Origin of the sequence: Methylopila sp. 73B (genome assembly GCF_000526315.1) — a bacterium.
Lineage (GTDB): Bacteria > Pseudomonadota > Alphaproteobacteria > Rhizobiales > Methylopilaceae > Methylopila.
Genome location: NZ_JAFV01000001.1, coordinates 952,589 through 1,062,529, shown reverse-complemented (window position 1 = coordinate 1,062,529; position 109,941 = coordinate 952,589). Strand labels below are relative to the sequence as shown.

Annotated in this window: 116 protein-coding genes and 2 tRNA genes (2 of these 118 only partly in view); 60 read left to right on the top strand and 58 right to left on the bottom strand. The window is 69.1% G+C overall.

What is annotated here, in order from left to right; all coding sequences use genetic code 11:
• The 5 genes from mltG to fabD form a co-directional block, all read right to left on the bottom strand.
• Positions 1-870, bottom strand: the 5' portion of a protein-coding gene (mltG, locus tag K244_RS0105195) for an endolytic transglycosylase MltG (protein WP_020185190.1). 462 nt of this gene lie to the left of the window's left edge; only the first 870 of its 1,332 coding nucleotides appear in the window; the start codon lies at positions 868-870; its stop codon lies beyond the left edge, outside the window.
• 96 nt (positions 871-966) lie between these two features.
• Positions 967-2,232 carry a beta-ketoacyl-ACP synthase II gene (fabF, locus tag K244_RS0105190; protein WP_024816325.1) on the bottom strand — a complete coding sequence of 422 codons (1,266 nt, stop codon included), beginning with the start codon at positions 2,230-2,232 and terminating at the stop codon, positions 967-969.
• 67 nt (positions 2,233-2,299) lie between these two features.
• Positions 2,300-2,542, bottom strand: coding sequence for an acyl carrier protein (locus K244_RS0105185; protein ID WP_020185188.1), 243 nt, complete (start codon positions 2,540-2,542; stop codon positions 2,300-2,302).
• A gap of 269 nt (positions 2,543-2,811) precedes the next feature.
• Entirely contained in the window at positions 2,812-3,549 is a 738-nt protein-coding gene (gene fabG, locus K244_RS0105180; protein WP_020185187.1) for a 3-oxoacyl-[acyl-carrier-protein] reductase, read from the bottom strand.
• Between the two features lie 37 nt (positions 3,550-3,586).
• On the bottom strand, positions 3,587-4,537 hold the full coding sequence (gene fabD / locus K244_RS0105175; protein ID WP_024816324.1) for an ACP S-malonyltransferase: 951 nt from the start codon (positions 4,535-4,537) through the stop codon (positions 3,587-3,589).
• A 383-nt stretch (positions 4,538-4,920) separates the two neighbouring features.
• On the opposite strand from fabD, the gene rpsF reads away from it, so the two are divergent.
• The 12 genes from rpsF (at position 4,921) to K244_RS0105115 (ending at position 15,482) form a co-directional block, all read left to right on the top strand.
• A complete protein-coding gene (rpsF, locus tag K244_RS0105170) occupies positions 4,921-5,400 on the top strand; it encodes a 30S ribosomal protein S6 (protein WP_020185185.1) in 480 nt (159 codons plus the stop codon).
• Complete coding sequence (gene rpsR, locus K244_RS0105165) at positions 5,400-5,657, top strand: 30S ribosomal protein S18 (protein WP_020185184.1); 258 nt, start codon at positions 5,400-5,402, stop codon at positions 5,655-5,657. Before rpsF ends, rpsR begins: the two co-directional genes overlap by 1 nt.
• A gap of 221 nt (positions 5,658-5,878) precedes the next feature.
• Positions 5,879-6,850, top strand: coding sequence for a DUF2232 domain-containing protein (locus K244_RS0105160; protein WP_020185183.1), 972 nt, complete (start codon positions 5,879-5,881; stop codon positions 6,848-6,850).
• A 34-nt stretch (positions 6,851-6,884) separates the two neighbouring features.
• On the top strand, positions 6,885-7,484 hold the full coding sequence (rplI, locus tag K244_RS0105155) for a 50S ribosomal protein L9 (protein WP_020185182.1): 600 nt from the start codon (positions 6,885-6,887) through the stop codon (positions 7,482-7,484).
• A 225-nt stretch (positions 7,485-7,709) separates the two neighbouring features.
• Positions 7,710-9,200, top strand: coding sequence for a replicative DNA helicase (locus K244_RS0105150; protein WP_020185181.1), 1,491 nt, complete (start codon positions 7,710-7,712; stop codon positions 9,198-9,200).
• Between the two features lie 19 nt (positions 9,201-9,219).
• Positions 9,220-10,326: an alanine racemase gene (gene alr, locus K244_RS0105145; RefSeq protein WP_020185180.1), complete on the top strand. Its 1,107-nt coding sequence runs from the start codon at positions 9,220-9,222 to the stop codon at positions 10,324-10,326.
• Between the two features lie 66 nt (positions 10,327-10,392).
• Positions 10,393-10,671, top strand: coding sequence for a type II toxin-antitoxin system ParD family antitoxin (locus K244_RS0105140; protein ID WP_020185179.1), 279 nt, complete (start codon positions 10,393-10,395; stop codon positions 10,669-10,671).
• Complete coding sequence (locus tag K244_RS0105135; RefSeq protein WP_020185178.1) at positions 10,668-10,967, top strand: type II toxin-antitoxin system RelE/ParE family toxin; 300 nt, start codon at positions 10,668-10,670, stop codon at positions 10,965-10,967. Before K244_RS0105140 ends, K244_RS0105135 begins: the two co-directional genes overlap by 4 nt.
• Positions 10,968-10,971: 4 nt before the next feature.
• Entirely contained in the window at positions 10,972-12,387 is a 1,416-nt protein-coding gene (radA, locus tag K244_RS0105130; protein ID WP_020185177.1) for a DNA repair protein RadA, read from the top strand.
• Between the two features lie 89 nt (positions 12,388-12,476).
• Positions 12,477-13,145, top strand: coding sequence for a CvpA family protein (locus K244_RS0105125; protein WP_020185176.1), 669 nt, complete (start codon positions 12,477-12,479; stop codon positions 13,143-13,145).
• 66 nt (positions 13,146-13,211) lie between these two features.
• Positions 13,212-14,699, top strand: a complete 1,488-nt coding sequence (gene purF, locus K244_RS0105120; RefSeq protein WP_020185175.1) for an amidophosphoribosyltransferase — start codon at positions 13,212-13,214, stop codon at positions 14,697-14,699.
• Positions 14,700-14,735: 36 nt separating this feature from the next.
• Positions 14,736-15,482, top strand: a complete 747-nt coding sequence (locus K244_RS0105115) for an SDR family NAD(P)-dependent oxidoreductase (RefSeq protein ID WP_020185174.1) — start codon at positions 14,736-14,738, stop codon at positions 15,480-15,482.
• Between the two features lie 38 nt (positions 15,483-15,520).
• Here K244_RS0105115 and K244_RS21505 read toward each other — a convergent pair whose 3' ends face one another.
• The 5 genes from K244_RS21505 to K244_RS0105090 form a co-directional block, all read right to left on the bottom strand.
• Positions 15,521-16,084 carry a PQQ-dependent catabolism-associated CXXCW motif protein gene (locus K244_RS21505; protein WP_245259740.1) on the bottom strand — a complete coding sequence of 188 codons (564 nt, stop codon included), beginning with the start codon at positions 16,082-16,084 and terminating at the stop codon, positions 15,521-15,523.
• A gap of 116 nt (positions 16,085-16,200) precedes the next feature.
• On the bottom strand, positions 16,201-17,064 hold the full coding sequence (locus tag K244_RS0105105; protein WP_036305491.1) for a substrate-binding domain-containing protein: 864 nt from the start codon (positions 17,062-17,064) through the stop codon (positions 16,201-16,203).
• Between the two features lie 147 nt (positions 17,065-17,211).
• Positions 17,212-18,975 (bottom strand): lanthanide-dependent methanol dehydrogenase XoxF5, encoded by a 1,764-nt coding sequence (gene xoxF5, locus K244_RS0105100; RefSeq protein ID WP_280949668.1) that lies wholly within the window; start codon positions 18,973-18,975, stop codon positions 17,212-17,214.
• Positions 18,976-19,466: 491 nt separating this feature from the next.
• Positions 19,467-20,447, bottom strand: a complete 981-nt coding sequence (locus tag K244_RS0105095; protein WP_020185170.1) for a quinoprotein relay system zinc metallohydrolase 2 — start codon at positions 20,445-20,447, stop codon at positions 19,467-19,469.
• Positions 20,448-20,503: 56 nt separating this feature from the next.
• Complete coding sequence (locus K244_RS0105090; RefSeq protein ID WP_020185169.1) at positions 20,504-20,899, bottom strand: cytochrome c family protein; 396 nt, start codon at positions 20,897-20,899, stop codon at positions 20,504-20,506.
• 243 nt (positions 20,900-21,142) lie between these two features.
• Here K244_RS0105090 and K244_RS0105085 point away from each other — a divergent pair, with 243 nt between their 5' ends.
• Genes K244_RS0105085 through K244_RS0105070 form a run of 4 tightly spaced genes read left to right on the top strand, consistent with a single transcriptional unit; the run spans position 21,143 to position 24,461 of the window.
• Positions 21,143-21,739 carry a hypothetical protein gene (locus tag K244_RS0105085; RefSeq protein ID WP_020185168.1) on the top strand — a complete coding sequence of 199 codons (597 nt, stop codon included), beginning with the start codon at positions 21,143-21,145 and terminating at the stop codon, positions 21,737-21,739.
• Positions 21,736-23,199, top strand: coding sequence for a DUF6513 domain-containing protein (locus tag K244_RS0105080; protein ID WP_020185167.1), 1,464 nt, complete (start codon positions 21,736-21,738; stop codon positions 23,197-23,199). The genes K244_RS0105085 and K244_RS0105080 overlap by 4 nt, the downstream gene beginning before the upstream one ends.
• Positions 23,200-23,769 carry a DUF447 domain-containing protein gene (locus K244_RS0105075; protein ID WP_020185166.1) on the top strand — a complete coding sequence of 190 codons (570 nt, stop codon included), beginning with the start codon at positions 23,200-23,202 and terminating at the stop codon, positions 23,767-23,769.
• Entirely contained in the window at positions 23,766-24,461 is a 696-nt protein-coding gene (locus tag K244_RS0105070) for a (5-formylfuran-3-yl)methyl phosphate synthase (RefSeq protein ID WP_020185165.1), read from the top strand. Before K244_RS0105075 ends, K244_RS0105070 begins: the two co-directional genes overlap by 4 nt.
• A gap of 190 nt (positions 24,462-24,651) precedes the next feature.
• Here the strand turns inward: K244_RS0105070 and K244_RS0105065 are convergent, their stop codons facing one another.
• Together K244_RS0105065 and K244_RS0105060 are read right to left on the bottom strand one after the other, a co-directional pair.
• Positions 24,652-25,356: an LrgB family protein gene (locus K244_RS0105065; protein WP_020185164.1), complete on the bottom strand. Its 705-nt coding sequence runs from the start codon at positions 25,354-25,356 to the stop codon at positions 24,652-24,654.
• Positions 25,340-25,750 carry a CidA/LrgA family protein gene (locus tag K244_RS0105060; protein ID WP_020185163.1) on the bottom strand — a complete coding sequence of 137 codons (411 nt, stop codon included), beginning with the start codon at positions 25,748-25,750 and terminating at the stop codon, positions 25,340-25,342. The genes K244_RS0105065 and K244_RS0105060 overlap by 17 nt, the downstream gene beginning before the upstream one ends.
• Positions 25,751-25,840: 90 nt before the next feature.
• Here K244_RS0105060 and K244_RS0105055 point away from each other — a divergent pair, with 90 nt between their 5' ends.
• The gene (locus tag K244_RS0105055) at positions 25,841-26,725 is read left to right on the top strand and encodes a LysR family transcriptional regulator (protein ID WP_024816321.1); all 885 of its coding nucleotides are present in this window, start codon (positions 25,841-25,843) and stop codon (positions 26,723-26,725) included.
• An 85-nt stretch (positions 26,726-26,810) separates the two neighbouring features.
• Here the strand turns inward: K244_RS0105055 and K244_RS0105050 are convergent, their stop codons facing one another.
• From K244_RS0105050 to K244_RS0105030, 5 genes are read right to left on the bottom strand one after another with little or no spacing between them, the layout of a single operon-like run.
• The gene (locus K244_RS0105050) at positions 26,811-27,596 is read right to left on the bottom strand and encodes a formylmethanofuran dehydrogenase subunit C (protein ID WP_020185161.1); all 786 of its coding nucleotides are present in this window, start codon (positions 27,594-27,596) and stop codon (positions 26,811-26,813) included.
• Positions 27,593-28,489: a formylmethanofuran--tetrahydromethanopterin N-formyltransferase gene (gene fhcD / locus K244_RS0105045; RefSeq protein WP_020185160.1), complete on the bottom strand. Its 897-nt coding sequence runs from the start codon at positions 28,487-28,489 to the stop codon at positions 27,593-27,595. Before fhcD ends, K244_RS0105050 begins: the two co-directional genes overlap by 4 nt.
• Entirely contained in the window at positions 28,486-30,144 is a 1,659-nt protein-coding gene (locus K244_RS0105040) for a formylmethanofuran dehydrogenase subunit A (protein WP_020185159.1), read from the bottom strand. The genes fhcD and K244_RS0105040 overlap by 4 nt, the downstream gene beginning before the upstream one ends.
• Positions 30,141-31,370, bottom strand: coding sequence for a hypothetical protein (locus K244_RS0105035; RefSeq protein ID WP_020185158.1), 1,230 nt, complete (start codon positions 31,368-31,370; stop codon positions 30,141-30,143). Before K244_RS0105035 ends, K244_RS0105040 begins: the two co-directional genes overlap by 4 nt.
• Positions 31,371-31,377: 7 nt before the next feature.
• A complete protein-coding gene (locus tag K244_RS0105030; protein WP_020185157.1) occupies positions 31,378-31,749 on the bottom strand; it encodes a 4a-hydroxytetrahydrobiopterin dehydratase in 372 nt (123 codons plus the stop codon).
• A gap of 156 nt (positions 31,750-31,905) precedes the next feature.
• On the opposite strand from K244_RS0105030, the gene K244_RS21500 reads away from it, so the two are divergent.
• The 7 genes from K244_RS21500 to K244_RS0104995 all read left to right on the top strand — a co-directional run bounded on the left by K244_RS21500 (position 31,906) and on the right by K244_RS0104995 (position 38,738).
• Positions 31,906-32,964: a beta-ribofuranosylaminobenzene 5'-phosphate synthase family protein gene (locus K244_RS21500; protein WP_051460001.1), complete on the top strand. Its 1,059-nt coding sequence runs from the start codon at positions 31,906-31,908 to the stop codon at positions 32,962-32,964.
• Positions 32,951-33,844, top strand: coding sequence for an NAD(P)-dependent methylenetetrahydromethanopterin dehydrogenase (locus K244_RS0105020; RefSeq protein ID WP_020185155.1), 894 nt, complete (start codon positions 32,951-32,953; stop codon positions 33,842-33,844). Before K244_RS21500 ends, K244_RS0105020 begins: the two co-directional genes overlap by 14 nt.
• 217 nt (positions 33,845-34,061) lie before the next feature.
• Complete coding sequence (locus tag K244_RS0105015; RefSeq protein ID WP_245259739.1) at positions 34,062-34,961, top strand: ATP-grasp domain-containing protein; 900 nt, start codon at positions 34,062-34,064, stop codon at positions 34,959-34,961.
• The gene (gene mch, locus K244_RS0105010) at positions 34,958-35,917 is read left to right on the top strand and encodes a methenyltetrahydromethanopterin cyclohydrolase (protein WP_020185153.1); all 960 of its coding nucleotides are present in this window, start codon (positions 34,958-34,960) and stop codon (positions 35,915-35,917) included. The genes K244_RS0105015 and mch overlap by 4 nt, the downstream gene beginning before the upstream one ends.
• Before the next feature lie 60 nt (positions 35,918-35,977).
• Entirely contained in the window at positions 35,978-36,502 is a 525-nt protein-coding gene (locus tag K244_RS21495) for a GNAT family N-acetyltransferase (protein WP_020185152.1), read from the top strand.
• Between the two features lie 136 nt (positions 36,503-36,638).
• Positions 36,639-36,713 (top strand) — tRNA-Thr (locus K244_RS0105000).
• 183 nt (positions 36,714-36,896) lie between these two features.
• The gene (locus K244_RS0104995; RefSeq protein ID WP_020185151.1) at positions 36,897-38,738 is read left to right on the top strand and encodes an EAL domain-containing protein; all 1,842 of its coding nucleotides are present in this window, start codon (positions 36,897-36,899) and stop codon (positions 38,736-38,738) included.
• Positions 38,739-38,799: 61 nt separating this feature from the next.
• On the opposite strand, the gene K244_RS0104990 is transcribed toward K244_RS0104995, so the two are convergent.
• Together K244_RS0104990 and K244_RS0104985 are read right to left on the bottom strand one after the other, a co-directional pair.
• Positions 38,800-40,524: a response regulator gene (locus K244_RS0104990; protein WP_245259738.1), complete on the bottom strand. Its 1,725-nt coding sequence runs from the start codon at positions 40,522-40,524 to the stop codon at positions 38,800-38,802.
• A gap of 28 nt (positions 40,525-40,552) precedes the next feature.
• Entirely contained in the window at positions 40,553-42,058 is a 1,506-nt protein-coding gene (locus K244_RS0104985; RefSeq protein WP_020185149.1) for an ATPase domain-containing protein, read from the bottom strand.
• A 245-nt stretch (positions 42,059-42,303) separates the two neighbouring features.
• Between K244_RS0104985 and K244_RS0104980 the strand changes: the two genes are divergently transcribed.
• From K244_RS0104980 to K244_RS0104960, 5 genes are all read left to right on the top strand, one after another.
• Entirely contained in the window at positions 42,304-42,744 is a 441-nt protein-coding gene (locus K244_RS0104980) for a DUF1810 domain-containing protein (protein ID WP_020185148.1), read from the top strand.
• 164 nt (positions 42,745-42,908) lie between these two features.
• Positions 42,909-42,986 (top strand) — tRNA-Pro (locus K244_RS0104975).
• Positions 42,987-43,066: 80 nt separating this feature from the next.
• A complete protein-coding gene (locus K244_RS23865) occupies positions 43,067-43,240 on the top strand; it encodes a hypothetical protein (protein WP_020185147.1) in 174 nt (57 codons plus the stop codon).
• Between the two features lie 119 nt (positions 43,241-43,359).
• A complete protein-coding gene (locus tag K244_RS0104965; protein ID WP_020185146.1) occupies positions 43,360-43,626 on the top strand; it encodes a hypothetical protein in 267 nt (88 codons plus the stop codon).
• Between the two features lie 25 nt (positions 43,627-43,651).
• Positions 43,652-44,029: a response regulator gene (locus K244_RS0104960; protein ID WP_020185145.1), complete on the top strand. Its 378-nt coding sequence runs from the start codon at positions 43,652-43,654 to the stop codon at positions 44,027-44,029.
• Here K244_RS0104960 and K244_RS0104955 read toward each other — a convergent pair.
• The 3 genes from K244_RS0104955 to K244_RS0104945 all read right to left on the bottom strand — a co-directional run bounded on the left by K244_RS0104955 (position 43,995) and on the right by K244_RS0104945 (position 46,398).
• On the bottom strand, positions 43,995-44,948 hold the full coding sequence (locus tag K244_RS0104955; RefSeq protein ID WP_020185144.1) for a beta-propeller fold lactonase family protein: 954 nt from the start codon (positions 44,946-44,948) through the stop codon (positions 43,995-43,997). The genes K244_RS0104960 and K244_RS0104955 overlap by 35 nt on opposite strands.
• Before the next feature lie 8 nt (positions 44,949-44,956).
• The gene (locus K244_RS0104950; RefSeq protein WP_020185143.1) at positions 44,957-45,490 is read right to left on the bottom strand and encodes an SRPBCC family protein; all 534 of its coding nucleotides are present in this window, start codon (positions 45,488-45,490) and stop codon (positions 44,957-44,959) included.
• A gap of 143 nt (positions 45,491-45,633) precedes the next feature.
• Entirely contained in the window at positions 45,634-46,398 is a 765-nt protein-coding gene (locus K244_RS0104945; protein ID WP_020185142.1) for a hypothetical protein, read from the bottom strand.
• Between the two features lie 104 nt (positions 46,399-46,502).
• Here K244_RS0104945 and K244_RS24095 point away from each other — a divergent pair, with 104 nt between their 5' ends.
• On the top strand, positions 46,503-46,844 hold the full coding sequence (locus tag K244_RS24095; RefSeq protein ID WP_245259737.1) for a hypothetical protein: 342 nt from the start codon (positions 46,503-46,505) through the stop codon (positions 46,842-46,844).
• On the opposite strand, the gene K244_RS0104935 is transcribed toward K244_RS24095, so the two are convergent.
• From K244_RS0104935 to K244_RS0104900, 8 genes are all read right to left on the bottom strand, one after another.
• A complete protein-coding gene (locus tag K244_RS0104935; RefSeq protein WP_020185140.1) occupies positions 46,841-52,102 on the bottom strand; it encodes a translocation/assembly module TamB domain-containing protein in 5,262 nt (1,753 codons plus the stop codon). The genes K244_RS24095 and K244_RS0104935 overlap by 4 nt on opposite strands.
• A gap of 124 nt (positions 52,103-52,226) precedes the next feature.
• Positions 52,227-54,155, bottom strand: coding sequence for an autotransporter assembly complex family protein (locus tag K244_RS0104930; RefSeq protein WP_036305485.1), 1,929 nt, complete (start codon positions 54,153-54,155; stop codon positions 52,227-52,229).
• Between the two features lie 120 nt (positions 54,156-54,275).
• Positions 54,276-54,872: a MerR family transcriptional regulator gene (locus tag K244_RS0104925; protein ID WP_020185138.1), complete on the bottom strand. Its 597-nt coding sequence runs from the start codon at positions 54,870-54,872 to the stop codon at positions 54,276-54,278.
• Positions 54,873-54,887: 15 nt separating this feature from the next.
• Positions 54,888-55,235, bottom strand: coding sequence for an integration host factor subunit alpha (locus K244_RS0104920; RefSeq protein ID WP_020185137.1), 348 nt, complete (start codon positions 55,233-55,235; stop codon positions 54,888-54,890).
• Between the two features lie 122 nt (positions 55,236-55,357).
• Positions 55,358-56,335, bottom strand: a complete 978-nt coding sequence (locus K244_RS0104915) for a beta-ketoacyl-ACP synthase III (RefSeq protein ID WP_024816320.1) — start codon at positions 56,333-56,335, stop codon at positions 55,358-55,360.
• Positions 56,332-57,393 carry a phosphate acyltransferase PlsX gene (gene plsX / locus K244_RS0104910; protein ID WP_020185135.1) on the bottom strand — a complete coding sequence of 354 codons (1,062 nt, stop codon included), beginning with the start codon at positions 57,391-57,393 and terminating at the stop codon, positions 56,332-56,334. The genes K244_RS0104915 and plsX overlap by 4 nt, the downstream gene beginning before the upstream one ends.
• A 115-nt stretch (positions 57,394-57,508) precedes the next feature.
• Positions 57,509-58,036, bottom strand: a complete 528-nt coding sequence (locus K244_RS0104905; protein WP_024816319.1) for a DUF177 domain-containing protein — start codon at positions 58,034-58,036, stop codon at positions 57,509-57,511.
• Positions 58,033-58,749, bottom strand: a complete 717-nt coding sequence (locus K244_RS0104900; protein ID WP_081761429.1) for a ubiquinol-cytochrome C chaperone family protein — start codon at positions 58,747-58,749, stop codon at positions 58,033-58,035. Before K244_RS0104900 ends, K244_RS0104905 begins: the two co-directional genes overlap by 4 nt.
• Here K244_RS0104900 and bamE point away from each other — a divergent pair.
• The 4 genes from bamE to K244_RS0104880 all read left to right on the top strand — a co-directional run bounded on the left by bamE (position 58,748) and on the right by K244_RS0104880 (position 60,955).
• Positions 58,748-59,209, top strand: coding sequence for an outer membrane protein assembly factor BamE (gene bamE / locus K244_RS0104895; RefSeq protein WP_020185132.1), 462 nt, complete (start codon positions 58,748-58,750; stop codon positions 59,207-59,209). The genes K244_RS0104900 and bamE overlap by 2 nt on opposite strands.
• 44 nt (positions 59,210-59,253) lie before the next feature.
• Positions 59,254-59,688 (top strand): hypothetical protein, encoded by a 435-nt coding sequence (locus K244_RS0104890; RefSeq protein ID WP_245259736.1) that lies wholly within the window; start codon positions 59,254-59,256, stop codon positions 59,686-59,688.
• 99 nt (positions 59,689-59,787) lie between these two features.
• The gene (locus K244_RS0104885) at positions 59,788-60,225 is read left to right on the top strand and encodes a DUF1489 domain-containing protein (RefSeq protein ID WP_020185130.1); all 438 of its coding nucleotides are present in this window, start codon (positions 59,788-59,790) and stop codon (positions 60,223-60,225) included.
• A gap of 49 nt (positions 60,226-60,274) precedes the next feature.
• A complete protein-coding gene (locus K244_RS0104880; RefSeq protein ID WP_020185129.1) occupies positions 60,275-60,955 on the top strand; it encodes a DUF599 family protein in 681 nt (226 codons plus the stop codon).
• Between the two features lie 118 nt (positions 60,956-61,073).
• On the opposite strand, the gene cimA is transcribed toward K244_RS0104880, so the two are convergent.
• Together cimA and cysS are read right to left on the bottom strand one after the other, a co-directional pair.
• Positions 61,074-62,672, bottom strand: a complete 1,599-nt coding sequence (gene cimA, locus K244_RS0104875; protein ID WP_020185128.1) for a citramalate synthase — start codon at positions 62,670-62,672, stop codon at positions 61,074-61,076.
• Positions 62,673-62,682: 10 nt separating this feature from the next.
• Positions 62,683-64,041, bottom strand: a complete 1,359-nt coding sequence (cysS, locus tag K244_RS0104870; protein WP_020185127.1) for a cysteine--tRNA ligase — start codon at positions 64,039-64,041, stop codon at positions 62,683-62,685.
• Between the two features lie 652 nt (positions 64,042-64,693).
• Here cysS and pqqB point away from each other — a divergent pair.
• From pqqB to msrA, 6 genes are all read left to right on the top strand, one after another.
• Complete coding sequence (pqqB, locus tag K244_RS0104860; RefSeq protein WP_024816318.1) at positions 64,694-65,638, top strand: pyrroloquinoline quinone biosynthesis protein PqqB; 945 nt, start codon at positions 64,694-64,696, stop codon at positions 65,636-65,638.
• A gap of 20 nt (positions 65,639-65,658) precedes the next feature.
• The gene (pqqC, locus tag K244_RS0104855) at positions 65,659-66,411 is read left to right on the top strand and encodes a pyrroloquinoline-quinone synthase PqqC (RefSeq protein WP_020185125.1); all 753 of its coding nucleotides are present in this window, start codon (positions 65,659-65,661) and stop codon (positions 66,409-66,411) included.
• The gene (gene pqqD, locus K244_RS0104850) at positions 66,408-66,689 is read left to right on the top strand and encodes a pyrroloquinoline quinone biosynthesis peptide chaperone PqqD (RefSeq protein ID WP_020185124.1); all 282 of its coding nucleotides are present in this window, start codon (positions 66,408-66,410) and stop codon (positions 66,687-66,689) included. Before pqqC ends, pqqD begins: the two co-directional genes overlap by 4 nt.
• 125 nt (positions 66,690-66,814) lie before the next feature.
• On the top strand, positions 66,815-67,984 hold the full coding sequence (gene pqqE, locus K244_RS0104845) for a pyrroloquinoline quinone biosynthesis protein PqqE (RefSeq protein ID WP_024816317.1): 1,170 nt from the start codon (positions 66,815-66,817) through the stop codon (positions 67,982-67,984).
• 154 nt (positions 67,985-68,138) lie between these two features.
• Positions 68,139-68,453, top strand: coding sequence for a polyhydroxyalkanoic acid system family protein (locus K244_RS23860; RefSeq protein ID WP_020185122.1), 315 nt, complete (start codon positions 68,139-68,141; stop codon positions 68,451-68,453).
• Between the two features lie 68 nt (positions 68,454-68,521).
• Positions 68,522-69,046, top strand: coding sequence for a peptide-methionine (S)-S-oxide reductase MsrA (msrA, locus tag K244_RS0104835; protein WP_024816316.1), 525 nt, complete (start codon positions 68,522-68,524; stop codon positions 69,044-69,046).
• Positions 69,047-69,125: 79 nt separating this feature from the next.
• Here msrA and K244_RS0104830 read toward each other — a convergent pair whose 3' ends face one another.
• The 3 genes from K244_RS0104830 to K244_RS0104820 form a co-directional block, all read right to left on the bottom strand.
• Positions 69,126-69,560 carry a pyridoxamine 5'-phosphate oxidase family protein gene (locus K244_RS0104830; RefSeq protein ID WP_020185120.1) on the bottom strand — a complete coding sequence of 145 codons (435 nt, stop codon included), beginning with the start codon at positions 69,558-69,560 and terminating at the stop codon, positions 69,126-69,128.
• A gap of 141 nt (positions 69,561-69,701) precedes the next feature.
• Positions 69,702-70,229 (bottom strand): (R)-specific enoyl-CoA hydratase RipB/Ich, encoded by a 528-nt coding sequence (gene ripB, locus K244_RS0104825; RefSeq protein ID WP_020185119.1) that lies wholly within the window; start codon positions 70,227-70,229, stop codon positions 69,702-69,704.
• A 65-nt stretch (positions 70,230-70,294) separates the two neighbouring features.
• On the bottom strand, positions 70,295-71,278 hold the full coding sequence (locus K244_RS0104820) for a tripartite tricarboxylate transporter substrate-binding protein (RefSeq protein WP_024816315.1): 984 nt from the start codon (positions 71,276-71,278) through the stop codon (positions 70,295-70,297).
• A gap of 140 nt (positions 71,279-71,418) precedes the next feature.
• Here K244_RS0104820 and K244_RS0104815 point away from each other — a divergent pair, with 140 nt between their 5' ends.
• The 6 genes from K244_RS0104815 to glyA all read left to right on the top strand — a co-directional run bounded on the left by K244_RS0104815 (position 71,419) and on the right by glyA (position 77,763).
• A complete protein-coding gene (locus K244_RS0104815; protein ID WP_020185117.1) occupies positions 71,419-72,357 on the top strand; it encodes a LysR substrate-binding domain-containing protein in 939 nt (312 codons plus the stop codon).
• Positions 72,358-72,457: 100 nt separating this feature from the next.
• The gene (locus tag K244_RS0104810) at positions 72,458-73,621 is read left to right on the top strand and encodes an acyl-CoA dehydrogenase family protein (protein ID WP_020185116.1); all 1,164 of its coding nucleotides are present in this window, start codon (positions 72,458-72,460) and stop codon (positions 73,619-73,621) included.
• A gap of 11 nt (positions 73,622-73,632) precedes the next feature.
• On the top strand, positions 73,633-74,769 hold the full coding sequence (locus K244_RS0104805; protein WP_020185115.1) for a CaiB/BaiF CoA-transferase family protein: 1,137 nt from the start codon (positions 73,633-73,635) through the stop codon (positions 74,767-74,769).
• 3 nt (positions 74,770-74,772) lie between these two features.
• Positions 74,773-75,462, top strand: coding sequence for a class I SAM-dependent methyltransferase (locus tag K244_RS0104800; protein ID WP_020185114.1), 690 nt, complete (start codon positions 74,773-74,775; stop codon positions 75,460-75,462).
• Between the two features lie 89 nt (positions 75,463-75,551).
• Positions 75,552-76,370 (top strand): alpha/beta hydrolase, encoded by an 819-nt coding sequence (locus tag K244_RS0104795; RefSeq protein WP_020185113.1) that lies wholly within the window; start codon positions 75,552-75,554, stop codon positions 76,368-76,370.
• Positions 76,371-76,500: 130 nt separating this feature from the next.
• Positions 76,501-77,763 (top strand): serine hydroxymethyltransferase, encoded by a 1,263-nt coding sequence (gene glyA, locus K244_RS0104790; RefSeq protein WP_024816314.1) that lies wholly within the window; start codon positions 76,501-76,503, stop codon positions 77,761-77,763.
• Positions 77,764-77,772: 9 nt separating this feature from the next.
• On the opposite strand, the gene K244_RS0104785 is transcribed toward glyA, so the two are convergent.
• Positions 77,773-78,474: a dihydrofolate reductase family protein gene (locus K244_RS0104785; protein ID WP_020185111.1), complete on the bottom strand. Its 702-nt coding sequence runs from the start codon at positions 78,472-78,474 to the stop codon at positions 77,773-77,775.
• A gap of 193 nt (positions 78,475-78,667) precedes the next feature.
• On the opposite strand from K244_RS0104785, the gene K244_RS0104780 reads away from it, so the two are divergent.
• The 3 genes from K244_RS0104780 (at position 78,668) to K244_RS0104770 (ending at position 80,346) form a co-directional block, all read left to right on the top strand.
• Positions 78,668-79,117, top strand: a complete 450-nt coding sequence (locus K244_RS0104780; RefSeq protein WP_020185110.1) for an Rrf2 family transcriptional regulator — start codon at positions 78,668-78,670, stop codon at positions 79,115-79,117.
• Between the two features lie 102 nt (positions 79,118-79,219).
• Entirely contained in the window at positions 79,220-79,987 is a 768-nt protein-coding gene (cobF, locus tag K244_RS0104775; protein ID WP_020185109.1) for a precorrin-6A synthase (deacetylating), read from the top strand.
• A gap of 89 nt (positions 79,988-80,076) precedes the next feature.
• Positions 80,077-80,346: a hypothetical protein gene (locus tag K244_RS0104770; RefSeq protein ID WP_020185108.1), complete on the top strand. Its 270-nt coding sequence runs from the start codon at positions 80,077-80,079 to the stop codon at positions 80,344-80,346.
• Positions 80,347-80,724: 378 nt separating this feature from the next.
• On the opposite strand, the gene cysN is transcribed toward K244_RS0104770, so the two are convergent.
• Positions 80,725-82,632 (bottom strand): sulfate adenylyltransferase subunit CysN, encoded by a 1,908-nt coding sequence (cysN, locus tag K244_RS0104765; RefSeq protein WP_020185107.1) that lies wholly within the window; start codon positions 82,630-82,632, stop codon positions 80,725-80,727.
• Positions 82,632-83,540, bottom strand: a complete 909-nt coding sequence (cysD, locus tag K244_RS0104760) for a sulfate adenylyltransferase subunit CysD (protein WP_020185106.1) — start codon at positions 83,538-83,540, stop codon at positions 82,632-82,634. Before cysD ends, cysN begins: the two co-directional genes overlap by 1 nt.
• A 267-nt stretch (positions 83,541-83,807) precedes the next feature.
• Between cysD and K244_RS0104755 the strand changes: the two genes are divergently transcribed.
• Positions 83,808-84,587 (top strand): SDR family oxidoreductase, encoded by a 780-nt coding sequence (locus tag K244_RS0104755; RefSeq protein ID WP_020185105.1) that lies wholly within the window; start codon positions 83,808-83,810, stop codon positions 84,585-84,587.
• Positions 84,588-84,593: 6 nt separating this feature from the next.
• Here the strand turns inward: K244_RS0104755 and K244_RS0104750 are convergent, their stop codons facing one another.
• Genes K244_RS0104750 through K244_RS0104740 form a run of 3 tightly spaced genes read right to left on the bottom strand, consistent with a single transcriptional unit; the run spans position 84,594 to position 87,074 of the window.
• A complete protein-coding gene (locus tag K244_RS0104750) occupies positions 84,594-85,325 on the bottom strand; it encodes an ABC transporter ATP-binding protein (RefSeq protein ID WP_346430346.1) in 732 nt (243 codons plus the stop codon).
• Positions 85,322-86,071: an ABC transporter permease gene (locus K244_RS0104745; protein ID WP_020185103.1), complete on the bottom strand. Its 750-nt coding sequence runs from the start codon at positions 86,069-86,071 to the stop codon at positions 85,322-85,324. The genes K244_RS0104750 and K244_RS0104745 overlap by 4 nt, the downstream gene beginning before the upstream one ends.
• Positions 86,072-86,081: 10 nt before the next feature.
• Positions 86,082-87,074, bottom strand: coding sequence for an ABC transporter substrate-binding protein (locus tag K244_RS0104740; RefSeq protein WP_020185102.1), 993 nt, complete (start codon positions 87,072-87,074; stop codon positions 86,082-86,084).
• Between the two features lie 363 nt (positions 87,075-87,437).
• On the opposite strand from K244_RS0104740, the gene K244_RS0104735 reads away from it, so the two are divergent.
• The 6 genes from K244_RS0104735 (at position 87,438) to K244_RS0104710 (ending at position 93,706) form a co-directional block, all read left to right on the top strand.
• Positions 87,438-88,712, top strand: a complete 1,275-nt coding sequence (locus K244_RS0104735; protein WP_020185101.1) for an ABC transporter substrate-binding protein — start codon at positions 87,438-87,440, stop codon at positions 88,710-88,712.
• 76 nt (positions 88,713-88,788) lie between these two features.
• Positions 88,789-89,796 (top strand): PQQ-dependent catabolism-associated beta-propeller protein, encoded by a 1,008-nt coding sequence (locus tag K244_RS0104730; protein WP_020185100.1) that lies wholly within the window; start codon positions 88,789-88,791, stop codon positions 89,794-89,796.
• Between the two features lie 327 nt (positions 89,797-90,123).
• The gene (locus K244_RS0104725) at positions 90,124-90,921 is read left to right on the top strand and encodes an ABC transporter ATP-binding protein (RefSeq protein ID WP_020185099.1); all 798 of its coding nucleotides are present in this window, start codon (positions 90,124-90,126) and stop codon (positions 90,919-90,921) included.
• Positions 90,922-91,001: 80 nt separating this feature from the next.
• The gene (locus tag K244_RS0104720; protein ID WP_036306245.1) at positions 91,002-91,793 is read left to right on the top strand and encodes an ABC transporter permease; all 792 of its coding nucleotides are present in this window, start codon (positions 91,002-91,004) and stop codon (positions 91,791-91,793) included.
• A 104-nt stretch (positions 91,794-91,897) separates the two neighbouring features.
• Positions 91,898-92,644, top strand: a complete 747-nt coding sequence (locus tag K244_RS21490) for a hypothetical protein (protein WP_020185097.1) — start codon at positions 91,898-91,900, stop codon at positions 92,642-92,644.
• 96 nt (positions 92,645-92,740) lie between these two features.
• Complete coding sequence (locus K244_RS0104710) at positions 92,741-93,706, top strand: tripartite tricarboxylate transporter substrate-binding protein (RefSeq protein WP_020185096.1); 966 nt, start codon at positions 92,741-92,743, stop codon at positions 93,704-93,706.
• A 27-nt stretch (positions 93,707-93,733) separates the two neighbouring features.
• Here the strand turns inward: K244_RS0104710 and K244_RS0104705 are convergent, their stop codons facing one another.
• From K244_RS0104705 to K244_RS0104685, 5 genes are all read right to left on the bottom strand, one after another.
• A complete protein-coding gene (locus tag K244_RS0104705) occupies positions 93,734-94,963 on the bottom strand; it encodes a polysaccharide pyruvyl transferase family protein (RefSeq protein WP_020185095.1) in 1,230 nt (409 codons plus the stop codon).
• Between the two features lie 7 nt (positions 94,964-94,970).
• Positions 94,971-96,338 (bottom strand): ribosome biogenesis GTPase Der, encoded by a 1,368-nt coding sequence (der, locus tag K244_RS0104700; RefSeq protein ID WP_020185094.1) that lies wholly within the window; start codon positions 96,336-96,338, stop codon positions 94,971-94,973.
• A gap of 80 nt (positions 96,339-96,418) precedes the next feature.
• Entirely contained in the window at positions 96,419-96,643 is a 225-nt protein-coding gene (locus K244_RS0104695) for a hypothetical protein (RefSeq protein WP_020185093.1), read from the bottom strand.
• A gap of 65 nt (positions 96,644-96,708) precedes the next feature.
• Positions 96,709-97,383, bottom strand: coding sequence for a tetratricopeptide repeat protein (locus K244_RS0104690; RefSeq protein ID WP_020185092.1), 675 nt, complete (start codon positions 97,381-97,383; stop codon positions 96,709-96,711).
• Between the two features lie 123 nt (positions 97,384-97,506).
• Positions 97,507-98,076, bottom strand: coding sequence for an NnrU family protein (locus K244_RS0104685; protein ID WP_020185091.1), 570 nt, complete (start codon positions 98,074-98,076; stop codon positions 97,507-97,509).
• A 137-nt stretch (positions 98,077-98,213) separates the two neighbouring features.
• Here K244_RS0104685 and K244_RS0104680 point away from each other — a divergent pair, with 137 nt between their 5' ends.
• Together K244_RS0104680 and K244_RS0104675 are read left to right on the top strand one after the other, a co-directional pair.
• Positions 98,214-98,636 carry a L,D-transpeptidase gene (locus K244_RS0104680; protein ID WP_020185090.1) on the top strand — a complete coding sequence of 141 codons (423 nt, stop codon included), beginning with the start codon at positions 98,214-98,216 and terminating at the stop codon, positions 98,634-98,636.
• A 63-nt stretch (positions 98,637-98,699) separates the two neighbouring features.
• Positions 98,700-99,173 carry a YbaK/EbsC family protein gene (locus K244_RS0104675; RefSeq protein WP_020185089.1) on the top strand — a complete coding sequence of 158 codons (474 nt, stop codon included), beginning with the start codon at positions 98,700-98,702 and terminating at the stop codon, positions 99,171-99,173.
• Here the strand turns inward: K244_RS0104675 and K244_RS0104670 are convergent.
• The 9 genes from K244_RS0104670 to guaB all read right to left on the bottom strand — a co-directional run bounded on the left by K244_RS0104670 (position 99,163) and on the right by guaB (position 105,686).
• The gene (locus K244_RS0104670; RefSeq protein WP_024816311.1) at positions 99,163-99,513 is read right to left on the bottom strand and encodes an arsenate reductase; all 351 of its coding nucleotides are present in this window, start codon (positions 99,511-99,513) and stop codon (positions 99,163-99,165) included. The two genes, K244_RS0104675 and K244_RS0104670, sit on opposite strands and share 11 nt — an antisense overlap.
• A 45-nt stretch (positions 99,514-99,558) precedes the next feature.
• Complete coding sequence (locus K244_RS23495; protein ID WP_020185087.1) at positions 99,559-99,708, bottom strand: lmo0937 family membrane protein; 150 nt, start codon at positions 99,706-99,708, stop codon at positions 99,559-99,561.
• 134 nt (positions 99,709-99,842) lie between these two features.
• Entirely contained in the window at positions 99,843-101,405 is a 1,563-nt protein-coding gene (gene guaA / locus K244_RS21485; RefSeq protein ID WP_020185086.1) for a glutamine-hydrolyzing GMP synthase, read from the bottom strand.
• A gap of 77 nt (positions 101,406-101,482) precedes the next feature.
• On the bottom strand, positions 101,483-101,707 hold the full coding sequence (locus K244_RS21480) for a hypothetical protein (protein ID WP_020185085.1): 225 nt from the start codon (positions 101,705-101,707) through the stop codon (positions 101,483-101,485).
• 84 nt (positions 101,708-101,791) lie between these two features.
• Entirely contained in the window at positions 101,792-103,084 is a 1,293-nt protein-coding gene (locus tag K244_RS0104650; protein ID WP_020185084.1) for an RsmB/NOP family class I SAM-dependent RNA methyltransferase, read from the bottom strand.
• Between the two features lie 2 nt (positions 103,085-103,086).
• Complete coding sequence (locus K244_RS0104645; RefSeq protein ID WP_020185083.1) at positions 103,087-103,506, bottom strand: MAPEG family protein; 420 nt, start codon at positions 103,504-103,506, stop codon at positions 103,087-103,089.
• Positions 103,507-103,513: 7 nt separating this feature from the next.
• On the bottom strand, positions 103,514-103,933 hold the full coding sequence (locus tag K244_RS0104640) for a type II toxin-antitoxin system VapC family toxin (protein WP_020185082.1): 420 nt from the start codon (positions 103,931-103,933) through the stop codon (positions 103,514-103,516).
• On the bottom strand, positions 103,930-104,163 hold the full coding sequence (locus K244_RS0104635; protein ID WP_020185081.1) for a hypothetical protein: 234 nt from the start codon (positions 104,161-104,163) through the stop codon (positions 103,930-103,932). The genes K244_RS0104640 and K244_RS0104635 overlap by 4 nt, the downstream gene beginning before the upstream one ends.
• Positions 104,164-104,198: 35 nt before the next feature.
• Positions 104,199-105,686, bottom strand: coding sequence for an IMP dehydrogenase (gene guaB, locus K244_RS0104630; protein WP_020185080.1), 1,488 nt, complete (start codon positions 105,684-105,686; stop codon positions 104,199-104,201).
• Between the two features lie 272 nt (positions 105,687-105,958).
• On the opposite strand from guaB, the gene K244_RS0104625 reads away from it, so the two are divergent.
• Positions 105,959-107,407 carry a DHA2 family efflux MFS transporter permease subunit gene (locus tag K244_RS0104625; protein WP_036306240.1) on the top strand — a complete coding sequence of 483 codons (1,449 nt, stop codon included), beginning with the start codon at positions 105,959-105,961 and terminating at the stop codon, positions 107,405-107,407.
• A 4-nt stretch (positions 107,408-107,411) separates the two neighbouring features.
• On the opposite strand, the gene K244_RS0104620 is transcribed toward K244_RS0104625, so the two are convergent.
• A complete protein-coding gene (locus K244_RS0104620) occupies positions 107,412-108,326 on the bottom strand; it encodes a UDP-3-O-acyl-N-acetylglucosamine deacetylase (protein WP_020185078.1) in 915 nt (304 codons plus the stop codon).
• Positions 108,327-108,453: 127 nt separating this feature from the next.
• Here K244_RS0104620 and K244_RS0104615 point away from each other — a divergent pair, with 127 nt between their 5' ends.
• Positions 108,454-108,993 carry a superoxide dismutase family protein gene (locus K244_RS0104615; protein WP_020185077.1) on the top strand — a complete coding sequence of 180 codons (540 nt, stop codon included), beginning with the start codon at positions 108,454-108,456 and terminating at the stop codon, positions 108,991-108,993.
• A 36-nt stretch (positions 108,994-109,029) separates the two neighbouring features.
• Here the strand turns inward: K244_RS0104615 and K244_RS0104610 are convergent, their stop codons facing one another.
• Both K244_RS0104610 and K244_RS0104605 read right to left on the bottom strand, forming a co-directional pair.
• Complete coding sequence (locus tag K244_RS0104610; RefSeq protein ID WP_020185076.1) at positions 109,030-109,851, bottom strand: RlmE family RNA methyltransferase; 822 nt, start codon at positions 109,849-109,851, stop codon at positions 109,030-109,032.
• Positions 109,848-109,941, bottom strand: the 3' end of a protein-coding gene (locus tag K244_RS0104605; RefSeq protein WP_036306234.1) for a Ppx/GppA phosphatase family protein. 932 nt of this gene lie beyond the right edge of the window; the window shows 94 of its 1,026 coding nt (coding positions 933-1,026); its start codon lies off the right edge, out of view; the stop codon is at positions 109,848-109,850. Before K244_RS0104605 ends, K244_RS0104610 begins: the two co-directional genes overlap by 4 nt.

Below are 109,941 nucleotides of genomic sequence, written 5' to 3'. Positions count from 1 at the left end.
GAACACGGCGGCGACCCGCGCGCGCTCTTCGGCGACGCCGGTCTCGCGCTCGACCAGCGAGGCCAGCGTGACGAGGTCCGCCGGCGTCTTGACGGGCACGGCGGGGTCGCGCTCGCGCCACACGCGCTCCAGCAGATCCTTCTGCTCTTGCTGCATGCGGGAGACGAGCTGCACGCGGGACATGCCGCGGGTGTAGCGGTAGGTCTCCGGCAGCAGCGAGCCCTCCGGGGGAATTTCGCGGACGTCGCCCGTCAGCAGCGGCGCCTCGCGCAGGCGCTCGACGATCTGCAGGCTGGTGAGGCCTTCCGGGATCGTCAGCGCGTGCTCGATCGCCTTGCCGGAGACCAGGATCTCCATCGCCTCGCGCATGGAGACGCCGGCGGGAAAGCCATACTCGCCGTAGCGCAGCTTGTCGTTGTTGCGGTAGAGCCGGACGCCGATCTCGAACACCTTGGGGTGGTCGATCACCCCGGCGCGCGCGAGCTGGTCCGAGATCTCGGAGACGCCTTGGTTGCGCGGTATCAGGATCGAGGTTTCCTGCGCCAGCGGTCCTGGCTGATCGAAGGTCACCTTGCCGTAGTAGAACGCGCCGGCGGCCGCGAGCGCGACGAGGCTGAGGAAGGTGAATATGCCGCTGAGATAGCCGACCACGGCGCCGTGCCGTCGGCGCGCGCGCTTCTTCGCAGGGGGCGGAGGCGGCGGGGTCTCGGGGCCCTTAGAGGCCACCCGGCGGTCCGCCGGCGTCGCCTCGGCCTGCCCCGCGACGGGCGGGGCCGGCTTCGGCGCCGCGGTCCTCGGCTGCGACGTCGGGGTCACGGGCGTGACCGGGACGGGACGCTTGTTCTCGGAAGCCGTGCCCTCGTCGGTCAACGCGGCCCTCCAGGCCTTGCGGGCGGCTTGCGCGCCGCCGTGAGTCGTCCGTTCAACGCCACTCTAGGCGCGAATGTGGCGAATCTCGCCCGCTGCTCAGGCGTGATGGCGGCGGAACACCAGCGACGCGTTGGTGCCGCCAAACCCGAACGAGTTCGAGAGCGCCACCTCGATCGGCAACGGCTTCGCCGTCTTCGGAACGAGATCGATCGCGGTTTCCACCGAAGGGTCTTCGAGATTGAGCGTCGGCGGCGCGATCTGGTCGCGGATCGCCAGCAGCGAGAAGATCGCCTCGACCGAACCTGCGGCGCCGAGCAGGTGCCCGATCGCGGATTTGGTCGAGGACATCGTCATCTCGGACGCGGCGTTGCCGACGAGCCGGGTGACGGCCCCGAGCTCGATCTCGTCGCCGAGCGGCGTCGAGGTGCCGTGGGCGTTGATGTAGTCAACCTCGCCCGGCGAGACGCCGGCGCGCTTCAGCGCGGCCGTCATGCAGCGATAGGCGCCGTCGCCGTCGAGCGACGGCGAGGTGATGTGGTAGGCGTCGCCGGACAGGCCGTAGCCGACGACTTCGCCGTAGATCTTGGCCCCGCGCGCCTTGGCGTGCTCGAACTCCTCGAGCACGACGACGCCGGCGCCCTCGCCCATGACGAAGCCGTCGCGGGCGCGGTCGTAGGGCCGGGAGCCGCGTTCCGGCTCGTCGTTGAAGCCGGTGGAGAGCGCCCGGCACGCGGCGAAGCCGGCGACCGCGAGGCGGCAAACCGGCGACTCCGTGCCGCCCGCCACCATCACGTCGGCGTCGCCCAGCGCGATCAGCCGAGCGGCGTCGCCGATGGCGTGCGCGCCGGTGGAGCAGGCCGTGACGACCGCGTGGTTCGGTCCTTTCAGGCCATGCTTGATCGAGACATGGCCGGAGGCCAGGTTGATCAGGCGGCCGGGGATGAAGAACGGCGACAGGCGGCGCGGACCCTTGTCGCGAAGGACGTGGGACGCCTCCTCGATGCCCTGCAGGCCGCCGATGCCGGAACCGATCAGGACGCCGGTCGCGTAGCGCTCGTCGTCCGTCTCGGGCTTCCAGCCGCTGTCGGCGAGGGCCTGGTCGGCGGCGGCGACGGCGAAGACGATAAAGTCGTCGACCTTCCGCTGCTCCTTGGGCTCCATCCAGTCGTCGGCGTTGAACGTCCCGTCGGACCCGTCGCCGCGTGGGATGATGCCAGCGATCCGTGCGGGCAGGTCGTCGACCTGGAACTGATCGATCTTCCGGACGCCGCTTTCGCCCGCCAGAAGACGCTTCCAGACCGTCTCGACGCCCGACCCGAGCGGGGTCACAAGGCCCATGCCCGTGACGACGACGCGCCTCATGCCGTCGCTCACAGGAACTGCTTTCCGTTCACCATGCCACCCGCCGGTCGCCGATCATCGAGCAGGATCAAGCCTGCGCGGCGTTCTTCTCAAGGAACTTGGTCGCGTCGCCGACCGTCAGGATGGTCTCGGCGGCGTCGTCCGGGATCTCGCAGCCGAACTCTTCCTCGAAGGCCATCACCAGCTCGACGGTGTCGAGGCTGTCAGCGCCGAGGTCGTCGATGAAGCTCGCGTTCTCGGTGACCTTGTCGGCGTCGACGCCGAGATGCTCGATCACGATCTTCTTCACGCGTTCGGCAATGTCGCTCATCTACGTAATCCTTCGATGGTTCTCGTTCGGAAGATCGTCTCGCCGGAACACTGCGCCCGACGATCTCGTCTTGAGGCGCGAATCTTCCGAGAGGGCTTTTTGAAGGCGGAACGCGGTTCCGGCAATCCCTTTTCGTCGTGGCGCGAACAGCGTTGGGGATCCCGCAGTTCCGTGTCGTTCCAGACGCCCCCACAAAGGACCGGCGTCTGGTATCATGTCGCATGGCCGCACGCCAGTCGCCGGGCGTCCGCCGTCCCTAAGAGGGACGGTCAGATCATCGCGATGCCGCCGTTGACCTGCAGCGTGTGGCCGGTGACGTAAGAGGCTTCGTCGCTGGCGAGATAGACCGCGGCCGCCGCGATCTCCGCGCCCTGGCCGAAACGGCCGAGCGGGATGTGGGCGAGCGAGGCCTCCTTCTGCTTCTCGTTCAGCGCGTCGGTCATCGGGCTCTCGATGAAGCCCGGCGCGATGCAGTTCACGGTGATGCCGCGGCTCGCGACCTCGGCCGCCAGCGACTTGGTCATGCCGATCAGGCCGGCCTTCGAAGCGGCGTAGTTGCCCTGCCCCGGATTGCCGGTGACGCCGACCACCGAGGTGATGCCGATCAGCCGGCCGCGGCGGCGCTTCATCATGCCTTTGACGGCCGCGCGGTAGAGCCGGAAGCCTGCGGTGAGGTTCACCGCGATCACGTCCGCCCACTCGTCGTCCTTCATCCGAAGGAACAGGTTGTCGCGGGTGATGCCGGCGTTGTGGACGACCACGTCGAGACCGCCAAGCGCGGCCTCGGCCTGGCCGGGAAGCGCGTCCACGGCGGCGCCGTCCTTCAGGTCGGCGGGGAGAACGTGCGCGCGCTCGCCGAGTTCGGCGGCCAGGGCCTCCAGCGCCTCCCGGCGCGTGCCCGACAGCGCGACGGCCGCGCCTTGCGCGTGCAACGCCCTGGCGATGGCGCCGCCGATGCCGCCGGTCGCGCCGGTGACGAGCGCCGTGCGCCCGGTGAGATCGAACATGAGCTTTATCCTCTACCGTCCGGCGGACGAGCCAGAATCACCCGAACGCGCCGTCGCTCTTGAGACGGGCGACGTCGTCGGGGGCGCCGACGGATTCGCCGGTCGCGCCCTCCGCGTTGCGCTTGACGAGACCGGCCAGCACCTTGCCGGCGCCGATCTCAATGAAACGGGTGACGCCGGCGTTGGCCATGAAGCCGACCGACTCGCGCCAGCGGACGGCGCCGGTGACTTGCTCGATCAGGCGCTGGCGGATGTCTTCCGGATCGTTCAGCGGGCTTGCGGTGACGTTCGCCACCAGCGGCGCCTTCGGGGCGGAGATCTTAACGCCCGCCAGCGCCTCAGCCATGACGTCGGCGGCCGGCTGCATCAAGGCGCAGTGAAACGGCGCCGAGACCGGCAGCAACACCGCGCGCTTGGCGCCTTGCGTCTTGGCGATGGCGATGGCGCGCTCGACCGCGGCCTTCGCGCCGGAGACGACGACCTGTCCCGGCGCGTTGTCGTTCGCGGCCTGGCAGACCTCGCCCTCCGCCGCCTCGGACGCGACGGAGCGCGCCGTCTCAAGGTCGAGGCCGAGAAGCGCGGCCATGGCGCCGGCGCCGACCGGGACCGCCTTCTGCATGGCGTCGCCGCGGATCCGAAGCAGCCGCGCCGCGTCCGCGATCGTCAGGCTGCCGGCGGCCGCGAGCGCGGAGTATTCGCCGAGCGAATGGCCCGCCACGAAGGCGGCGTGGCGGGACACGTCGAGGCCGGCCTCGGCTTCGAGCACCCGCATCGCGGCGAGGCTCACCGCCATCAGCGCGGGCTGCGCGTTGGCTGTCAGCATGAGCGCGTCGTCGGGCCCTTCGAAGATGACGGTCGAAAGCGCTTGGCCCAGCGCCGCGTCGACCTCTTCGAACACCGCGCGGGCGGGCGCGAAGCTGTCGGCCAGCGCCCGGCCCATGCCGACCTGCTGGCTTCCCTGCCCCGGGAAAATCAAGGCGATGCTCACGTGGACGGCCCTTGTCGCGTTTCTGGTCGGCGCGTGCAAAGCAGGCCTTGGGCGGAAGTGTCAAGGCAGCGAGCGCTCCCTAATTCTCAAGAGCGCCGGCGTGAATCCTTAAGAGCAGGGCTTGCGCCGGGCCTCAGGATCGGCCGTGCGCCCTCTAATCCTTGCGTCCAAACGGCCAATCCCCTATACGGCGCGCTTCGCGTCGTTCGGCTGGGGGCTGAACGGAGAGGTTTTGGGCTCGTCCGCCGTTTGGGCCGGCCCGACCAGGATCGCATGATCCGATCTCCCGTGTCTCCGCCTTCGAGAATTCGTTCGAGCCTTCGCGGGCTCGGAGGGCTTCGCGCCGGACGGCAGTCGTTCACTGGAAGAAGGTTCGTACCCTCATGCCGCTTTACGAACACGTTTTCCTGGCGCGCCAGGACGTGACGTCGCAGCAGGTCGAGGCTCTCATCGAACAGTACAAGGCCGTGCTCGAAGGGCTCGGCGGTCAGGTCAAGAAGACCGAGTACTGGGGCGTGAAGCCGCTCGCCTACCGCATCAAGAAGAACCGCAAGGCCCACTACACGCTGCTCAACATCGACGCGCCCGCCGCGGCGGTGGCCGAACTCGAGCGCCAGCAGGGCATCAGCGAAGACATCCTCCGCATTCTGACCCTGAAGGTCGAAGAGCTCGAGGAAGGCCCGTCGGCCATGCTGCAGCGCCGCGACCGCGACGACCGCGACGACCGCCCCCGCGGCGGTGGCCGCGACGGCGAGCGCGGCGGCTTCCGTCGCGACCGTGAAGGTGGCGGCGAACGTCCGGGCGGCGGCGGGTTCCGCCGCGATCGTGAAGAGCGCGCTCCGCGCAGCGAAGGGGCCGAGTGATGGCGACCACCGTTCCCTCGGCCGGCGGCACGCAGCGCCGCCCGTTCTTCCGCCGTCGCAAGACCTGCCCGTTCTCGGGCGCCGGCGCGCCGAAGATCGACCACAAGGACGTGCGTCTGCTGCAGCGCTACATTTCCGAGCGCGGCAAGATCGTGCCCTCGCGCATCACGGCGGTCTCCGCCAAGAAGCAGCGTGAGCTCGCTCGCGCCATCAAGCGCGCGCGCTTCCTCGGCCTGCTGCCCTACGTCATCAAGTGACTTGAGGGCGGACGATCGCCCGCCCTCAAGTCATCCCGGACGCCGCAAAGCGGCGGTCCGGGATCGCGTTCCGGAAGGCATGCTTTTTTCTGACGATCCCGGCTCTGCGGCCGGGATGACGACACTTCCCAAGGCGCGCGTCTCCGGACGGCGCCGTTGGGCGGGGCTCAAGACCTCGCCCTAACCGCTCCGAACGCCGGAGCGGGACAGCAGGACGACCGATGACCAACGCGCCGCTTTTCCTGATAGGCCTCGGAGCCGGACTGGCGTCCGCCCTGCTCTACGCGTCGGCCGCGTCGGGATCGCCGCTGGCGGTCTTCCTGTTCTACGTCGCCCCGCTTCCCATCCTGCTGGCCGGGCTCGGCTGGCGCCACCACGCCGGGCTGATCGGCGCGGCCGTCGCCGCGATCGCCCTGTTCCTCGGGGTCGGCGCGTCGGCTGGCGCGTTCCACGCCGTCGGCGTCGGGCTCCCCGCCTGGTGGCTCGCCTATCTCGCCCTGCTCGCCCGTCCGGGCGCCGACGGCGCCGCGACCGAATGGTATCCGATCGGCCGCCTCGTGCTGTGGTCCGCGGTCATCGGCGCCGCCCTCGTGGCGCTGTCGATCCCGCTCGTCGCGTCCTCGCTCGAGGAGTACCGCGCGGCGCTGAGGGCGCTGTTCGAGGAGCTCTTCCGCGACCGCGCCGGAGCGCCCGCGCTTCCCGCGCCGGAGAACCGCGAGGCGCTGATCAACCTCCTGACCGCGGCGCTTCCGATCATGGCGGCCGCGCTTTGGACGGTGTCGTCGGTCTTCAACCTATGGCTCGCCGGGCGGATCACCCGCGCGTCGGGCCGTCTCGTGCGGCCCTGGCCGCAGATCTCGGCGATGAGCTATCCCCGGACGGCGGACCTCGCCTTCCTCGGGGCTTCGGCCGCCTCGCTTCTCCCCGGCCTCGTCGGATTGATCGCGGAGCTCTTCGCCGCCACCTTCCTCGTCGCTTTCGCCATGCTCGGCCTCGCGGTGGTCCACGTCACCACCCGCGCCATGCCGACGCGCGGCCTCATCCTCTTCGGCGTCTACGCGCTGCTGCTGATCCAGCCCTGGGTCGGCGTCTTCCTCGCCGTCCTCGGCGTGGCGGAGCAGACGATCGGCGTCCGCAAGCGCTTCGGTCCGCCGCCGGGCTCCCCGCCCACGGCGACCGCCCCCCTGCCCTGACCGATCCAACCCCTCACACCTTTAGGAGACCACCATGCAAGTCATTCTGCTCGAGCGCATCGCCCGTCTGGGCCAGATGGGCGACGAAGTCCGCGTCAAGGACGGCTACGCCCGCAACTTCCTGCTGCCGACGCACAAGGCGCTCCGCGCCAACGACGCCAACCGTCAGAAGTTCGAAGGCCAGCGCGCCCAGCTCGAGGCCCGCAACCTCGAGCTCAAGCAGGAAGCCGAAACGATCGGCGAGAAGCTCGACGGCACGACGGTCGTGCTCGTCCGGCAGGCGGGCGAGACCGGCCAGCTCTACGGGTCGGTGTCGGCCCGCGACGTCGCCGAGGCGCTGACCAAGGCGAGCTTCAGCGTGGCGCGCAACCAGGTCGTGCTCCACACTCCGATCAAGACCATCGGCATCCACACCGTGCCGGTGCGCCTGCACCCGGAGGTCGAGGTGTCCGTCTCGGTCAACGTCGCCCGCTCCGAGGCCGAAGCCGAGCGCCAGGTCGCGGGCGAGGATCTGTCGGTGCGTGAGGAAGGTCCGGCGTTCGAGACCTTCTCCGAGGACGACGACGACCGTCGCGGCCGCCGCAATCGCGACGACAACGACGGCGAGCGGGACGACGAAGACGAGGCGCGCTGAGCGCTTTCCGGCTTTGAGTTCATCTGCGGACGCCCGGCCTCAACGCCGGGCGTTTCCGTTTCGGGTCGGGACAAGGCGTAGCCCCCGAGTCAACCGACTCAGGCGCCTCAATATTCCCGCTTGTGTGAATCGGGCACGACGGCGGGATTCCGGCGGCTGCGATCTCGCTTCGTTCTCGTCGTGTTAGGGTCCGTTAAACCAGCCGCAGCCGAAGACACCTCAGCCATGGCCCAAGCCGATTCTCTCGCCCGCCGCCTGATGGACCCGGAGCCCGCCTACCGGCAGGCGCCGTCGAACGTCGAGGCGGAGCAGGCGCTGCTGGGCGCCCTGCTCGTGAACAACGACGCCTTCTGGCGCGTGTCCGACTTTCTGGAGCCGGGCCATTTCCACGAGGGCCTGCACCAGCGCATCTACGAGATCGTCACCAGCCTCGTCCGCGCCGGCAAGTCCGCGACCCCCGTCACCATCAAGACCTTCCTGCCGCAGGACCTCGACCTCGGCGGCATGACGACGCCGCAGTACCTCGCGCGGCTCGCGGCGGAAGCGACGACCGTCATCAACGCCGAGGACTACGGCCGGTCGATCTACGACCTCGCCATCCGCCGCTCGCTGATCGGGATCGGCGAAGAGCTCGTCAACGAGGCCTTCGACGCGGGCGTCGACGCCACCCCGCGCGACCAGATCGAGCAGGCCGAGCGCAGGCTGTTCGCCCTCGCCGAGACCGGCCGCTACGACGGCGGCTTCCAGCCGTTCGCGCAGGCGCTCGCGACCGCCGTCGACATGGCGGCCGCCGCCTACAAGCGCGACGGCGGACTTTCGGGCGTCGCGACCGGCCTGACGGACCTCGACCGGCTGATGGGCGGCCTGCAGGCCTCCGACTTGATCATCCTCGCCGGACGCCCGGCGATGGGCAAAACCTCGCTCGTGACGAACATCGCCTACAACGTGGCGAGCGCCTACCAGGGCGAACTGCAGCCCGACGGGCGCATGAAGACGATCAACGGCGGCGTCGTCGGCTTCTTCTCGCTGGAAATGTCGGCCGAGCAGCTCGCCACCCGAATCATAGCCGAGCAGGCCTCGATCTCGTCGTCCAAGATCCGCCGCGGCGACATCCTCGAGAGCGACTTCTTCAAGTTGACCGAAGCCGTCGCCGAGATGCAGCGCGTGCCGCTGTTCATCGACGAGACCGGCGGCCTGTCGATCGCCCAGCTCGCCGCCCGCGCCCGCAGGCTGAAGCGCTCCAAGGGCCTCGACCTGATGGTCGTGGACTACCTCCAGCTGCTGTCCGGCTCCGCCAAGAAGGGCGAGAACCGCGTGCAGGAGATGACCGAGATCACGACCGGCATGAAGGCGCTCGCCAAGGAGCTGAACGTGCCGATCATCGCGCTGTCCCAGCTCTCCCGCCAGGTCGAGAGCCGCGAGGACAAGCGCCCGCAGCTGTCCGACCTGCGCGAATCCGGCTCGATCGAGCAGGACGCCGACGTGGTGCTGTTCGTGTTCCGCGAAGAGTACTACGTGAAGAACAAGAAGCCCCGCGAAGGCACGCCCGAGTTCGACCAGTGGATGTCGGAGATGGAGAACGTCGCCGGCAAGGCCGAGGTGATCATCGGCAAGCAGCGCCATGGCCCGACCGGCTCGGTGCTGCTGCAGTTCGAGGCGGAGTTCACGCGCTTCGGCAACCTCGCCCAGCTCGATCATCTGCCGGACCAGATGTGAATCGTTCGGGCGACGCGTGATGAGCGACTCCTTCGCCGGCGGCCGGCTGACCATCGATCTCGGGGCGCTCGCCGCCAACTGGAGCTTTCTCGCCCGGCTCGATCCCACCTCCGAATGCGCCGCCGTGGTGAAGGCCGACGCCTATGGCCTCGGCATCGCCGAGGCCGCGCCGGCGCTGGCGCGCGCGGGCGCCAAGACCTTCTTCGTCGCGCACCTGTCCGAGGCGCGGGCGGTGCGCGGCGCCGTCCCGAACGCCACGATCTACGTGCTGAACGGCCTGCCGCCCGGCGCCTGCGACGCCTTCGCCGCGATCGACGCGCGCCCCGTGCTGGGCTGCGTCGACGAGATACTGGAATGGGCCGCTTTCCACGCGGCGAGCGGAGCGCGCGGCCAAGCCGCGGTGCATGTCGACACGGGCATGACGCGGCTCGGCCTCGACCCGGACCAGGCGCGCGACCTGCTGCCCCGCCTGCCCTTCACGCCGGCGCTGCTGATGAGCCACCTCGCCTGCGCCGACGAACCGTTGCGGCCCGAGACGGGGCGTCAGCGCGCCCTGTTCGCCGAGCTGTGCGCGCAGGCGCCCGGCGTCCCGGCCAGTCTCGCGAACTCCGCCGGGACGCTTCTGCGGGAGACGGACGGCGGGGGGCTGGGCTTTCATCTCCGCCGGCCCGGCGTCGCGCTCTATGGCGCCAATCCCATCGCCGGGCGTCCCGCCGCGCTTCGACCCGTGGTGCGGCTCGAGGCCCGCGTGGCCCAGGTGCGCGAGGCGCCCGCCGGCGCGGTCGTCGGCTACGGCGGGGCCGAACGCCTCCGTCGGCGCACCAAGCTCGCGATCGTGTCGGTGGGCTACGCCGACGGCGTCCTTCGCGCCGGCGGCTCGGAGGACGGCGCGCCCGGCGCCGCGGCGGCGGTCGGGGGAGTTCCCTGCCCCTATGTCGGCCGGATATCGATGGACCTCATCGCGGTCGACGTCACCGACGCGCCGGAGCCGGTCGCCCGCGGCGGGTGGGTCGAGATCCTCGGCGACACGATCGGCGTCGATGATCTCGCCCGCGCATGCGGCACCATCGGCTACGAGGTGCTGACGGGGCTCGGGCGCCGACACGAACGTCGGTTCATGGGCTGAGCTTCCAGATTGAACACGCAGGACCCGCCGCTTATTATCAACAGGTGATAATACAGGGGTTCGGTGATGCCATCCAGCTACGCGCTCGGCGACCACTTCGAGGCGTTCGTTCGGAGCCTCGTGGCCTCCGGACGCTACAACAACGCGAGCGAAGTGGTGCGCGCGGGGTTGCGGTTTCTCGAAGATCACGAAGCGACGCTCCGCGCCCGTCGCGCGGCGCTTGAAGCGTCCTTCGAGGACGCGCTGGCGGACGTCGAAACCGGTCATGCTCTTTCCGAGCAGGAGATCCGCGCCAATCTCGATCGCCGCCATGAGGCCATAACGCGGCGCCACGCGCGCAAATGAACGTCAGATTTTCGCGGCAGGCGAACCGCGACCTCGAGGACGCCTACCTATTTCACGCCGAACGCAATCCGGACCAGGCGCGGCGCCTCCTTGACGACGTGATCTCCGCGGCGCTTTCCCTGTCGACCTTTCCCGATCGCGGCTCGCCCCAACCCAATGCGGCAGGGCGGCCTTTCCGCCGGCTGATCGAAAAAGGTCACGTGATCGTCTACGTCGTCGACGATCACGGGGTGATCGTTCTTCGGATCGTTCATGGCGCTCGGGACCTCGACGCCCTGTTTGCGGAGTTCGACTGATCCGATGGCCCGATCAAAACCCTCCTTCGTCTGCCAGGCCTGCGGCGCGGTGTCTTCGCGCTGGCAGGGGAAGTGCGAGGCCTGCGGCGCCTGGAACGCGATCGTCGAGGAGGCCGCCGCCGCGCCTCTGCCCGGCGGCGGGTCGTCGACCGCCGCGCGCGCGCTAGGCAAGGGACGGATCGTCGTCCTCGAGGGCCTGTCCGGTGCGACCGACGAAGCGCCACGCCTCGTGTCGGGCCTCGGCGAACTGGACCGCGTCACCGGCGGCGGCTTCGTGCACGGCTCGGTGCTGCTGCTCGGCGGCGAACCCGGCATCGGCAAGTCCACGCTCTTGCTTCAGGCGAGCGCCGCGCTGGCGAACGCCGGACATCGCGTCGTCTACGTCTCCGGCGAAGAGGCGCCGGCGCAGGTGCGGATGCGCGCCCAGAGGCTCGGCCTGCACGAGGCGCCGGTCGCGCTCGCGGCTGAGACCAACGTCGAGGACATCCTCGCGACGCTGAAGAACGGCGAGACGCCGAAGCTTGTCATCATCGATTCGATCCAGACGCTGTGGACCGGCCAGGTCGAATCCGCGCCGGGCACGGTCACCCAGGTGCGCGCGGCGGCGCAGGCGATGATCCGCTACGCCAAGACCACGGGCGCCTGCGTCATCCTCGTCGGCCACGTCACCAAGGACGGCCAGATCGCAGGCCCTCGGGTCGTCGAGCACATGGTCGACGCGGTGCTGTCGTTCGAGGGCGATTCGGGCCGCGACTTCCGCATCCTCCGCGCCCAGAAGAACCGCTTCGGCCCGACCGATGAGATCGGCGTCTTCGCCATGACCGGTGACGGGCTCGAGGAGGTGACGAACCCCTCGGCCCTTTTCCTCGGAGATCGCGAGCCCGACGCCCCCGGAACCGCGGTGCTCGCAGGCCTCGAGGGCTCGCGTCCGATCCTCGTCGAGATCCAGGCGCTCGTGGTGCCGACCAGCCTCGGCACGCCGCGGCGCGCCGTCGTTGGCTGGGACGGGCCGCGCCTCGCCATGGTGCTCGCGGTGCTGGAGGCGCGCTGCGGCGTCCGGCTCGGCAGCCACGACGTGCACCTCGCGGTGGCGGGCGGCATGCGCGTGCAGGAGCCGGCCGCCGACCTCGCCGTCGCGGCCGCTCTGGTGTCCTCGCTGATGGGAACGGCGCTGCCGGTGGACGCGGTGTTCTTCGGGGAGATCGGCCTCACCGGGGCGGTGCGGCCGGTGTCTCACCCGGGCCCGCGGCTGCGGGAGGCGGCGCGCCTGGGCTTCACCCGCGCCGTCCTGCCGGCGGCGGCCGCCGAAGCCGCGACCGACGCGGGCGTCTCCCCGATCGCCGTTCCCGCGCTTGACGCGCTCGTGGCCCGCTTGGCCGCACGGGCTGATGCGCAGCAAGGTCGCATCAAAGGCGCGTGACGCGGCAAGGCGCCCGCTGTATAGAGAGCGCGCGCCCCGCCCGAAGGTGGTATTCCGCACATGATCCCGAGTCAGGCTCGATCGCGTAGATGACAATCACCCTGCTCGACGTCGTGCTGATCGCCGTGATGCTGATCTCGGCGGGCCTCGCCATGGTGCGCGGCGTCACCCGCGAAGTGCTGGCGATCGCCTCCTGGGTCGCGGCCACCGCCGCCACGATCTACTTCTTCGAGCCGGCGCGGACGCTCGCCCGCGAGCACATCAAGTTCAACCCGCCGCAGATCGCCGACGTCGTCGCCGCCGGCGGCATCTTCGTCGTGACCCTGCTTGTCGTGTCCTTCATCACGATGAAGATCTCCGACGCGATCCTCGACAGCCGGATCGGTCCGCTCGACCGGACGCTCGGCTTCGTCTTCGGCGCGGCCCGCGGGCTGCTGCTGGTGGTGATCGCGTTCCTGTTCTTCACCTGGCTGGTGCCCGAGAAGGGTCAGCCGGAGTGGTTCCGCACCGCGGGGTCGAAGCCCATCCTGCAGAGCGCAGGTGATCAGCTTCTCGCGCTGTTGCCGGACGATCCCGAGAGCACCATCTTGCAGAAACTCAAGCGGCGCGACGGCGAAAGCGGCGACGCGGCGAATCCCGCCGCGCCTGCGACGCCGGACTCGGCGCCGCCGGCGGACGACGGCCCGGCTGGGCCGAGCACTCAGGATCGGCAGGGACTGCAGAACCTGCTCGACAGGAACGGCCGTCCGAGCCAGTGACGATCGCGCGCGGCTCGCGCGGCCGGATGCGAGAGGCGACAGTCGCGCCTCAGGGAGACGAACGTCATGACCGTTTCTGAGCCTTCCCAGGCGCCGAACGTCGTGGAAGACTGGTTCGACGTCGAGTCCGACCGTCTCCATGAGGAGTGCGGCGTCTTCGGCGTCTTCGGGCACCCCGAAGCCGCCGCCCTGACGGCGCTCGGCCTGCACGCGCTGCAGCACCGGGGCCAGGAGGCTGCGGGCATCGTCTCCTACGACAACAAGCGCTTTCACGCGGAGAAGCGCCTCGGCCTGGTGGGCGACCACTTCTCCGACGCCGAGGTCATCCGACGCCTCCCCGGCCGCGCCGCGATCGGCCACAACCGCTACTCGACGACCGGCGAGACCATCCTCCGGAACGTCCAGCCGCTGTTCGCGGAGCTCGACGCGGGCGGGCTCGCCGTCGCCCACAACGGAAACTTGACCAACGCGCTGACGCTGCGCCGCGAGCTGGTGAAGGCCGGCGCCATCTGCCAGTCGACCTCGGACACCGAGGTGATCCTCCATCTGATCGCGCAGAGCCGGCGGCCCCGGATCATGGACCGCTTCGTCAACGCGCTGCGCGAGATCGAAGGCGCCTACGCGCTGGTCGCGCTCTCGACCAAGAAGATGATCGGCGCGCGCGACCCGCTCGGCATCCGCCCGCTGATCCTGGGCGAGCTCGACGGCTGCTACATCCTGACGTCGGAGACCTGCGCGCTCGACATCATCGGCGCGAAGTACATCCGCGACGTCGACAACGGCGAAGTGGTGGTCATCACCGACGAGGGCGTGCAGTCGCTGCGTCCGTTCCCGCCGCAGCGGATGCAGCCCTGCATCTTCGAGTTCGTCTACTTCGCCCGGCCGGATTCGGTCGTGCAGGGGCAGTCGGTCTATGAAGTCCGCAAGCGCATGGGCATCGAACTCGCGCGCGAATCCGCGCCCGAGGCCGACGTCATCGTGCCGATCCCGGACTCCGGCGTGCCCTCGGCGCTCGGCTTCAGCCGGGAGTGCGGCGTGCCCTTCGAGCTCGGCATCATCCGCAACCACTACGTCGGCCGCACCTTCATTCAGCCGACCCAGGGCGTGCGCGAACTCGGCGTCCGCATGAAGCACAGCGCGAACCGCAGCCAGATCGAGGGCAAGCGCATCGTGCTCGTCGACGACAGCCTCGTGCGCGGCACCACCTCGCGCAAGATCGTCAAGATGATGCGCGACGCCGGCGCCAAGGAGGTGCACTTCCGCCTCGCCTGCCCGCCGATCCTCTACTCCGACTACTACGGCATCGACACGCCGGAGCGCGAAAAGCTGCTGGCGGCGACCCACAGCCTCGAGCAGATGCGCGAGCTCATCGGCGCCGACTCGCTCGCTTTCCTCTCGGTCGAGGGCCTCTACCGGGCCATGGGCTACGAGGGCCGCGACGACCTGCGCCCGCAGTTCGCCGACCATTGCTTCACCGGCGACTACCCGACGCCGCTGACCGACCGGACCGGCGAGCACCCCCGCCAGCTGTCGCTGATCGCCGAAGCGAGCTGACGCTTCGGCTCGCCGCCTCACTCGGACCGACAGCCCATGACCGACAAACCCCTCGCCGGCCGCGTCGCGGTGGTCACCGGAGCCTCCCGCGGCATCGGCTACGCGACGGCGTTGGCGTTGGCCGAGGCCGGCGCCCATGTGGTCGCGACCGCGCGTACGCAGGGTGGGCTTGAGGAGCTCGATGACGCGATCAAGGCCGTCGGGGGGCAGGCGACGCTGGCCCCCTTCCCGATCGACGACTTCGACGCCATCGACCGGCTGGGCGGCGCGCTCTACCAGCGCTTCGGAAAGCTCGACGCGCTGGTGGCGAACGCGGGACAGCTCGGTCCGCTGACTCCGCTCGGCCATGTCGAGCCGAAGGACTGGGACAAGATCGTCGCGGTCAACCTGACCGCGAACTGGCGGCTGATCCGCTCGCTGGACCCGCTTCTGCGCGCCTCGGACGCCGGCCGGGCCGTGTTCCTGAGCTCGGGAGTCGTCCACAAGGACCGCGCCTACTGGGGCCCCTACGCCGTCACCAAAGCCGGTGTCGAGGCGCTCGCTCGCTCCTACGCGGCCGAGACGCGCACCAACACGCCCGTAAAGGTGACGCTGGTGAACCCCGGGCCGCTGCGCACCAAGATGCGCGCGAGCGCCATGCCGAGCGAAGACCCCGAAACGCTGCGCACCCCGGCGGAGCTCGCTCCCAGGATCGTCGCGCTCTGCCTGCCGAGCTTCGCCGAGACCGGCAAGCTCTATGATTTCCCGACGAACACGCTGCAGAGCTTCCGCGCACCGGAGTGACGGCCGCCTCCCGCCGAGATCCCCTGACGCTGAACCTTTTACTGCGGAGCCTGCGGACCGGGTGTGTCGAGCCGGTAGGGCGTGGCCGGCTCCAGCGGCAGCTTCGCGGCCTCCCAGCCGTCCGTTCCCTCGGGATACCACCCGACGCGCGCGTAACCCCATTCAATCGCCCGCTTGGCGGCGTTCCAGGACATCCAGCAGGCCGCCCGGCAGTAGAAGGCGATCGGCCTCGCCTTGTCGCCGCCGGTGAGCGCCGTCAGGCTGTCGGCGAAAAACCGGCTCATGTCGGGCGAAAGCTTGCCGTAGCCCACGTTCACCAGCCACGGCGTGCCGGGGATGTGGTCGCGCGCGTGGTCGCGCCAGATCGTGCCGGCGGGCAGGTTGGCGGGTTTCTCCGGCCGGGGCATGACGTCGATCAGCAGGACGGACTTGTCCCGCCAGGCCGCTTCGGCCATCGCGGTGTCGAGCACGCGGGCCCCCGCCAGGGTCGCGGGGGTGGGGCTGCGGTAGCCGTCCATCCGGTAGTCCGAAGGCTCGGGCGGGGTCGGATCCGTGATCGCGTCCTCCGCCGGAGCCGCGGCGGCGGGCGCCGGCGACCCCACGCTCGCGAGGCACCCAAGCGCGGAGCCGACCAAGACGAGGCGAAGCGCGGCGCGCCTCGGCCAGCGTCCCGAAGCGCCGCGCCTCGCCTCGAGCCCGCCGCCCACGCCAGCCCGCCTCAACGCGCCACGGTGATCGGCTTGTCCTGCTCGTCGAGCAGCGGCACGCCGTAGTCGAGCAGGATCTTGTTGATCTCGTCCTGGTTCTTGGCGATGAACTCGTTCAGCCGGTGCTTCCAGTTCAGCTCGTTCGGCCGGATGCCCATCGTGATGCGATAGGTCATCGGCGGCTGTCCCGGCTCCTTCACCAGCGGCACGACGTTGTACTTGCCCTCGCCCTTCACGGTCGCGAAATAGCCGCCGATCGGGCCCCAGAGGATGCCGCCGTCGATCTCTCCGGCGTCGATGTCGCGCAGCATCTGCTCGGCGGGCGAGTCGAACCGCCGGTCCACCATTAGCGAATAGGGCCGGGCGCGGATGATCAGGCCGTCGCGCACCATGTGGCTCGCCGGCGCCGTGCCGGCGATGACGCCGAGACGGGTCTCCTTGACTTTGGGATCGGTGAGCGTGTCGACGCCGTCGAGCGCGCCACCCTTCTTTGAGATCAGCACCCAGGCGGACTTGAAATAGGGATTGGTGTTGAGCACGGGATCGCCGGCGGCGACGAAGCCCATCACCACGTCGCAGCGCTTGCTGCCGAGCGTCATGCGGTAGAAGCCAGTCGCCTGCGGGAACCACGTGTAGTCCACGGGCACGCCGAGATCCTTCGCGAGCAGATCGGCAAGCTTGTTCTCGAAACCTTCGCCCTTTTCGTTCGACAGCGGCATGTCCGCCGGATCGGCGCAGACGCGAAGCGTCGCGCGGTTGACGAGGTCGGAGGTCTGGGCCGCGGCGGGGCCGCTCAGGCCAGCCACGAGGGCTGCGGCCGCAAAGCTCAAGCTGAGAAACGGCGTCGAAACACGACGTCGACCGAAAGACTCCATAAGGCGCATCCTTCCGCTGTGCGCCGTATTCGGCGCCAGTCTTTATGATCTTCTTAAGTTCAGCTCCAAATACGGAAGAGCCCGGCCACTGGATCAACCAATGGCCGGGCCCCCGATTTTCAGTACGACCTGAGGTCGTCCGTCAGCTTACGAGTTCGGCAGCTTGAACACCGTCAGCTGGCCGCCCAAGGCGGTGTACTGGGCGAGAGCGGCGTAACCGCCGACCGCGCCGAGGCCGTCCGTCGAGTTGGTCAGGCCAGCCGCGAGGCCGATGCCGGCCCAGCCGCCGACGCCCGAGAGCACCGCAACGTACTGCTGGCCCTTGTGCTCGTAGGTCATGACGTTGCCGATGATGCCGGACGGGGTCTTGAACTTATACAGTTCCTTGCCCGACTTGGCGTCGACAGCCTTCAGGTAGCCTTCGAGCGTGCCGTAGAACACCACGCCGCCAGCGGTCGCGAGAGCGCCGGACCACACGGAGAACTGCTCCTTGTTGGACCAAACGATCTTACCCTTCTTGCCGTCCCAAGCGATGAAGTTGCCCATGCCGCCATGGCTGTTCGGGGCCGCGTACATCGAGAGGGTCGCGCCGACGTAGGGCTGTCCGGCGGTGTACGAGACCTGGAAGGGCTCGTAGTCCATGCAGACGTGGTTGGTCGGGACGTAGAACAGCTCGGTCTCCGGCGAGTACGCCGCAGGCTGCTGGTCCTTGGTGCCGAGAGCCGCCGGGCAGATGCCCTGCGAGTTCACGTCTTCGCCGTTCTGCTCAGTGGAGTACTTGGCGACGACGAGCGGCCGGCCGTAGGTCTTGGACGACTTGTCCATGTCGACCTTGGTGGCCCAGTTCACCACCGGGTCGTACTTCTCGGCGACCAGCAGCTCGCCCGTGGCGCGGTCCAGCGTGTAGCCGAAGCCGTTACGGTCGAAGTGCGTCAGGAGCGGGCGCTCCTTGCCGTCGATCTTCTGATCCGTGAGGATCATCTCGTTGATGCCGTCGAAGTCCCACTCGTCGTGGGGCGTCATCTGGTAGACCCACTTCGCCACGCCGGTGTCGGCGTCACGGGCGAACACGGTCATCGACCACTTGTTGTCGCCGGGGCGCTGCTTCGGGTTCCAGGTCGAGGGGTTGCCCGAACCGTAGTACACGAGGTTCAGCTTCGGATCGTAGGAGTACCAGCCCCAGGTCGAGCCGCCGCCGATCTTCCACTGGTCGCCCTGCCAGGTCTTCAGCGAGCTGTCCTTGCCGACCGGCTTGCCGTGCTCGAGGGTCTTCTCGGGGTCGACGAGCATGTCCGCGTCGGGGCCCATCGAGTAGCCGCGCCAAGCAAGCTTGCCGTCAGCGATGTTGTAGGCCGTGACCGAGCCGCGCACGCCGAACTCGCCGCCGGAGATGCCGACGATGACCTTGTCCTTGACCGGGAGAACGGTCGCGGTGTTGGTCTCGCCCTTCTTCGGGTCGCCGTTGACGACCGACCACACCTTCTTGCCCGACTTGGCGTCGAGCGCCACGAGCGTGGTGTCAGCCTGGTGCAGCAGGATCTTGCCGTCAGCGTAGGCCAGGCCACGGTTGACCGTGTCGCAGCACATCACCGGGATGACGTTCGGATCCTGCTTCGGCTCGTACTTCCAGATGATGCGGCCGTTGTCGTTCAGGTCGAGCGCGAACACATTGTTCGGGAACGGCGTGTGGACATACATGATGTCGCCGATCACGAGCGGGCCGCCTTCGTGGCCGCGGAGCACGCCGGTCGAGAAGGTCCAGGCGACCTGGAGCTTATCGACGTTCTTCGCCGTGATCTGATCGAGCTTGGAGTAGCGGGTGTTGGCGTAGTCGCCGGTCTGGATGCCCCACTGCTTGGGATCCTTCAGGATCGTTGAGACGCTGTCATTCGCCAGCGCCGGCAGTGCCATAGCGACGGTGCCCAGCAGGCCCGCCGCGATTGCGACATTGCGCATTCGTATTCTCCCTCTTAAACGCAGTCCTTAGGCAGCCGCAGTTTTTACTGCAGCGTAATCTTTATTATTGGACTTGCGCCTCCCTCATCGTGTCACGGTCCGTCGGGATTTTTATCCTCGACATTGTCGCCTCGAGGCTCACCCCGGACTAGACCTACGAACCGCTGTCACCCCTAGAGGCTCTAGCGTTGAAGCTGAAGACTGCGGGGACCCTAGAACGCTTCCCCAAGGCACGCAACAGGACTTTAAGATATAAGAGCATTATTATGATTTTGCTGCGTTTGCGAACTTATTATAGTGCAACGCAGTAGGGGCGAACCCGTCGAAATCGCGGAAAGCTTCCAAGGTCTGCAGAATTGGACCGTTCCAAGCCACGCCTCAAAGTTTAATACTTTAGTCGTGGTAGGATGGGTGGATGGGCCGCGGCGCCCCGATTCGGGACCCCGTCAGCGCCACTCCTGTTCGCGGTAGGCTTCGATCGCGTTGCGGCTGTTGAACTCGTCGAACAGCGCCCAGGCGTCGCGCTCGGCGAGGCCGGCTTTCTCCGAGGCCTGGCGGAGAGTCGCGCCGCCGGCCATCAACGTCTCGACGTCGGCGCGCAAGCGGTCGAAGTAGCGCCGCTGCGGGCCGAGCGCCTCGGGCCAGGACGCGAAGGCCGGACCGTGGCCCGGCACGATCCGCGCCGCCGGCCGGGTCGCGAGCGTTCCCATTACCTTGACCCAGCCCTCGAGCGAGCCGTCGATGCTCGGCAGATGGCCGAGGAAGACGAGGTCGCCGAGGAACCAGGTGCCCGTCGCCTCGTCCAGCACGGTGAGGTCGTTGTCGGTGTGGGCGGTCGGCCAGGGCTCGAGCTTCAGCGCGCGTCCGCCCAGGTCCAGCGTCGTGGGCTCCGCGATCGACGTCGCCGGCAGGACGGCCTCCGTCCCGTCGAAGCTCGCGCCGAGCAGCCGCTTGCCGGCGTCGAGGTAGGTCTGCGCCCGGGCCTGAAGCGCCCGCGCCAGCTTGGCGTGGCCGACCACGGTCGCGCCCTCCTCCCGGAAGGCGACGTCGCCGAGCACGTGGTCGGGGTGCATGTGCGTGTTGACGACGTAGCGGATCGGCAGAGCGGTCCGGGCGCGCACCGCGGCCAGCAGTCGTTTGCCGGCGATCCGCGAGTTGCCGGTGTCGATCACCGCGACCGCGTCCCGCCCGACCACGAAGCCGACGTTGGCGATCGCACCCTCGTTCGACGGCGCAATGAGCTGGATCGGCGCCTCGTAGACGAACACGCCCGGCGCGACCTCTTTCGTCGGCAGCGGCTCCGCGGCTGCGGCGGGAGCAGCCGCGACGAGCGTCAGGGCGGCCCAGAACGCAAAAAGCCGCCCAAGGATTCGGGCGGCTTCGCGAGCGGCCGACGGCCCCGTGCGCGACGGGAGGCGGTCGTTCATAGCGTCAGCTTTCGTTGGAGCGGGAGCCGGCGAGGCCGGCCGTCACGAACCTTCGATCACTTCTTCTTGCCGGTCTCGTCGAACTGGGCGAGGTAGGCGATGACGTTCTTGCGGTCGTCTTCCTTCTTGAGGCCGGCGAAGGCCATCTTGTTGCCGGGAACGAGCGCCTTCGGGTTCTCCAGCCACTTGTCGAGGGTGGCCTCGTCCCAGTTCTTGCCTTCGCCGAAGGTCTTCAGCGCGTCGTCATAGGCGAAGCCGGTCGAGGCGATCTTGCGGCCGACGACGCCGTTCAGTTCCGGGCCGGCCTTGTCGGCGGCGCCTTCGCCGACCGCGTGACAGGAGCCGCACCGTTTGAACACGGCTTCGCCCTTGGTCGCGTCCTGCGCGAAAGCGCCGGTAGCGAGCGTCGAAAGAGCGATGGTCGCGGCGGCGAGAGTCACATGGCGGATCATGGGTTGGCGTCCTCCGGATTGTTTGTCGTGACGGCGGCGCGCGCCGCCGATTGGAATTAGAAGCGTTACATGTGGCAGGGCAACCGCCGTTGGAAGGCCGAAATGTCGCAGTCTTTGGTATGGGTTCGAGGGCCACGATACGCCCCGTGGGGGTCCTGCGCCGGTTCGCTCCTTGGAATGCGCGGCGCGCGGGGGTAGGAGAGCGTCGAGCCATCCCGAGCCTCCCGAGGAGCCTGGACTTTCATGCTTGAGCGCGCCTCTGCGCCCTCCCCGATCGTGAAGCTCGGCGGCAGCCTGCTGGCCGCCCCGACGCTGCGCGCGGCGCTCGACGCCTGCGCCGCGGCGCGCGCCTTCGTCGTCCCCGGCGGCGGGCCGTTCGCGGACGCAGTTCGCCGCGCCCAGTCGGAAGTCGGCTTCGACGACCGCGCCGCGCATGGGATGGCGATCCTCGCCATGGAGCAGACCGCGCTCGCGCTCGCGAGCCTCCGCCCGGCCCTCCGCCTTCGCGCCGAGGCGGACGAGGTGGTGACCGCGGTGCGCGACGGACAGGGTGGCCTGTGGGCGCCATCGCGGATGGCGCTCGGCGCCGACGTGCCGGCGAGCTGGGACGTGACCTCCGACAGCCTCGCGCTGTGGCTGGCGCTGACGTTGGGCGCCAAACGTCTGGTGCTGGTGAAGTCGGCGCCGGCGGCCGCCGGGGCCGGCCCCCGCGGCTGGGTCGAGGCCGGTCTCGTCGACCCTTACTTTCCGACGCTCGCCGTACGTTTTTCCGGCGAGATCGTCTGCGTCGAGGTGGCCAACCTCGCCCAGGCGCTGCGCCCCGCAAGGACCGCGGCATGAGCGGGGAGAAGGTCGCCCTCGTCACCGGCTCGCTCGCGGAAGCGCGGCTCGTCAAGCTCGCGGAGCAGCTCGCGAGCGAGGCGCTGCAGCCGCAGGTGGTCAACGTCGGCGTGAAGGTCGCGGCGCTGATGACGGCCGAGATCATCGAGCGCCGCCTCACGCTGCCGGACAACGTCGACCGCGCCGTGATGCCCGGCCGCTTCCGCGGCGATCTCGAGCGCCTCTCCCGTCACTTCGGCGTGCCCTTCGTGCGCGGGCCGGAGGAGCTCGCGGACCTGCCGGCGTTCTTCGGACGCGGCGGCGTGGAGCTGGACCTGTCGCGCCACGACTGCGCGATCTTCGCCGAGATCGTCGACGCCACCACGCTCGACGTCGACGGCGTCGTGGAGCGGGCGCGGGCGCTCCGGGCCGAGGGCGCGGACGTGGTCGACCTCGGCTGCATGCCGGACACCGACTTCCCGCATCTCGAAGCGACCATCGCCGCGCTGATCGCGGACGGCTGCAGGGTCAGCGTCGATTCGGCGAACCCGGACGAGCTCGCCCGCGCCAACCGGGCGGGGGCGCACCATCTGCTGAGCCTCAACGAACACACGCTCGCCATCGCCGACGAGGGCGCGGCCGTGCCCGTGCTGGTGCCGGCGAACCCCGGCGACCTCGAGTCGCTGCTGCGTGCCATGGACGCGATGGACGCGAAGGGCCTGCCCTATCTCGCCGACCCGATCCTCGACCCGATCCACTTCGGCTTCACCGCTTCGGTGGTGCGCTACACTGAGCTGCGGCGGCTGCGGCCGGAGGCGTCGATCCTGATGGGTATCGGCAACGTCACCGAGCTGACCGACGCCGACACCACGGGGATCAACGCCATCCTCATGGGTATGATCTCGGAGCTTCGGATACAGGCGGTTCTCGCGGTCCAGGTCAGCCCGCACTGCCGGACGGCGGTGCGCGAGTTCGACCGGGCCCGGCGCGAGTACTTCGCGGCGCGCGAGGCCGGCTCCCTGCCGCAGGGCTTCGGCTCCGGGCTGATGGCGCTGCGCGACCGCAAGCCTGTCGCCTCTACCGCGGCCGAGATCGCCGACCTGGCGAAAGAGATTCGCGACCGGAACTACCGGATCGAAGTTAGCGAAGAGGGCGTCCACGTCTTCAACCGTGACGGCCACCGCATCGCGGTCGATCCGTTCGACCATTTCCCGCATCTCGCGGTCGAGGGCGACGCCGGCCACGCGTTCTACCTCGGCGTCGAGACCGCCCGCGCCGAGATCGCCTTCCGGCTCGGCAAGCGCTACGCGCAGGACGAGGCGCTGAAGTTCGGCGTCGCGGGCGAGACGGCGCAGAGCCTTGAAGAGGCCCACAAGCTGAGCTTCAAGAACGCCGGTGCGACCTTCGCCGACAAGCGCGCGGAGCGGGCGAAACGCGCGCCTGACGCCGCGACGCCGGACGAACCCGAGGACCAGCCCTAAGTGATCCGCGAGACCATCGTCACGACGCTCTCGCCCGAGGGCGTCCCCCACGTGGCCCCGATGGGGGCGACCCCGATCGACGGCGGCTGGCTGCTGCAGCCGTTCCGGCCTTCGCGCACGCTTGAGAACTTCCTCTCAACCCGCTGCGGCGTCGTGAACTTCACGGACGACGCGCGGGTGTTCGCAGGCTGCGTCACCAAGCGCCGGCCGGAGTGGCCGACCGAGCCGGCCGAGTCGGTAGCCTCGGTCCGGCTCATGGCGGCGCTCGCCTGCGACGAGGTCGAGGTGACGGCGATCGAGGACGAGCATGGCCAGCGGCCGAAGCTGACCTGCCGCACGACGCGGCAGGTCGCGCTCCGCCCCTTCCCCGGGCTCAACCGGGCGATCGCCGCCGTGCTCGAAGGCGCGGTGCTTGTGAGCCGCCTCCACATGCTGCCGGCTGAAAAGATCGAGGCCGAGATCGCCTATCTCCAGATCGCGATCGACAAGACCGCGGGCGAGGCGGAGCGCGAGGCCTGGGGCTGGCTGCTCGACGCGGTGAACGCGCACCGCGCGAAGGCGGCGTCGTGACCGGCTTTCTGGCGAGCGTCGCGAACCCGGACGAGATGGAGGCCGTCCGCATCGGCGGCGCCGACATCGTCGACCTGAAGGACCCGGCCAAGGGCGCGCTGGGCGCCTGGGACACAGCCGCGCTGGAAGCCGCCGTCGCACGCTGGCGCGGCTGGGGGCCGGAAGCGCCTGCGCTCAGCGCCACCATCGGCGATCAGCCCATGCGGCCGGAGATCGTGGTGGCGGCGGCGGAGCGGGTCGCCGCCACCGGCGTGCCGCTGGTGAAGCTCGGCGTCCGGGCTGACGGCGCCCTCGCCTGCCTCGACGCGCTCCGCCGCCTGGCGCAGCGGACCCGGCTGATCGCCGTGTTCTTCGCGGATCTCGGCGTGGACCTCGCCCTGGTCGACGCGGCCGCCGACGCAGGCTTCGCCGGCGTCATGGTGGACACCGCCGACAAGGCCGCAGGCGGCCTGCGCCGCCATATGGACGACGCGGCGCTCGCCGCCTTCGTGGCGACCGCTCGTGGACGACACCTGCTGACGGGGCTCGCGGGGTCTCTCGCGCTGGCGGACGTCGCCCCGCTCGCGCGGCTCGCGCCCGACTACCTCGGCTTCCGCGGCGCGCTCTGCGACGGCGGGCGAACCGGCCGGCTCGACGCCGAAGCGGTCGCCCGTGTCCGCGCCGCGCTCAAGGGCCGGCGCGCCGCGGCCTGAAGGCGTCTGGAAACTCAGCGTCGTCTATTGGGGTGCGTGCTTCGAGACGCCGCCTTTTGGGCGGCTCCTCAGCCTGAGGAGGTCTTTGTTTCCAAACGTAACAACGTCCTCATGCTGAGGAGCCCGCCTTTTGCGGGCGTCTCGAAGCACGCACTCCGCCCCACCTGCGGTTTGTGATCAGCCGCGAGCTTCAGCGCAGCAGCATCGCCACGAGCGGCGCCGCCAGGACGTTCATCAGACCGACCAACACCATCACCAGCCCGGCGATGGAGCCCTCCTCGCGCCCGATCTCATGGGCGCGCGCCGTTCCCGCGCCGTGGGCGGCGACCCCGAACAGCGCGCCCCGCGCCAGCGCGGAACGGATCGGCAGATGGGTCAGCATGAGATCGCCCAACGCCGCGCCGAGCACGCCGGTGAGCATCACGAACAGGGCGGTCAGCTCCGGCGTGCCGCCGATGTCGCCCGAAACCGTCATGGCGAACGGCGTGCTGATCGAGCGCGGCAGCAGACTGAGCCTCAGCTCGTCATCGAGCCCCAGCAGGGTCGCGAGCCCCCAGCCGGTGAGGAACGCGGTCGCGCTGCCCGCCGCCATCCCGGCCGCGAGCACCGGCCAGTGTCGCCGAATCAGGGCCCGCTGCTCGTAGATCGGCGCGGCGAACGCGACGGTCACGGGGCCGAGAAGCACCGCGAGCCAGCCTGCTCCGCCGATGTAGTCGGCGTAGCTCACATGCAGCGCGAGAACCGCCGCCACGACGAGCGCCGGCGTCACCGCGAGCGGCGTGAGCCACCACAGCCGCCAGCGGCGATAGAGCGCCTTCGCGAAAAGGTAGAAGCCGATCGTCGCCGCCGACCAGAGCAGCGCCTGGCCGAGCGACGCCTCAAGCCGCATGTCCATGACGCGCCCCCAGGCGGCAGCACAGCTCGACCGTGAACGCCGTCACGCCGATGACGGCGGCGGCGCCGCCCAGGATCACCACAAGGATCTTGAGACCCAGCAGACCGAGCAGTTCGTGGTGATCGACGACCGCGACGACCAGCGGCACGAAGAACAGCAGCATCTCGGCGATCAGCCAGTTCGCGCCGCGGCGCAGGCTAAACAGGCTGAGCCGGCCGGTGGCGAGCAGCAGCAGCGCAAGCCCCAATCCAACCACCGCGCCCGGAAGGGGCGCTGTGGTGACGCGCACGACCGCCTCGCCAGCGAGCCAAAGCGCCGCGATCAACGCGATCTGGGCGACTCCGCTGTGGTGAAAGCTGCGGCGAAGAGAAACGGCGATGCGGGCGACGGTCATGGCGAAAATCTCCAGGCCCCCTTCTACACCTTGATGCGTTATGCCCATAATGACTTATTAGACTTTTGATCAGTCCTTATGGGAATGACGATGGAGTTCCGCACGTTGCGCGCCTTCGTGGAGGTCATCCGGCAGGGCAGCTTTTCGAACGCCGCCAAGACGGTGTTCACGACCCAGTCCGCCGTCAGTAAGGCTGTGCGCCAGTTGGAAGACGAGCTTGGCATGACCCTGCTCGACCGCGTGAGCCACCGCGCCGCGCTGACGACCGCGGGCGAGACCGTGTACCGCCGCGCCGTGAAGCTGCTGGCCGAACGCGACGATCTGCTTGCGGAGCTGGACGAGGTGCGCGGGCTGAAGCGCGGCTCGCTGCGGCTCGGCCTGCCGCCGATCGGCAGCAGCACCCTGTTCGCGCCCCTGTTTGCGGTCTACCGCCAGCGCTACCCCGGCGTCGACGTGCGGCTGGTGGAGTACGGCAGCGACCGGCTGGAGGAGCTGCTGCGGGCCGGCGAGATCGACCTCGCCGCCTCGCTGCTGCCGGTCGCGGACGATTTCGAATGGCGCATCGTGCGGCGGGAGCCGCTGGCGGCGCTGCTCGCCGCCGGCCATCCGCTCGCGACGCGCCCCTCGATCCGGCTGGCGGACCTGCGCGAGCAGCCGTTCGTGCTGTTCGAGCGCGGCTTCGCGCTGAACCGCATCCTGCTCGACGCCTGCCGCTCGTCGGGCTTCGAGCCCTCGATCTCGGCGCGGAGCAGCCAGATCGACTTCATCGTGGAGTTGGCGGCGCTCGACGTCGGCGTCGCGTTTCTGCCGCAGTTCATGATGGAGCAGCGCCCTCACCCGGGCGTCGCCCGGGTCACGCTCGACGAGCCGGCCGCCCGCTGGGACATGGCGATGGTCTGGAGGCGCGGCGCCTATCTTTCCCACGCCGCCCGCGCCTGGCTCGCGATCGGCGCAGAGGCGCAGGCGGGGACTTAGAACGGCTTTCGAGTTTCGTCGTGGGGATCAACCACGTCGTCGTTCCCGGTGAAGTCCCGGGACGACAGCGGAGCGTCAGGCGGCGTTAGGCGACGATGAGCGCCTCGCCCTTGCCGGCGACGTTGAGGTCGCCCGCGAAGCGGCGGGCGCGGGCGACGTCCTTGCCTAGGAAGGAGGCCAGCTCCTGGGAGCGGCGCACCAGCACCCGCAGCATGACGAGGTCATGCTCGCCGGCGTCGCCGAATCCGGAGGCGAGACCCTCGGCCGCGCGCAGCAGCAGCGTGCCGCGCTTCATGCCGCGGCCGGCCGGCCCCGCCAGCGCGCCGCCGACGGCGAAGGTGCCGGCGATCAGGTCGGTCGCGGCGCCTTCGGCCGCATCGCCGTGGACGATGACGACGCCGCCGCGCAGGCGTTCGCCGGCGCGCAGGCCGGCCGAGCCGCCGACCACGACCGCGCCCCCGCTCATGCCGCGGCGGGAGCCGTCGCCGGCCGCGCCGAGGCGCTCGCCGACGTCGCCGCCGATCACGACCTTGGCGCCGGCGAGCTCGCTCGCGGCATAGGCGCCGGCGGAGCCCTTTACGATCGCCACGCCGCCGGTGGCGCCCTTGGCGAACTCCGCGCCGACGTCGCCGTCAACCACGAGTTCACCCGCGGTTAACCCCGCCGCAACCCGGTCGAGCAGCGGCAAGCCGCCCGCGATGGTGAGCCGGTCGGCGCCGGAGCCGGACACCGCGAACAACTCGCCCAGCGCCACGCGCCGGAACCCGTAGCCGATCGACAGGCGCTCGAGGTCGGCCGCGCCGGGAAGTGCGCCGGTGAGGTCGACGCGCGCGTCGAACGCGCCGCGGGGGGTGAGGACGATGCCGGTCACGCCATGATCTCCCGCAGCTTGAAGTGATAGGGTCCGAGATTGCCGCCGTAGTTGCCGGCGTCGATCGCGACCACGCCCTTGTCGCGCCCGAGCGCCACCAGCGCCTCGATGCCCGCCTTGGTGCAGGCCGAGACCGCCTCGAAGCTGACGCCGTCGATCACGATTTCCTGCACGGAGGCGACCTCCGGAGGCAGCTTGGTCTCGGTCTGCGCGCGCAGCGTCGGGCAGTAGGCGTTGTTCGAGGAGGCGAACATGCCCTTGTACTTGGAGCCGACTTTGGAGCCCGAGCGCACGATGCCGCCGGGGAACGGCAGGATGCAGCCCTCGACCTTCTGCATCGCGTCGACCGCGACTTCCGCCGCCGCCAAAGCCTCGCCGCGCGAGGTCCCGAGGATCAGGATGTTGCCGCCGCCGACCCCTGAGACCGTGCCGCTCTCGTGATCGCAGACGAACTCGCCCTCCATCACCGGCACGCGCCAGATGCGGCGGCCGTCGACGTTCTTGGCGATCTGCCAGCCGTCGCCGAAGTAGCGCAGCGCCTTGCCGATGGAGACGACGTCGCCGCCCTCCATGCCCGCGTAGCAGGCGGAGGTGGGCGAGGTCAGCACGCACTGGCCGATGCGCAGGGGCACCACGGCCTTCAGGCCCTTGATGTCCATGGCGAAGATCAGCACCGCCACGCCCGGACGGCCGTCCGGCGTGTCCTCGGGCGCGAGTTCGCGCTCGACGCCGGCCTCGCAGCCGCAGCCGATGACCGAGGTCGCGAAGCCCGTCATGGTCTTCGCGGCGATCATCGCCCACTTGGGGCTGTCGGCGGTGATGATCAGGCGCGTGCCGACCATCGGAAAGGCCTCCGCGAACGAATCGCGGATCTCGACGCCGTTCAGGATCATGCCGACCTCGTCGTGGCGTGGGTGACCGCGCCCTGCCCGTCGCGGATCTCGTCGTCCGCGATCTTGAACGTCTTCGCCTTGAAGCCCATCGCCTCGTCGAACCAGCGATCGAGCTTCGTCTCGATCCCCGTGTCGTAGTCCGGCGCGACCTGGTGGGTCTGGCCATAGGCGACGCTGACGATCTCGCCGTCTTTCACGATGACCTGGCCGTTCTTCAGCACGTAGTCGGCCTTGGTGAACATGGCCTCGCGGTCCGGATCGTCGCGGTAGATCACGACGTCACCGACCGCGCCCGCGCCGAGATGGCCGCGGTCCTTGAAGCCGAGGATCTTGGCGGGCGCCGCCCGGGTGACGATCGCGATCTCCTCCAGCGTGTACTCGCGCTTAAGCTCGCCGACGATCGAGTGCTTGCGCACCGCCTTCGGCAGCCGGGCGAAGTGCTCGTCGCGGAAGTCCTTGTCCATCAGCAGCCGGATGAGGTGCGGATAGGTGGTGAACGGCGCGCCGTTGGGGTGGTCGGTCGTCAGGAAGATCCGCCAGGGGTCCTCGACCAGCAGGAACAGCTCCAGCCCGATCGCCCACTGCAGGGCGTTCACGAAGGACTTTTCCTTGTAGACGAAGGGGACGATGCCGCAGGCGGCGTCCATCTCCATGTCCATGCCGATCCAGCGCTTCGGCGAGGCGATGCCGCGGTTGCGGTGCTGGGACATCAGGTCGGCGGAGGCCGTCACCGTCTGGCCGAACATCACCTGCCCGACGTCGATCGAGATGTTCGGGTTGGCGTTCACCGCCTCGGCGATCTTGGCCGCGCCGGAGGAGAACTTCTTGTCGCCTTCGGTTCCGTAGGAGTGGAACTGCACATGCGTCATGTGCAGCGGCAGGCCTTCCGTCGCGGCGATGGTCGCGAGCGTGGTGTCCTCGTTGCCGGGGACGCCGAGGTTGCAGCCGTGGAGATGGATCGGATGGGCGAGCCCCAGCTCCGTCACCGCCTTGATCAGCGTCGTCAGGATCGTGCGCGGCGTGATCTCGTAGTGCGGGTTCGCCTCGTCGAGGTCGAGCCGGCGCTGGTTGAACTTGAACGCGTTGATGCCGCCCGGATTGACGATCTTGACCGCCATCGCCTTGGTGGCGGCGAGCTGCCAGGCGACGTAGTCGTTGACCGCCTGCTGGCCGGCCCCGCTCGAGATCAGGTCGAGCAGGAAGTCGTCGTTGCCGAGCACCACGTAGCCGCCGGTGTCGAGGAAGGGGATGTCCTTCATCTCGGCGTGCATGTGACGGGCGTTGGCCGCGACCATCGCGGGCTCGAACACCGCGGTGTAGCCCATCTCGGCGTAGCGGCAGCCGGTGGCGTGGGCGGTCATGGTGGAGAGGCCGCCGCCGCAGCCGCAGAAGTCGCCCGCGGGCTCGCGGTTGGCGCGCTGCTCCTCGACCATGAGCAGGCGGGTGATGTTCGACTTGCCGCCGGCGATGTGGCTGTGGATGTCGATCGCGCCGGCCATGACGACGCCGCCCCGGGCGTCGATCGTCTCCGTTGCGCCGGTAAAGCCCTTGGCGTCGACGATGCGGCCGCCGTCGATGACGACGTCGCGGACGACGCCGGACTCGCCGTTCGCGGGGTCCAGCACGCGGCCGTTGATGATACGCACGGCGCTCATGCGCGCGCCTCCGAAATGAGCGTCACGACGTCGGCGACGCTCTTCAGCCCCGCATCGCGATGGCGGCGCAGCGGCAGGCCGACCACGGAGTCGGCGCGGAACGCGAGACCCTGATGGTCGAGGCCGGGCTGGCCGACGGGGATGAACACGTCCGGCTCCGTGTCGAACACGGTGTCGGGATGCGACAGCGCGATGACCGCCGCCGAGGACTCAGGCGGCAGCTCGGGCCGGAAGGCCGAGGTCCAGACCACGAGATCAGCGCCCTTCACCGCGTTCGCGGTGGCGTAGGCGGTCTGGTCGTGGTCCGACACGCCGTCGCGGAAGCCGACGCGAAGCGGGAAGCCAATGTTCCAGAGCGTCGCGTGGTAGGCGCCGGTGAGGTTGTCCTTGCCCGACAGCGGCAGGCAGGCTGCGCGGGTGGTCACGTTCAGAGTGTCGACGACCGACACGGCGCGCTCGATCACGAGGTCGCCGTCGTCGTCGAGCGACGCCGCGCTCCAGGCCAGCACGCCGTAGCGGGCGGCCTTGAGCGCCTCGGCGAGCGCCTTAATGTCCGGGGACGCGCCGGGAGGAACCGAGCCCGCGACAAGCGCCGAGAGCTGCGACAGCGCGTCGACCAGGCCGCCCTCGGGCGTCGCGATGATCTCGACGCTCAGACCCTCGAGCTGGCTCTTGGCGTCCTCCGTCGGCGCGCCGCCGAGGAAGACCACGCGGCGCGGGCCTTCGACGAAGCGGCCGGTCGCGGGGAGCACGCGCTCGTAGACGCGGTGATAGGCCTTCGACGGATCGGGGCCGACGACCACGAACAGGTCGCAGCGGTTGCGCACCTCCGCGAAGGTGGTGGCGACCCAGCCCTTGCGCTGGGAGCTCGCGAGGTTCCGGAACATGCCCTCGGAGGCGTAATGGTCGACGCTGCCGCCGGTCTTGGCCGCAAGCTTCAGCACCGCGCGCACGCCGTCGACGTCGGTCCCGAGGCCGGCGTAGGCGATGGTCTTGGACGCATCGAGGCGCTTTGCGGCCTCCGCCACCGCCTCCTCGAAGGAGACGTCCTTGCCGGCCACCCGCGCAGAAGGCGCCGGGGCGCCGGAGCGCGCGAACAACTCCGCCGCGCGGCCGCAGGTTCCCTTCGCCGCCGTGACGGCGGCGCCGTCGACGGTGAGCGTGACGTCGTCGCAGCCGATCCCGCAGAACGGGCAGACGACGTCGTGGCTCGTCATTTCCGCCATGGGGCCCTCAGTCATACTTCACATAGGAGAAGCGAAGGTCGCCCTGGGGCGTGCCTTCGAGGGCGTCGTCTTCGGCGGGCTTCCACTGCACGACGCTCTCGATCTTCGCCGCGAGTTCGAAGTCGCGCTCGGTGATCCCCTTGGCGTCGTGCGACATCAGCCGCACCTCGACCCAGGCGTAGGACGCCGTCAGATCGGGATGGTGCCACGCCGCCTCGGCAAGATGGCCGACGGTGTTGATCACCATCAGCGTGCTCTTCCAGCCTGTCGTCTTGTAGGTGCGGCGTATCCAGCCGTCCTCGAGCCGCCACTTCGGAAGGTCAGCGGCGAGACGCCGTTCGACTTCCTCGGGCGGAATCGTCGTCTTCGGATCGGCCACTTGGGCGCTCCTCGGGTTTTTGATTTGACCGGGACCGTTACATGGGCGGATCAGCCCGCGCAACGCGGCGCGACGTTTCGTCCGGCTAGGCTTTTGGCGCATCCCGCAAGGATGGCGCGGGCGGTTGGCTGCCCCTAAGGTGCGCGCGGAAACGCCATGGACCGAACCAGCACCCCAGCAACGCCGCCCCGACGCGGCTCGGAAGCGCCGCACGCCGTTAGGGTAAGCGCGCCCGGGCGTCTGCACGTCGGTTTTCTGGATCTCGGCGGCGCCCTTGGACGTCGTTACGGCGGACTCGGCCTGTCGCTCGAGACTCCCGTCACCCGCGTGACGTTGCGCCGCGCCGCGCGACTGAGCGCGACAGGACCTGACGCGGACCGCGCGGCGGCGGCGGTTCGAACGATCGCCACGGCCTTCAGGGTGTCCGAGAAGGTCGCGGTGGAGGTCGAGGAAGCGTTGCCTGCTCACGCCGGCTTGGGATCGGGCACGCAACTTGGCCTCGCCGTCGGGGCGGCGCTGGTGCGGTTGCAGGGGTTGAACGTCGCCCCGCGCGCGCTCGCAGCGTCTCTCGGACGTGGCCAGCGCTCCAGCATCGGCCTCGGCGCGTTCGAGACCGGCGGCGTGATTCTCGACGGCGGACGCGGCGCCCGCGACGAGCCGCCTCCGATCGTGGCCCGCGCCGCGATCCCCTCCTCCTGGCGGATCCTCCTGATCTACGACCACGCTCTCGCCGGCCTGAGCGGCCAGCGCGAGACCGCCGCCATGGCGAGCCTGCCGCCATTCCCCGAAGAGCTCGCCGATCGCCTGTGCCGGCTCGCCGTGCTGGGCGCGATGCCCGCCGCCGCCGAAGGCGACGCGCAAGCTTTCGGACGCGCGATCGGCGAGATGCAGCGTCGCCTCGGCGATCATTTCGCCAAGGCCCAGGGCGGGCGCTTCACCAGCGCCGACGTCGCGGAGGCCCTGGCCGTGATCGAGGCGCGCGGCGTTCCGGGTGTCGGCCAAAGCTCATGGGGCCCGACCGGCTTCGCCGTCCTCGGCGACGCGCGGGAGGCCGAGGCGCTCGCGGCGGAACTGCGCGCGCGCTTCGCCAGCCGGCCGAACGTCGCCTTCGAAATCACCCGCGGCGCGCGCCGCGGCGCCGACATTGAGGACCTTCCCGGCGACGCCGGCGCGGAAGGGCTTCTGCTTACCGGAGAGACGCATGTCCGACGCTGAACCGATCTTCCACATGATCACGCCGCTCAAGCACACGAGCCCGTTCGACGTGAATATGGCGGTGGACGCGGGCTTCCAGGTGATCTCGGCGAACGTCGAGGTGGGTCTCAAGGACGTCGTCGGCCTCACGCAGGACGCGATGTTCTCGCGCTCGCCGGACGACGCCAAGCGGACCGTTCTGTTCATCGGCGGCAAGGACGCGAGCCTGGCGTTGGACCAGATGAAGGCCGCAGGCGGCGCGCTGTTCCCGCCGTTCGAGATTTCGATCTTCGCCGACCCCGCCGGCTCCTTCACCACGGCGGCTGCGATGATCGCGCTGGTGGAGAAGCATCTGGCGAGCAAGCGGCCCGAAGGCCTGAAGGGCGCCAAGGTGCAGATCTACGGCGCGACCGGCATCGTCGGCGGCATCGCGGCGGTGATCGCCGCCCAGCAGGGCGCCGAGGTCACGCTCGTCAGCCACCGGGTGATCGAGGACGTCGAGGTCAAGGCGATCGACTTCAAGAAGCGCTTCGGCGTCCTTCTGGAGTGCGCCGTGGCGACCGACGACGCCGAGAAGAAGGCGCTCGTGCCGCAGGCGGACGTGATCCTGACGGCGGCCTCCGCTGGCGTCGAGGTCATTTCCCGCGAGGTCCTGGAGGCCGCCACAAACCTGCTCGTCGCCGCCGACATCAACGCTGTCCCGCCTACCGGGATCGCAGGCGTCGGCGCGAACGACGACGGGATCGCCTTGCCCCACGGCGTCGGCGTCGGCGCGCTCGTGATCGGCCAGCTGAAGTACCAGGTGCAGCACCAGATCCTGAAGCGGATCCGCAATTCCGACGTGGCGCTCAGAGTCGGCGTCCTTGAGGCCTATGAGCTCGCGCGCACCCTCTCGGCCTGACCCGTTCGACGTCGTCGTCGTCGCGCTTTCCGCCCGCGCGCTCGCGCGCTCGGCGAAGCGCGCCGGCTTGCGCGCCCTGAGCCTCGACCTGTTCGCCGACGCCGACACCCAGGAGCATGCGGCGCGCGCCGCGCGTGTCGATGGAGGCCCGCGCGGATTTGCCCGTCGCGGCCTGCTGGCGGCGCTCGAACGGCATGCGCCGCCGGGAACGCCGGTCGTGCTCGGCGCCGGCTTCGAGCACGCGCCTGGATTGATGGCCGCGATCGACCGCCGCTGGCCGGTGAGCGGCGCCTCGCCTGGAACCGTAGCGCAGCTCAAGGATCCGTTCGCGCTCGCCGCGCTCCTACGCCGGATCGGCGCGCCGCATCCGGCCGTCGCCGCCGACGCGCGGCCGGGATGGCTCTCCAAGCGCGCCGGGGCGTCCGGCGGGGGGCATATCCGCTTCGGCGGGCGTGCCGCGCGCGGCCGCTATTTCCAGCAACCCATAGCCGGCGATCCGGTGTCGGCGCTTTTCCTCGCTGACGGTCGCCGGGCGTCGCTCATCGGCTTCTCGCGCCAGTGGACCGATCCCGCGGCCAACGCGCCGTTCCGGTACGGCGGCGCGGTGGGGCCCGTCCCCGTTCCCAGCGCGTTGCGCTCAGCTGTCGATGCCTGCCTCGACGGGATCGTCGCGCAGACCGGCCTGCGGGGGCTCGCGAGCCTCGATCTTTTGGTCGACGGCGAGGCGTTTGTGGCGCTTGAGGTCAACCCCCGGCCCGGCGCGACGCTCGACGTGTTCGACCGGGGACCAGCGTCCCTGTTCGCCGCCCATCTCGAGGCCTCCGCAGGCCGGCTGCCCGCCATGCCGTCCGCCGCCCTGGCGCCGCAGGCGGCGGCGGTTATCTACGCACCTGTCGACTGCGCCGTCGCCGCGCTCGCCCGTCCGTCATGGACCGCCGACTGGCCCGCGGACAACGACGTCATTCCCCGCGGCGCGCCGGCCTGTACGGCGTTCGCCGCCGCCGCGACTCCCGAGGCAGCGCGCGCGCTCGTAGCTGCGCGGCGCTCGCGCCTCCTCACCTCGCTCGGCGCGGGCCATTCCGCCGCCCGGCCAACACGAACAACGGTGTCCGCATGACCCAATCTCCTCCCAGCGTCGGCGCGCTCGTCGCGCCGCACGTCGCGTCCCTCGTCGCAGACGCGCAGGCGCTGCGGCTCGGCGTCGAGCTCACCGCGACCGGCGCGACCATCGTCGACGCCGGCATCGCCGTCCGCGGCGGCCTCGAGGCCGGCCGGCGCATCACCGAGATCTGCCTTGGCGGCATGGGCAAGGCGACCTTCGCCCCCGACACGCGCTTCCCGCGCTGGAACACGGCGATCCAGATCACCACCGTCGATCCCGTGATCGCCTGCCTCGGGAGCCAGTACGCCGGCTGGAGCCTCTCCGACGGCGACTTCTTCGCGCTCGGCTCCGGCCCCGCGCGCGCCCTCTGGGCCAAGGAAGAGCTGTTCGGCGAGCTTGGCTACAAGGACGCGTCCGAGACCGCCACGCTGGTGCTCGAAACCGACAAGCGTCCGCCGGACTCGCTGATCGCCCACATCGCCAAGGAGTGCGGCGTGGCGGAAGACAAGCTGACGCTGATCCTCACCCCCACGACGAGCCTCGCCGGCTCCGTGCAGGTGGTCGGCCGCGTGCTCGAGGTGGCGCTCCACAAGGCGCACTCGCTGCACTTCCCGCTGGAGCGGATCGTCGACGGGGCGGGCGTCGCCCCTGTGCCGCCGCCGGCCGCCGACTTCATGTCCGGCATGGGCCGCACCAACGACGCGGTGCTCTACGGCGGCGAGATCTCGCTCTACGTCGAAGGACCCGAGGACGAGGCCGAGCAGCTCGCCAACGGCCTGCCCTCCTCCACCTCGCGCGACCACGGCCGCCCGTTCGGCGAGATCTTCGCGGGCTACAACTACGACTTCTACGCCTGCGACGCCGGCCTGTTCTCGCCGGCGGTCGTCACCGTGACGGCGCTGTCGACCGGCAAGAGCTTCACCGCCGGCGCCTACGAGCCGGCGCTGATCGCGAAGTCCTTCGGCGGCTGAGCCGCCCCAACCCGGCGGGACCCCCTTTGGCTCCGCCGCGTCCGTTCCGGGAGCCGCCGCATGCCGACCGAAGCCTCTGGCTCACTGATCAGGACGGCCGACATCGAGGACGTTCCGGCCCTCGCGGCGATCTACGGCGACCATGTCCTTCACGGCACGGCCTCCTTCGAGGAAATCCCGCCGAGCGTCGACGAAATGACCCGGCGCCTGCGCGCGGTGCAGGAGGCTGGGCTGCCCTACCTCGTCGCTGAGGTGGACGGCGCGGTCGTGGGCTTCGCCTACGCCGGGCCGCACCGGCCCCGCGCCGCCTATCGGCACACGGTGGAGGACTCGATCTACCTCGCACCGGAGGCCCAGGGCCGCGGCCTGGGACGCGCCCTGCTTGAAGAGCTCATCCTGCGTTGCGAAGCGACGGGACGACTGCGCCAGATGATCGCCGTGATCGGCGACAGCGCAAACGCCGGTTCGGTCGCGGTCCACGCCCGCGCCGGTTTCCGGATGGTCGGCGCCATGACGGACGTCGGATTCAAGTTTGGGCGCTGGCTCGACACGGTCATCATGCAAAGACCGCTTGGCGATGCTTGACCAAACCGAGACTTCGGGCGATGAGCGTGCGCCCGCGAAGGCGAAGGGGTAGGCACAAAGACGGCACAGGAGAATCGGGTTTAGAGCGTGCCGCCTCCTCCTACGTAATTGCGAATACATAGCGAATAACGCCGACGCCGGTTTAGCTCAGCGGTAGAGCAGCGGTTTTGTAAACCGAAGGTCGGGGGTTCGATCCCCTCAACCGGCACCACTTGGCCATCAACGGCGTTCAGCTTGAGCCGCCAGCCCACCTCTTGAAGTGCTGTCTCCAAGGACCCTTCGGATAAAGTGGTCGATTGACCATCAGTCGTTAAAAGTTGAGCTGGAAGCTGCACTCGGAGTTTAATCCGCGCCGTGCGTTAATGGATGTCGTCCGCCGAGGCATCGCACCGGAATGTCGCTTAAGCTTCAGAATGAGATCCTTGAAATGATCGCGCGCGGCAAGCCCGTCCGCGAGACTGCGATGAAGCTTTGCGAAGAAGCCCAACTCCTCGCTCCGGGATGCCTGTGCTCGATCCTCCGAGTGGACCAGGACGGTAAGCTTCGCACTCTCGCGGCCCCAGTCATTGATCCCGCATTTTCCGCTGCGATCGAAGGCCTCCCAATCGGGCCAAACGTCGGGTCGTGCGGCGCCGCCGCCTTTTTCGGAACGCCGATCGTCGCGACGGACATCGCAACCGACCCGCGCTGGGCCGACTTTCGCGCCCTGGCGCTGGAGCATCATCTGGCGGCCTGCTGGTCGAGCCCGATCGTCGGGCGCGCCGGAAAAGTCGTCGGAACGTTCGCGTTTTACTCCCGAACGCCGCGGGGCCCCACCGTCGCCGAGAAACTGATCGTTCGATCGTGCATCGACCTCTGCGCCATCGCGATCGAGCGCAGCGACGCCGAGGAGGAAAGCCAACGCCTCGCCTATTTCGACTCGCTGACGGGGCTTGCGAACCGTGCGAGCTTCGATCGCGCGCTGGAGCAGGCGAAGAGCGACGCGCCCGGCGATTTCGCCCTGCTGCTGATCGACGTCGACCGCTTGAAGCTCGTCAATGACACTCTCGGACACGCCAGCGGGGACGATCTTCTGCGCGAGGTGGCGCGGCGCATCGAAGCCGCGTCTCCCAAAGGGGCGGCGTACCGGCTTTCGGGCGACGAGTTCGCGGTCGTCGCCTTCGGACCTCTGTCGTCGGTGCGGCTTCAGGACGTCGCTCACGCCGTCATTACCTCCATGACCGCGCCGACAACCTGCGGCGGGCACGTCGTTCGCGCGACCGTCACGATCGGAAGCGCCGGTTTGGACGCGCCCGGCGACACCCCCGACACCGTCCGGCAGAACGCGGACTTCGCGCTCTATCACGCGAAGGAAAACAACCGCGGACGTCTGGTCGCCTACGATCCTCATCTCGTCACCAAGATCACTTCCCGCTTCCGCTGCATTCGCGACGTCGGCGAGGCGCTGAACGAAGGGCGTGTGGAAGCCCATTACCAGCCTATCGTGCGGCTCGACACGCGCGAGATCGTCGGTGTGGAAGCTCTTTGCCGCGTAAGGACGAGAACCGGCGAGATCGTGCCCGCCGCGGCGTTCCAACAGGCCGTGGCCGACGCCACGACGTCCGCGCGGATCACCGAGGTCATGCTGGCGGCCGTCGCCCGCGACGTCCGCGGCTGGCTGGACGCCGGCATCCCGTTTCAGCATGTGGGCCTGAACGTCACGACCGGGGATTTCCAGCGCAGCGACCTGGTTCAGCGCATCGAGGGAGCCTTCGGCCAGCATGACGTGCCGCTGAGCCATGTGATCCTCGAGGTGACCGAGTCGGTCTACATGAGCGACAATGACCCCATGGTCGCCAACGCTGTCCGCACCCTTCGAAACCGTGGCCTGAGGGTCGCGCTCGACGATTTCGGGACCGGCTTCGCCTCTCTCACCCATCTGCTTACGTTTCCCGTCGACGTCATCAAGATCGACAAGTCGTTCGTGGCGGATCTAAGCGGCGGCGGTCCGAGCTCGGCGATCGTCGAAGGCCTGATCGGCATCGCGCAGAAGCTGAACATGCGGGTGGTTGCGGAGGGGGTAGAGACGGAAGAGCAGCGGGCCCACCTGCGAACCTTGGGATGCACCCTGGCGCAGGGGTTTCTGTTTGCGCATCCGTCGGATCGTCACACGACGACAGATCTCCTCAAGCGGTTCGCGCAGCCCTCCGCGCGGTCGCCGGGCGCATCGTCCCGTAGCTACGTCCGGTCCGCGTAGCGACCAAGGCGACAGGACCGTCGAGGCCCGTCGGCGCGCGCCGGCCGTCGTCGTGCAAGCATCAGTCCGCGCGCGGCGCTCGATCGAGATCGATCGTGCGGCTTGCCGGCGGCGTGTCGACCGCCAGCATGCTCCGGACCTTTTCGGCGACGGTCTCGAGCGTGAACGGCTTGGTGATCATCGACATGTTGGCGCCGAGAAATCCGGCGCGCATTTCCGCGTTTTCTGCATATCCCGTCACGAACAGGATAGGCAGGCTCGGCCTTGCGACCCGCGCCTCGTCCGCCAGCTGGCGTCCGTTCATGCCGGGGAGACCGACGTCGGAGATCATCATGTCGAAACGTGTCTCAGAGGTGAGTAGGCGCAGCGCCGCCGGTCCGTCCGCCGCTTCCTCGGTCCGGTAGCCAAGTTCGTTCAAGGCCTCGCGCAGCACCTGCCGAACGGCGTCCTCGTCCTCGACGATCAGCACGCGCTCGCCGTCGCCATCAGCGATAAGCTGCCCAACGGGCTGAACCGCGCCCGCCTGGACGAACGACGATCCCGCGGAGGGCAGGTAAAGGCTGACGGACGTGCCCTGCCCGACCCTGCTCGAGACTTTGGCCTGTCCCCCGCTCTGCTTCGCGAAGCCGTAGACCATCGACAGACCCAGGCCGGTTCCCTGGCCGATCGGCTTGGTCGTGAAGAAGGGGTCGAAGACCTTCTTGATTGTCTCCTTCGACATCCCGACGCCGGTGTCCGTGATCGTGATGACGATGTAAGCGCCCGCAGGCAGGTCACGGTCCTCGAACTGTTCGCCGGGCTCGATCTGGACCGCGCGGGTTTCGACGGTCAGCGCGCCGCCGTCCGGCATCGCGTCGCGCGCGTTGATCGCGAGGTTCAAAATCGCGCTTTCCAACTGGTTCGCGTCGGCGACTGCGGAATTGAGGCGCTCGGCCAGAGCGAGCCGCAGCACGATGCTTTCGCCGATTGTCCGCAGCATCAGCTCTTCGAGCGAGCGCACAAGCCCGTTGACGTCGATCGCCCGCGGGTCGAGCGACTGGCGCCGCGAGAAGGCCAGGAGGCGCTGGGTGAGGTTCGCAGCGCGCTGCGCGGACGTCGAGGCGGCGGTCATGAACCGATCGAGGTCGTCAAGCCGGCCTGAGTCGATCCGGCGCCGGATGATGTCGAGCGAGCCCATGACGCCCGTCAGCATGTTGTTGAAATCGTGCGCGATGCCGCCGGTGAGCTGGCCGACGGCCTCCATCTTCTGAGCCTGGCGAAGTTGCTCCTCGGCCCGCTCGCGCTCCGCGACCTCCTCCCGAAGCTGCAGCAGCGCCTGCTCCAGATCGCGAGTCCGCTCCTTCACGAGCTCATCCAGCTTGTCGGCCGCCCGTTTCTGCGCGGCGATGCTGTCCCGGATTTCATACTGCTTGCGGCGCCCGCGCAGCGCCGAGGCGACGGCGCTCACGAGCGACACCGCCCCGATCGGGCGCTCGAGCACGATGACGTTGGTCGCCCGCGACGGCAGACGAAAACGGACGTGCTCCGTCTGCCAGGACGCAGAACGCGATCGCGGCGCGGTCAGAAATAGGATCGGCAGATCCGCCCAGGGCTCCTGGGCTTCCAGAGCGCGCGTCAGCCCGCTGTCGCCGTGCCGCAGGGCTTCCTCGGTCAGCAGCAAGGCTCCGACGCGTTCGTCCAGAAGCGCGTCGACGTCGGAGAGACCCGCCAAGGCCTTAGCGGCGTAGCCGGCGTTCTGAAGGAGGGCGATGGCGCTTGAAGCGTCGTGGCCGAACGGAGCGCACACGAGGACGCAGATTTCGTCCCCTGGCGGGCTAGGCTCCATCGCCGCGATCTTCCATCAGCGGCCTGCGGGGACCGACATATTCGGGCGTACCCGTCAGCACGCCGCGGAACTCCGACAGCGGCGCGCCGACGCGGACGCCGTGCGAATCAATCCGCAACTCGCGGATCGCGTCCTCATGCTGGCCGCTCCGGTTTTTCAGGATCGAGATCGCCTTGCGGATGCGCCCCTCCGCCTCGAAGAACCTGATGAGGATCACGGCGTCGGACACGTAGGAGATGTTGATCGATCCGGTGGCCATGCTGCCGACGAGCCCTGTCTGCGGATTGATCAGCAACGTCGTGACGCCGCGTTGGTTCAGATAGGAAAGCAGTTCGTGCACCTGCAGAACGAGCTGCTGCTCCTGAGGCATCGCGGCCATGTAGCCGTTCAGGCTGTCGATGACGACGAGACGCGAGTCGCGGCCCTCCACCTCCTGGCGCACGCGCCAGGCGAACTCCCCGGGAGAGATTTCAGCGGGGTGGACCTGCTGGATGACGAGCCGCCCCGCCTCGATATGGCGATCGAGATCGAGGCCCATGGCCTTCGATCGCGACAGCATGGTGCCGATCCGTTCGTCGAACTCGTAGATCGTGCAGTGCTCGCCGCGCTCGCAGGCGGCGTAGGCGTACTGGAGCGAGATCGTCGTCTTTCCGGCGCCGGCTGGCCCCGACAGCAAGGTGGTGGTGCCCCGACGAGGCCCCCCGCCGAGCAGTTCGTCGAGCTCCGGCACGCCGCTCTGCACAGGCTCCCCGACGAACGGCTCGTGATGCTCGGCCGCGATCAGGCGCGGGTACACCTCGAGCCCACCCTTGCGTAGGACGAAGTCGTGATACCCGCCGATAAAGTCGACGCCCCTCAGCTTCTGGACTTCGAGCCGCCGCCGCGCGGCGCCGAACTCCAGCGTGAGCCGCTGCAAGGTGATGACGCCGTGGCAGAGGCTATGAAGATGGGCGTCGCGCTGGCCGATCTCTTCGCCGGTAAGGTCGTCCACGATGAACACGGTGACGTCGAGCGGCGCGAAAAACTGTTTGAGGGCGAGCACCTGGCGACGGTAGCGCAAGGGATCCTGCGCGAGCAGCCGCATCTCGGACAGGCTGTCGAAAACGACGCGGCGCGGCTTGATCCGCTGCACCTCGTCCTTGATCAGCTGGATCGTGCCGCCGAGTTCGTTTTCCCAAGGGTGGAGAATCGATTGCTGCCGCTCGGCGCCAAGCGCCTCCTCGGCGGCGGCGAGCTCGAAGATGGAGATCGCGTCGAGCGACCATCCATGCGACGCGGCCACGCCCCGCAGCTCTTCGTCGGTCTCGGACAGCGTCACGTAGAGGCCGGGCTCACCCCGCGCGGCGCCGTCGAGAAGAAACTGAAGAGCAAGCGTGGTCTTTCCCGAGCCCGGCGAGCCTTCGAGGAGATAGAGCCGGTTCGTCACCAGGCCGCCCCGCAACACCGCGTCGAGGCCCTCGTTTCCCGTCGATGTCCGTCCGTCAGCACGCGCCATGTCACACTCCTCGTGGCGGCTCGGTACCATCTATTGGAGCGCTCGGGCAAAAATTACAGCCGTCCCCGCCGCCCTCCGCAGAATTGCCGTCATGGGCGCGCCCGATCGTTATTAATCGACTACTTCAGGTAAGCCTGGGCTGGCCTGCAGGTCATTTCCTCCGGCAGGGTCGCACTTGCGGAGCCGCGAAAAGCTGGAATTCTCAACCGCCGGAAACGGCGTCGCAGCAGCGCGGGGTGCGAGACATGTCCGTTGATCCGTTCAATCTCGATCGCTTCCTCTCCGCGCAGGAGCCGATCTACGCAACGGCGCTCGACGAACTGCGAGCGGGGAAGAAACGCAGCCATTGGATGTGGTTCGTGTTTCCTCAGCTCAGCGGTCTCGGGACCTCCCCGACGGCGGCTTTCTACGGCGTCGTTTCGATCGAGGAAGCGCAGGCCTACCTCGCGCACCCCACGCTCGGCCCACGCCTGGTGGAGAGCTTCGAAGCCACGCTGGAACATGCCGACCGCGGGCTGCGCGACATCTTCGGATCGCCGGACGACATGAAGTTCCGCTCGTCGGCGACCCTGTTCGCGCAGGCGAGCCTCGACGGCGGCGTCTTCGAACGCGCGCTCGACGCGTTCTGCGCCGGAGAGCGTGACCGAAAGACGCTCGAGCTTCTGGCCAAAACGGCGGGCCGCTAACTGATAGCGGCCATCGCGAGCCTCGCCTTTCCAGACTGTAGCGGGGCCGGCGCGGCTCGGCGGCCCGGGGGACCGCAAGAGCGCCTTTGCGAACACTGGGGACGCGGAAGATGGGTTGCGCCGAACGCGGAATGGCTCTAGAGCATCGCGACCCGCGAGGGTGTCGGAGCGTGGCGCAGCCCGGTTAGCGCACTAGTCTGGGGGACTAGGGGTCGGAGGTTCAAATCCTCTCGCTCCGACCATTATTTTCCGAAACGTCGATCGGGCGCCCCGCGAAGCCAGCACGTTTCGCGCCTCCCCAGTTCCCAGGACCGCTCCGCCGATGGATGACTACCAGGCTCTGCTCGACCGTATGAAGACGGCGCAGCGCGAACTCCTGACCGCCGCCGCCAAGGCGAACACGCTGCCTTCTGACGGCGCGTTGCGGAAGATCGCCGATCTCGAAGTCGCGATCGGGGCGGTGGAGCATCTGCTCGACGAGGACGACGAGGCTTAACGCGCCGGTCCGCATCGCGCCCGATCTAAAGATTTCGTGAAGATTTAGGGCCCCGCGGGAACGCGGCGGCCCTTTCATACGTTCAGGCGGCAATCAACATCGCAAGCTGAGCGCCGCTCATGTTCTACGTTCTCGAAACCCGCAAGACTACGAATGCTCGCCCGATCGACGTCGGGGTTCGTTCGGTCAATACGTTCTCCATGACGCCCGCCCGGCCGGATGAGGTCATCGACTACGCCGAGGCGGACATCGATTTCGTCGACGATTCGATGCTGAACACTGCGCCGCACAATCCTATCGAACGTCAGCTGCTGACGGGCGACATGATTGGCCTCGCGCTGATGTCCGGCGCGATCATCTGGAGCGCCATGGGCGCGATCGCCTGACGGCGACCCGCTCAGGGGGCGAGGCTTGAGAATCCTCTACGTCGACGACGAGGCTGACATCCGTGAGATCGTGGGTATGTCGCTTGGGCTCGACCCCGACATCACGGTGGAAACCGTGTCGTCCGGCGCTGAAGCTTTGGCCGCCGTCGACGCGCGTCTTCCGGATGTCATCCTCCTGGACGTGATGATGCCAGACATGGATGGTCCGACGACGCTGTTCCGGCTAAGGGAGCGCCCGGATACTCGTGAGGTTCCGGTGGTCTTCATGACCGCTCGGACGCAAGGGCGCGAGATCGAACGGTTCAAGACGCTTGGAGCGCTGGGCGTGATCGCCAAACCGTTCAATCCAATTACGCTGGCTTCGGATCTTAGGGCTTTGCTTGCACAGGCGTTGCGCGGATAAAAGCGCCGAACGCGCGCGGCCCATCACCGACATCAAACGATTTTTCGACCTTCAAGGTCGCGACGTCGATCACAGACATCGCGTTCGAGAACCAGTTCGCCACGTAGATCTTGGTCTGGTCCGTAGACACCCCTACGCCTTCCGGATACTCGCCGACCGGAATCGTGGCAAGCGTCTGGAGGGTCGAGACGTCGAAAACCGAAACGCTCTCCGCGTATTGGTTGCTCACGAACGCTTTGCCTCCGGCCAGACCGACGACATAGGGCCGTTCGCCGACCGTCACGACGCCCACCACCTTTTGGGTCGCAATATCTATCACGGACACATCATTGCTTGCGACGTTCGCCGTGTAAGCGCGTCGACCGTCCCGGTCGATCGTCACACCGAACGGCCGCTGGCCGACGGGAACCGTGGCGACGCGTTGCAGCGTCTTCAGATCGACAAACGACACCTGGTCGGAGTCGCGGTCCGCCGACAGCAGCGTCGCGCCGTCCGGCGTCACGGCGAGGCCAGAAGGCGACGCGCCGACGTCAACGCGGGCGATCACAGCCCGCGCGACGGGATCGACGACCAGGATGTGCTTCGCATACCAGTCCGCCACAAAGACCGGCGATCCGCTAGGATGAACCGCCACGCCCAGCGGGCCGCCTTCGAGCGGTATTCGGTCGATCACCTTCCGCGCTCCGGCGTCGATCACCGCGAGCGATTTGCCCTCGGGACTGGTGACGTAGACGCGCGCGCCGTCCGCGCTCACGGCCACGCCGGCGGGCTTTCCCCCGATCGGGATGGTCGCCACCGCCTTGCCGTCGGCCAAGTCGAGCACGGTGAGATCGTCGCCGGTCTGGTTCGTGACGAAGGCCTCGTCGGCGCAGGCGGCGCCTGCGACGACGAGGCTGAGCGCGACGAGCGCCGCGCGCATCGGACGGGTCAGCTTCCCTTCTCGACCTTTTCCTTCACCGAAGCGAGGCCGGCCTGGTAGAGCTCGTTCACGGCCTTGATCGCGGCCTCGTCGGAGAGCTCCGGCGGCGGGTCGTTGTTCGGGAAGCCGCGGTAGAACGCCCCTTGCCACGTCACCGTCGACTTGTCGCCCTCGCCTTTGACGCTGATGTGCGAGGAGTAGTTGCTGACGGGCAGCACCTTCACGTCCACTTCGGTGATCTTGTAGGCGTAGCTCTTGGCGTCGGCGTCGTACTTCGACAGCTGCTCCTTGACGGTCGCTCCGCCCTTGAGCGTCAGCGTGCGCGTCGCGTCCTTGTCGTTTCCGCCGGCGCCCTCGGTCTTCTCGACCGGCGGCAGCCAGCTCATGTCCTGGAAATTACCGATCACGGTCCAGACCTTGTCCGGGGCCGCGTTGATCTCGATCGACTGGGTGGTCTTCTGGCGCGTCGGGCCATGAGCCTCGGCCGCGCCGGCGAAGCCGACCAACAACGCCGCCGCCGCGGCGAGCAGTTGAAACTTCATGCGTGTGCTTCCTTCCGGTGGTCGGCCGTCCGCGCGGAGCGTCGTCGGAGGCCTGTTGGGCCCTAGGGCCAGCGGGCGCAGTGAACCAAAGGCGCGCGGCCGGATAAAGGCCTGTCGCATCGTCCCTTCGCCGCACCCCCGGCTCAGAACCGGTAGCCGATTCCGAGCTGCGCGCCCCGCTCGTCGAGCGCGTCCCGCGCCGCGGGCGTTGCGAAGACAGCCGCGTAGATCGTCATCGTCGACGTCAGGTCAAGCAGGGCGGCCGCCTGAACCTTGTGGGTGCGCTGCTTCAACGCATAGGGCCCGCCCCAACGGCCTTGGCCGAAGACGTTGAAGCTCTGCGCCAGAAGCAACCAGCGCGCCGCGGGGCGGACGCCAAGCGTCGCGTCGACCCGGACTTCATCCGCAGGATCGCCGCTTCGGGTCCGGTAGCCCGCTTGGACGTCCAGGAACGCCGGTCGTGCAAAAGCGTCGAAGCTGCGCGCCACGAGAAGACGCAGGTCGACCTGATCATCCGTTTCGCCGACTGCGGCGGGCCCCTCCGAGCGCTTCGCGCCGGCGATCACCACCCCGCCCTGCGCGGAGACGATCCAGGCGCCTGGTTCGGCGAGCCGGACGCGCACGCCGAGCTCCGTGCGCCCAAGGCCGCTTCTCTGTGAGCGTTCGTCGCCCGAGACCGTGATGCGTTCAAGGGCGCCGGCGCCGAAGACGGTGAGGCCGTCGGCCAGGCCATGTTCGATGTAGAGCTGAAGGTCCTGCTTCTTCAGCCGATCGCGCGCCTTGAGCCGTCCGCGTCCGTCGAAGTAATGATCGCCGGACGTCACATAGGCCGTGGCGAACACCTTGGTTTCGCTCTTTTCGAGCGTGAACGCGCCAGCGCCCGCCACGTCCGGCGTCGCCGCGAGCATTGCAGCGGTCGTAGCCCATCGCGCTGTCCCGCTCATCGCCGCCCCCCGCACCTGGGCCACGATTTTGCCGCAATGCGACTTACACGCGCAACATCTGATTCGCTATGCACGTCGCCGCGGGACGTCCGTCAGGAATTTCGCGTTCGAAGCTTCTGTCTCAGATCTTCTTCGGCGAGCGCTTCGCCCCGCCCGATCGACGCTTCCAGGGCGCGGGCCTCAGCACCGAGGTGGTGAAGGCCGAGCGTCGCCGCGGTTCCGGCGATGGTGTGGAGGCCCCGCTGAAGCGCGATGCGGGCGTCCGCGTCGCCCGAACCCGCCGCGGTGGCGAGGTTTCCGAGTTCGACCAATCTGTCGTCGAAACTCGCGAGAAACCGCGTCCTCACCGCCTCGACAGCGGCCGTGATCTTCGCGCGGCGCTCGGCCTCGCCGTCCGCCACAGCGCCTAGTAGTCCCATTCCACGGCGACGCCGGCGGACGCGTCGCCGCTCGCGCCCGTCTCGCCCTGGACCTTCACGTTCTTCGTGACGTCGATGTCGACGGTGACCCGGCTCGAGTCCGGGCTCGTGCCCTGTCGAACGCCGAGATAGATGTTGTCCGAGATGTAGCGGCCGACGCCGACCGCCGGCCCCCCGCCCTGCCCGTCGCCGGCCGTAACGTCGAGCACGTCCACGCCGAGGCTCTTGCGCACGCTGTCGAGCGCCCCGGAGCCGGCGCCGCCGGTGTACTGCGCAAGCCCCTGCGCCAGTTGCAGCGCTTCGCTCGCGTTCAGTTCGCCCGCCGACTTCTTGAACAGCAGGCGCGCCAACACCTCGTCGGTCGGCAGCGCCGGCTGCGAGGTGAAGTTGATCTGCGGCCGCGACGCGGTCCCGGTCACGACGACCTGGGCGGTGATGTCCCGCGCCTTGGTCTCGGCGAGGAAATCGAGCGTCGGATCAAGATCGCCGGCGAACGACACCGAACCGCGGGTGAAGGTCAGCCGCTGGCCGATGACCACGATCTGCCCACGGCCCGAGCGCAGTTCGAAGGCGCCGACGGGCTGCGGATTGGCGGAGGTTCCGGCCAGCTTGATCGAACCGCCGGCTTCCGACGTGATGCCCATGCCGCGGATGAAGATGCGGTCGTTGGCCTGCACGTCGATGTCGAGGGTCGCGAGGAACCCGTCTTCCGACCGCGCCGTCTTCTGGCCGGCGTTCACGGCCTTGAGCTGCGACGTCACGCGGGCCGGCGCGCCCCGGTGCTTCACGCCTTCGAGCGGCGTGTACTGAGCCGGCAGCCGATCCGGGATCTGAATCTCCACGGACCGCGCGCGGATGTTGCCGGAGACGACCGGCCTGCGGGCGAGCGCCCCCTGGAGCGTGAGGTTGCTGTCGATCACCGCGGTGACGATGTCGGTCCCAACGACCTCAGCGTTCTGCGCCTGGATGCGGATCTCGCCGGGGAAGCCGCGGCCGGGATCGACCGCCACCCGTCCGGAGCCCGAGATCGTGCCGCCGTTGCGCGTGGTGGCGCGGAGGCTCCGAACCTCGACGTTCGTTCCATTGCCGGCGACCACCGCCTGGATGCCGCGGAGCTGAAGACCCGAGGCGCGGTTTGAGTAGGACGCGTTCTCGAGCCGCGCCGTGCCGTCGATCGCGGGCGCAGACGTCGTTCCGCCGACCCTGACGTCGAAACTCGCGGCGCCGTCGACGCGGTCCCCGGACACCGAGAGCGTGTCGTTGAGGAAGGCGAGCGGCGCGCGTCCGACGACGCGGAGATCGAGGTTCCCCTGTCCGAGCGGCGCCGAGCCGTTCGCCGTAACCCGAAGCCCGCCCGCGCCGGTGACGACCGTGTCCGTCACGACGCGCACGCCTTCGAGCCGGCCTTTGCTGTCGATCTGCGCAGCCGGCACGCCCGCGCCGCGCGTCTGCGCGGTCGAGAGGTTCGAGACCTTCAGCGTGTAAGTCCCGCGCGGCGCGGCGATGGGCCCTGAGACCTTGGCGTCGCCTTGCAGCGTGCCCTGCGCGCCGAGGCCGGGGGAGAAACCGTTCGCCAGCGCCAGCGGAACACTGCGGAGCTCCACCGTCATGTCGAGGTCGCCCGCGCCGACCGGCGCAGCCCCCCTCGCCGTCAGACGCAGCCCGCCGCCACCGGTCACTTCGGTGTTGGTGGTGATCCGATTGCCTTCGAGCTCGCCCTTGGTCGTGACCTGCAGCGCCGGAACGCCCTTGGCTTGAGCCGCCGTGAGACCGGTGATCTTGAAGTCGTAGCCGCCGCGCGGCGCGGAGACGGGGCCGGTGACCTTAGCGCCGCCCTGGAGCCGGCCCGCCAGACCAAGCTCCGGCATGAAGGCGTTCGCAAGCGACAGGGGCAATTCAGCGATCGCGATGTCCATGTCGAGCGGCCCGGCGCCGATGGGCGCCGACCCTTTCGCCGTGGCCCGAACGCCGCCGCCGCCGGTGATCACCGTGTCGGTGGTGACGCGAACGCCCTGGAGCTCGCCCTTGGTCTCGATCGCGACGGCCGGGACGCCCTTCGCCCTCGACGAGGTGAAGCCGTCGATCTTGGCCGCATAGGTTCCGCGCGGAGCCGCGATCGGACCGGTCACCTTGGCGTCGCCGTTAAGCTGACCGGCGAGGCCAATACCGTCGACGAAACCGTTCGCGAGCTTCAGCGGCAGGGCGCGGATCGCGACGTCCATGTCGAGATCGCCCGCGGCGATCGGAGCGGAGCCGACGGCCGTGAGCCGCAGCCCGTCCGGGCCGGTCACGGTGGTGTCGGTCGTCACGCGGTCGCCGGCGTAGCGCCCCTTGGTCGCGACCGTCAGCGCGCCGACGTCGGCCGCCCGGGTCTGGGCCACCGAGAGGTCGCGCATCGTGACGTCGAAGTCGGCGACCGGGGCCGTGGCGGGCCCGGTGACCTTGGCCGTCGCGCCCAGCGCGCCGCGCACGCCGAGGTCCGGCGCGAAGGCGTTGGCCAGCGCGAGCGGCAGGTCGCGGATGGCGACGGAGAGGTCGAGCATCTGGCCGGCCTTGCCCGAAAGGTCGAGTGCGCCGCCCTGCCCCGCCTTCAACGCGAAGGCGTCGATGAATACGTCCGATCCGACGAGCCGCACTTTGGCGGGGCCTGCGAGGCTCGCGTCCTGGCCGCCGCCCTTCAAGTTCAGCTTTGACAGGTCGATGCGGGTCTCGGCCGGCGCGTAGACCACGCGACCAGCCGCCGAGGCCGCGGCTCCGAGCGCCGTCACGTCGGCCGTCACGTCCATGCCGTCCGGCGCGCCGTTCGCCTTCACCGCGAGACGCTCGATGACCTGGCCGCCGGCGGCGATCCCGGCCCCGTTGACCACGCCGTCCACGGTGATCTTGCCGGTCGGATCGAGCACTGTGGCCGCCACGTCGATCTTGCCGACGCGCGCGCCCGGCGCGGCGATGTCCGCGCCATTCGCCGTCACAACCGCTTTCTGCACGCCGTTCTCGACGGAAAGCCCGATGTCCGCGGACAGCCGGCCGCCAAGCTCCGTCAGCGCCAGCGCGCCGACTTCCGCGAGGTCGGGCGCGCCGATCGTCACCCGGCCGGTCGCGAGACCCGCGGGGGTGATCGAGACGCCGCCCTTCACGCTCGCCGTCGCGACGACGAGGTCGACGTCCTCGAGCCTGCGCGCCCCGTCGGCCTCGGTGACGAGGCGCGCCTGGCCCCGCACGGGCTTGCCGTCAAGCGAGCCGCCGAGACGGACGACCCCGCCGACCGCGTCCGTCACGTCCGTCGCATCGACGTCGACGGTGAGGTCCTTGATGACCCGGTCCATCGCCCGCCCGTCCGGAACCGCGAGCTTCGCCGTCACGGCGAGATCGTCGAGCCGGCCCGTGAGCTTGCCATCGAGCGTGGCGCGGCCGGCCGCGCGGGGATCGACGAGGTTGAGGTCCTCGACCTCGGCGCGGAAGGTGACGTCCGCGTCCTGCAGAGTCGCGGAGCCGTCGGCCGCCAGCGCGACGTGCTTGCCGGTGACCTTCAGCCCGTTGAACGCGAACGAGCCGTTCTCGGCCCGCGTCACGCCGCCCGTAATCGCGAGGTCGCCGCCAGTCAGCGCGTCGACCTGCTCGACGCCGACTTTCAGACCCTTGCCCGCCCCGTTCGCCGCCACCGCGAGACGCGACAGATCGAACGCCACGTCGACGTCGGCGGCGAGGTTGGCGGAGCCCGCCAATGTGCGTCCCGAAAGCGCGGACAGCGGCGAGAGATCGGCGGCGGCAAGCGTCGCCTTGCCCTTCGCCATGTCGGCCGAGACGGCGCCGACGTAGGACGCCTTGATGTCGCCAAGCGCCACGTCCGCCTTCGCGATGTCTGCGGCGCCCGCGACGGTGGCGACCAGGTCGAACGCCGCCGTCAGATCCCGGCCGGCCCCTGCGAGCAACCGGTCGTCCGCGAAGGTGACGCTCTTGGCGTCGATCGTCCCCTTGGCCGCGATCCGAGTCGCATCGTCGGTAAGCGGTCCGTTCGGTTCCGCGTCGAGCGTGATATGCGCGGTCGCCGCGCCGCCCTGAGTCGCGTTCAGGCCGGTTCCGTCCACCGTCGCCACGACGTGGGGATGCGTGAACGGCCCCTTCGCGGCGCCGACCGCGGAGATCGCGCCCCAGGCGATGCCGGGCGGCAGCAGAGCGGCGAAGCGCGAGACGTCGCCTGCTTTCAGGTCATAGGTGACGTCGAGCGTCTCGGCCGCCAGATCGACCGCGCCCTTGGCGGCAAGACGCGCCGCCGGCAGATCGAATACGGCGTCGGCGATGCGGATTGCGCCCTCTGCGGGCACGAAGGCGTCGATGCTCGCCTTCGTCGGACCATCCACGAGCGCGGCGTAGGCGGGCGGCGCAATGCGCCCGACATCGCCGTCGAGCGAGAGCTTGACGCGACGTCCGGCCCCCTCGCCCGCGAGCTCCACCACGGCGTCGAGCCGGCCGCGGTCTCCCGCAGTCAGCGCCGCCTGCACGCGCAGCGCGTCGGGCGTCCCGCCGCCCTCGATCCCGATGTCGATCGGCGGCTGGCCGGGCATGTCGGCCAGGCGGGCGATCAGCCCGCCGGCGGGCTCGCCGCCGCGGATCGAGATCTGGAACCGCTCGGTCTGCGGCGCGAAGCTCGCCGAGCCCTTGATCCGTCCCGCGACGCCGTCGATGCGTCGCACGTCGAAGCGAGCGTCGACGCCGTCTCGCGGGTTGCGGAGCGATGCGGACATGTCGGCGGCGAGGCGCGCGGGCACGCCCATGAGCGCCTGAGCCAGATTGAGATCATCAACCGCAAGGCGCTTCAGCTCGATCTCGACGGGCAGGTCGGGGATCAGCGGCGCGTTGGGATCGGAAACCGGCTCGGGCTCGGTCGAGGCCGGCAGGTTCGGCGTGCGCGCGACGTCCACGCGACCGAGCTCCAGTGCCTCGACCTGCACCTTGCGAGAAAACAGAGCGAGCGGGGCCCAGGCGAGACGCACCCGGTCGATCGTCAGCCAGACGCCGTCGCGATCGGCCAGAGCGAGGTCGCGGACCGTGAGATCGTCAGGGAACGATCCCTCGATCTTGCCGATCGCGATCTTCGAGTCCGCCGTGCTGCCGTAGGTCTGGGCGAGGTTCGCGATCGTCGCGAGGCCGGTCTCTGTGCGGGCGAACAAAAACAGCCCGGCGGCCAGAAGGACCGGGATCATCAACAGGACGACGAGGACGATCAGCGCACGCTTCAGAATGGCCATCGGATTCCGTTCGCACGCCGCCGCCCAAATTCGTCGCGCGGCGCAGGTTGGGCGGACTGTTCGTCCATAGAGCCTGCGTTGATCCCTGATGTACAGGGATACCGCCGGCCAAGGCTTCGGTTCGTCAGAACGACTGTCCGACGCTTACGTAGAACGCGACCAGCGGATCGTTCTTCGTCTTGCCCATGACCGGCGTCGCCACGTCGAATCGAATGGGTCCGATCGCGGTGTAATAGCGCAGGCCGACGCCCGCGCCGACGCGGATGTCCTCGCCGAAGTCCGGATAGGTCTTGTCGAAGGCGGCGCCCGCGTCGACGAAGGGCACGACGCCGATGGTGTCGGTGATCTTGATCCGCATCTCCGCGGAGGCCTCGAGCAGGCTCCGGCCGCCGACCGGCGTGTCCTTCTTGCAGTCGAGCGCGCGCCTCGGCGTCGGCAGCGACGAATCGCAGTGCGGGCTCGCGCTCTGGTAGGCGAAGCCGCGGATCGAACCGCCGCCGCCCGCGAAGAAGCGTCGGTTCGCCGGCACGTCCTCGATCGCGCTCGGCCCGATGATCGAGCCGAAGCCGATCCGCCCCGCCGCGATGAACCGGGCGTCCTCGTCCAGTTTCTGGTAGGCCGAGACCTGCCCCTTGATGATGTTCAACGAGGGCGCGTCGCCGGTCGTGTTGAAGTAGGGCGCGGCCGTCAGGGTCGCACGGAAGCCCTCAGTGGGATCGAGTTTGCTGTCGGTGTTGTCGAAGGTCGCGCCGAGCGGCAGGCCGACGAGAAGGAAATCCTTTTCGCCGAACGTGTCCCGGATCGTCGAGGCCTCGACTTCGAGACCGGCCTGGATCGAGAGGTCGCTGGTGAGGCGGCGGCGGATGGCGACGGCGGCGCGGGCGCCGTCGCGCCAGTAGGCGTCGGGACGCTCGCGCATCGCTTCGACCTCCGCCAGCAGGTCGTCAAAGCCGCCCCAGATCCCGGGCTTCTCGAACGAGGTCTTGACCGCGTACTCGTAGTCCTTCGGGTCGTTGCTGATCAGGCGCGAGGCGCTCGCCTCCACCCGCAGCTTCTCCGCGCCGCCGAACAGGTTGCGGTGGCCCCAGTAGGCGCTGACGCTCGCCCCGTCGGTGGTGCTGTACTTTGCGGCGGCGCCGACGTAGCGGAACTTCTTCTCCTCGACGTCGATCGTCACCGAAACGCGCCCCTGGGCGTCGGGCGCGGTTCCTTCCTTCACGCGGATCGAGGAGAACACGTCGAGCTTGGCGAGTTCGTCCCGCAGCTCGACCATTTTCTCCGGATCGTAGCGATCGCCGGGTTCGAACGGCACACGACCGCGGACCACCGTCGGATCGACGTCCTTCGTGCCGTTGATGGAAATCTGGCCGAACGGCGCACGCGGTCCGGCCGCGACGTCGATGGTCACGTCGAGCTTCTTCGCCGCGTGGTCGGCGATCACCTCTCGGTTCGCGACCTTGGCGAAAGGGTAGCCGTCGCGTCGCAACTGGTCGACGATCTTGGCTTCCGCGCCGAAGACCGCCGACGAGGGCGCCGGCGCGCCCGGCGCGAGACCGATCTTGGCGGGCTCGATCCGGGGCAGGACGGTGGAGCGTTCCGCATTGCGAATCGCGACCCGGCCGATCGTGAACACCGGGCCGGGATCGACCTTGATCACCACCGGCACCGGTCGCCGCGACCGCTGCGCCACGTCAGGCGCGCTGGTCGTCGTCACGGACACGCCCGCGATGGTCACGTCGACGATTGCGCCATAACGGCCGGTGGCCATCAGCGCGGCGGCGAGCCGCTCTATGTCGACCTTGGCGCGCCCGACGAGGCCGGCGGCGCCCGGCGGGGAGTCCTTCTGGAGAGACTTGAGGGTGGAGGTGTCGTCGACGATCTTCTGAACCGCGGCGTCTTCCCCGACGACGGACACGGTGGTGACGTAGGAAACGCCGGCGACGGCGGACGCCGCGGCGGAGGTTGCGGCGGGCGGCGCGTCCTGCTGGGCGTGCGCGATTCCTCCCGCGCACAGCGCGGCCGCAGCCGCGCCGACCAACAAAGACCGGCGCACGCCGGGGGGCTTTCGTCTACGCAACACTCGAATCCCACACCATCCTGCGCATCTCCCCTCGGATACCACTCATATTCCGTTAACGGGCGGGGCGACACGTACGCAACCCTATGTGGAGTTTCAAAGTCGTTCGTCGAGCAGACGACGGCAGGCTTCGAGTTCGGCGAGCGCCGTCCGCAGCCGCTGCGCATGACCCTCCGGCAGAGCGGATGTCGGACGCTCCGGAGACGGCTCCCGCAAAGGGTCTACGCGATCAGGGGTCGCGACGGGCGGGGGAGGCGCCGCCTGAGCGGCAGGCGGAGGCTCCGACGGCGGCCGGCGCTGCGGCGCCCAGAGCTCCGGACCGGCTTGCAGACCCAGCAGACCGATCGACGCTTCGGCCTCCGCGGCCCGGTCGGCGCGCGCTTCCGCCACGTCCTGATCCGCGGCGTCGGGCGCAGGCGCGCCGCCGTCCGCGTAAGCCGCGACCTTCCGGCCGCCCTGCTCTCTCAGGATCCGCTGGACGCCACGGATCGTGTAGCCCTCGCCATATAGCAGGTGCTTGATGCCGGTGAGGAGGTCCACGTCGTTGGGACGGTAGTAACGACGCCCTCCGCCGCGCTTGATCGGCTTGATCTGTGGGAAGCGGGTCTCCCAGAAGCGCAGCACGTGCTGGGGAACGCCGAGTTCTTCGGCGACCTCGCTGATCGTGCGGAAGGCTTCGGGGCCCTTCTCCACAGCTCACCTCTTCCGTCAGGCCGCGCCGTTCGCCTTGGCTTTCGAGCGCGACTTGGGCTTGGCGTCGTCGCCGCCGCCGTTGATGCGATCCTTCAGAATGTTCGATGGCTTGAACACCATGACCCGCCGCGGCGGGATGGGAACTTCCTGGCCGCTTTTCGGATTCCGGCCGACGCGCTGGCCCTTGCCGCGCACCACGAACGAGCCGAACGACGACAGCTTCACGGTCTCGCCGCGCTCGAGGCAGTCCCCGATCTCCGCCAGCACCATTTCGACCAGAGACGCCGATTCGGTCCGGGACAGCCCCACCTTCTGGTAGACCGCCTCGCACAGATCAGCGCGCGTCACAGTGCGCCCCGTCATCACTCGCTTCCCCCGGATGGCCGCCCGCCCTCTCGCTTTCGCGGCGAGAGGTTATTGAGGCTAAAGGCTATTCAGCGCGTGAGCTATGGTCAACGTGCCACGCTCGTTCGTTCGTCGAACGCTCACCAACGCACGAGGGCGGATCCCCACGTGAAACCGCCGCCCATCGCCTCGAGCAGCACGAGGTCGCCCTGCTTGATGCGTCCGTCGGCCCGCGCCTCCGCGAGCGCCAGAGGGATCGAGGCGGCCGAGGTGTTGCCGTGGTGATCGACGGTCAGCACCACCTTCTCCGGCGCGATGTGAAGCTTCTGGGCGCTGGCGTCGATGATCCGGCGGTTGGCTTGGTGGGGAACGAACCAGTCGATGCTTTCCGCGGTCTCGCCAGTCGCCGCGAAGGCGTCCTCGATCACGTCGGTGATCATGCCGACGGCGTGGCGGAACACCTCGCGGCCCTCCATCCGCAGATGGCCGACCGTGCCGGTGGACGACGGCCCGCCGTCGACGAACAGCTTGCTCTTGTGGCGGCCGTCCGAACGCAGATGCGTCGTCAGCACGCCGCGGTCGCTGCTCTCGCCGGGCTGCTCCTGCGCTTCGAGCACCACGGCGCCGGCGCCGTCGCCAAACAGCACGCAGGTGCCGCGGTCGGTCCAGTCGAGAATGCGCGAGAACGTTTCCGAACCAATGACCAGCGCGCGTTTGTGCTGGCCGGAGATCAGGAACTTGTCGGCCGTCGCGAGCGCATAGAGGAAGCCCGAACAGACCGCCTGCACGTCGAACGCAAAGCCGTGCGTGATGCCGAGCGCCGCCTGCACGGTGGTGGCGGTCGCCGGAAAGGTGTTGTCCGGGGTCGCCGTCGCGAGAATGATGAGGTCGATCTCCGACGCCTCGACGCCCCCGTCCGCGAGCGCCTCGCGCGCGGCGAAGAGGGCGAGATCCGAGGTCATTTCACCATGGGCCGCGATGTGGCGTTGGCGGATGCCCGTGCGCTGGACGATCCACTCGTCCGACGTGTCGACGGTCTTCGCAAGGTCGGCGTTCGTCAGCACCTCCGAGGGCAGATACGCCCCGCAACCGCGCACCACGGACCGTATGCGGCTCACGACGCCGCTCCCGCGAGAGACGCCGGCGACGCGTCGGCGCCGTGGTCGTGAAGCAGCCCCTGCCGGATCTTCGTCATCAGATCGTACCGCACCATTTCATACCCAACCTCGACCGCGGAGGCGAAACCCTCGGCGTCGGTCCCGCCGTGGCTCTTGATCACCACGCCGTCGAGACCGAGAAACACGCCGCCGTTCACCTTCCGGGGATCCATCTTTTCCTTGAGCGTGTCGAAGGCCCCGCGCGCGAGCAGGTAGCCCAGCTTCGACAGCCACGTGCGGCCCATGGCCGAGCGAAGATATTCCGCGATCTGCCGTGCCGTCCCCTCCGCCGTCTTGAGGGCGATGTTGCCGGAGAAGCCCTCCGTCACCACGACGTCGACCGTGCCCTTGCCGAGGTCGTCGCCCTCGACGAAGCCGCGGAAGTCGAGAGCAGGGAAATCCTCCTCGCGCAGGATGCGGGCGGCCTCCTTGACCTGCTCGACGCCCTTGATCTCCTCCACGCCAACGTTGAGCAACGCGACCGTCGGCCGATCGAGGTCGAACAGGATTCGCGCCATGGCGGAGCCCATCACCGCGAAATCGACGAGCTGGCGGGCGTCGGCGCCGATGGTCGCCCCGACGTCGAGCACGATGCTTTCGCCGCGGAGCGTGGGCCAAATCGCTGCGATCGCCGGGCGTTCGACGTCCGCCATCATCCGCAGGCAGAATCGGGACATGGCCATCAGCGCGCCGGTGTTGCCGGCCGAGACGACGGCGTCGGAGCGATGCGTCTTCACCGCGTCGAGCGCGAGCCACATCGAGGATTTCCACCGCCCCTTGCGAAGCGCGACGCTGGGCTTGTCGTCCATGCGCACGGCGACGTCGGTGTGCAGGATCTCGCAGCGCCCGGCGAGCCGTGGTTCGGCGTCGACGAGCGGGCGGATCTTCGCTTCGTCGCCGACGAACAGGAACGTCATGTCCGGTTTGCGGGCGAGCGCGAGCGCGGCGCCCGGCACGACGACGGAGGGGCCATGGTCGCCGCCCATGGCGTCGAGGGCGAGGCGGACTGTGTCGGTCATGGGGCGCAGAAGACGAGATCTTTCAGCGGGCGCGGCCAAAACGCCCCGGGGGAGCGCGGCGCGCGCGGACCATAACGGTTGGCGACGGGGTGGCAACCCTCGGCGGACGTTGCGCTTAGCCGCCGTCATCGGGCCGCTTGAGCTTGCGGAGTTCGGCGAACGGCGATCCTTCGCCATCCAGGCCCGAGGGCTGCTCGAAGGTCGCGCCGGGCTTGCGCGGATAAGGATCGAGGCCGAGCGTCAGGAACTCGGACACGACGGCGCCCACGTCGATCACGCCGCCCACGAAGGGGTCCGGCGGATCGTTCGGCCCAAGTTCGATCTCGCCGCCGTCCTCGACCGCGGCGACCTCGGCCGCCGGGGCGAAACGGATGTCGATCGGCTCGCTGACGATCTCGACGAACGGCTCGAGCGTCACGACGCAGATGCGCTGGACCTTGGCGTCGACGCGCCCCGCGACGGCGACGCCGTCCTTGCCGAAAGGCCGCACCGTGACGCCGGCCCGCAGCTCTTCGACCGCGACCGCCTCGTTGGCCTGCGCCAAAGCGGCCCGCTCGGCCTCGTCGGCGACGATGTCCATGGTCAGGCCGTTCGGGCCGACGTCGACCACGGCGATCTGGCGGGACAAGGGCGATGCGGTCAAGTTGAGGCCTCCGCCTGGGGGAACGTGGGTCCGGTTTGAACAAGCGCGAGAACAGATTGCGTGGCGAGCGCATCCACCGACGCACGAAGGTAGCGCGCGAGCGGCCGCGCGCCCGTCGCGTCAGCGCCTTCGAACGGCCCTGCCGCGAGCGCCGCAATCAGCTCCGCGTCATCGGCTGACGTCAGGGCCGCTTCATAGGCGGCAGCGCGCGCATAGAACACGCCGGCCATGCTTTTGATCCGCTTGGGGACCGTCAGGTCGCCGACGCCAATCTCGCGAAGCGCGGAGTCCGTCTCCGCGAACATCAGGTCGAAAACCTCCTGCGCCGCGTCCTTCGCCGCGGGCTCGGCGACCTTAAGCCGGTGAAAATACAAGAAGGCGTGCAACACGATCATCTCGTAGCGGCCCATCACCGTGTCGGGCACGCCGAGCTCTCGATAGAAGAACGGCGCGCGCGCCCGGGCGACAATCAAGCCGTAGACGCGCTCGGTCGCGGACGGCGTCGGCGCGTCGCGCCGCTGGAACAGACCAAACACCATCGCCCGTCGTCGCCTTCGAACTGCCGCGCGCCTGCGAACCGCAGCCGCTTTCGCCTGTTGAACTGGGCCGTTCCGCGGGTTACGCCAAGTGCGGCGGAGGCACAAGTCCGGCGACGGACGCGTCGACCCGCCATGAGCTTCGCGTGCCGCGTTTCGGGAGGAAGTCCAGGACATGCCGATCTCGCTTGGGAAGACGACCGCCGCTGGGCGCGCCGCCGCGGCGACGCTCGCTCTCGGACTGGCCTCAGTCGCGCTCGCCGGCTGCGCCGAGACGCAGCAGAAGGGTTACGTCCTCTCCGAGAGTTCGCTGCAGCAGGTGCCCGTAGGCTCGAGCCAGGAGCAGGTGCTCGTGGTGCTCGGGACGCCGTCGACGACGGCCACCCTGAAGGGCGAGGTCTATTACTACATCTCCCAGACGACCAAGCGCTCTGTCGCCTTCATGAACCCGACGATCACCGATCAACGCGTGGTCGCGGTCTACTTCGACCAAAATCGCCGCGTTCAGCGAATCGCCAATTTCGGCCTGAAGGACGGACGCCTGTTCGACTTCATCGGCGAAGTCACGCCGACCGCCGGACAGGAGCGCAACTTCCTGGAGCATGTCTTCAGGGGCCTGCTCTCGAACGAGGAATGATCGGGAGTGCGACGCAGATCGCCCCCTTCGTCCGGAGGACGCCCATGCGAGTTTTGCATTTCCTGTCCCCCGCGGGTCTCGTCGCGGCGGCGCTGCTGCTCGGCTTCGCCGCGCCTGCTTCCGCTGCGCCGGGCGACGAGCAGTACGCGACCATCGAGAACCACGATCCCGCGGCGTTCCAGCGCGCGCTGCGGGCCGGCTCGGATTTCGTCAGAAGCGGACGCGGCCGGAAGTTCAACCTGATCCTCGCGAACCGGGGCGTCATCTCCGTGATCCCCGGCACGACCACCGTCCAGCGCGACATCGGGCGGCTGAAAGCCCCGGGCCTCACGATCATCGCCTGCGCGGAGACGATGCGCGGCCTGTCGGAGGCGAACCGGCGCCGCGTGCCGGTGGTGCCCGGCGTCACGGTGCAGCCCTGCAAGGGCCTGCGAAACAAGCTCGACGTGTCCGGCTGGCAGCGCGCTCCAGGCATCTGAGCGCGGCCATCCCTGCTCTGTTGTGGACGCGTCTAACTCGGCGCTTCGCGCAGGGGCGTGGAGGGCTAAGGTGGCGACGTCGCCGCCCGTGAGAACCTGATGCCGCTCCACCTCCAGAAACTCTGCGTCGGCTGCGATTCGGTCGAGGATCTGCGGTCGTGGATCGTGGAGCGCATGGCCGAAAAGCGGCGGCGCGGACTGCCCGAAGAGCAGATCCACACCACCCGGATGGCGCCGAAGCGCGCCGCCGAACTGCTCGACGGCGGCTCGCTCTTCTGGGTTATCAAAGGCGTCATCCTTGTCCGGCAGCCACTCGTCGACCTTCGCTCCTCCAAAGGCGCCGACGGGATCGAACGGTGCGACCTGGTGCTGTCGCCGGAGCTGATCGCCACGCGTCCCGCGCCGCGGCGTCCGTTTCAGGGGTGGCGCTACCTGCCGGACGCCGATGCGCCGAAGGACGTCGCGACGGACGAAGCCGCCGCGCCTGGCCTCCCTCCGCACCTCGTGGCCGAGCTCCGCTCCCTCGGCCTGCTGTGAACCGGGCGCCATTGCGCACCCGCCGGGCGCCGCGTTTAAACTCCCGGCCATGACCTTGACCGGCTCGCCGCTCGACATCGTCGCCGTGATCTATTTCCTCATCGTCTGGTTCGGCCACTACACTTGGTCGGAGCGGTCGGGGCGCAGCCTGAACTCCGTGATGGCCGAACGGCGCAGGGACTGGATGCGGCGGATGGCGGCGCGCGAGAACCGCATGCCCGATTCGATCACGATGCAGGGGCTCCAGAACGGCTCGGCGTTCTTCGCCTCGACCTCGTTGATCGCGATCGGCGGCGCGCTGGCGGCTCTCGGCGCAAGCAGCGAGGCGGTCGAGGTGTTCGCCGCCCTGCCCTTCGGCCTCGTGACCACGCGCGAGGTCTACGACGCGAAGATCCTCGGCCTCGCCGCCATCCTCGTCTACGCTTTCTTCAAGTTCGTCTGGGCCTACCGGCTGTTCAACTACGGCTCAATCCTCGTGGTCTGCGCCCCGCCGCACGATGAGATCGATACGCCCGAAATGGCCGTCGCGCTCGAGCGCGCCGCACGGATGAACATCGAAGCCGGACGCCACTTCAACCGAGGCCTGCGCGGTCTGTTCTTCTCGCTGGCCTACATCGGCTGGTTCGTCAGCCCTTGGGCGCTGCTCGTGACGACGACGCTCGTCACCGTCATCCTGCACCGTCGCCAATTTTCCTCCGAGCCGCTGAAAGCCGCGGGCTACGAGGGCTAACCGGGGCCGGCTTGCAGCGCTGCGCTCTCGCCGCCGTCCGTTCGTTTTCGACGGGGCTCGGCGAGCGTGGCGTTGTCAAACGACAGCGGTCGGCAAAGGCGATCCGGCGGATCGCGCCTTACGGCGCGGGCGCGCCCGCCTTCAACAGCTTGTAGGTCAGGCTGTCGACCAGCGCCTCGAACGAGGCGTCGATGATGTTGGGGGACACGCCGACCGTGGTCCAAACGACGCCGCCGCCGTCGGTCGACTCTATCAGGACGCGGGTCACGGCTTCGGTGCCGCCGTTCAGGATGCGGACCTTGTAGTCCGTGAGCCTAAGGTCGGCGATGTAGGGCTGGTAGCGACCGAGATCCTTGCGGAGCGCCACGTCGAGCGCGTTTATCGGACCGTTGCCCTCGGCGGCCGTGATCAGCGTCTCGCCGTCGACCGTCAGCTTCACCACCGCCTCGGACATGGTGACGAGTTCGCCCAGCGCGTTGTGACGGCGCTCCACCATCACGCGGAAGCTCTCGATCGTGAAGAAGTCGGGCACGCGGCCGAGCGCGCGGTTGGCGAGGAGCGCGAAGGAGGCGTCGGCCCCCTCGTAGGCGTAGCCCTCGGCCTCGCGTCGCTTCACTTCGGCGAGCAGCCGATCGAGCCGCGGGTCCGCCTTGCCGACCTCGACCCCGATGCGCGCCAGCTCCGACACGAGGTTCGACTTGCCGCCCTGGTCGGACACCAGCAGCCGCCGGTGGTTGCCGACGGATTCCGGCGCGACGTGCTCGTAGGTGCGGGGATCTTTCAGAATCGCGGAGGCGTGGATGCCCGCCTTGGTCGCGAAAGCGTTCGCGCCGACGTAGGGCGCGTGCCGGTTCGACGGCCGGTTCAGCAGCTCGTCGAAGGCGCGGGACAGCTGCGTAAGCGTCGCGAGACCCTCGTCCGACACGCCGATTTCGAACCGTTCGGCGTAGTCCGGCTTGAGCTTCAGCGTAGGGATCAGCGTCGCGAGGTTGGCGTTGCCGCAGCGCTCGCCCAGACCGTTCAACGCGCCCTGGATCTGCCGCACGCCCGCGTCGACCGCCGCGAGCGAGTTCGCCACAGCGAGGCCCATGTCGTCGTGGGCGTGGATGCCGAGGTTCTCGCCTGGCACGACCGCCTTGGCCTTCGCCACGATCGCCGCGACCTCGTCCGGCGTCGTGCCGCCGTTGGTGTCGCACAGCACCACCCAGCGCGCGCCGGCGTCGTAGGCCGCCTTGGCGCAGGCCAGCGCATAGTCCGGGTTCGCCTTGTAGCCATCGAAGAAATGCTCGCAGTCGATCATCGCCTCGCGCCCCGCCTCGATCGCGGCGGCGACGGTCTCGCGGATCTGCCCGATGTTCTCCTCGAGCGTGATCCCCAAGGCATGGACCACATGGAAATCCCAGCTCTTGCCCACGAAGCAGCAGGCGGCGGCCTTCGCCTGCAGCACGCCCTGCAGGCCGGGGTCGTTCTCGACCGACCGCCCCGCCCGCTTCGTCATGCCGAAGGCGACGAAGGTCGCCCGCGTGGTGCGGTTCTCCGAGAAGAACGCCGTGTCGGTGGGGTTCGCGCCGGGGTAGCCGCCCTCGACATAGTCGACGCCCAGGCGGTCGAGCGTCGTCGCCACCGCCATCTTGTCCGCGAGCGTAAAGTCGACCCCCGCCGTCTGCGCGCCGTCGCGCAGCGTCGTATCGAACAGATAGACCCGCTCGCGGGTCACGACGCGTCGCTCACCGCGCGACCTCCCAGGTGGTGCCGCCGGCGCCGTCCTTCAGCACGACGCCCTTGGCGAGCAGCTCGTCGCGGATGCGGTCGGCCGCGGCCCAGTTTCGCTCGCGGCGGGCCTCGAGCCGCGCGTCGACCAGGCGCTCGATCTCCTCCTGAGGCACGCTGAGCTCCGGCGCCTTGGCGGCCTGCCAATCAGCGAGCACGTCGGGGCGGAAGCCGAGGAAGGCCAGCGTCCCGGCCAGCGGCTTGCGGCGGCCCTCGGACTTCAGGCGATGGATCTCGGCGATCATCTTCGGTGTGTTGAGGTCGTCCGACAGAGCCTCGACCACGCTCTCGGCCGGCCGCGGGTCAGCCTCGCCAGCCGCGGCGTCGAACCATTGCGCAAGCGTCCGCTCGGCCTCCTGAAGGCCCTTGAGCGTCCAGTTGATCGGCTGGCGATAGTGCGCGGAGAGCATGGCGAGGCGGGCGACGTCGCCCGGCCAGTCGGCCAGCACCTCGCGGATGGTGACGAAGTTGCCGAGCGACTTCGACATCTTCTCGCCTTCCACCTGCAGGAAGCCGTTGTGCATCCAGACGTTCGCCATGGTGTCCCCGCCGAAGCAGCAGGTCGATTGGGCGATCTCGTTCTCGTGGTGCGGGAAGATCAGGTCGATGCCGCCGCCGTGGATGTCGAAGGTCTCGCCGAGCAGCGCGGCCGACATCGCGGAGCACTCCAGGTGCCAGCCCGGACGGCCCTGCCCCCACGGGCTTTCCCACGCCGGTTCGCCCGCCTTCGAGGGCTTCCACAGCACGAAGTCCATCGGGCCTTTCTTATAGGACGCGACCTCGACGCGGGCGCCGGCCTCCATCTCGTCCAGCGAACGACGCGCAAGGCGACCGTAGGCCGGCATTGAGGCCACATCGAACAGCACGTGGCCGTCCGCCTCATAGGCGTGGCCGCGGGCGATCAGCCGCTCTACCAGCTTGACCATGTCGAGTTCGTCCGCGCCGCGGCAGATGAACTCGGTCGCGCGGGGTTCGTGCGTCGGCGTCAGCGTCCCGAGCTCCGCCACGTCCTCGCGGAAGCCGCGGGCGGTGTCTTCGGTCAGCTCGCGGATGCTGATCCCGCGCTCCGCCGCGCGCGTGTTGATCTTGTCGTCCACGTCGGTGACGTTGCGGACATAGGTCACATGCTCCGCGCCGTAGAGATGGCGGAGCAGCCGGTACATGAGATCGAAAACGATGACGGGGCGCGCGTTGCCGATGTGGGCGCGGTCGTAGACCGTCGGGCCGCAGACATACATCCGCACGTTCGCGGGATCGATCGGCGCGAAGTCGTCCTTCGTGCGGGTCAGCGAGTTGTAGATCTTGAGCGCAGACAAGCGCCGTCCTCCTCATCGGCCGGGAGGTCGTTCTTCTCTCATCCAAAGATCAAGAAAAAACCGCCGCGGCCCGCTTTTCAGCTAACCGCAGATAATGACGATCCGGTTGATGCGGGTCGACGGCTTGGCTTTCATGGCGCGGGACAATGGTGAACCCCGCGCGAGGCGTCAAGCGAACGGTCGCCCAACCCGTGGCCTGCAACCGCTCGCTGTCGCCCACCCCGCCTGAGACGAACGTCTAACGAGCTTGAATACCCGCCGGCGCGTCGCCGATCGCCGGAAAACGAAGCCGCCCAAGAGCGCGTCGCGATTGCGGCGATACGGCGCCGCCGCGGACCGCGCGGACAGTTGCAAACCTAAGAGGTTCTTGAGAAAACCACGCCCGCATTACCAAGATTTAAGGCGGCGTTCTATGGCGGCGGATGGGCGCCGAAGCTATATTCCATCGTGCGCCAAATCGAACCGGATCTTATCCGTCGGCGCGGAAGTCTTAGGAAACCCCGAAGGAGGTTAACATGGCCATTTGGACCGCTCCGATCGTCTCTGAGACCCCGGTGGGCCTCGAAGTCACGTCCTACAGCCCGGCTGAGCTCTGAGCTTAGTTGGAATGTAGTGAGGATGACAGGCGCAGCGGCGGATTAACATCATGGCGTTGCGCCTTGTCGTTCTCGGTTCTGCCGCCGGCGGCGGCTTTCCTCAGTGGAATTGCCGCTGTCCGGTGTGCGATCTCGCGTGGAAGAACGATCCACGCGTGAAGCGCCGGACCCAGTCGTCGATTGCGGTCGAGACCGGTGAAGGGCGCTGGACGCTGTTCAACGCGTCGCCCGACTTGCGCTCCCAGATCCTGGCGACCCCTCTGCTGCAGCCCACGGGTCTGCGCGAGACTCCAATTCGCTCTGTGGTGCTGACCAACGGCGACGTCGACCATGTCGACGGCCTTATCACGCTGCGCGAGCGTTCGCCGCTAACCGTCTACGCAACCTCGCAAATCTCCGGTATTCTCGACGCCAACCCGATTTTCGGGGTGCTGGCGAAGGACATGGTGGCGCGAGAGGTCGTGGCGCTAAACCAGCCGTTCCGCATCGACGACTCGACGATCGAGTTCTTCGGCGTCCCGGGCAAGGTGCCGCTCTATCTCGAGACCGAGAATCTCACCATCGGCGACGCCGGCGGCGACACGGTCGGGGTGGGGATCACGCGCGACGGGGTGACGCTGGTGTACATACCGGGATGCGCGACGGTTGACGCCGGCGTGCTCGCCCGCGTCGACGGCGCGGACGCGCTGCTGTTCGACGGCACTGTGTTCGAAGACGACGAAATGCGCCAGGCGGGAGTCGGCGTGAAGACCGGACGCCGCATGGGCCACGTGCCCATCTCGGGCGAAGGCGGATCGCTTCACGCCTTCGACGGTGCGCAGGTGGGTCAGAAGATCTACATTCACATCAACAACACCAACCGTATCCTCGTCGAGGGCTCGGCCGAACGCGCGGCCGTCGAGGCGGCCGGATGGCGGGTGTCGGAAGACGGGCTGGAGGTCGCGCTAGGCGGCCTCGCCTTGGAACGGACGTTCGACGACCGCGGGACAACCGCGGCTTGAGATCTGCGGAGGACTTCGCGATGCCAGACCTGCTCTCCCACGCCAAACTGGAGGCGCGTCTTCGCGACGTCGGCGCCCGGCGGTACCACAGCCGGCATCCGTTCCAGATCCGCCTGCAGTCGGGCCAGTGCACCCGCACCGAGGTCGAGGCCTGGGCGCTCAACCGCTACCTCTATCAGGCCTGCATTCCGCAGAAGGACTCGCAGATCCTCGCGCGGCTGGAGGACGCTGGCATGCGGCGCGAGTGGCGTCAGCGCATCATTGATCATGACGGCGAGCGCGAGGGCGAGGGCGGCATCGCCAAGTGGCTGAAGCTAACCGACGACCTCGGCCTCGACCGCGAGACCGTCATGTCGGGCCGGCTCGCCCTCCCCGCTACCAAGTTCGCGGTGACGGCCTACATCTCGTTCTGCCGCGACCGATCGTTGCTGGAGGCGATCGCCTCGTCGCTGACCGAGCTGTTCTCGCCGTCCGTCATCAAGGTGCGGTCGGAGGGCATGCTGGCGCACTACGACTACGTGACGCCCGAGACGCTCGCTTACTTCAACAAGCGTCCGGTGCAGGCCAAGCGCGACAGCGATTTCGCCCTCGCCTACGTGTTCGAGCACGCCAAGACCCGCGAGCAGCAGGACGCGGCGATTGCGGCCCTGGAGTTCAAGTGCTCGATGCTTTGGAGCATGCTCGACGCGCTGGAGCACGGCTACATTTACGCCAAGCCTTGGCCGGACGCGTTCCAGGCCGAGCGCGGCGACGCCCGCCAGGCCGCGGAATGATCGAGGTCTCCTCGGACGCGGTCCCGAAACTTCCGCGCGGCGTGCGTCTTCGCCGCGACGAGGTGCGCAACGAATGGCTCCTGCTCGCGCCCGAGCGCGTGCTGAAGCCCGACCCGATCGCGGTCGCCGTGCTGGAGCGCTGCGACGGCGTCCGGACCGTGACTGCGATCGTCGACGATCTCGCGACCGCCTACGCGGCTCCGCGCGAGACGATCGAGGCTGACGTGAAGAAGATGCTGGCCGATCTTCAGGCCAAGCGCGTGCTGGATGTGGACTGAGGGCGACGGCAACGGCGACGGGTCGCGCCGTCATGCCCGAAGCGCTTTCCCGCAAGACGCGCTTTGCCGGGCGGCGCCCTGAGACGCGGTCTCGGCGCGAACGAAAGGAACGCGCAATGAACGACATGACCGTTCCGAACCCGTCCACGGCGACCCGCGTGCCGCCGCCGGCGCCGCTGGGCATGCTGGCGGAGCTCACGCACCGCTGTCCCTTGTCCTGCCCCTACTGCTCCAACCCCGTGGACCTCGAGAAGCGCTCGCTGGAGCTCGACACCGAAACCTGGAAGCGGGTGTTTTCCGAAGCCGCCGCCATGGGCGTGCTCCACCTGCATCTCTCCGGCGGCGAGCCGACGGCGCGCAAGGACATCGTGGAGCTGACGGCCCATGCGGTGAAGGTTGGGCTCTACACCAACCTGATCACCTCAGGGATTGGCGTCACCTACGACAAGCTCAAGGAGCTTGCGGACGCGGGCCTCGACCATGTCCAGCTGTCGATCCAGGACGCGCTGCCCGACAACGCCGACCGCATCGCGGGCCTCAAGGGCGCGCATGAGAAGAAGCGCATTCTCGCAGGCCAGGTGCTCGAGCTTGGCCTGCCGCTGACCATCAACGCCGTTATCCACCGCGCCAACATCGAGAACATCGAGGCGCTGGTGCACATGGCGCTGGAGTTCGGCGCCCGGCGGGTCGAGATCGCCCACTCGCAGTATTACGGCTGGGCGCTCGAGAACCGGAACATGCTGATGCCGACGCGTGAGCAGGTGATGGCGGCCGCCGCCACCGTCGAGCGGCTTCGGGAGGAGCTTCAGGGCAAGCTCGTCATCGACGCCGTGGTGCCGGACTATTACGCGCGGCTGCCGAAGCCCTGCGTCGGCGGTTGGGGCAAGCAGTCGCTCAACGTCACGCCGCAGGGCAAGGTGCTGCCCTGCCACGCGGCCGAGACCATCCCGCACCTCGTGTTCGACTACGTCACCGAGAGGAGCCTCTCGGAGATCTGGGAGCACGGCTCCGCGTTCGAGGCCTACCGCGGCACGAGCTGGATGAAGGAGCCCTGCACCTCCTGCCCGCGCAAGGAAATCGACTTCGGCGGCTGCCGCTGCCAGGCGCTGGCGATCACCGGCGATCCGGCGAACGCCGACCCGGCCTGCTCGCTGTCGCCGTTCCACGCAAAGATCACCTCGCTTGCGCTGAAGGCGGCGGACTCGGGCAAGACTGACTATGTCTACCGCAGCTTCGGCGGCGTGGACGGTCGGCCCAAGGTGCAGATCACCCGCAACAACGGCGCGCCGACTTAGGACCGACGTCGCGTCGGCCGTCCGGCTTACGGTTGCCGGAAACGATCGGTCCTTGCCTATTGGGGAAGACGGAGCGCAGGAGCGCCGCAACGCGTTCATTCCGGCGCGCGCGAGATATGATAGGCAGCGCCCTTCAACGGACGGGAGCTGCGCATTGAAATTCGAGATCCCCCACAAGCTCGGCCGGACTGAAGCCAAACGCCGGATCGAGAACGGCCTCCCGGCATTGGAGCGGCACATCCCCGGCGGCGGGATGGTCGCGTCCTCCTGGACGGCTGACGACAGGCTCGCGCTTCAGATTTCCGCCATGGGGCAGTCCGTTGGCGTCGCGATCGAGGTCGAGGACACGCTGGTCCGGGGCGAGATCGAGGTGCCTCTGATGCTGTCGATGATGTCCGGCGCGATCCGCGACTTCGTCGAGAAGAGCTCGCGCATCATGCTGGAGAAGCCCGGTCCTTCGCGCGCCTGATCCGGCGCTTTGAAAAGCCGCCTCGGCGTCCCGATATTCTCCCCATGACCCAATCGAAGGAGACGGCGATGAGCACGACCACCGAACGCGCGGTTCTGGCCGGCGGGTGCTTCTGGGGCATGCAGGACCTGATCCGGAAACAGCCCGGCGTGGTCTCGACCCGGGTGGGCTACAGCGGCGGCGACGTGCCGAACGCCACCTATCGCCACCACGGCACCCACGCCGAAGCGATCGAGATCACCTTCGACCCCGAGATCACGAGCTTCCGGCGGATGCTCGAATTCTTCTTCCAGATCCACGACCCCACGACCCTGAACCGCCAGGGCAACGACCGCGGCCTCGGCTACCGGTCGGCGATCTTCTATGTGGACGACGTCCAACGCGAGATCGCTGAGGAGACGATCGCCGACGTCAACGCGTCCGGGCTCTGGCCGGGGAAAGTCGTCACCGAGGTCGCGGCGGCCGGCCCGTTCTGGGAGGCCGAACCCGAGCACCAGGACTATCTCGAGCGTTTCCCCAACGGCTACACCTGCCACTATATCCGCCCCAACTGGCGGCTGCCGACCCGTGACGAGGTCCGGCGGGCAAGCTAAGGCGCGGCGAGGAGCGTCGGTCCCAAGGGGTCGACGCTCCTTCAATTCGTGCGCCGCGCGAGCGCGGGCGAAGCTGGCGTCAGGGGCGGATTTCGCCCGCCTCTTCGCCGTTCCAGTAATGAATGCGCTCGGCGCGCACCTTGATCAGGACGACGCCCGGCGTGTCGACGCCGTTCGGGAACCAGCGATCAAGATCCTTGGTCCAATGCGCTTCGAACGCGCTCTTGTCCCGGATCAGCTCGGCGACGCCTTGCACGGAGACGAAGAGGGGCGGCTTGCCCAAAAGCCCTTTGGACCCTTGGAACGACAGCGAGACCTTCGGATCGCGCTCCACGTCGGACACCGTCCGCGACTGTTCGAAGGTGAAGTAGAAAGAGTCGCCGGCGTAGTCGACGTCGCGGTTGTTGCTCATCGGACGGCCTGCAAGCGCGCCGTTGTCGGTCGTGGTGAAGAGCATCGCGAAATCGATGTCGCGCATCTTTTCCGCGAGGTCGGTGATCGTCAGGTCGCTCATGCAAGTCTCCGGTTGATCGCCCCCGGATCACCCCAACGCCCTGCCTCGAAGAAAGTTTGCTTGAGCGCGGCCGCGCCTGACGAAACCCGATCGATCTCCATCCAAGCTCCCTAGCTCGGACAACCTTGCAAGGCGGAAGCTTCAGTAGTTCGCGGCCTCTTCCGGCGACTGGCCGCGGCGGTAGACCAGCATGGTCCGCTCGAAGCTCATCACCTCCGCGCCGTCCTGGTTCACGCCGCGGGTGAGCACCGTCACGATGCCCTGATGCGGCCGGCTTTTGGATTCGCGTTTTGAGAGCACCGTGCTTTCGGCGTAGAGCGTGTCGCCGGCGAACACCGGCGCCGTCGCCTTGACCTTGTCCCAGCCGAGATTGGCGACCACCTTCGCGCTCACCGTGCGCACGCTCATGCCGGTGAGCAGCGCCAGCGTGAAGGTGGAGTCGACCAGCAGCTTCCTCCACTCGGTCTTGTCGGCGTAGGCGGCGTCGAAGTGGACCTGCTGCGTGTTCATGGTCAGCAGCGTGAACCACACGTTGTCCACGTCGAGCAAGGTCCGGCCGGGCCGATGCTCGTAGATGTCGCCCGGTTCGAAATCCTCGAAGTAGAGACCGGAGGTCTCGCGGAAGCGGCGCTCGCCGACGATCTTGTAGGCGGGAAGGCTGTCGGTCATGGGGGGCGGCTCTCCGGGTGTCGCGCCCGCGCCGCGATAGGGCGCGGGCCGCCTGGCAAGGACGGTCAGTCGGCGTATTCGCCGGCGGCCCTGATGATCGGCGCCCAGCGATCGATCTCGGCGAAATACTTCGCCTTCAGCCCCTCGGGCGTCGCTTCCGCGTCGGACACCGGCGCCGTGCCGAGTTCGGCGAAGCGCCTCACGGTCTCCGGATCGTGGAGCGCGGCCTTCAGAGCCGCGTTGAGCTTGTCGACCACCGGCGCGGGCGTGCCGGCGGGCACGTACATGCCGTGCCAGACGCCGACCTCGAAGCCCTTCAGGCCGAGTTCGGCGGCGGTCGGCACGTCCGGCAGCACGGGGATGCGCTCGGCGGTCGCGGTGGCGTAGGCCTTCACCTTGTGGGTCTTCACAGGCCCGGTCGCGCCGGTGGTCTGGTCGCACAGCAGGTCGACCTGGCCGCCCATGGTGTCGGTCATCGCCGGGCCGGTCCCCTTGTAGGGCACGGTCGTCAGCTTCACGCCCGTCAGCTGCATGAACAGCATGCCGCAGATGTGGCTGACGGCGCCGGGGCCCGCGTTCGCGAGCGAGACCTTGTCCTTGTTGTCCTTGATGTAGGCGAGCAGCGCCTTGAAGTCGGCGGGCTCGAAGTTCGGCCGGCTCACCAGCAGCATCGGCACGGTCGTGACTTGGCCGACGAAGCCGAAGGAGGTCTTAGGGTCGTAGGCGAGCTTGCGGTAAAGCGTGGCGCTGGTGGTGATGCCCATGTGGTGCAGGAGGATCGTCTGCCCGTCGGGCGTCGCGCGGGCGAGCCGGCCGGACGCCAGCGTGCCGCCGGCCCCCGTCGCGTTTTCGACCAGCACCGGCTGTCCGAGCTCCTTCTCCATCACCCGCGCGACGAGCCGAGCGACCACGTCAGTAGGTCCGCCCGCTGCGAACGGCACCAGCATCGTGACGGGGCCCTTGGGGAAATCCTGCGCCGACACCGGCGCGACTGTCGAAACGAAAGCGAGGGCCGCCGCAGCGGCGAGGCGCCTGAAGACCATTCCCATCCTCCCATCGGTCCTGTTTCGGACCTGTCACGGACGCCGGTCGAGCGGCGCCTCGATCTCAAGAGGTAGCGGAGGGCGCGACCATCGAGAAATGTTATATCGCGAACTCAGCTTTAGCATTCGGCGATAGGTCTCGAGGCATGGACGTCCATCAGCTCAAGACGTTGATCCACGTGGCCGAGCTCGGCAGCCTGAGCAAGGCCGCCGACCGGCTGCGCATCGCCCAACCCGCGCTCAGCCGCCAGATCCGCATGCTGGAGCAGGAGATCGGCCAGCCGCTGTTCGAACGCCACGGCCGCGGCATGCAGATCACCGACGTCGGGCGCGACGTGCTGGCCCACGCCACCCGCATCATGGCCGAACTCGACGCCATCCGCGCCACGACCTCGGGAGGCGGCTCGTCCTACCGCGGCGCGGTCACGATCGGCATGACATCCACGGTCGCCGAGATCGCGACGGTTCCCCTCGCGACCCGAGTGAAACGCGAGCATCCCCAGCTCGCCATCCGCTTCGCGTCCGCCTTCTCCGGGCATGTGCTGGATTGGCTGCAGCGCGGAGAGGTCGACATCGGCATCTCCTACGATCCGCAGCCCATGCGCTCGCTGCGCATCCGCCCGGTGATGACCGAAAGCCTGCTGCTGGTCGGCGCAGGCGCGGAAGGGCTGGACCGGAGCGAAGCGGTCGCCTTCGCGAGCCTCGCCGGGCGCGACCTGGTGCTGCCGAGCCCGCGCCACGGCCTGCGGGCCATCGTCGAAGACTGCGCGCGCAAGGCCGGGATCGTGCTCACGGCCAGCGTCGAGGCGGACTCGTTCGGCGGCATGATCGCGCTGGTGCGCGGCGGCTTCGGCCCCACCATCCTCCCGCTTGCGCCGATCTACGCGCAGGTCGAGCGCGGCGAGCTATCCGCCGCGCCGCTCGTGGATCCCGCCCCCACCCGCCGCGTCGTGCTGGCGTTTCCCGCGGACCGTCCCGTCAGCCCCGCCGCCCGCTTCGTCGGCGACGCCTTCATGGAGATCGCAGCCGACCTCGTCGGACGCGGCGTCTGGCTCGGCCACAAGCTCGCGCCGGATAGAGCGTGACGCGAGCTAGATCAGAAGGCGATACCTCAAAGCCACGATTGCTATTTGTGGGCACGGCTCCGCGCCGCTAACGCTTCCCGGCATCAGGGAGCCACATGCCATGACGACAGCCGCGCGCGAGACCTATGCGGAGATCCGCGAGAGCGTCGCCAAGCTCTGCGCGCAGTTTCCGGGCGCGTATTGGCGCGACCTCGATCGCGAGATGACCTACCCCTCCGCGTTCGTCGAGGCGCTGACCGCGGCGGGCTATCTCTCCGTGCTCATTCCGGAGCAGTACGGCGGCGTCGGGCTGCCGCTATCGGCCGCCGCCGCCGTGCTGGAGGAGATCCAGCTCCAGGGCTGCAACGGCGCGGCCTGCCACGCCCAGATGTACATCATGGGCGCGCTGCTTCGGCACGGGAGCGACGCGCAGAAGGCCAGGTACCTGCCCGCGATCGCCTCCGGCGCGCTTCGCCTGCAGGCGTTCGGCGTGACGGAGCCGACCAGCGGCACCGACACCTCCTCGATCAAGACCTTCGCCCGCCGCGACGGCGACCACTACGTCGTCAACGGACAGAAGATCTGGACCAGCCGCGCCGAGCACTCCGACCTGATGCTGCTGCTCGCGCGCACCACGCCGAAGGAGCAGGCGGCGAAGCGCACCGACGGGCTGTCGGTGTTCGTGGTGGACATGGCGGAAGCTTTGAAAACCGGCATGACCATCCGGCCGATCCGGACGATGATGAACCACGCCACCACCGAGGTGTTCTTCGACGACGTCCGCGTGCCGGCCGAGAACCTCGTCGGCGAGGAGGGCAAGGGTTTCCGCTACATTCTCTCCGGCATGAACGCCGAGCGCATCCTGATCGCCTCCGAATGCGTCGGCGACGCCAAGTGGTTCATTCAGAAGGCGACGGCCTACGCCCGCGAGCGCAGCGTGTTCGGACGGCCGATCGGCCAGAACCAGGGCGTCCAATTCCCGATCGCCAAGGCCTACGCCGCCATGCGCGCGGCCGAGCTGATGGTGCGCGAGGCCGCCGAAAAGTTCGAAGCCGGGCTGGATTGCGGGCCCGAGGCGAACATGGCGAAGATGCTGGCCGCCGACGCCTCCTGGGAGGCCGCGAACGCCTGCGTCCAGACCCATGGCGGCTTCGCCTTCGCCGAGGAGTACGACGTGGAACGCAAGTTCCGGGAGACGCGCCTCTACCAAGTGGCGCCTATCTCGACGAACCTCGTGCTGTCTTACATCGCCGAGCACGTCCTCGGCCTTCCGCGCTCCTACTGAAGGCTCATTCCATGACCCGTCCGCTCGAAGGCCTGCTCGTCGTCGCGCTCGAGCAGGCGGTGGCCGCTCCGACGTGCACGATGCGGCTCGCCGACGCTGGGGCGCGGGTGATCAAGCTGGAGCGGATCGAGGGCGACACGGCGCGGCACTACGACCGCAGCGTGAAGGGGATCAGCGCGTATTTCGCCTGGCTCAACCGCGGCAAGGAGAGCGCCGCGCTCGACCTGAAGTCCACGGACGACCTCGCGCTGGCCCATGCGCTGGTCGCGAAGGCCGACGTGTTCGTGCAGAACCTTGCGCCGGGCGCGAGCGTGCGGCTGGGCCTCGGCGCCAAGGATCTCGTCGCGCGCCATCCCCGCCTGATCGCGCTCGATATCGTGGGCTACCGCCAATCGACGCCGGCGCGGGGCCTGCGCGCCTACGACATGCTGGTGCAGGCCGAGAGCGGCATCTGCAGCGTCACCGGAACGCCGGAAGAGGCGGTGAAGGTCGGCGTCTCCATCGCGGACATCGGCACAGGGATGAACGCCCACGCCGCGGTGCTCCAAGCGCTCTACGAACGCGAGCGCACCGGCCGCGGCAAAGCGATCGAGATCGCGATGTTCGACTCCATGGCCGAATGGATGGCGGTGCCGTTTCTGCACTACGAGCACCAGGGCCGCATCACGCCGCGCACCGGCCTCAGCCACGCGTCGATCTTCCCCTATCACGTGGCCGACTGCGTGGACGGCGGCGTCGTCATCGTGGTGCAGAGCCCGGCGGAATGGGTCCGCTTCTGCGAAGGTGCGCTGGGCCGGCCCGACCTCGTGGCCGATCCGCGTTTCGCCGACAATCCCCTGCGGGTCGAGAACCGCGACGCGCTGGCCGCCATCATCCAGGAGACCTTCGGCCCCGCCACCCGCGCCGCGATGATCGAGTGTCTTGAGGCGCACCAGCTCGCCTGGGCCAAGGTCTCCGACGTGCGGGACATGGCCGCCCATCCCGCCCTTACCCGGATGACGGCGACCTTGGCCTCGGGCGAGACCTTCGACCTCCCGACCTCCCCGCTCACCGCCGCCACCACCTGCGCGCGCCCGCCGGAGCTCGGCGAGCACACCGCCGCCATCCGGGCGGAAGTCGCGGCGGCGCTTGCGCCAGCCGAGGCCTGACTGGTGGCGCGCCGCGCGGCTGACACGGCGGCGGAAATCCTCGCCGCGCTTGGTCCCGTCGCGGGGCGCGGGATCCTCGACGTCGGTTGCGGACACGGCAGGCTGTCCGCGGCGCTTGCCCGTCAGGGCGCGCGTATGATCGCCGTCGATCCTGATGGCGCCGCTGTCGCCGCCGCGCGCCAGGCGGCGCCCGACCTGCGCGTCGAACAGGCGGGCGCCGAAGCTCTGCCGTTCCCCGACGCCAGCTTCGACGGCGTGGTGATGCTGAACAGCCTGCACCACGTGCCGCGCGAGAGCCTCGCCGCCGCGCTCGCCGAGATCGCCCGCGTCGCCACGCCAGACGCGCCGATCGTGATCGTGGAGCCGCTCGCCGAAGGCACGTTCTTCGACGCCATGCGGCCGCTGGAGGACGAGACCGCGATCCGCGCCGCCGCGCAGGCGGCGCTGGACGAAGCCAGCGCCGACGGCGGGCCGCTGGTCTTGGAATCCGTTGAGGAGTTCGAGCGCGTGGAGCCGTTTCGCGACGTCGAGCAGTTCCTGGAGCGTCTGGTCGCGGTCGATCCGGCCCGCCGAAGCGCCCTGCCCGCGGCCCGCGGCGAGGTCGAGCGGCTGTTCGCTGAGCTTTCGGAGCCCACGGCTCTTGGCGCGACCCTGCGCCAGCCGTTGCGGATGCATCGCCTGCGCCGAGCCTGACGTCCTGGCGTCGAGCAAAGCGCACCCGCGGCGCCGCAAGGAACCACTGGCGGCTTCTCCCGTTGAGCCCACAACTCAAAGGAGAGTGCATGCCTTACATCGAGACCCTCGACAAAGTCCGCCTTTTCTACAACGACTGGGGCGTCGGCAAGCCGATCGTGCTGATACACGGTTGGCCGCTGAACGCTGACATGTGGGAGTACAACGCGTCCTTCCTCGCGGAAAACGGGTTCCGCGTCATCGCCTATGACCGCCGCGGATTCGGCCGGTCGGACCAGCCGTGGAGCGGCTACGACTACGATACCTTCGCGGCCGACCTGAAGGCGCTGCTTGACGGACTGGACCTGAACGACGCCGCCCTGGTCGGCTTTTCCATGGGCGGCGGCGAAATCGCGCGCTACCTCGCGCGCTATGGCGCGGACCGCATCTCCAAGGTCGCTCTTGTGGCGGCGGTGACGCCCTTTATGCTCAAGACCGACGAGCACCCCAACGGCGCCGACAAGTCGCTGTTCGACGGCTTCGTCGACGACCTGAAGAAGGACCGGCCGCACTTCCTCGCGGGCTTCGGCAAGCAGTTCTTCGGCGCAGGACTGCTCAACTTCTCGGTGTCGTCGGACATCCTGCAGTGGGCGCAGGGGCTCGCGCTCCAGGCGTCGCCTAAGGCCACCATCGATTGCGTGCGCGCCTTCTCGGAGACCGATTTCCGCGCCGACATGGCGACCTTCACCGTCCCCACGCTGATCATCCACGGCTCCGGCGATGAGACCGTGCCGGCGAAGATCTCAGGGCAGGAGGCCGCGAAGCTCGTGCCCTCGGCGACCTACATCGAGTATGACGGCGCGCCGCACGCCCTGACCTACACCGAGCGCGACCGCTTCAACGCGGATCTGGCGGCCTTCCTCGCCTGATCTCCTGCCTCCGCGGCCCATGACGGCGCCGTGGAGGGTTGCGACCGACCTCCGAAGCCCCGATGACTTGGCGCAATCCGTCGCCGCGAGCGACTCGCCGCAACGCGACGGCTTCGGAGGTTCGATCGTCATGTCCGTGCTCCACGACGGCTATTTCACCGAAGGGCTCGAAGCCGATCCGGCGCTCGCCGCGGCGTTGCGGGGCGAACTTGAACGCCAGCAGGACGGGATCGAGCTGATCGCCTCCGAGAACCTCGTCTCCCGACTGGTGCTGGAGGCGCAGGGTTCGGTCATGACCAATAAGACCGTCGAGGGCGTCGCCTTCGCCCGCTACTACGGCGGAGCGGAGTTTGCGGACGCCGTCGAGGCGCTGGCGTTGGACAGGGTGAAACGCCTGTTCGGCTGCCGTTGCGCCAACGTGCAGGCCCATTCCGGCTCCAACGCCAACAACGGTGTGTTTCTCGGCCTGCTCGCGATCGGCGACGTCATCCTGTCGATGAAGACATCCGCTGGCGGCCACATCAGCCACGGCCACCCGGCGACGCTGAGCGGGCGCGACTACCGCGTCGTCCATTATGGCGTGAGCCGCGAGACCGAGCGCGTCGATCTCGACGAGGTCCGGGCGCTCGCGCTCGAACATCGACCGAAGATCATCGTCGCCGGCGGCTCCGCCTACGCCTGGACGCTGGACTTCGCCGGCTTCCGAGCGATCGCGGACGAGGTCGGGGCCTGGCTCATGGTCGACATGGCCCATTTCGCGGGGCTGGTCGCGGCGGGCGTCTATCCCGATCCCTTCCCGCACGCCCACGTCGTGACGTCCACCACCAACAAGTCCCTGCGCGGGGCGCGCGGGGCGATGGCGCTCTGGAACGACGAGGCGCTGTCCGACCGCATCAACTACGGCATCTTCCCCGGCGTGCAGGGCTCGGTGATGCTCCACGTCGTCGCCGGCAAGGCCGCCTGTTTCGGCGAGGCGCTGCGGCCCGAATTCAAAGCCTACAACGTGTCGGCCGTCGCCAACGCACGCGCGCTGGCCGACACGCTGGCCGCGGCCGACGTACGCCTCGTCGGCGGCGGGACCGACACCAGCATGGTTTTGGTCGATCTCGTGAACCAGGGCATCGACGGCGGCGTGGCCGCGAAGGCGCTGGAGAGCGCTGGCCTCGCCGCCAACAAGAACCTGATTCCGTTCGATCCGCGGCCGGCCGAGGCGCCGTCGGGCTTACGGCTCTCCAGCAACGCGGGAACGACGCGCGGCTTCGGCGTCGACGAGTTCCGCCGCATCGGCGACTGGATCGTCGCCGCCGTCACGGCCCGGTCAGACGCGGCGGCCCTCGCCGCGATCCGGGACGAGGTGCGCACGCTCTGCCGCGCTTTCCCCATCTACGGTTGAGGACCGCTCTCAGCGCGTCCGGGGCGAGACCGCGTAGCGCAGCCAGACCACGCCGTTGCGCGCCTCGAAGCTGGTCAGTTCGAGCGAGAGACTGTTGGCGAGCCCCTCCTCGCCCGCTTCGAAGATCGCCCGCTCGCCGGTGACGCCGTTGATCGACGGCCACACCAGCACGACCACCTCGTCCACGACGCCGGCCTTGAGGAAGGCGCCGTTGACCCCGCCGCCGCCCTCCAGCAGCAGGCGCTTCACTTCGAACTCGCGGGCCAGCACCTCGAGCGCGGCGGCGAGATCGATCTCAGGGCCGCCCGAAACGACGTAGGACACGCCGTCCGCCGCGAGTTCCGCGAGATGGGCGTCGGCGACGTCGCCGGCGAGCAACACGATCACATGGTCGCCGCCGATGTCGCCGGCCTCGAAATGCACCTTGCCGGCGGGGTCGAGGATGATCCCGTAGGCCGCGGCGTCGCGGCGGGCGACGTGCACCGGACGCACGGGCCGTCCGGGCGCCGCGGGCGGGTGCGGCTTGGCCTTCGACATCTCCTGAGCGGTGACGCGGCCGATGATCCACCCGTCGCCCCCGAGTTCGTCATGCGCCGCCTCGAAGGCGCGGCCGCGCGCCTTGATCTCCGCCTCGGCGCCCTCGCCGGAGCGCCCGGAGCCGAGCCGTCCGTCGAGCGAGGTCAACATCAGGCAGGTGACATGCGGCTTCATCGATCGCTCCAGTCATGCTTGTGGGCGGTCAGGTCGAGCTAGCGCGTGGCGGCCCAAAGGCCAGCGCCACAACCGGCGCGAGGGTCGTTCGGCGCGGCTCGTTCCGCTCTCTTGCCGATAATGTCTATTTATTCCATCGAGTGATTATGCCTGACCTGTCCTGTGACCTGCCCGACCGATCGAGCGCGCTCCGATGCTGACCAAGAAGGCCAAGTATGGTCTCAAGGCGATGGTGGATCTGGCGGGCCTGCCGCCGGGCCGCTCCACCTTCGTCGCCGAGATCGCGGAGCGAAACGGCATTCCGAAGAAATTCCTCGACGCCATTCTCGGCGAGTTGCGCAACGCCGGCCTCCTAAACAGCAAGAAGGGGAAATCCGGCGGCTACATGCTCGCGCAACATGCCGAGGGCATCACCGTCGGCGAGATCATCCGCGTGCTCGACGGGCCGCTCGCGCCGATACCCTGCGCCAGCCGCTCCGCCTTCTCGCCGTGCCAGGACTGTGAGGACATCGGGCGCTGCGAGGTGCGAATGATGATGCTGGAGGTGCGTGAAGCGATCGCCGGCGTGCTCGACCATCGCACCCTCGCCGAGATGCGCGACCTCGGCGGCGACGGCATGACGAGCTTCGTCTATCAGATCTGACCGCGGCGGCGCCGCGACCTGCCCCTTGCTCGGCGACACGTCGCGTTCTCTCCGGTCTCCGGGGCTGCTAAGAGGCGGCGTCGACGAGGACTGGAGGACGCGGTGGCGAAGACGATCAAGATCATCGGGATCGGCGCGGGCGACCCGGACCACCTGACCCTCCAAGCCGTCAAGGCGCTGAACCAGATCGACGCGGTCTTCCTGATGGACAAGGGTCCCGCAAAGGACAAGCTTATCGCGCTGCGCAAGGAGATCTGCCGCCAGCACCTCACCGAGCGGCCCTACCGTTTCGTCGAGGCCGCCAGTCCCGAGCGCGATCGCGACGGCGATTACGCCGGGCAGGTGCAGGATCTCAACGCCCGCAAGCAGGACGTGTTCGAGCGGCTGATCGGCGAACTCGCGGACGGCGAATGCGGCGGCTTTCTCGTTTGGGGCGATCCCTCGCTCTACGACAGCACGATCCGGATCGTCGGCGCGATCGCCGACAGTGGGCGACACGACATCGCGTGGGAGGTCATCCCCGGGATCAGCAGCATCCAGGCGCTGGTGGCGAAGCACCGCACCACGCTGAACCGGATCGGCTCGCCCGTGGAGATCACCACCGGCCGCCGGCTCGCCGCGGGCCTCTCGGCGGAGGCCGACAGCGTGGTGGTGATGCTCGACGCCGAAAACGCCTACGAGGCGCTCGCCGAAAGCGACGCCTTCGAGATTTTCTGGGGCGCCTATGTCGGCACGCCGGACGAGATCCTGATCTCCGGCCGGCTAAAGGACGTCGCAGGGGAAATCGTCCGCCGCCGCGCCGAGGCGCGCGAGGCCAATGGGTGGATCATGGATTCGTACCTTCTGCGCCGCGACGGACCGAAAAGCTGATTTGGGCCGAGGAAACTCCGCCGCTCCGAGAACGTTGGGGGCTTATGACTGCTCGCTCAGCCCATCGCCTTGTCCGAGCCTTCGCCCTGATGACGGCCGTGGGCGTCGCACTTCCCGCCGCAGCGCAGGGACGTCCCTATGCGCCGTCGCTGTCCTGCGCGCGACTGGAGGCGCTGCTCGAGCGTTCGGGCGCCGCGGTCATCAGCACAGGTCCGCGCACCTACGACCGCTTCGTTCGCGACGGCCGCTTCTGTCAGGCGACTGAAGTGACGGAAGCCGCCTGGGTCCGCGCGTCCGATCAGCCCGACTGTTTCATCGGCTACACCTGCAAGGAAGCCGACCGGGACGACGAATGGTGAGGTTGCGCGCCTGATCTTCGCCTGAAACCTTAACGCCCGGCACGCGTTGTTGTAGCAACGGAGAGGGATAAGGGCGGGCAGATGAAACGAAAGACGCACGACAAAGAGACTAGGCCGAACGACGAACGTCCCAGCCGTCGGATCATCACCCTCAGATCGTTGATCGCCGACGCGCTGCAGAAAGAAGAACGCACCGAGAGCTCGTCGGCTTCGCGCTGATCTTTGGTCGTCTAAAAAAGGCGCCGCTTATTAGAGCGGCGCCTTTTTTGTGCGCGCTGCCTTGCTCAGTCCTCGTCGTCCCGCCCAAATCTCCGAAACGCGTTTCGAGGGGATCAGCTACCAACCCCCAAAGGCGTGGGGGTCGTCTGGCGCGCGCGATCAGACCTCGATCAACCCCCTCGCCTTCAATTGCCCGATCACCTCGTCCGCCATCTGCTCCGGCGTCGCCGCGACGGTGTCGAGATGGCTCTCGGGATGCTCGGGGGTCTCGTAGGCGCTGTCCACGCCGGTGAAGTTCTTGATCTGGCCGGCGTCGGCCTTGGCGTAGAGACCCTTAGGATCGCGCGTGCGGCAGACGTCGATCGGCGTGTCGACAAAGACCTCCAGGAACTCGTCGACTCCGACGAGATCCCGGGCCATCCGGCGTTCGGCGCGGAACGGAGAGATGAACGACACGAGCACGATGAGGCCGGCGTCGACGAACAGCTTGGCCGCTTCCGCCACGCGGCGGATGTTTTCCACGCGGTCCGCGTCGGTGAAGCCGAGGTCGCGGTTGAGGCCGTGGCGGACGTTGTCGCCGTCGAGCACATACGTGTGCCGGCCCATGGCGTGGAGCCGCTTTTCCACAAGATTGGCGACGGTCGACTTGCCCGCCCCGGACAGGCCGGTGAACCATAGGATCGCCGGCTTCTGCCCCTTCAGCGCGGCGCGCGACGCCTTGTCGACGTCGAGCGCCTGCCAGTGGATGTTGGTCGCCCGGCGCAGGGCGAAATCGATCATGCCAGCGCCGACCGTGGCATTCGTCTGCCGGTCGATGATGATGAAGGCGCCGGTGTCGCGGTTCTGCTCGTAGGGGTCGAACGCGACCGGCGCCGCCAGCGAGACGTTGACGACGCCGATCTCGTTGAGGCGAAGCTCCTTCGCCGCGAGGTGCTCGAAGCTGTTCACGTCGATCTTGTGCTTGATCTCCGTGACGCTCGCCGTGATCGACTTCGCGCCGATTTTGACCAGATAGGGCCGGCCCGGAAACAGCGGAGCGTCGCTCATCCAGACGAGGTGGGCGGAGAACTGGTCGGCGACATCCGGCCGGGCGTCCACCGCCGACAGCAGGTCGCCGCGCGAGACGTCGATCTCGTCGGCCAGCGTCAGCGTCACCGCGTCGCCCGCTCCAGCGTCTGGCAGGTCGCCGTCCATGGTGACGATCCGGGCCACGGTCGAGGTCCGCCCGGAAACCGCGGAGGCCACCGCGTCGCCGACGCGAACCACGCCGCTCGCGATCGTGCCGGAGAAGCCGCGGAAATTCAGGTCCGGCCGGTTGACCCACTGCACCGCCATGCGGAAGGGCTCATGGCTGAGCCGGTCCTCGATCTGGACGGTCTCCAGATGCTCGACGAGCGTTGGCCCCTCGTACCAGGGCATGGCCTCGGAGCGGGTCAGCACGTTGTGGCCGTAGCGCGCCGACAGCGGGATCGAGACCAGCGTCTCGAACTTCAGCCCCTCGGCGAAGCTCTCGAACTCGGCGCGGATCTCCTCGAACCGATCCTCGTCGAAGTCGACGAGGTCGATCTTGTTGACGGCGAGCACCGCGTGGCGGATGCCGAGCAGCGAGGCGATGAAGGCGTGGCGGCGGGTCTGCACCGCGACGCCGTGGCGGGCGTCGACCAGCAGCACCGCGACGTCCGCCGTGGAGGCGCCTGTCGCCATATTGCGGGTGTACTGCTCGTGGCCGGGCGTGTCCGCCACGATGAACTTGCGCTTGTCGGTGGTGAAAAAGCGGTAGGCGACGTCGATCGTGATGCCCTGCTCGCGCTCGGCCTCCAGGCCGTCGACGAGAAGCGCAAGATCGATGTCCTCGCCGGTCGTGCCGTGCCGCCGGCTGTCCCGTTCGAGCGCCGCAAGCTGGTCTTCGAAGATCAGCTTGGTGTCGTAGAGCAGGCGTCCGATCAGGGTGGACTTGCCGTCGTCGACGCTGCCGCAGGTGAGGAAGCGCAGCAGGCCCTTGCGCTCCTGCGCGGCGAGGTAGCCGACGAAGGCTTCGGCCTTCTCGGCGATCGCGAGTTCGGCCATCAGAAGTACCCTTCCCTCTTCTTCTTCTCCATCGAGGCGGACTCGTCGTGGTCGATCAGCCGTCCCGAGCGCTCCGAGGTGCGCGCGATCAGCATCTCGCGCACGATCTCCGGCAGCGTGGCGGCGTCCGACTCCAGCGCGCCGGTGAGCGGGTAGCAGCCGAGCGTCCGGAAACGCACCAGACGATCCTCCAGGGCTTCGCCGTCCTTGAGGACAAGGCGGTCGTCGTCCTTCATGATCAGCATGCCGTCGCGCTCGACCACAGGCCGCTTCGCCGCGAAATAGAGCGGAACGATCGGGATCTTCTCCGCGAGGATGTACTGCCAGATGTCGAGCTCGGTCCAATTGGAGAGCGGAAACACCCGGATCGACTCGCCTTTGTGAATGCGGGCGTTGTAGAGCCGCCAGAGCTCCGGCCGCTGGTTCTTCGGGTCCCAGCCGTGGGTCTCGGTGCGGAAGGAAAACACCCGCTCCTTGGCCCGCGACTTCTCCTCGTCGCGCCGGGCGCCGCCGAAGGCCGCGTCGAAGCCGTAGTGCGTTAGAGCCTGCTTCAGGGCCTCGGTCTTCATGACATGGGTGTAGTAGGACGAGCCGTGGTCGAACGGATTGACGTTCTGCGCCTTGCCGTCTGCGTTCGTCCAGGTGATCAGCTCCAGGCCGAGGCGCTGCGCGGTCTCATCCCGGAACGCGATCATCTCCCGGAATTTCCAGGTCGTGTCGACGTGCAGCAGCGGAAACGGCGGCTTCGACGGATAGAACGCCTTCATCGCGAGATGAAGCATCACCGAGGAGTCCTTGCCGATCGAGTAGAGCATCACCGGGTTGCGGAACTCGGCCGCGACCTCGCGCATGATGTGGATGCTCTCGTCCTCGAGCCGCTTGAGATGGGACTGGCGGTCAATCGACACGGGCTGAAGGCCTTTCGGATCGTGCGTTCCGCCAAGGCGTCGGCCATGGCGGACAGGCTTGCGCGCCGGGCGTCCCGGCGGGTCGCAAGCGCTTACACTAAATCGATCGCATTTGCGAAAACTTCAAAGCGCGGCCGGCGCCCGCATGAAGCATGGCTCCGTAGCGAGCGATCGACGACGCTTTACGCAAGCGTCACGGTGACCTAGGTCCGCTGTCACGTCGAGCGGCGCCCAGGCGCGCCGCACCGTCAGCATCAGGAGCTCCCCATGGATCTCGGCATCGCCGGCCGCACCGCCATCGTCTGCGCATCAAGCAAGGGCCTCGGCCGCGCCTGCGCGACGGCGCTCGCCGCCGAGGGTTGCACCGTGGTGATCAACGGCCGCGACGGCGCGTCGCTGGAAAAGACCGCGGCCGAAATCCGCGACGCGACCGGGGCCGAGATCATTCCGGTGGTCGGCGACGTGGCGACCCGGGAAGGCCAGGCCGCCCTGCTCGCTGCCGCCCCGAACCCCGACATCCTCGTCAACAACAACGCCGGTCCGCCCCGCAAGGACTTCCGCGAGCTCGACCGCGAGGCCCTGCTGAAGGGCGTGGTGGCGAACATGGTGACGCCGATCGAGCTGATCCAGCAGGTGATCGACGGCATGGCGGAGCGCGGTTTCGGCCGCATCGTCAACATCACCTCGGCCTCGGTGAAGGCGCCGATCGTGGGCCTCGACCTCTCGAGCGGCGCTCGCGCCGGTCTCACCGCCTTCATCGCCGGCGTGGCGCGGACGGTCGCGCACCGCAACGTGACCATCAACGGCATCCTGCCGGGGATGTTCGACACCGACCGCCTGCGCGGGGGCTTTCCGACGGAGGCGAAGCTGCTGGGCGTCACGCCGGAGGAGGTCGCCGACAAGCGCCGCGGCGGCAATCCGGCCAAGCGTTTCGGCCAGCCTGAGGAGTTCGGCCAGCTCTGCGCCTACCTCTGCTCCGCCCAGGCCGGCTACGTCACCGGGCAGAACATCCTGATCGACGGCGGCGGATTTCCGGGGGCGTTCTGACGGGGGTCACGCCACCGCGCCGCGGGTAAGTCCCAGCGCCGCCTCACGAAACCGGTCGATCTCGCCTGACATGGTCCGCTGTTCGGGCGTCAGGGTCACCGCGATGTCCTGCTCGATCCGGACGGGCGGACCGGCCAGCACCACCAGCCGATCGGCCAAGCGGATGGCTTCCCGGCTGTCGTGGGTCACGAACAGCACCGTCGTCGGACGCCGCGCGATCAGCTCCGCGAGCAGGTCGCGCAGCCGGTCGGCGTTGGCCTCGTCGAGGGAGACGAAGGGCTCGTCCATCAGCAGCAGGTCGGGCTCGAGCGCGAAGGCGCGGGCGAGCGCGACGCGGCGCTGCATGCCGAGCGAGAGGCGTTCGGGGTAGACGTCGGCAGCGTCGCCCAGGCCCATCTCGGTCAACAACCCGAGCGCGCGGGTTAACGATGCAGCCGTTTTGGGTAACGGGAGGGTAACGTTCTCGAGCACGGTCCGCCACGGCAGCAGCCGCGGGCTCTGAAACGCGTACCCGATCCGAGGCTTCTCGCGGGAGAAGGCCACGCGCCCGTCGAAATCGCGGTCGACGCCGGCGATGAGGTTCAGCAGGGTCGTCTTGCCGAGGCCCGAGGGACCGAGCAGCGCGGTGAACGACCGGTCCGCCACCTCCAGCGCGAAGTCCGCATAGAGCGGCCGCGCGGGCGCGCCGCCCGCGGCCGGAAAGGTCTTGGCGGCGATGTCGATCGAGACGGCGGTCATCGGCGCCACCTGTTGGCGGCCCGCTCCCAGGGCTGGATCAGCCCGAGTTCGATGGCCTGGACGATCATCCCGAAGGCGAGCGCGTAGGCGAGGATGGTCGCCACGTCGAACAGCTGAAACGAGCTCTGCAGCTCGAAGCCGACGCCGTTCGGGCGCCCCAGAAGCTCCACCACCAGCACGATCTTCCAGACCAGCGCGAGGCCGGACCGCGCGGCCGCGGCGAAGAACGGCGCAAGCTGCGGGAGGATGACGTGGCGGAGCGTCTTCCAGCGGCCGAAGCGGTAGATCCGGGCCATCTCAGCCAGATCCCGGCTCAGCGCCACCGCCCCCTCCCGCAGGGTCACCGCGACGTTCGGGATCTTGTTGATCGCGACCGCGAGAATGGCGGCGGACTCGTTCAGGCCGAACCAGACGTAGGCCAGGATGATGATGACCAGCGCCGGCAGGTTCAGGAACAGCACCACCCAGGGGCTGAGCAGCCGGTCGGCGGTGCGCGACAGGCCGAGCAGGATGCCCAGCGCCGAGCCGATCAGCATGGCGATCGCGAAGCTCGCCGCGACGCGGGCGAGCGTGATCAGCAGGTTGAAGATGAGCTCGCCGGTTTCCGCCGCGACGACCAGCGCCCGGACCACCGTCGGCGGGTCCGGCAGCAGGCGGCTGTCGACGACGAGCGCCACGATCCACCAGAGCGCGACGAAGACGCCGAGCGACAGCGCCGACCAACCAAGCCGTCCTGCAAAGGCCAAGGACCGCCCCTTACGCTTTCGGCGACCAGAACAGCGCGGGGTCGAAGCGCGGATTGGCGCCGACCACGTCCGCGCCGCCGAGATCCGCCAGCAGTTCGTAGAGCTTCTTCGACGAGGCGAGCTGCGCCTCGGTCCAGGGGCCGGGCACGCCGGCGCGGAAGTACTCCCGCAGGCGCGTGAACTCGGCGTCCGAGCTCACCTGCATGGCGGGCTTCAGCCGGTCCCAGGCGGCGTCCGAGGACTTCAGGATCTGGTTCGCGGCGTCCACCGCGCGGAAGAAGGCGGAGAGCGCCTTGGGTTCGGTGTTCGCCAGCTCCTCGCGCCAGACGAAGCCGACGAGCGGCGGCGGCGGCGTGACCCCGAGCTCGCCCATCAGTTGGGTGACGTCCGTCAGCTTGCGGAACCCCTCCGCGTCGAGCCGGGCGGCGAACTGCCAGTAGGTCAGCACGGCGTCGATGCGGCCGAGCCGCAGCTGTTCGGACAGCAGAGGCGGCGCGCCGAACACCGGCTCCAGCATGGTGGCGATGTCGCCGCCGACGAGGTCGTGGGCGCGGGCCCGCAGCAGCAGCCAGCTCTTGTCGAGCGGGCCGCCGGCGACGCCGAGCTTCTTGCCCTTCAGATCGGCGAGCGCGTTGATCTTGGAGTCCTTGCCGACGACGAGCGCCCCCAGAGCGCTGGAATAGGGCGCGAACTGCACCCTCTCGCCGTCCGTGCGCCGGCGCATCGCCCAGGTCCAGTCGCTGACCACGAGGTCGGCGTCGTTCGCCTGCAGCGCCACGGTGAGCGCCTGGGTGGAGGCAAGTTGGGTCCGCTGCAGCGTCACGCCCTCGCGGACGTCGAGCCCTTCGGCGGCGACCGTGTCGAGCAGCCAGTTGACGGTGCCAAACTTCAAGGTGGCGAGACGCAGCGGCCGGGCGGCTCGGGCGGAACCGAGCCCTGCTCCGAGCGCGACGCCGAGAGCGCCGGCGCCGAGCAAGGCGCCACGCCGGGTGAGCGCAGACATGTGGCCGTTCGTCACGCCGCGACCCCTGCGCAGGCGACGGCCGGGGCCGTCGAGGACACGAATCGCATTGTTGGTTTCCCTATGCCGCCGCTTCGGCGGCGCTGTTCTGTTTGTTCAGCATTCGCCGGATTACGACAGAGCCGGTCGACGCTGGGTATTGGAGCTTAGGATAGAGTTGCAACCTCATGCAGGTTAATCAAGCAAACGTCATAGCTTATTATTTTCTTATATATTGCGTTCCTACGGATGGACAGGTGGAATTGTTCCCGGTTGCGATCTAGCTCAGGCGCTGAACGCGTATCGCGTCGCGAGACGGTCGGTCTAACGAAGCGGCGGATCAACCGCCCGCAGGGAGGTTCGTGCATGGTCCTGTCGAAGGCCGCGGTCGCCCGCCGGCGGAGCGTCGCTGCGCGCGCGCTGGTCGTCGCGCTCGGGCTGAGCCTCGTCGCGCCCTCCGCCTCCGCCCAGGCTCCCGCCGCGACGCCGGCCCCCTCAGCCCCCGCCCCCGCCGCGAAACCCGCCGTCGCGCCCATGCCCTTCAAGTTTGGCGTGCTTCGGCAGTTTCCAACACCGCCGCCGTGGTGGGACACGATCGCGACGCTTCCCCCCGAGGACGACGGCATCGCGGGCGCGCGTCTCGGGATCGTCGACAACAATACCACCGGCCGCTTCCTGAAGCAGGACTTTCAGCTCGTCGAGGAACTCGTCCCGTTCGGCGAGGACCCGATGCCGGCGTTCAACCGGCTGCTGGACCAAGGCGCGACCTTCATCGTGCTCGCGGTGCCGGCGGATCAGCTTCTCAAGATGTCCGACGCGGTCAAGGACAGGGACGTCATCCTGTTCAACGCCGGCGCGCAGGACGACGAGCTTCGGGGCAAGGACTGCCGGTCGAACGTGCTCCACACCGCGCCGAACCGCGCGATGCTGACCGACGCCCTCGCTCAGTACCTCGTCTGGAAGCGCTGGAACAACTGGCTGCTCCTTACCGGACGTCGCGAGGAGGACCGGAAGTACGCGGCCGACATCCGGCGCTCCGCGAAGAAGTTCGGCGCCAAGATCGTCGAGGAGCGGACCTGGAACTTCGGACCCGACGCCCGCGTGAGCGCGCAGAACGACGTGCCGGTGTTCACGCAGAACGTCGCCTACGACGTGGCGATGATCGCCGACGAACTGGGCGAGTTCGGCGAGTTGATCGGCTGGCGCACCTGGGACCCGCGGCCGACCGCGGGCACGGCCGGCCTGACGCCGACCACCTGGCACGCGACGCTCGAGAACTGGGGCGCCTCGCAGCTGCAGAACCGGTTCTACAAACAGTCGAAGCGCGTGATGCGCCCGCTCGATTTCCAGATGTGGCTCGCCATGCGCACCATCGGCGAATCCGCGACCCGCACCAAGACCAACGATCCGAAGAAGCTCCGCGAGTTCATCTTCGGGCCGACCTTCGAACTCGCCGGCTTCAAGGGGCAGTCCTTCAGCTACCGCGACTGGGACAACCAGCTGCGGCAGCCCATTCTGCTGGCCCAGCCGGCGGCTCTCGTCTCGGTTTCGCCGCAGGAGGGCTTCCTGCACCAGACCAACCTGCTCGACACCATGGGCTACGACCGGCCGGAAACGACCTGCCGCATGCCCAAGCCCTGATCGATCACCGATCGAAACGCCCCAGAACACGAAGCGCAGGCCGCACGGACCGCGCGCCCTCTCCCGGAGAGACCTCATGACGACCGACGCGCCGCCCCGCAGGCCTTCCCGAACCGCCCGGCTCCTGTCCGCCGGCGCCGCCGCCGCGGCCCTTCTCGCCTTCGCAGGCCCGGCGTCGGCCGAGAAGATCTTCGTCAGCAACGAGCGCGACCACACCATGTCGGTGGTCGACGGCGCGACGCTGAAGGTGGTGGAGACGATCAAGACCGGCCGCCGGCCGCGCGGCATCACCGCAAGCCCGGACGGGAAGCTGATCTACGTCTGCACGAGCGACGACAACCGCGTCGAGGTCTACGACAGCGCGACCCACAAGCTGGTGAAGACCCTGCCCTCCGGACCCGACCCGGAGCTGTTCGTGCTGCACCCCTCGGGCAACCCGCTCTACATCGCCAACGAAGACGACAACATGGTCACGATCGTCGACGTGAACACGGGCCAGAAGCTCGCCGAGGTGCCCGTGGGCGTGGAGCCGGAGGGCATGGGGATCAGCCCCGACGGCAAGGTGCTGGTGAACACGTCCGAAACGACCAGCATGGCCCACTTCATCGACACGGCGACCAACCAGATCGTCGAGAACGTCGTGGTCGACAGCCGGCCGCGCGTCGCCGAATTCCGGTCCGACAACAAGCAGGTCTGGGTCTCGGCCGAGGTGGGCGGCACCGTCTCGGTGATCGACCCCGGGACGCACCAGATCCTGAAGAAGATCACTTTCGAGATCCCCGGCGTGACCGCCGAGGCGATCCAGCCGGTGGGCGTCAAGATCACGAAGGACGGCAAGACCGCCTTCGTCGCGCTTGGACCCGCCAACCGCGTCGCGGTGGTCGACACGGAGACCTTCGCGGTCAAGAAGTACCTGCTGGTCGGCCAGCGCGTGTGGCAGCTCGCCTTCTCGCCCGACGAATCGCGGCTCTACACGACCAACGGGAACTCCAACGACATCTCGATCGTCGACGTGGCGTCGGACAAGGTGTCGAAGTCGGTCACCGTCGGCCGTTCGCCCTGGGGCGCCGTCGCGGTTCCCTGAGGCGCGGCGGCGAAGGGAGTGCGTGCTTCGAGACGCCCGCCGAAAGGCGGGCTCCTCAGCATAAGGAGGTTGGGGATTTCAGAAGCAAGACCCTCCTCATGCTGAGGAGCCGACCGCAGGTCGGCGTCTCGAAGCACGCACCTTGTTCCTGCAAAGTTCGACCGCCTGCTGGGCGAGCGCACGAGGCAGGCGGCGGCGTCCTCGAGACCTATCATCCCTTCGCCCGGTTTTCCTGCGAGAGCCGGGCGCCATAACCTCCGCCAGCCCGCGGGCCACGAGCCCGCCGGACCGACGGCCTGAACACCCGAACGGCTAAGCGGATACGGCATGAGCAAAATCGCAGTCGAGACGCGCGCGGAGGCGCTGCGCGTCTCCGGGGTCACCCACGCCTTCGGCGCGAAAAAGGCGCTGGACGACGTCAGCCTCACCGCGCCCTCCGGCGTCTTCACCGCCCTGCTGGGGCTGAACGGCGCGGGCAAGACCACGCTGTTCTCGCTCATCACTCGGCTCTACGAGAACCGCAGCGGCGCGATCGCGGTGCTGGGCCATGACGTTCGCCAGCAGCCGACCCGCGCGCTGTCGCGGCTCGGCGTCGTGTTCCAGTCGCGCACGCTCGATCTGGAGCTGAGCGTCCTGCAGAACCTGCTCTACCACGCGGCGCTGCACGGCATCGGCCGGTCGGAGGCCCGACGACGCAGCCTCGCCGTTCTCGAGCGGGTGGGGCTCGCGGCGCGCGCGAAGGAGAAGGTCCGGGCGCTCTCCGGCGGCCAGATGCGCCGGGTCGAGATCGCGCGCGCGCTGCTGCACGGGCCAGGCCTGCTGCTGCTCGACGAGCCCACGGTCGGCCTCGACATCGGCTCGCGGCGGGCGATCCTCGACGAGGTGCGACGCCTGATCGACGACGACGGCATCGGCGTGCTGTGGGCGACCCATCTCGTGGACGAGATCGAGGCCGCGGACCGGGTCGTGGTGCTGCACAAGGGCCGCGTGCTGCTTGAGGGCCGGGTCGACGACCTGCGCGCCCGAGGCGGCAGCGAGGACGTCGGGACCGCCTTCATGGCCGCCGTGGCCGAAACCGACCGGCGGGACAAGGCCGCCGCACACAAGACGGACGCAGCGGCATGAGCCTCGTCGACCGCGCCCCCGCCGCTTTGAGCGAACCTCTGCCCGCACGAGACGTGACCTTCGGCGGCTACCTCGTCTGCATGGGCGGCATCGTCTGGCGCGAGAGCCTGCGCTTCGTCCACCAGCGCGGCCGTTTCCTCTCGGCGCTGGTGCGGCCGCTAGTGTGGCTGTTCATCTTCGCGGCCGGCTTTCGCGCCACGTTGGGCGTGTCGATCATCCCGCCCTACGAGACCTACGTGCTTTACGAGGTCTACATCGCGCCCGGGCTGATCGCGATGATCCAGCTGTTTAACGGGCTGCAGTCGTCGCTCTCCATGGTCTACGACCGCGAGGTCGGCGCCATGCGCATCCTGCTGGTGAGCCCCTACCCGCGCTGGTTCCTGCTGGTGTCCAAGCTCGTCGCCGGCGTGGCGGTCTCGCTGCTGCAGGCCTATGCGTTCCTCGCCGTCGCCTACTTCTGGGAGGTGCAGCCGGACAGCCTGTGGGGCTACCTCACCGTGCTGCCGGCGCTGATCCTGAGCGGGCTGATGCTCGGCGCGATGGGGCTCGCGATGTCGTCGATCTTCAAGCAGCTCGAGAACTTCGCGAGCGTGATGAACTTCGTGATATTCCCGATGTTCTTCGCCTCCTCCGCGCTCTATCCGCTGTGGCGGATCCAGCAGGCGAACGTGCTGCTCTGGCACATCTGCAGCTACAATCCCTTCACCCACGCGGTCGAGCTGATCCGCTTCGCGCTCTACGGGCAGGTCGAGTCGACCTCGCTCGCGGTCGTCTCAGGGTTCGGCGCGGCCTGCCTGCTCGCCGCGATCTACGCCTACGACCCCTCCGCCGGGCTGACCGGCCGCCGCGGCGGGCCGGATGCGGCCAAATGAGGCTGGCGGCGCGCGGTTTCGCGCTTAAGTTCCGCACAGAACGAGACGGCGGAGAGGGCGCGTCGCGCGCTCGCCGAACCGCCGGACGCTTCGGGAGACGACCGATGACCACTCCGCTTCGCCGCCTGACCGCCGCGACGCTCGCGGCGCTCGCGGCGCTGCTCGCAGGCGCGAGCCTCGCCCCGCAGGCCTTCGCGCAAGGGGCGCAGGCCCCCTCCGCCGCCCCCGCGGCGGCCGACGGCCCCAAGACGCCGCTGCCCGCGCCGACTCCGCGCGCCGCTCAGCCCGGCGGCGACCGCCGCGCCGCCGCCGATCCGGACTGGCCGTGCATCCAGCCGAAGGTCGGCGCGCTGAGCTACGGCCAGATGTGGAGCGGCGCCCCGCTCGAGCAGGCGCTCGAGACCTGGCGGCAGGACGAGGCCGTGGCCGACCTCGTGCCGGTCATCGTCGCCCGCCGCACCAAGCCAGAGGAGGCCGCGGCGGCGATCGACAAGTTCGCGAAGGACGCGGGGGCGGAGAAGAACGCCAAGCTGACTTTGCTGTTCGCCGGCGCCTTCGAGGAGCTCAACACGACGCGCTCCGCCATCCTGACCGGCATCGAGCGCTACGCCCGCAAGCAGCGCACGCTCTCGGAGAAGATCAAGCAGGAGAGCCTCAAGCTCGCCTCCGAGCGCAAGGACATGGCGACGCAGAACTCGCCCGAGTTCCAGCAGAAGGAGCAGGCGCGCGACTGGGACACCCGGATCTACGACGAGCGCTCGCAGGCCCTGACCTATGTCTGCGAGAGCCCGGTGATCCTGGAGCAGCTGGCCTTCACGCTCGGCCGCGAGATCCAGGCCCGGATGGACTGACCCCGGCCGCGCGCCCTTGACGCGAAGCGTCGGGGCGCGAGAACCAGAGCCCCTCCCGCGCTGTCGCGCGGGCCGCATGCGCACCAAGGCCTCCCCATGCTCGCTCCAGATCGCCGCACGGCCTGCCGCGCCATCGCGGGGCTCCTTGCGGCGGGCGCGCTGCCCCGCCCGGCCCACGCGGCGCTCAACCTCGAGATCATCGCCCCGGCCGCGCTCGGCGACAGTCTAGACCAGGTCGCGCGCGCGCTGGCCGAGGGCCTGAACCAGATGAGCGGCGCCGTCACCGCCGCGGTCACCAACGCGCCGGGCCAGGGCGGCTTCACCGGGCTCGAGCGTTTCGTCAACGCGCCCAAGACCAAGCCCCTGCTGCTGGCCACCAGCCTCGGCACGCTCGGGGCCAGCATCCTCGCCAAGCGCGCGCTCACGCTCGACGACACCGTCCCCGTGCAGCGGATCTGCGGCGAGCACCTCGTGCTGCTGGTGCCCGAGCGATCGCCGCTGCAGACGCTCGGCGACCTGGCGGCCAAGCTGCGCAGCGATCCGTCGCAGGTTTTGCTTGCCGGCCGGGAGCTCGGCAGCGCGAGCCACATGCTCTGCCTGTCGCTCGCGCGCGCCTACCAGCTCGACCCGAAGGCGCTGCGCTACATCGCGATCGACGAGCCCGGCGAGATGTTCCGCGCGCTGATGACCGGCGCGATCGCCGCGGTCGCGGGCGGGGTTCCGGCCTACGCCCAGCAGCTCAAGGGCGGCTCGGTGCGCGCGCTCGCGATTTCGGCGGGCGCCCGCGTCGACGGCTTCGACGCGCCGACCTTCCGGGACGGCGGCGTCGACCTGGAGCTGATGGACTGGCGCGGCCTGGGCGCCCCGAACACCATGGATCCAAGCCTCGTCGGCCAGATCGCCGAAGCGGTCGCCCTGCTGATGGAGACCTCGACCTGGGCCGAAGCCCTCGGGCGCCGCCATTGGCTGCCGCTGCACCTGAAGCGCGAAGCCTACGCCGCGTTCCTGGAAAAGGAGCGCGACCGGGTCACAGCGCTCTACCGCGACGCCGGCCTGATCTGACCACTGCGCCGATCGGCTAGGACGCGCTCAGCGCAGGAGCAGGTCCGGAAGCGCGCCGACCCGCGTCGAGGTGCGGGTTCGCCGCGCCGTCACCGACACGTCGAGCATGAAGCGTTCGACGCCGGAGAACCACGGCAAGTCCAGCTCGATCCTCTCGGTCGACCACCACGTCGGACGGCAGTCGCGGCGCAGGCCGCGCATGGAGAGCGTCACCGTCATAGGCTCCGCGCCGAGCCCGGGGTTGCGGAGCGTCAACGGCGCGCCGTCGTAGAGCGGCGCGACCAGAGCCGGCGCCCTCGCGCCGAAACGCGCGGCGAGGCGGTCCTCCAAGGCGTCTTCGGACTGCGCGAGCGAGGCCGGAATGCGTGACGGTCCGAGAGCCGACCAGTCGAACGCGGCCAGCCCCGGCGCGTCATCGAGGAACACCGTCGGCAGGAAGCCGTCGAAGCCGGAAAATCGGCGGCGGGCGTTGCTGATGCCGCTGTGCGGCAGCGCCACGACCGGCGTTCCGAAGCCCACGCAGGGCAACGCGATGTGCAGCCGGCGGGTGATGACGAGCTCCGCCGTCCGCAGCCGTTCGAGCAGACGCGCCAGCGTTGCGAACCGCATCAACGGATCGGGTTGGGTCAAGGCGGGAAGGAAGTTGCTGATGATCTCGGCGCCGTCGCGCACCTCCGCCGGCACGTGGGCGTCGATCGCCTCCTGCGGCAGGTCGACGATCAGCACGCCCCGCCGCGCCGACGCCGGAACCGGCGCGAGCCCCTTTCCGATGAACAGGGTGAGGCAGCCGGCCCAGTCCGCGGCGACGCCGGCGGATCGCAGCAGCCCGACGCTGTCCGCGTCCCGCGCCCCCACGGGCCCCCGCGCCGCGAGCCAAGCCCCCCACGCGCTCGCGAGCAGCTTGTCCGCGCCCAGGGCGAACCCGAACAGCTCCGGCTCGATGGAGCGATGCGGCAGGCGGTAGTCCTGCCCCTGCTTGAACCACGAATTGAAGATCGCGAGATGAGGACCGTCGAGCGCCTCGATCGCCATGCGGTCGCGCGCGATCAGCGCGTCAAGCCGCGGCAGGCGGGCGAGCGCGGCGTAGGACTGGACGTCGTCGCCGATGTTGTAGGTGGAGAAGCCGAACGCCGCAGCGCGAAGACCCGGACGATCGACGCTGGCCCGTGACGGCGCCGCCACGCGGCGCCGCTCGACGAACTCCGTTATCGGCCGCAGCGCGCGCTGAAACTGTTCCGAACGCGTACGCTTCGACACCGACGGCTCACTTCTTGTCGTACGGATTGTCCGGCTGGCGGAACGTCACGCGGATCGGCACGCCCGGCAGGTCGAAGGTCTCCCGCAGGCCGTTGGTGAGGTAGCGGACGTAAGAGTCCGGCAGCTCTTCCGTGCGGGTGCCGAAGATGACGAAGTACGGCGGCCGCGCCTTGGGCTGGGTGGCGTAGCGCAGCTTGATGCGCTTGCCGGCGACCGCGGGCGGCGGATGCCGTTCGAGCACCTCTTCGAGCCAGCGGTTGAGCGCGGCGGTCGAGACGCGACGGTTCCAGACTTCGTGAGTCTTGATGATCGCCGTCATCAGCCGGTCCACGCCCTCGCCGGTCTGGCCCGCGAGCGGCACGAGCGGCACGCCCTTCACCTGCGGCAGCAGGCGCTCGAGCGACTCGCCATGGGCCTTCAGCTGCTCGTTGCGGTTCTCGACGAGGTCCCACTTGTTCAGGCCGATGACGAGCGCCCGTCCCTCGCGCGTGACGAGGTCGGCGATCGACAGGTCCTGCTTCTCGAACGGGATCGTGGCGTCGAGCAGCACGACGACGACCTCGGCGAACTTGATCGAGCGGATCGCGTCCGCGACCGAGAGCTTCTCGAGCTTGTCGATCACCCGAGCCTTCCGGCGCAGGCCCGCGGTGTCGACCAGCCGTACGCGGCGGCCGCGCCACTCCCAGTCGATCGAGACCGAGTCGCGGGTGATGCCGGCCTCCGGGCCGGTCAGCATGCGTTCGGAGCCGACGAGGCGGTTCACCAGCGTGGACTTGCCGGCGTTGGGGCGGCCGACGATGGCGATGCGCAGCGGCGCGCCCTCGCCTTCCGCCTCCTCGTCCTCGTCGTCAGGCTCCGGCATCAAGGCCGCGAGCGCGTCGTAGAGGTCGCCGAGGCCCTCCGCGTGTTCGGCCGAGACCGGCAGCGGGTCGCCGAGACCGAGGCGGTAGGAGTCGTAAGCGCCGTCCACGCCCGCCCGGCCTTCGGCCTTGTTGGCGAGCAAGATGACGGGGCGCATGGCGCGGCGGACGACGTCGGCGAAACGTTCGTCGTCCGCGGTCACGCCGGCGCGGGCGTCCACCATGAACAAGATGATGTCGGCTTCCGCGATCGCCGCTTCGGTCTGCGCCCGCATGCGCGCCTCGAGCGACCCCTCCGCGGCGTTCTCAAGGCCCGCGGTGTCGACGATGCGGAACGTCAGGTCGCCGAGGCGGCCTTCGCCCTCGCGACGATCGCGCGTGACCCCCGGCCGGTCGTCGACGAGCGCGAGGCGCTTGCCGACGAGCCGGTTGAACAGCGTGGACTTGCCGACGTTCGGCCGCCCGACGACGGCGACGACCGGCAGGGGACGCAGGGGCGATGAAGCATATGTCACGTGACGGCGGCCTTCTTGGGTGGAGACCCCAGATCCGGCGCCTGATCCGCGCCGGCGGCCGAGAGGCGGCCGTCAGGCGGTCAGGCGAGCGAGGCGACGGGGGTCAGCGGCAGCGCCGACAGCGGCTGCGGCACGGTGTCCGGCGGGTTCGGCGCGACCTGGGGAACGGGGCGACGCTCGCCGGCCAGCGGGGTCTTCTTCTCGCCGAAGGGGTTCATGTTGGAGAGCGTGTCGCAACCGGCGGCGGAGCCGGCGAGCGCCGCCACGACGGCCAGGCGCAGAAGGAGTTTCGAACGGTCGGTCACGGAAGCGGCATCCCCCTTGAACGGGCCGGCGGTGGTCCCCCGGCCGGAGCATCACTCGACGAACTTTACTTGGCAGCCTTGGCAGCGGGCGCCGGCGGGGCCGGCGGCAGCACAGCGAGCATCAGGTCGGCGCGCTGCCGCGCGCCGGCCGGCGCCTCGGCGTCGGCCACGATCGCCTCGAACTGGCGGCGGGCCTCAACGGCGTCGTTCGCCTTGTAGGCCGCGAGCCCGATCAGTTCGCGCGCGGTATGGCGCCACGGGCTGGCGTCGACCGCAAGCGGCTCGACCAGCCGGCGCACGTCGGCGGCTGCGGCGTGATCGACGGCGATGTAGGCGCCGCGCACACGCGCGGCGTCGCGCAGCAGCGAATCGACCCCACCGTCGTTCGCCACGCCTTCATAGATCTTGAGGGCGCCGGCCGGATCCTTCATCGTCGCGACATCGGCCTCGCGCAACCGGGCGAGAGCCTGATACCCCTTCGGGCCTTCGGCCGCGAGGCTCGCGAAGGCGGCGCGCGCCTCGTCGGTCTTGCCGTCGGCCGCAAGCCGGCTCGCCGCCTGGTAACGGTCTCCGGCGGCCTGGGCTTGCTGGCCCTGGTAATACTCGTAGCCGCGCCACCCGCCGACGCCGACGACAATCAGCACCGCGACGGAGACGACCAGCCATCCGAACCGATCCCACAGCGCCTTCATGCGCTCGCGGCGGAGGTCGTCCTGGACCTCATGGAAAATGTCGGTCATCTGGCCTTACGCAATCCTGACGTCTTGGAAACGCACGCGCGGCCGCGGGGCGAAGCCGCCCCCGGCGCGGCGCGCACCATAGCGGCGCGCCCTCGCGGCGGCAAACGCTTTGCGCGGCGGCCCCTACAGGTTGAAAGCGGGCACGCCGATCAGGATGGCGTGGAGGAAGGCCCCGAACAGCGCGTAGAGCACCGTGCCAAGCGCCAAGGCCAACACGTCGTTCTGCCACGACCCCGGGCGCGCCGGGGCGCCATGCGCGCGTTCGTGGCGCTTCAGCAGGATGCGGTCGATCACGCCGTAGGCGAGGAAGCCGCCGAACAGCAGAACGCTGGCGAGGTCGCCGTTGGCGCAGAGATGGGAGAAGGCCCAGAGCTTCACGGCTGCAAGCATGGGATGCTTGGCGCGCGCCCGGATCTTGCCCGGCAGATAGGCCGCGACCAGCAGAACGAACGCCGGCCACATCAGCGTGATCGGGATGTGGCGCGTCCAGCCCGGCGGGGTCCAGAGCGCGACGAAGGGCGCATGGCCGTAGCCGTAGATGATCGCCGCGAGCCCCACGGCGGACGCCAGGGAGTAGAGGCCCTTGTAGCCGGTCTCGCCGAGCCGGGCGATGAGGGCGGCGCGCGGCCCCCGCGCCCGCGTGAAAAGATGCGTTCCAAGAAAGAGCGCCAACCCGAGCACCAGAATCGCCATCGCCGCCCACCTGTTTGGAACGGGTCGAACCTACCGGCGTCAGCCGCCCGACGCTACCGACCCGATTCGACAGGTCGCCTCATTTACGCCACAGTCTCAGAACCGCAGGTTGCGGCGCATTTTCGGGGTGGGCTGTCATGGTCAGGACGTTGTTCGCCGCGGTCGCCGTCGCGGCTGCTTTCATGTGCGCGCCGGCGCAGGCCTCTGTGGTCGCCCGGGTCAGCCTCTCGCAGCAGCGGATCGACGTGACCGTCGACGGCGCGCTCGCCTATTCCTGGCCGGTCTCGACCGCCCGTCGCGGCTTCGTCACCCCAATCGGCAGCTGGCGGCCGATCCGGACCGAGCGGATGTGGCGCTCGCGCAAGTACGACATGTCCCCGATGCCGCACTCGGTGTTCTTCTACGGCGGCTACGCTATTCATGCGACCGGCTACGTGCGCTCGCTCGGACGGCCTGCAAGCCACGGCTGCGTCCGCCTGCACCCGAAGAACGCGGCGATCTTCTATGCGATGGTGCGCGCCCGCGGGCTGGGGAACGCAAGGGTGGTCATCGTCCGCTGACGGGTGGCGCGACGTGGCGGATCGGCTAGGGTCGCCCCTCCCCGTCACCCGGAGCGTCGCCCCGTGAGCCTCGACAGCGTCCGCGCGTTCATCGCCGAGCATGCGCCCGACATCGCCGTCGTCGAGCACGACGTCAGCACGGCGACCGTGCCGAAGGCGGCCGCCGCGCACGGCTGCGCGCCAGGGCAGATCGCGAAGACCCTGTCGCTCCGGGTCGGCGAGCGCGTGCTTCTGGTCGTGACCCGCGGCGACGCGCGGCTCGACAACAAGAAGGCCAAGGCGGCGTTCGGCGGGAAGCCGCGGATGCTGGGGGTCGAGGAGGTCGCGGCGTTGACAGGCCACCCCGTCGGGGGCGTCTGCCCGTTCGGGCTCGCCACGCCGCTGCCGGTCTACTGCGACGTGTCGCTGAAGGCTTATGGAACCGTGATCCCCGCCGCTGGCTCGCCGCGGAGCTCGCTCGCCATCGCGCCGGAGCGCATGGCGGAGATCGTCGACGCCGACTGGGTCGACGTGTCGGAGCTGCCGGTCAGCGCTTGAGCGCCGCGGCGTAGGTCTCGGGCTTGAAGCCCACCAGCAGCCTGCCCGCGCCCTCGAGCACCGGCCGCTTGATGAGCGAGGGCTTCGCCTCCATCAGCGCGAGGGCCCTGGTCTCGTCGAGCCCCTGCTTGTCCGCGTCCGGCAGCCCGCGGAACGTCGTGCCGGCCCGGTTGAGCAGCGTCTCCCAGCCGACCTCCGCCGCCCAGGCTTCGAGTTTCGCGCGCGGAGCGCCGGCGGTCTTGTAGTCGTGAAAGTGAAAAGGCGCGCCCTCGGCCTCAAGCCAAGCGCGCGCCTTTTTCATCGTGTCACAGGCCTTGATGCCGTAGAGCGTGACCGCCATCGTCATGGCCTTCCCTTTCGACAGGGACGGCCCTGCGACCGCCCGTCAGATCGTGCGGCGCCCGTTGATCAGCTGCAGCACCAGAACGACGGCTGCGACGACGAGCAGAAGATGGATCAGACCGCCGGCGACATGGAACACGCCGAAGCCGAGGATCCAGAGAACGAAGAGAACCGCGATAATGGTCCAAAGCATAGCGGAGCACCTCCCTGAGCGGGGCCGCCGCTGGAACGCTCGGCCCTTCTAACCCCTCACCACTGCGTGAACGCACGCCGCGGCGATGTGGTTCCGGAAGACGCTTGAGCCGCTTGGCGTTTCGCCGTCCGGCGTCACTCCCACTCGATCGTGCCGGGCGGCTTCGAGGTGACGTCGTAGACGACGCGGTTGACGCCGCGGACCTCGTTGATGATCCGGGTCGCGGCGCGGCCGAGGAAGTTCATGTCGTAAGGGTAGAAGTCCGCCGTCATGCCGTCGACGGAGGTCACCGCCCGCAGCGCCAACACGTATTCGTAGGTGCGGCCGTCGCCCATCACGCCGACGGTCTTCACCGGCAGCAGCACCGCGAAGGCCTGCCAGATCTTGTCGTAGAGCCCCGCCTTGCGGATCTCGTCGAGATAGATCGCGTCGGCCTCGCGCAGGATGTCGAGCTTCTCGCGGGTGATGTCGCCGGGGCAGCGGATGGCGAGGCCCGGGCCTGGGAATGGGTGGCGGCCGACGAAGGCGTCGGGCAGGCCGAGCTCCCTCCCGAGCGCGCGGACCTCGTCCTTGAACAGCTCGCGCAGCGGCTCGACGAGCTGCATGTTCATGCGCTCGGGCAGCCCGCCGACATTGTGGTGCGACTTGATCGTGACGGACGGGCCGCCGGAGAACGAGACGCTCTCGATGACGTCGGGATAGAGCGTGCCCTGGGCCAGGAACTCGGCGCCGCCGATCTTCTTGGCCTCCGCCTCGAACACCTCGACGAACAGCCGGCCGATGGTCTTGCGCTTGGTCTCGGGGTCGTGCTCGCCCTCGAGCGCCGACAGGAAGGTGTCGCCGGCGTCCACATGCACGAGCGGGATGTTGTAGTGCCCGCGGAACAGGTTCACGACCTCCTCCGCCTCGGCCTTGCGCATCAGGCCGTGGTCGACGAACACGCAGGTGAGCTGGTCGCCGATCGCCTCATGGATCAGGACGGCCGCGACGGCGGAGTCGACGCCGCCGGAGAGGCCGCAGATCACACGGCCGTCCCCGACCTGCTCGCGGATCTTGGCGATCGCCTCCTCGCGATAGGCCGCCATCGACCAGTCGCCGACGCAGCCGCAGATGTCGCGCACGAAGTTCGCAAGCAGCTTGCCGCCCTCGGGCGTATGGACCACCTCGGGGTGGAACATCAGGCCGTAGTAGTGCCGGGATTCGTCCGCGATCGCCGCGAACGGGGCGTTCTCCGACACGCCCACGATCCGGAAGCCCTGCGGCATCTGCGTGATGCGGTCGCCGTGGCTCATCCACACCTGGTTGCGGCTCTCGGCCTCCCAGACGCCGGTGAAGAGCTTGGACGGCGCAACCACGTTGAGATCGGCGCGCCCGAACTCACGATGGTGCCCGCTCTCGACGACGCCGCCGAGCTGCTCCGCCATGGTCATCTGCCCGTAGCAGATGCCGAGCACCGGCAGTCCGCTTTCGAACACCGCCTGCGGCGCGCGCGGCGTGCCCATGTCGGCTACCGACGCCGGGCCGCCGGACAGGATCACGCCCTTGGCGCCGAAGGTCGGGAAGACCTCGGCGGCGGTGTTGAACGGGACGATCTCGCAATAGACGCCGGTCTCGCGCACGCGGCGCGCGATGAGCTGCGTCACCTGCGACCCGAAGTCGATGATGAGGATGCGGTCGTGGGAGGGGTCTGCGATCATGCGCTTGACTACATCGCCGCCTCAACGGCGGCAACGGCGCAGGCGGAATGCCGCCCGCGAAATTTACGCGCAGCTCGTCAGATCGACGTGCTCTGCGCCGCGGCGCTGCATTCCGTCGGCGCCTGGTTCGGGAACCGCTCGTTGAGCTTGCCGCAGCCCCACTCGCGGATGGGCGCCGGCATCCAGCGCGTGAGGGCGACGCCGATCTGGTCGTTGGGGTTCGGCGCGTAAGCGGCGTACCACGCGAAATATCCGCCCGCCGCGAGGATCAGCAGGGCGAAGATCTTCAGCACGTTGCTCATAGTCCGCATGGTCTCCACCTGCCCCTGCTGACGGCCAGCCGCGGCCGGCGTCATCTAGCGGAGATGGATCGACGCGTAAACCGGTCAACCCCGCGTCAGCACGGCGACGAAAAAGCCGTCGGTGCCGGAACGCCGGGGACCGAGCAGCAGGGCGTCGCCGCCGGCGGTCGCGAACGCCCCGAGCGCCGGCAGTCCGGCCGAGACCGCGGCCTCGACGGCGGGGACCGGACGGAACGCGGGAAACCGCGCCCGAAAGGCTGCGAGCCGGTCCTCGTTTTCTTCCGCCAGCACCGAACAGGTGACGTAGACGAGGCGGCCGCCCGGCTTCACCAGCGCCGCGGCGGCGGCCAGCACGGCGTCCTGCTCGGCCACTCGCGCCTCGAGCGCCGCGGGCTTCAGCCGCCACTTGGCGTCCGGATTGCGGCGCCAGGTGCCGGCGCCGGTGCAGGGCGCGTCGACCAGCACGAGGTCGGCGCGGCCGGCTAGGTCGGCCAGCACGTCCGCGTCGCCGCGCGGAGCGCGCACCTGCATGTTGCGGACGCCCGCCCGCTCCGCCCGTTCGTGCAGGGGCTTGAGGCGGCGGACGTCGTTGTCGTGGGCGTAGACCTGGCCGCGGTTGTCCATGGTCGCGGCCAGCGCGAGCGTCTTGCCGCCGGCGCCGGCGCAGAAATCGACCACCTGCATGCCCGGCGCCGCGCCCGCGACCAGCGCCGCGAGCTGCGAGCCCTCATCCTGAACCTCCACAAGGCCCTTCAGGTGCGCGGGCTCCGACTGCACCGGCGGGCCGCGGCCGTCGTCGGTCAGCGGCACGCGCAGGCCGAAGGGCGACAGCGGCGTCGGCGCGGCCTTCCAGTGCGCAAGCGCGCGTTCCGCCTTGTCCCGATCGCCCTTGATGGCGTTGACGCGGAGGTCGAGCGGGGCGCGCTCGGCCAGGGCCGCCCCCTCCTCCGCCCGCTCGTCGCCGAAGGTGCGGGCGAAGCCGGCGTCGAGCCACTCGGGATAGTCGCCGCGCACATGGGCCGGCGCGCCGTCGAGCGTCGCGGCGGCGATCGCGGCGCGCTCGGCGTCGGTCGGCGGCTCCGGCGCGTGGGGGCTCGCCGCGAAGGCCGCGGCGAGGTCGTCGACAGACGTCTGACGCACGAAGGCGAGCGCGCCGAGAATCAGCGCCCGCGGCGTCTCCGCCCCCATGCGCCAGGCGAGCGACGAGCGGCGGCGCAGCGCGTCGTAGACGAGGCTCGCGATGCGCGCCCGGTCGCCGGAGCCCGCGAAGCGGTGGGCCGAGCCCCAGTCCTTCAGCGCGGAGGCGACGGGGCGATGGCGCGTCTCGATGTCGGCGAGGACGTCGATCGCGGCGGCGGCGTGGGCGGCGGGGGTCATGGTCAGGAAGCCAGAATGCGGATGGCGAAGATCGCCCACATGGCGAGCAGGACGAGCGCGCCGACGAGGTAGCAGCGGAAGCGCGTCATCAGCGCGTTCCGGCCGGTGTGGACGTAGGCGTGCGCGTAGCGCGAGACGACGAAGACCCAGGACATCGCGACGAACAGAAGGTCGGCTTCCTTCGTGATCAGGGCGAGGATGACGAGGATGTAGAAGAAGACCGGCAGCTCGAGCTGGTTGTGATAGCTGTCCGCGACCTTCTGCGCCTTTTCCGGCCAGCCGAAGGTGCGCGGGGAGCCCTTGGAGGGCGTCACCTGCCCGGCCCGCGCGGCCGCGAACCGCGTCTGCGCCATCCAGAGCAGAAGCCCAAAGGTGAGGAGCGCCTGCGCGAACAGGGGCGCGAGGATGGCTTGGATGGTCATGGATGCGTCACCCGAAGGCGTTTAGCGGATGAAAGGCGACGCGGCCCCCGAAGGGCGATCGCTCAATCGAAGCGATCAGCTTGCCGTCGTCGGTCGCAAGCGGCGCCCCCCACGCCAGCGCGGCGGCGACATAAAGCGAATCGTAGACGGAAACCCCAGCTCCGCAGGCCATTTCGATCGCCGCCGGCATCAGCCCGGAAATCGGGATCAAAACGAGGGTGTCTTGCAAGAGCTCCACGGCGGCGAGCGCTTGCGCGATGGATATTTCGTGAGACTGGACACGTCGGCGAAGCACCTGACCAACCTCGGCTTCGACATGCGCGGGGGCGGCTAGCAAATCGTCGGCAGCCAAAAGACGCCTCGCCTCCGCGCTTCGGACTTCGTCGACATACCATTTGACCACGACGCTCGCGTCGACGAGGCTCATCGCCTGTCGCGATCCTCGCGCACCATCTCGGTGGCGTCGGTGCGGAGCGCCGCTGGCGTCATCGCCCGCACGCGATCGGCCGCCGCCACGCGTTCGGAAGGCGCAGCGTGCAACGCCTTCAGCAGAACGTCCCGCGCGACCGCATCAAGCGTTCGATCCGTCCGCGCCGCATGCTCCAGCATCTTCTGGACGGCCGCGTCGTCGACGTTCGTGATCGTGATGTCAGCCATCCCCACGTCTCCGGTCAGCTTTGGACGACCTGAGACTACACCATGCTGGGGTAGTTCGGGCTTTCGCGGGTGATGGTCACGTCGTGGACGTGGCTCTCGCGGAGCGAGGCGCCGGAGATGCGGACGAACTGGGCCTTCTCGTGCAGGTCCGGGACGGTGGCGGCGCCGACGTAGCCCATGGCGGCGCGCAGACCGCCGGCGAGCTGGTGCAGCACGGCGCCGACCGGGCCCTTGTACGGCACCTGGCCCTCGATGCCCTCCGGCACCAGCTTCAGGCGGTCGTTCACCTCGGCCTGAAAGTAGCGGTCGGCGGAGCCCTGGGCCATCGCGCCGACCGAGCCCATGCCGCGGTAGGACTTGTAGGAGCGGCCCTGCCAGAGGAACACCTCGCCGGGCGCCTCGTCGGTGCCGGCCAGCAGCGAGCCGACCATGGCGACGTCGGCGCCGGCGGCGATCGCCTTGGCGAGGTCGCCCGAGTACTTGATGCCGCCGTCGGCGATCACCGGCACGTCGGCGGCCTTCGCCGCCTCGACCGACTCCATGATCGCGGTGAGCTGCGGCACGCCGACGCCGGCGACGATGCGGGTGGTGCAGATCGAGCCCGGCCCGATGCCGACCTTGATCGCGTCCGCGCCGGCGTCGATCAGCGCTTTGGTGGCCTCGCCGGTCGCGACGTTGCCCGCGACCACCTGGACATGGTTCGACAGCCGCTTGATGCGCGCGACCGCGTTCAGGACGTGCTGGGAGTGGCCGTGGGCGGTGTCGACCACGACGAGGTCGACGCCGGCGTCGATCAGCGCCTCGGACCGGGCGAAGCCCTTGTCGCCGACGGTGGTCGCCGCGGCCACGCGCAGGCGCCCGTGCTCGTCCTTGTTGGAATTGGGGTTCGCGACCGCCTTCTCGATGTCCTTCACCGTGATCAGCCCGACGCAGTGGTAGGCGTCGTCGACAACCAGCAGCTTCTCGATGCGGTGGTGATGCAGCAGGCGCTTGGCTTCGTCCTGGCTGACCTCGTCGCGCACCGTGACGAGGTTCTCCTTCGTCATCAGCTCGGAGATCGGCTGGCGCAGGTTGGTGGCGAAGCGCACGTCGCGGTTCGTCAGGATGCCGACCAGCTTGCCGGACCGGCCGGAGCCTTCGACGACCGGGATGCCGGAGATGCCGTTGCGGGCCATCAGCTCGAACGCGTCGGCGAGCGTCGCAGTGGGGGCGATCGTGACCGGGTTCACGACCATGCCGCTCTCGAACTTCTTCACCTGGCGGACGTGGGCCGCCTGCTCCTCGGGCTCGAGGTTGCGGTGGATCACGCCGATGCCGCCGGCCTGGGCCATGGCGATGGCGAGCCGCGCCTCGGTCACCGTGTCCATGGCGGAGGACATGATCGGGATGTTCAGGCTGATGGTCTTGGTGACGCGCGAGCGGAGATCGACCTCGCCGGGCATGACCTCAGAAAGGCCCGGGCGCAACAGCACGTCGTCGAAGGTGAGCGCCTCACGGGCGAGTACGTCTTCGATGCGCGCCATGCCAAACCTCCTCGTGTGCGCCGAAGCGCCCGGGAGCCGTCCGTCGGCGCCCGGCCCCGCTGCGTCGCGTCCGTAAGGACGCGGGTTGGGGGAAGTGGCGCGGACGTTTAGCACGACGCATGCCGCGCGCAAATGACGGCGGCGCAGGGCGGAGCGTCGCGGGGCGAGGGGCGCGCGCGGCAGACCCGACGCGCGGACGGGTTGAACGTTTGATCGCTTCGCGCTTCAAGGGCGCGCGGTCGCCGCCCGGCGGCCGCTTCCAGAGCGATCCCATGCAGCCCCGCGCCCCCGCCGCCATTCCCAGCCGCATCCTCGTGCCCCTGATCGTGGCCTGCGCGCTGTTCATGGAGAACCTCGACTCGACGGTGCTTGCGACCGCGCTGCCCGTGATCGCGCGCGAACTGAACGAGAGCCCGATCGACCTGAAGCTCGCGCTGACCTCCTACCTGCTGAGCCTCGCGGTGTTCATCCCGGTCTCGGGCTGGCTGGCGGATCGGCTGGGCGCTCGGCTCGTGTTCCGGACGGCCATCGCGGTGTTCGCGCTCGGCTCGGCGCTGGCCGGGCTGTCGAGTTCGATGGCCGAGATCGTGAGCTCGCGGATCGTGCAGGGGCTCGGCGGCGCGATGATGGTGCCGGTCGGACGGCTGGTGATTCTGCGCACCGTTCCAAAGTCCGAGCTCGTCGGCTCGCTCGCGTGGCTGACCATCCCGGCCCTGATCGGCCCGGTCGTCGGCCCGCCCGTCGGCGGCTTCATCACGACCTATTTCTCTTGGCGCTGGATCTTCTGGATCAACCTCCCGATCGCCGCGATCGGCCTGGTGCTCGCCACGCTCTACATCCCGGACATGAAGGCGGAGGAGCGCACGCCGTTCGACGCGCTCGGCTTCGCGCTGTCGGGCTTCGGGCTCGCCGCCTTCGTGACCGGCTCGACCACGCTCGGCCTCGACGTGCTGCCGAAGCCGCTGGTGGTCGCGATCTTTCTCGCCGGCTGCGCTTCGCTGACGGCTTACGTGGTCCACGCTCGGCGTGCCGAACACCCGATCCTCGACCTCGAGCTGTTCCGCATCCCTACCTTCCGGATCGCGATCCTCGGAGGTTCGCTGTTCCGCATCGGCATCGGCGCCGCGCCCTTCCTGCTGCCGCTGATGCTGCAGATCGGCTTCGGCCTCACCGCGTTCGAATCCGGACTCCTGACCTTCGCCTCGGCGCTCGGCGCGCTGTTCATGAAGTTCGCGGCGAAGCCGATCCTGCAGCGCTTCGGCTTCCGGGCGACGCTGACCGCGAACGCGCTCATCGCGGCGACCTTCATGACAGCGCCCGCGCTGTTCACGCCGACGACCCCGACGCTGGTGATGCTCGCCGCGCTGCTGGTCGGCGGCTTCTTCCGGTCGCTGGAGTTCACCGGAGTCAACGCGCTGGGCTACGCCGACATCGACCAGGCGCGCATGAGCCGGGCCACCAGCCTGACGAGCGTCGCGCAGCAGGTGTCGCTGTCCTTCGGCGTGACCTCCGGCGCGATGGCGCTCGAAGGCGCGATGGCCTGGCGGGGCGGCCATGAGCTCGCGGCGGCCGACTTCCCCGCGGCCTTCCTGCTGATCGGCCTCGTCTCGGCGACGGCGGCGCTCGTCTTCGCCAGGCTGTCGCGCGACGCCGGCGACGAGGTCTCCGGCCACCGCCCGCCCGCCCCCGATCCGGTCTCCGCGGCGCGCGACCGCGGCTGAACGCTCAGGCCGACGCCCGGGGCGTCCCGTCCTCGTCGAGCGTCGCCACGTCCCAGGCCGTCGGGTCGCTCATCAGCGCCGCGAGCAGCGCGTAGTTGTGCTCGTGGCCGGGGTGCGCGGCCGTCACGCGCCCGAGCAGGGGGAGGCCCGCGAGCGCGAGGTCGCCGACGAGGTCGAGCGCGCGGTGGCGCACCGGTTCGTCCGGCATGCGCAGGCCGCCGATCGCGGTGTTCTTCCAGAGCGCCGCGGTGTTCTTCGTGGTGGCGCCGCGCAGCAGCGGCTCGCCGAACGGCCAGAGCCCGCGGATCTTCGCCGGGATCGTCCAGGTGACCCGGCCGAAGCTGCGGGACGGCGCGAGCTCGCCCTCGAAGCTCTCCGGCGTCACCGGCCCGGACCAGTCCAGCGGCCCGAAGTGGTTGAGCTCGATGTGGACGGACAGCAGATGCGCGTCGGCCGGCTCGATCCTGAGCCGCCGCATGCCGTTGACGTGTTCGACCGGCTTCAGCACCCGCAGGTAGCGCCGGGGCGCGTCGTGCTCGACGCGGCCCGCCGTGCGGATCATCGCGCACCACGGCGCCGCGCTGCCGTCGAAAATCGGCAGCTCCTCGCCCGCGATCTCCACGACGGCGTCGTCGATCCGCATCGCGGTCAGCGCCGCGAGCAGATGCTCCACGGTGCGCACCAGGGGCCCCTCGCCCACCTGGAGCGCGGTGCACAGCGGCCGGGAGCGACGGTTGGTCCAGAGCGCGGGAATCTCCGCGACGCCCGATCCCACGGCGCGGCGGAAGACGATTCCCCGGCCGGCCGCGGCCGGCGTGACGCGCACCTCGGAACGGACGCCGGTGTGGATGCCCTCGCCCGCGCACTCGAACGCGGCGCCGAGCGTCGCCGCGCGCCGCGGCAGGCTAGACGCCGTCACCGGCTCACGCCTCTGGGAACGCCGCGGGCCGCTCGGGACGGAACCAATGCGGCGCCCGGGGGATTGGCCGTGCGAGACGGGCGCCGACCATGGCGCCGTAACGCTCTACGCTGACAGGAGGCCACCGATGATCCGTCCTCTCTCCATGCTGCTCGCCGGAGCGCTCGCCGTCGCGCCGCTCGCCGCGCTCGCGCAGACGCCGGAGACGCCAAAGGCCGAGGCGCCGAAGGCCGAGACCTACGAGATCCAGGGCAAGGACGGCAAGAAGATCGGCGACCTCAGCCTGACCGCCGCGCCGATGGGCGTGCTGATGGACGTCGAGATCGCCGCCGGCAGCCTGACCGCGGGAAAGCACGGCATGCACTTCCACGCCACCGCCGATTGCTCCGACGTCGGCGAATACAAGAAGTCCGGCTCCCACGCCGGCCACGCCGAGGGCAAGCACGGCCTGCTCAACCCGAACGGACCTGAGCCCGGCGACCTGCCCAACCTGATCGTGCTGTCGGACGGCTCCGCCCAGGCCGCGCTCTTCACCGGCCTGATCAAGCTCGACGAACTGAAGGACGCCGACGGCAGCGCCTTCATCATCCACGCCGAGAAGGACGACCACATCTCCCAGCCGATCGGCGGCGCGGGCGCCCGGGTCGCCTGCGCGCCGGTCAAGTAAGCCGCACGGCCGGAAAGCTCGGCGGCGGAGGGCCGTTCAGTCCTCCGCCGTGGACGTCTCCGCCTGGCTTCGCCCGCGAAAACCGGTGGCCATGACATAGAGCTCCGACGAGTCCTTGCGGCTCGCCGGCGGCTTGACGTGCTGCACCTTGGTGAAATCGCGCTTCAGCGCGGCCAGCAACTCGCCCTCGGTGCCGCCCTGGAACACCTTCGCGAGAAAGGCGCCGCCGGGGGCCAGGATTTCGCTCGCAAAGGCCGCCGCAGCTTCGACGAGGCCGATGATCCGCAGGTGATCTGTGCGCTGGTGGCCGACGGTGTTCGCCGCCATGTCGGACAGGACGACGTCGGCCTTGCCGCCGAGCCGCTCCTTCAAGATCTCCGGCGCGGCGTCGTCGAGGAAGTCGAGCACCATGAAGTCGACGCCCGGGACCGGCTCCATCTCCAGCAGGTCTATCGCGACGATCTTGCCCCGCCCCTCGGCCGCGCCGATTCGGGTCGCGGCGATCTGGCTCCAGCCGCCCGGCGCCGCGCCGAGATCGACGATCTTCTGGCCCGGCTTCAGCAAGCGGTGGCGGTCGTCGATCTCAAGCAGCTTGAACGCCGCGCGGGAGCGGTAGCCGTCGCGCTTCGCCGCCTGGACGTAGGGGTCGTTCAGCTGGCGGTCGAGCCACAGGGTGGAGGCGTGGCTGCGCTTGCGCGCGGTGTGGACGCGCACCCCCATGCTGCGGGCGCCGCCGCCGCCGGCGCCGGGCCCCGCCTTGCCGGCCCCGCCCTTGGCGCCGCTTCCGGTCTTACCGGCCCCGCTTTTGCCCGAACCGCTCTTGCCGCCCTTGCCGCCGCCCTTGCCCGCCACGCTCATCCGCGGCGTCCCCGCCGGCGAGAGCCGCGACGGCGCCAGACGCCGTCTTCGCGCATCAGCTCCACGAGGATTCCTTCTCTCAAGCCCCGA

What these genes read in the sequence shown, in the direction of transcription:
- msrA (WP_024816316.1), top strand. Translation starts at nt 68,522, where the DNA reads ATGAGCACGACCACCGAACGCGCGGTTCTGGCCGGCGGGTGCTTCTGG.
- K244_RS0104610 (WP_020185076.1), bottom strand. Translation starts at nt 109,851, where the DNA reads ATGAGCGTGGCGGGCAAGGGCGGCGGCAAGGGCGGCAAGAGCGGTTCG.
- K244_RS0104785 (WP_020185111.1), bottom strand. Translation starts at nt 78,474, where the DNA reads ATGAAGCCGCATGTCACCTGCCTGATGTTGACCTCGCTCGACGGACGG.
- K244_RS0104795 (WP_020185113.1), top strand. Translation starts at nt 75,552, where the DNA reads ATGCCTTACATCGAGACCCTCGACAAAGTCCGCCTTTTCTACAACGAC.
- xoxF5 (WP_280949668.1), bottom strand. Translation starts at nt 18,975, where the DNA reads ATGGCACTGCCGGCGCTGGCGAATGACAGCGTCTCAACGATCCTGAAG.
- guaA (WP_020185086.1), bottom strand. Translation starts at nt 101,405, where the DNA reads ATGATCGCAGACCCCTCCCACGACCGCATCCTCATCATCGACTTCGGG.
- fabF (WP_024816325.1), bottom strand. Translation starts at nt 2,232, where the DNA reads ATGAGGCGCGTCGTCGTCACGGGCATGGGCCTTGTGACCCCGCTCGGG.
- K244_RS0104635 (WP_020185081.1), bottom strand. Translation starts at nt 104,163, where the DNA reads ATGGCTGACATCACGATCACGAACGTCGACGACGCGGCCGTCCAGAAG.
- pqqC (WP_020185125.1), top strand. Translation starts at nt 65,659, where the DNA reads ATGCCAGACCTGCTCTCCCACGCCAAACTGGAGGCGCGTCTTCGCGAC.
- rpsF (WP_020185185.1), top strand. Translation starts at nt 4,921, where the DNA reads ATGCCGCTTTACGAACACGTTTTCCTGGCGCGCCAGGACGTGACGTCG.
- K244_RS0104680 (WP_020185090.1), top strand. Translation starts at nt 98,214, where the DNA reads ATGGTCAGGACGTTGTTCGCCGCGGTCGCCGTCGCGGCTGCTTTCATG.
- pqqD (WP_020185124.1), top strand. Translation starts at nt 66,408, where the DNA reads ATGATCGAGGTCTCCTCGGACGCGGTCCCGAAACTTCCGCGCGGCGTG.
- K244_RS21480 (WP_020185085.1), bottom strand. Translation starts at nt 101,707, where the DNA reads ATGAGCAACGTGCTGAAGATCTTCGCCCTGCTGATCCTCGCGGCGGGC.
- K244_RS0104780 (WP_020185110.1), top strand. Translation starts at nt 78,668, where the DNA reads ATGCTGACCAAGAAGGCCAAGTATGGTCTCAAGGCGATGGTGGATCTG.
- K244_RS0105055 (WP_024816321.1), top strand. Translation starts at nt 25,841, where the DNA reads ATGGAGTTCCGCACGTTGCGCGCCTTCGTGGAGGTCATCCGGCAGGGC.
- K244_RS0104980 (WP_020185148.1), top strand. Translation starts at nt 42,304, where the DNA reads ATGTCCGTTGATCCGTTCAATCTCGATCGCTTCCTCTCCGCGCAGGAG.
- rplI (WP_020185182.1), top strand. Translation starts at nt 6,885, where the DNA reads ATGCAAGTCATTCTGCTCGAGCGCATCGCCCGTCTGGGCCAGATGGGC.
- K244_RS0105105 (WP_036305491.1), bottom strand. Translation starts at nt 17,064, where the DNA reads ATGGAGTCTTTCGGTCGACGTCGTGTTTCGACGCCGTTTCTCAGCTTG.
- K244_RS0104770 (WP_020185108.1), top strand. Translation starts at nt 80,077, where the DNA reads ATGACGGCCGTGGGCGTCGCACTTCCCGCCGCAGCGCAGGGACGTCCC.
- K244_RS0104685 (WP_020185091.1), bottom strand. Translation starts at nt 98,076, where the DNA reads ATGGCGATTCTGGTGCTCGGGTTGGCGCTCTTTCTTGGAACGCATCTT.
- K244_RS0104995 (WP_020185151.1), top strand. Translation starts at nt 36,897, where the DNA reads ATGTCGCTTAAGCTTCAGAATGAGATCCTTGAAATGATCGCGCGCGGC.
- K244_RS0104640 (WP_020185082.1), bottom strand. Translation starts at nt 103,933, where the DNA reads ATGAGCCTCGTCGACGCGAGCGTCGTGGTCAAATGGTATGTCGACGAA.
- fhcD (WP_020185160.1), bottom strand. Translation starts at nt 28,489, where the DNA reads ATGATCCTGAACGGCGTCGAGATCCGCGATTCGTTCGCGGAGGCCTTT.
- glyA (WP_024816314.1), top strand. Translation starts at nt 76,501, where the DNA reads ATGTCCGTGCTCCACGACGGCTATTTCACCGAAGGGCTCGAAGCCGAT.
- K244_RS0104820 (WP_024816315.1), bottom strand. Translation starts at nt 71,278, where the DNA reads ATGGGAATGGTCTTCAGGCGCCTCGCCGCTGCGGCGGCCCTCGCTTTC.
- K244_RS0105115 (WP_020185174.1), top strand. Translation starts at nt 14,736, where the DNA reads ATGACCGACAAACCCCTCGCCGGCCGCGTCGCGGTGGTCACCGGAGCC.
- fabG (WP_020185187.1), bottom strand. Translation starts at nt 3,549, where the DNA reads ATGTTCGATCTCACCGGGCGCACGGCGCTCGTCACCGGCGCGACCGGC.
- K244_RS0104880 (WP_020185129.1), top strand. Translation starts at nt 60,275, where the DNA reads ATGACCTTGACCGGCTCGCCGCTCGACATCGTCGCCGTGATCTATTTC.
- K244_RS24095 (WP_245259737.1), top strand. Translation starts at nt 46,503, where the DNA reads ATGCACGTCGCCGCGGGACGTCCGTCAGGAATTTCGCGTTCGAAGCTT.
- pqqE (WP_024816317.1), top strand. Translation starts at nt 66,815, where the DNA reads ATGACCGTTCCGAACCCGTCCACGGCGACCCGCGTGCCGCCGCCGGCG.
- K244_RS0105135 (WP_020185178.1), top strand. Translation starts at nt 10,668, where the DNA reads ATGAACGTCAGATTTTCGCGGCAGGCGAACCGCGACCTCGAGGACGCC.
- K244_RS0104670 (WP_024816311.1), bottom strand. Translation starts at nt 99,513, where the DNA reads ATGGCGGTCACGCTCTACGGCATCAAGGCCTGTGACACGATGAAAAAG.
- cysN (WP_020185107.1), bottom strand. Translation starts at nt 82,632, where the DNA reads ATGGCCGAACTCGCGATCGCCGAGAAGGCCGAAGCCTTCGTCGGCTAC.
- K244_RS0104950 (WP_020185143.1), bottom strand. Translation starts at nt 45,490, where the DNA reads ATGAAGTTTCAACTGCTCGCCGCGGCGGCGGCGTTGTTGGTCGGCTTC.
- K244_RS0104985 (WP_020185149.1), bottom strand. Translation starts at nt 42,058, where the DNA reads ATGGCGCGTGCTGACGGACGGACATCGACGGGAAACGAGGGCCTCGAC.
- K244_RS0104955 (WP_020185144.1), bottom strand. Translation starts at nt 44,948, where the DNA reads ATGCGCGCGGCGCTCGTCGCGCTCAGCCTCGTCGTCGCAGGCGCCGCC.
- K244_RS0105090 (WP_020185169.1), bottom strand. Translation starts at nt 20,899, where the DNA reads ATGATCCGCCATGTGACTCTCGCCGCCGCGACCATCGCTCTTTCGACG.
- K244_RS0105080 (WP_020185167.1), top strand. Translation starts at nt 21,736, where the DNA reads ATGAGCGGGGAGAAGGTCGCCCTCGTCACCGGCTCGCTCGCGGAAGCG.
- K244_RS0104645 (WP_020185083.1), bottom strand. Translation starts at nt 103,506, where the DNA reads ATGACCATCCAAGCCATCCTCGCGCCCCTGTTCGCGCAGGCGCTCCTC.
- K244_RS21495 (WP_020185152.1), top strand. Translation starts at nt 35,978, where the DNA reads ATGCCGACCGAAGCCTCTGGCTCACTGATCAGGACGGCCGACATCGAG.
- K244_RS0105095 (WP_020185170.1), bottom strand. Translation starts at nt 20,447, where the DNA reads ATGAACGACCGCCTCCCGTCGCGCACGGGGCCGTCGGCCGCTCGCGAA.
- K244_RS0104810 (WP_020185116.1), top strand. Translation starts at nt 72,458, where the DNA reads ATGACGACAGCCGCGCGCGAGACCTATGCGGAGATCCGCGAGAGCGTC.
- K244_RS21490 (WP_020185097.1), top strand. Translation starts at nt 91,898, where the DNA reads ATGACCACTCCGCTTCGCCGCCTGACCGCCGCGACGCTCGCGGCGCTC.
- purF (WP_020185175.1), top strand. Translation starts at nt 13,212, where the DNA reads ATGACCGTTTCTGAGCCTTCCCAGGCGCCGAACGTCGTGGAAGACTGG.
- plsX (WP_020185135.1), bottom strand. Translation starts at nt 57,393, where the DNA reads ATGACCGACACAGTCCGCCTCGCCCTCGACGCCATGGGCGGCGACCAT.
- K244_RS0104890 (WP_245259736.1), top strand. Translation starts at nt 59,254, where the DNA reads ATGCGAGTTTTGCATTTCCTGTCCCCCGCGGGTCTCGTCGCGGCGGCG.
- K244_RS0105185 (WP_020185188.1), bottom strand. Translation starts at nt 2,542, where the DNA reads ATGAGCGACATTGCCGAACGCGTGAAGAAGATCGTGATCGAGCATCTC.
- K244_RS0104885 (WP_020185130.1), top strand. Translation starts at nt 59,788, where the DNA reads ATGCCGCTCCACCTCCAGAAACTCTGCGTCGGCTGCGATTCGGTCGAG.
- K244_RS0104815 (WP_020185117.1), top strand. Translation starts at nt 71,419, where the DNA reads ATGGACGTCCATCAGCTCAAGACGTTGATCCACGTGGCCGAGCTCGGC.
- K244_RS0104625 (WP_036306240.1), top strand. Translation starts at nt 105,959, where the DNA reads ATGCAGCCCCGCGCCCCCGCCGCCATTCCCAGCCGCATCCTCGTGCCC.
- K244_RS21500 (WP_051460001.1), top strand. Translation starts at nt 31,906, where the DNA reads ATGGACCGAACCAGCACCCCAGCAACGCCGCCCCGACGCGGCTCGGAA.
- K244_RS0104965 (WP_020185146.1), top strand. Translation starts at nt 43,360, where the DNA reads ATGTTCTACGTTCTCGAAACCCGCAAGACTACGAATGCTCGCCCGATC.
- K244_RS0104710 (WP_020185096.1), top strand. Translation starts at nt 92,741, where the DNA reads ATGCTCGCTCCAGATCGCCGCACGGCCTGCCGCGCCATCGCGGGGCTC.
- K244_RS0104945 (WP_020185142.1), bottom strand. Translation starts at nt 46,398, where the DNA reads ATGCTCGCGGCGACGCCGGACGTGGCGGGCGCTGGCGCGTTCACGCTC.
- K244_RS0104830 (WP_020185120.1), bottom strand. Translation starts at nt 69,560, where the DNA reads ATGAGCGACCTGACGATCACCGACCTCGCGGAAAAGATGCGCGACATC.
- K244_RS0104920 (WP_020185137.1), bottom strand. Translation starts at nt 55,235, where the DNA reads ATGACGGGGCGCACTGTGACGCGCGCTGATCTGTGCGAGGCGGTCTAC.
- K244_RS0105125 (WP_020185176.1), top strand. Translation starts at nt 12,477, where the DNA reads ATGACAATCACCCTGCTCGACGTCGTGCTGATCGCCGTGATGCTGATC.
- K244_RS0104720 (WP_036306245.1), top strand. Translation starts at nt 91,002, where the DNA reads ATGGGCGGCATCGTCTGGCGCGAGAGCCTGCGCTTCGTCCACCAGCGC.
- alr (WP_020185180.1), top strand. Translation starts at nt 9,220, where the DNA reads ATGAGCGACTCCTTCGCCGGCGGCCGGCTGACCATCGATCTCGGGGCG.
- K244_RS0104690 (WP_020185092.1), bottom strand. Translation starts at nt 97,383, where the DNA reads ATGACCGACATTTTCCATGAGGTCCAGGACGACCTCCGCCGCGAGCGC.
- K244_RS0105040 (WP_020185159.1), bottom strand. Translation starts at nt 30,144, where the DNA reads ATGAGCGCCGTGCGTATCATCAACGGCCGCGTGCTGGACCCCGCGAAC.
- K244_RS0105160 (WP_020185183.1), top strand. Translation starts at nt 5,879, where the DNA reads ATGACCAACGCGCCGCTTTTCCTGATAGGCCTCGGAGCCGGACTGGCG.
- K244_RS0105020 (WP_020185155.1), top strand. Translation starts at nt 32,951, where the DNA reads ATGTCCGACGCTGAACCGATCTTCCACATGATCACGCCGCTCAAGCAC.
- K244_RS0104750 (WP_346430346.1), bottom strand. Translation starts at nt 85,325, where the DNA reads ATGACCGCCGTCTCGATCGACATCGCCGCCAAGACCTTTCCGGCCGCG.
- bamE (WP_020185132.1), top strand. Translation starts at nt 58,748, where the DNA reads ATGCCGATCTCGCTTGGGAAGACGACCGCCGCTGGGCGCGCCGCCGCG.
- guaB (WP_020185080.1), bottom strand. Translation starts at nt 105,686, where the DNA reads ATGGCGCGCATCGAAGACGTACTCGCCCGTGAGGCGCTCACCTTCGAC.
- mch (WP_020185153.1), top strand. Translation starts at nt 34,958, where the DNA reads ATGACCCAATCTCCTCCCAGCGTCGGCGCGCTCGTCGCGCCGCACGTC.
- K244_RS0104740 (WP_020185102.1), bottom strand. Translation starts at nt 87,074, where the DNA reads ATGTCTGCGCTCACCCGGCGTGGCGCCTTGCTCGGCGCCGGCGCTCTC.
- K244_RS0104730 (WP_020185100.1), top strand. Translation starts at nt 88,789, where the DNA reads ATGACGACCGACGCGCCGCCCCGCAGGCCTTCCCGAACCGCCCGGCTC.
- K244_RS23495 (WP_020185087.1), bottom strand. Translation starts at nt 99,708, where the DNA reads ATGCTTTGGACCATTATCGCGGTTCTCTTCGTTCTCTGGATCCTCGGC.
- ripB (WP_020185119.1), bottom strand. Translation starts at nt 70,229, where the DNA reads ATGACCGACAGCCTTCCCGCCTACAAGATCGTCGGCGAGCGCCGCTTC.
- K244_RS0104935 (WP_020185140.1), bottom strand. Translation starts at nt 52,102, where the DNA reads ATGGCCATTCTGAAGCGTGCGCTGATCGTCCTCGTCGTCCTGTTGATG.
- K244_RS0105150 (WP_020185181.1), top strand. Translation starts at nt 7,710, where the DNA reads ATGGCCCAAGCCGATTCTCTCGCCCGCCGCCTGATGGACCCGGAGCCC.
- K244_RS0105065 (WP_020185164.1), bottom strand. Translation starts at nt 25,356, where the DNA reads ATGGACATGCGGCTTGAGGCGTCGCTCGGCCAGGCGCTGCTCTGGTCG.
- K244_RS0104650 (WP_020185084.1), bottom strand. Translation starts at nt 103,084, where the DNA reads ATGACCCCCGCCGCCCACGCCGCCGCCGCGATCGACGTCCTCGCCGAC.
- radA (WP_020185177.1), top strand. Translation starts at nt 10,972, where the DNA reads ATGGCCCGATCAAAACCCTCCTTCGTCTGCCAGGCCTGCGGCGCGGTG.
- K244_RS0104805 (WP_020185115.1), top strand. Translation starts at nt 73,633, where the DNA reads ATGACCCGTCCGCTCGAAGGCCTGCTCGTCGTCGCGCTCGAGCAGGCG.
- K244_RS0105060 (WP_020185163.1), bottom strand. Translation starts at nt 25,750, where the DNA reads ATGACCGTCGCCCGCATCGCCGTTTCTCTTCGCCGCAGCTTTCACCAC.
- K244_RS0105140 (WP_020185179.1), top strand. Translation starts at nt 10,393, where the DNA reads ATGCCATCCAGCTACGCGCTCGGCGACCACTTCGAGGCGTTCGTTCGG.
- K244_RS0105085 (WP_020185168.1), top strand. Translation starts at nt 21,143, where the DNA reads ATGCTTGAGCGCGCCTCTGCGCCCTCCCCGATCGTGAAGCTCGGCGGC.
- K244_RS23865 (WP_020185147.1), top strand. Translation starts at nt 43,067, where the DNA reads ATGGATGACTACCAGGCTCTGCTCGACCGTATGAAGACGGCGCAGCGC.
- rpsR (WP_020185184.1), top strand. Translation starts at nt 5,400, where the DNA reads ATGGCGACCACCGTTCCCTCGGCCGGCGGCACGCAGCGCCGCCCGTTC.
- K244_RS0104755 (WP_020185105.1), top strand. Translation starts at nt 83,808, where the DNA reads ATGGATCTCGGCATCGCCGGCCGCACCGCCATCGTCTGCGCATCAAGC.
- K244_RS0104900 (WP_081761429.1), bottom strand. Translation starts at nt 58,749, where the DNA reads ATGTCCTGGACTTCCTCCCGAAACGCGGCACGCGAAGCTCATGGCGGG.
- K244_RS0104735 (WP_020185101.1), top strand. Translation starts at nt 87,438, where the DNA reads ATGGTCCTGTCGAAGGCCGCGGTCGCCCGCCGGCGGAGCGTCGCTGCG.
- K244_RS0105035 (WP_020185158.1), bottom strand. Translation starts at nt 31,370, where the DNA reads ATGGCGGAAATGACGAGCCACGACGTCGTCTGCCCGTTCTGCGGGATC.
- K244_RS0104725 (WP_020185099.1), top strand. Translation starts at nt 90,124, where the DNA reads ATGAGCAAAATCGCAGTCGAGACGCGCGCGGAGGCGCTGCGCGTCTCC.
- K244_RS0104615 (WP_020185077.1), top strand. Translation starts at nt 108,454, where the DNA reads ATGATCCGTCCTCTCTCCATGCTGCTCGCCGGAGCGCTCGCCGTCGCG.